Source organism: Nocardia cyriacigeorgica (assembly GCF_010868145.1).
Classification (GTDB): domain Bacteria; phylum Actinomycetota; class Actinomycetes; order Mycobacteriales; family Mycobacteriaceae; genus Nocardia; species Nocardia cyriacigeorgica_D.
The window spans coordinates 1-114,745 of the sequence record NZ_JAAGUY010000003.1 but is presented as its reverse complement, the minus strand read 5'-3'; the positions used below and the strand labels follow the sequence as shown (position 1 = coordinate 114,745).

The window sequence follows — 114,745 nt, the reverse complement described above, 5'->3', positions numbered from 1 at the left end:
CGGCCGCGTCGCGCATGGCCTCGTCGAGCTGGTCCTCGCTGATGCCCGGCTCGTCGAACGGATCGCGCCTGCGCCGATGCGGCAGGGCCAGTTCGGCGGCGACCCGCACATCGTCCTCGGTGACGGTGGCGCTGCCGCGCCAGGCCGCGTGCGCGGTGGCGGTGCGGGCGACGACCAGGTCCGCGCGCATCCCGTCGACGTCGAAGGCGGCGCACAGCGCGGCGATCCGGCGCAGCTCCACATCGTCGAGCGCGACTTCGGGCAGCCGGTCGCGCGCGGTGAGGATGCGCTCGGCAACCTCACGGTCGGCGGCGGTGTAGCGGGCGGCGAATCCGGCGGGATCGGCCTCGTAGTCGAGGCGGCGGCGCACTACGGCCATGCGGACGTCGACGTCGCGGGAGGCGGCCACGTCGACGGTCAGGCCGAAGCGGTCCAACAGCTGTGGCCGCAGCTCACCCTCTTCCGGGTTCATCGTGCCGACCAGCACGAAACGCGCGGGATGCGAATGTGAGACGCCGTCGCGTTCGATGTGCACCCGGCCCATCGCGGCGGCGTCGAGCAGCACGTCCACCAGATGGTCGTGCAGCAGGTTCACCTCGTCGACGTAGAGCACGCCGTGGTGGGCTGCCGCCAGCAGACCGGGCCGGAACGCCTGCTCACCGTCACGCAGAACGCGCTCCAGATCCAGGGAACCGACCACGCGGTCTTCGGTGGCGCCGACCGGCAGCTCGACCAGGCGGGCCGGTCGGGCTCCGGTCTCGTCCACCACCGGTGGCAGCAGTTGGGCCAGCGCGCGCACCACCGTCGATTTGGCGGTGCCCTTCTCCCCGCGCACCAGCACACCACCGATGCCGGGGTGCACCGCACAGAGGATCAGCGCCAGTTGCAGCCGTTCCTGCCCGACCACCGCGGAGAACGGGAAACCGGCCTCGTCACCGACACCGGTCCCGCTCGGTGGGCGGCCTGTACCAGGCGCGGAGGACGTCTCTGCGGTTTCGACATGCGACACGGACACAACCCGACTCTATGCCGCCGGGCGGATCCAACCGACTTCGACCTCCGGCATCGACGCCGTGGAGTCGATCGGCACACCACCGCCGACCGAGGCGAAGGGCGGCGTGATCACCCGGTACAGGGCACCGGACATTCGCCCGGCCTGGTACGGGAGGATCGCATCCAGTGATCGATCCGGCGGTCAGATCCGGTGAGCCGGTCGTGCACCGCACAGCGATGCACGACCGCGACCTACCCCTTACGCATCGGGACGTGCGCGACCCCGTCGTCGACGAACTCCTCGCCGTCGACCTCGAAGCCGTGCTTGCGGTACAGGTCGATCAGATAGGTCTGCGCGTTGATGCGCACGGTTGCCGAACCGACCTCGGCCAGCGCGGCCTGCAACAGCCGGGTGGTGTATCCGTGCCCGCGGACCGGAACCGCGGTACACAGGCGTCCGATGCGGAAGGACTTCACGCCCTCGTTGTGCTCTTCGAGTAGCCGCAGGGTCGCGATGACCTCACCCTCGTCGTCGAGCCACAGATGGCGCGTCTCCTGAAGTAGGTCGAGTCCGTCCAACTCCGGGTACGCGCATTTCTGTTCTACGACAAACACTTCGACGCGAAGTTTCAACAGCTGGTACAGGGTCGCGTTATCGAGATCCTGCGCCCATGACCGTTTGAGAGCAACCGTTGACATCATCGCGTCTTGCTATCACACCTACGCCGTCGGCGCGACCCCCACGGTGTTCGGCGTGGCGGCGGAATCGAGCTGCAGGGCCTTCGTCGTCCAGTCCCAGACCTCCTGGAACAGCGCCTGGTTCTCCGAGAGCTTCACTCCGAGCGAGGGCACCATTTCCTTCAGCTTCGGGGTCCAATCGGCGTACTCGCGCGGGAAGCAACGCTGCAGGACATCGAGCATGGCGGTCACACAGGTGGACGCACCCGGGGAGGCGCCGAGCAGACCGGCGATGGTGCCGTCCTGCGCCGCGATGACGGCGGTACCGAGCTCGAGCACACCACCGATGCCCTTACGACGGATGATCTGCACGCGCTGACCAGCGGTGATGATCTCCCAGTCGTTGCCGTCGGCTCGCGGGATGAATTCCTCCATCGTGAACACCTTGCCCGCCTGCGACTTGGCGAGCTCGGACACCAGGTACTTGACCAGGCCGAGTTCGGTGACACCGACGCCGAGCATGGGGGCGATATTGCCCGGCCGGATCGACTTGAACAGGTCGGTGTACTTACCGTCCTTGAGGAACATCGGGGTCCAGCCCGCGTACGGGCCGAACAACAGGCCGGGCTTGCCGTTGATGACACGGGTATCCAAGTGCGGCACCGACATCGGCGGGGCACCGACCGCGGCCTTGCCGTAGACCTTGGCCTCGTGGCTGGCGATCAGATCCGGGTTGGTGCAACGCAGGAACTGGCCGCTCACCGGGAAGCCCGCGAAGCCCTTGATCTCCTTGATGCCCGACTTCTGCAGCAGCGGCAGCGCGCCACCACCGGCACCGACGAAGACGAACTTGCTGATCACGGTGCGGGACTTGCCGGTGCGCAGGTTGCGCACCTTGACCCGCCAGGTGCCGTCGGACTGCTTGCTGAGATCGCGCACCTCATGACCGAAGGCGATATCGGCGCCGGTCGAGCCGATGTAGGCGAGCAGGTTCTTGGTCAGCGAGCCGAAGTCGATATCGGTGCCCGCGTCGGTCCAGTTCAGCGCGACGGGGTCGGAGAAGTCGCGGCCACGCGCCATCAGCGGCAGCCTGCGCGAGAACTCGTCGGGGCTGTCGATGAACTCCATACCCGCGAACAGCGGGTGCGGCGCCAGCGCTTCGTAGCGCTTGCGCAGGTACTCCACGTCGGCGGCGCCGTGGGTGAAGCTGACGTGCGGGATGGGGTTGATGAACCGGGACGGATCGGTGAGCACACCGTTTTCCACGGCGTAGGCCCAGAACTGCCGCGAGACCTGGAAGCGCTCGTTGATGTCGACGGCCTTGCTCACGTCGACCGAGCCGTCGGGCTTCTGCGGGCTGTAGTTGAGCTCACACAGCGCCGAATGTCCGGTGCCGGCGTTGTTCCACGGGTCGCTGCTCTCGGCCGCGGCGGCGTCGAGACGCTCGAACACCGAGATCGACCAATCCGGCTGCAGCTGACGAAGCAGCGCACCCAGGGTGGCGCTCATGATGCCGGCACCGATGAGTACTACATCGGTCTTTTCAGTCAGGTCAGCGTTCGGCACGGGTAGATCGACTTCCTTGTCCTTGTGCGCGGTCCCACCGGCTGCGGTGGCTCCGCCTGGGCACGGGCACTATGCGGTTGTAACGAAATCCCGCGTCGTGACCGACACGGGCGTCGGCGGGATGTAGGTTACCCGCCGTTCACCTATCGCCAATTGTGCACCTCGCCACCACGCAGACCAGCAACGAACCTGCCGAATGTGACAAAGATTCCTCCCGGCGCGTCGCTACACCCCCTCGATGGGCGGGTGCTTCGCCTGCCGGGTGGGCGTCGCTTAGATTGAGATGGTGACTCACGAGACCTCGGTCGGCTCCCCCTCCGCGACCAGGACCGCCGACTGGCAGCCGGACATCCTCGGCGCCGACTACGAGCAGCGCACCCTCGACTTCGGGCCGGATCCCGACGGTGAAGGCGAGGCGGTGGCCACCCTGGTGCGCCACGCCGCCACCGGCGGTGACGACACCTCGACCACCGCGAGTGCAGTGCTCTACGTGCACGGTTTCACCGACTACTTCTTCCAGGAGCATCTGGCCGAGCATTTCGCCGCCCGCGGCCACCGCTTCTACGCACTCGACCTGCGCAAATGCGGTCGCTCCCTGCGTGAGGGGCAGACGCCGCACTATGTCAGCGATCTGGCGCTCTACGACGAGGAACTGAACGAGGCGCTGCGCATCGTCCGCGCCGAAACCGGCAATAAGGTGCTGCTGGTCGCGCATTCCACCGGCGGTCTGGTGCTGCCGCTGTGGCTCGACCGGTTGAACCGGGCGGGTGGCACCGCCGCCGCGGGCATCACCGGGCTGGTGCTCAACAGCCCCTGGTTCGACCTGCAGGGCCCGTCCTACTACCGCACCGTCGGTACCCCGCTCATCCACGCGCTCGGCCGGTTCCGGTCAAGGGATGAGCTGCCGCTGGCCAAGACAGACGCCTATGGCGCGAGCCTGCATCACACCGCGTCCGGAGAGTGGAATTACAACCTCGACTGGAAGCCGCTGCACGGTTTCCCGGTGCGCTTCGGCTGGCTGCGCGCGATCCGGCGCGGGCACGCGCAACTGCATGCCGGTCTCGATATCGGGGTGCCGTCGCTGCTGCTGCGGTCGCGGTTGACCAAGTTCGCCCGCAAGTACGGCCCAGCCGTCGACGTGGCGGACGCGGTGCTCGATGTCAGGCAGATCCAGCGCTGGGCGGGCTGCCTGGGTGATCGCACCTCGATCGTGCCGATCGACGGCGCACGCCATGACGTGTTCCTGTCCTCGGCGCAGCCATTGGCCAAGGCATTCGAGGAACTCGATACCTGGCTGGATTGGCTGGTGAACTATCGCCGCAGCCAGGCCCGCTCACCAGAGGCTGGTGCGTAGCACGATCTCGGTGGCCAGCTCGTGGTCGGCCTCGAGCGCGACATTGTCGACGTCGACGCCGACCACCCGGAACTCGCCGTAGACATAGCGGCCGGAGGTGTCGGCCACCGAGCGCGGCAGCGTCTTGGTCACCAGCACCGTGGTGGGCAGCTCCACCGCACGGCAGTCCGGGTCGAGCACCGCACCCTCGGCATCCGGCACGGCGGGATGGCCGCGGTCGGCGACGACCAAGCTGATGAAGCGCCCGAACCCGGTGGCGCACACCTGCCAGGCGACGCTGGCCCCGGCACCGCGGCCCGCCACGTTCACCCACGGCACGCCGAGCTCGTCAAGGATGGCGTAGACGCCGGTGGTATCGAGTCGATCGATCGTCTCCACCGCAATGGTCCGAAGATCGGAATTGTGCAGCCGCGCGCACACCCGATCGAAGACGTCGGGCGGGTCCCCCGCGTCGGGTAGCAGCAAGACGCTGTGCTGAGTTTCCGGGCCGTCGACCCGCACCGTCCATTCCCGGTCGCCGACCGCAATCCGCCGAGACTTCATGCCGAAGGACGCTACACCGGACCCGCGAAACATAGGGAGTTGTCAGCCGAAACCGCTGGTCGGCGAAGAAATCGGGCTGGTCGTCGTGACTGTCGGCAAACCGGAAGGTGCCCCGGCGGCGATCAACTGCTCGAGTGCGTTCAGATCGAAGTGTTGCTCGACCAGATCCGCGAGCAGATCGAGTTGTGCGGTGCGCACGGCCGCGACCGAGGTGTCGGGCGAGACGCGAAATCCTGTGCGTCCGGCATGGTCGGCAACCTCGGTGAGCCAGGCCCGACGGAACTCGTCGGACTCCATCAGCCCGTGCACATGGGTGCCCCAGATCGCGCCGCGCACGCTGCCCTCCGGCGCACCCCCGCCTGCCGCCACCACAGCCCCTGCCAGCACATCGGTTGCGGGATCGGCGGTGACCTCGGGGCCAATGTGCAACCAGTGCGGGTCCCCTGTGCGATGGACCCGCCCATGGTGGATCTCATACCCGTGCAACGCCATCCCTGCCCCGCCGACGCCGATGACACGTCGCAACAGTTTGGGATCGGCGAATTCGATCTCCAGATCGAGCAGGCCAAGACCATCGATCGGACCCGCCGCCGATTCCACCTGGTCGACGATGCGTGCCCCGAGCATCTGATAGCCCCCGCAGATCCCGAGGATCGGCCCGCCCACCGCAGCGCGCGCCAGCAGCGCGTCCGCCAGCCCGGTCCGCCGCAACCAGCGCAGATCGTCCACCGTGGCTTTGCTGCCGGGCAGTACCACCAGATCAGCGCCGGCCAACCGCGACGGCTCGTTCACCCAGCGCACCGAGACGCCGGGTTCGCATGCCAGCGCCTCCACATCGGTGGAGTTGGAGATGCGGGGCAGCCGGATCGCGGCGACGTTCAGCCAGTCGCTGCCAAGGGGCGGGCGTGGCCGTCCGACGGGCGCATCGGCGATGGTGCCGAGTGAATCCTCGGCATCGATCCACAGCTCGTCGCTGAACGGGAGGACGCCGAGTGTCGGGCGTCCGGTGAGCGCGGTGAGCTGGTCGAGGCCGGGGCGCAGCAGCTCGACATCGCCCCGGAATTTGTTGATCACGAACCCGGAGATCAGTTGCTGGTCTTCCGGTTCCAGGATCGCCAGCGTGCCGAACAGATGCGCCAGCACACCGCCCCGATCGATATCGCCGACGACGAGCACGGGTAACCCGGCCGCGCGGGCGAGCCCCATATTCGCCAGATCGGTGGCACGCAGATTGATTTCAGCGGGCGAGCCGGCACCCTCGCAGATCACCACATCGAAATCCGCGCGCAGCGCAGCCAGTTCGTCCGCGACGACCCCGCGCAGCCACTGCCGATGCCGGAAGTAGTCACGCGCCCCGACGGTGTCGACGGCTCGTCCACGCACCACCAGCTGCGACCGTCGATCGCTCCCCGGCTTGAGCAGCACCGGATTGAACCGCACGCTGGGCTCGAGCCCGCATGCGCGCGCCTGCAGGGCCTGGGCGCGGCCGATCTCCCCGCCGTCGAGGGTGACGACCGAGTTGTTCGACATGTTCTGCGCCTTGAACGGCGCCACCCGCACCCCGCGCCGTGCCAGCATCCGGCAGATCCCGGCCACCAGCACGCTTTTGCCCGCGTCGGAGGTGGTGCCCGCGATCAGCAGCGCGCCGTTCACCGGACCCCCACGCCCGGCGTCACGTTCACGGCAGCGTCAGGATTTCCGCGCCGGTCTCGGTGACGACCAGGGTGTGCTCGAACTGGGCCGTCCACTTGTGGTCCTTGGTCACCACGGTCCAGCCGTCGTCCCAGATGTCGTAGTCGATACCGCCGAGGTTGATCATCGGCTCGATGGTGAAGGTCATGCCCGGCTCGATCACCGAATCCACCGCGGGCTGGTCATAGTGCAGGATCACCAGGCCGCTGTGGAAGGTCGGGCCGACACCGTGACCGGTGAAATCACGCACCACGCCGTAACCGAAACGGTTGGCATAGGACTCGATAACGCGCCCGATGACATTGAGCGCGCGCCCTGGCCGCACCGCCTTGATGGCGCGCATGGTGGCCTCTTCGGTGCGCTCGACCAGTAGCCGCACCTCGTCGTCGACATCACCGGCGAGGTAGGTCTTGTTGGTATCGCCGTGCACACCGTCGATGTAGGCGGTGACATCAATATTGACAATGTCACCGTCTTCGATGACGGTCGAATCCGGGATGCCGTGGCAGATGACCTCGTTCAGCGAGGTGCAGCACGACTTCGGGAAACCCTTGTAGCCGAGTGTCGACGGGTAGGCGCCGTGATCGCACAGGTATTCGTGGGCGATCCGGTCCAGTTCATCGGTGGTCACGCCGGGCGCGACCGCCTTGCCCGCCTCCTCGAGCGCCTGCGCCGCGATCCGGCCGGCGACGCGCATCTTCTCGATCGTCTCCGGCGTCTGAACCCAGGGCTCATGCCCTTCGTTCACGGTCTTCTTCCAGGCGTATTCCGGGCGCTCGATGGCGCGCGGAACCTCCCGGATCGGCGATTGCGTACCGGGAACAAGCGGCTGACGGGTGCGGACGGACATGGGGTCCACCCTAGCGGCCCGTGCCTGTGGCGGGCCGTCACCACCGGCCGTCGCGCTCGTCGTCACCCGCACGGTCTGTCCCGCGTCGCTACCGGTGCCGGTCGCAGAGCCCGCGAGGCAGCGCGCGGCGGCCGTCGTCCTGCTCGGGCGGCCAGCTGAGGATCGAGCGTTCCTCAGCGATAATGGCGAGCACCTCGGCACCGGCCAGCACCGGCTCCACGTCTCCGCCGGTGCCCGGCTGCCGCGCAGCCAGCGCGGCACACAGCCCTTCTGTGCCCATCCGTACCACGGCGGCGGGAAACATCTTCCGCACCGCAGCGACCATCCCGAATCCACCGCAACGTCCGGGGATTCCCGCCCACGCGGCCGTGCCCGCGGGCCCACCGAGCCGCCCGGCGCAGGCGATACCGACCGCGGTGATCTCGTCGTCACCGGCGACATCGAGCAATAGATCGCGGCACGACCACCACGCCTCGGCCGCCGGCAAGGGTTTGTACCGGATCGCATGGGTGCCGCTGGAGCGCACCCGGCCCGCCGCGAGAACCTTCGCACCGATCGCCAACGCCAGCACCGTCATGGACCGACCTCCAGTACAGGCTCGGCCGCCGAGCCACAGCGGCGGGTGGGCACCGCGGTCATCCGATCAGGTGAGCACTCAGGAAGGCACGCGCTGCACGTGCCGCCCGGTCGAACTGCTCGCCGTATACCGAGAAATGACCGCCGGGAATCAATTCCAGCTGTTTGGGCTCCAGTGCCTCGTGATAGGTGGCCAAGGCGATATCGGTGGGGGTGAGGGTGTCGTGATCGGCGACGACCATCAGCAGCGGTGTCGGCGATACCCGTCGCACGAATGCTTCCGGAGCGTAGGACTGGAACTTGTCGACGCTGGACAGGGTGACCTCGTTGCGCCAGGTGGCGACCTGTGGCCCGTTTTCCATCAGCCACTGGTAGACCTCGATGCCTGGCATGGCGACCATATCGGTGGGGTCGTCGGAGGCCGCTTTGATCGTCTGATGCGGTTTGCCCGCGGCGACGGCGAGCCGATCGGCGGCAATAGCCTCATGCATCGCAGACATCATCGTCGGCGGCACGAGGCGGCTGAAGGTGGCCCAGCCGTTGGTCAGCGGGACCTGGGAAACGACGGCGCGCACCCGCCTGTCGGTCGCGGCGACGACCAGCACGTGGGCGCCGGCGTAGCTGGTGCCCCAGATCCCGATCCGATCCGGATCGATGCCTTCCAGGGTCTGGGCGAAGGTGATGGCATCGCGGTACCCCGCGATCTGGGCCTGCGGATCCACCTCGTACCGAGGCGCGCCGTCGGAGGTCCCGAAACCGGGATGGTCATAGACCAGGCAGGCCAGCCCCGCGGCGCTGAGCACCTCGGCGAAGGGTGCCACCCATTCCTTGACCCCTGCGAACCCGTGCGTCATGACGACCAGCGGCGCACCGGTCGGCGGAGTGACCTCTGGCCGGTACAGCCAGCCGCGTAAGGTCACGCCGTCGCTGAGGAATGACGTATCGACCCGCATACCAGCCTCCAATTCAATTACGATACGTAACGTAATTGAGAATAGAGACTCGGAAATGTGGCGTCAACCACATTGGTCGATCAGGAGTGCTCACCCCGGTACCCGAGCGCGTCCAGCGCGGATCGGACAGTGAGCCGCACCAGTTCGTCATCGATCGGGCCGAGCGATGGCACCAGCGCGCGCATCAACATCGGTCCGGTGATCAGATCGCAGATCCACTCCGAATCCGTGCCAGGCGCGATCTCCCCGCGAGCGACCGCACGATCCAGGATCGACGCGGTGGAAACCCGTCGCGGCGTCAGGAACTGATCCTGAAACCGGCGGGCTACTTCCGGATTGCCGACCAGGTCGGCGAGCAAACCCGGCAGCGCCTTGCTCAGCACGGGCTCGTTGAACAGGTCCCGCTGGTGTTGCTGAATCGCCAGCATCTCGGCTTCCAGCCCGCCCAGATCCTGCCCACCCGGCTGCAATCCGAATCGGTCGATCAGCACAGCCACCATCAACTCGGCACGGTCGGCATACCGTCGATAGAGCGCAGGCCTGCTCGTTTCCGCCTCTTCGGCAACCGCTTGCAGCGTGAGCGCACCGTATCCACGCTCGACGACGATGCGTGCTGTGGCCTCGAGCAACGCCGAATCCAACTCGCGATCACGTGGGCGCCCCACTCGGGGCGAGGTCGTTCCGGGCATGTGCTCACCGTACCGAGCGTGTTTCGCCGAGCGAACAACCTCGCGCGGGTCGGCACGCCGAGCCCGGGCCCCAGGCCCGGCGCGAGCCCCCAACCCTCGGATCACATCGTCAACCGCGCCCCGAACGCGAGCAGCTCGCGCGGCCGTACCCGGCACAGCGATACCGGACCGATAGTCGTGAGGGTGTGATCGGACAACCGCGAAGCGACGCCGCCAGGATCGGCAGATCCGTCGCGTTATCTGTTGCTTACTTCCATTCGTAGAACTGACCGCTGGACTTTCCGCTGGCATCGATCTGGTATTCGAACAGCGCCGCGATGCCGTTGAGGCGACTCAACGCCTCCGATTCGGTCTCATAGAACAGCGAACCACGCCATACAGTGGAGCCGTCCGGGCCGAAGTGCCCTACCCCCACTCCACGGAAGGTCGCGGTCTCACCGCTCTCGGTGACCACGAACCCTGTTCCGGAGCCTGCGATGGTGCCATTGGGGCGAAGGGTACCGACGTAGGTCACGGTCGAGTCGGCGCGCACGCCGTAGGCCGTGCCGCTGGAGCGGTCGGTCACTTCGGTCCGTGGTCCGGTTCCGATGTCCTCGAGCACCCGGGTGCCGATGGTCTGTCCGTTGAACTCGCCGATCTTGTCACCCAGCATGACTGTCCCCTTTCTGGTCGGACGGGTACTGATCCAGTGTGTGCTCATGGGCTCGCCGAGTCCATATGCCTAGACGCCCGACTCAGCCGACCCGCCCGGACCCGCCGACCAGCGGCTGGAGCGTCACTCCCGGCCCAGCACGGCCTCGAACGCGATCCGGTCACCGCGATACAGCGATCGCACCCGTTCGATCGGTGCGCCCGCGTCGTCGGTGCTGCGCCGGTTGAGCCGGATCAACGGCAGCGCGGTGCTGCATTCGAGCAGCGCCGCCTCGCGAGGGGAGGCCAGGACGGTTTCTATGCGCTCGGTGGCTGCGGCGAATTCCACTCCGGTGGCGCGGATGGCCGCGTACAGCGAGGTGGTGGGGTCATAGCTGCCGCGTAGTCCGGCGAAGCGGTCCAGTGGGAGGAAAGTGCTCTCCAGGCCGATGCGTTCGCCGTCGGCCAGCAGCACTCTTTCCAGATGCATGACCTCGGTGCCGAGATCGATGCCGAGATCCCGCGCGGTGTCGGCGTCGGCGGGTATGTCGCTCCAGCCGACCACCAGCCGACCGGGCACCCGACCGAGGCTCAGCGCGGCCTCGGTGTAGGACTGCAAGGCCAGCGGCTGCACCATCTTCGGCCGTGACACCACAGTCCCGCGGCCCTGCCTGCGAATTCGCCCCTCCACCAGTAGGTCACGCAAAGCCTGCCGCACCGTCTCGCGGGCGACCTCGAATCGCGTCGCGAGTTCGCGTTCGGACGGGACCGGATCACCCTCGCCGAGGTCGTCGAGGATCTGCTCGATCTCGGTGCGCACCTGATACGCCTTGCCGGCGACTCTGGGCATCGTCTCCGGAAAAGCCTTGGGCCACCGGGTATCCGCCCCCACCGCATCCGTCGTGTCCATTCCCCCAGCGTACCCGCAATTGGTCTATACCAATTGTTAACCCAGCGTTCGCCCGGTCCACACTCATCGGTCTAGACCAATGTGCACCATAGGTTCATGCGATTGGTCATCATCGGCGGCGGCATCCTCGGCACCGCGCACGCCCTGGCCGCGATCGGACGCGGTCACGAGGTCGTGCAGCTGGAGCGTGAGCCCGAAGCCCGCGGCGCCACGGTACGCAACTTCGGCCTGGTCTGGGTATCCGGGCGCTCGGCGCCGGAGCTGGAGCTGACGCTGCGGTCGCGGCAGCTGTGGGAGGAGATCGGCGGACGGGTCCCCGGTGTCGGGTTCCGCCCTTCCGGTTCGCTGACGCTGGCCCGCACGTCCGCCGAGCTCGCCGTTGCGGAAGCCGCGGCCGCCGGGCCGACCGCCGAACAGCGCGGTTTCGAACTGCTCGAGCCAGAGCAGGTGCGTCTCCTCGAGCCCGCCCTGCGCGGCAAGTTCCTTGCGGGACTGCATTGTTCGACCGACGCCGCGGTGGAATCCCGTCAGGCGATGCCCGCACTGCGCGCCTACCTGACGGGCTCGGGCCGCTACACCTTCCACGCCGCCACCGAGGCCAGGGCAGTCGAGAACACCGGCACCGGTGCGGTTGTGCGCGACGACCACGGCCGGCGGTTCGAGGCCGACCTGGTGCTGGTGTGCGCGGGCACCGCGCACTCCGGCCTCACCCGCGACCTCGTCGGCGAACTACCGGTGCGCCGAGTGCGTCTGCAGATGATGCAGACCGCCCCGCTGGGCGAGCCGCTCACCACGGCCATCGCCGACGGCGACAGCTTCCGTTACTACCCCGGTTTCGCGGGCCCGCAGGTCGAGGCGCTCGGACGGGAACAGTCCCAGACCGCAACGGCGGCCGAACACAAGATGCAGCTGCTGTGTGTGCAACGCCTGCACGGTGGCCTCACCATCGGCGACACCCACGAGTACTCCGAACCGTTCCCGTTCGACGTGGACGAGGCACCCTATGAGCACCTCACCACCGTCACCGAGGAACTACTCGGTCGCAAGCTACCGCCGATCGTGCGCCGCTGGGCCGGGGTGTACAGCCAGAGCCTCGACCCGGACACGCTGGTCACCCGTGCCCGCGCCGACGACAACATCTGGGTGGTGACCGGCCCGGGTGGGCGCGGCATGACCCTCGGACCCGCGCTCGGCGAAGAAACCGCCGACCTGCTGAACCTGTGAGGACAACCATGCCCGACACCGTCATTCAGCTCACCGTCCTCGATATGGCCGGCACCACTGTCGCCGACGGCGGACTGGTCCTGCGCGCCTTCGAGGAGGCCGCGACCGCCGCGGGCATACCCGGCGACGGTCCCGAGCGTGACCATGCGCGCGCCTACGTTCTCGACACGATGGGTCAGTCGAAAATCACCGTCTTCCGCGCCCTGCTCGGAGACGAGGACAAGGCACAGCTGGCCAACCGCGCCTTCGAATCCACCTACGACGCCCTGATCAACGACTCCGATATCGCGCCCGTTCCCGGCGCCGCCGAGGCCATTCGGTCGCTGCGCTCGGCCGGGGTAAAGGTCGCGCTCACCACCGGGTTCAGCCGCGGCACCCAGGACCGGCTGCTCCAAGCGCTTGGCTGGACCGAGATCGCCGACCTGACCCTGGCACCAGCGGACGCCGGTCGCGGCCGCCCCTACCCCGACCTGGTGCTCACCGCGCTGCTACGCCTCGGCGCCGACGCCGTCGACCGGGTCGCGGTGCTCGGCGACACCACCAGCGATATCGCCACCGGCCTCGCCGCGGGCGCCCGGATCGTCGCAGGCACCCTGACCGGCGCCCATGACGCGGACGCACTGCGCGCCGCGGGTGCGACGCACGTCGTGCCGTCGGTAAGTGAGTTCGCCGACCTCGTCCTGAACTGATTCTCTCCCTGTCCCTTCGACTCCTCACTCGCTCCCAGAACGAAAGTTGCCGTCACTGTGCGTACTTCGAAGACACCGGGCCGCCGCCTGGCACGCACCCTGTCCTGGACCGCGCTGTTGGTCGCCACCACCACCGCCGTGGCGTTCACCGCGGCCTGTGGTGGCACCGGCGCCGACGCCACCGGCGGACGATCGGTCACCGTCTACTCCGCCGACGGTATGGCCGGTTGGTACGACAAGCGTTTCGCCGAGTTCACCGAGCAGACCGGTATCGCGGTGAACCTGGTCGAGGCCGGCTCCGGCGAGGTGGTCAATCGCGTCGATATGGAACAGAACAACCCGCAAGCCGACGTGCTGGTCACCCTGCCGCCGTTCATCCAGAAGGCGAAGAGCGCGGGCTTGCTCGCCGACAGCGGCATCGACACCAGCGCGGTGCCCGCGGGCGATCAGGACCCCGACGGCCAGTACGTCACCCTCGCCGAGAACTACCTGTGCTTCATCGCCAACCCCTCGGTGGATACCGCGGGCCTGACCTGGGATGACCTGCTGATGCCCGAATTCACGGGCAAGCTGCAGTATTCGACACCCGGCCAGGCCGGTGACGGTACCGCGGTACTGATCCTGCTGCAGCAGTTGCTCGGTAAGCAGGGCGCACTCGACTATCTGGCGGAGCTGCAGGCCAACAACGTGGGGCCGTCCTCGTCGACCGGAAAGCTGCAGGCCAAGGTCGACAAGGCCGAGTTGCTCATCGCCAATGGCGATATCCAGATGAACCTGGCGACCATCGCGGAAAAGGGTTCGAAGTTCTCCATCTTCTTCCCGGCATCGGCCGACGGTAAGCGCTCCACCGTCGCGGTTCCGTACGTCATGGGCCTGAGCAAGACTGCCCCGCATCAGGCCGAAGCCAAGCAGCTGATGGAGTTCCTGCTCTCGACACCGGCCCAGCGGACCCTCGCACCGGAGGCATTCGCGGTACCCGCGCGCACCGAATTACGTGAGGTACCAACGGGTACCGAGCCGTCACCGAGCACCCTGCTGTCCGGCGTCGAGGTGCTGCCGGTCGATTGGCACACGGTGCTGACCGAATTGGATGGCGATATCGCCGCCTACCAGCAGGCCACCGGCAGCTGACCCGCCCCGACAACAGGAGCCGATATGTCCGCCGGTGACGCACCAACCACCACGACCGCCGTCGCAACCACGCGACCTGCCGCGACCGAACCCGCGATCGTGTTCGACCGGGTAGGGGTCAGTTACGGCCGCGGCCGCACCGCGACCGTCGCCCTGGCCGACTTCTCGCTACGGGTGGCGGCGGGCGAGACCGTCGCGCTGCTCGGGCCGAGCGGCTCCGGCAAGTCCACCGCGCTGAAGGCCCTTGCCGGTTTCGTCCGGCCCACCTCGGGCACGGTGCGGCTGGCCGGGCGCGACGTCACCGGGCTCTCGCCGGCTAGACGGGGCATCGGCGTCGTCGTGCAGTCCTACGCGCTGTTCCCGCATATGACCGTGCGCGGCAATGTCGCTTTCGGCCTGAAAGCACATCGGGTGCCCCGTCGCGAGATCGACGCCCGGGTCGGCGAAGCGCTGCGGATGGTCGGCATGGGTGACTTCGCCCAGCGGCTGCCGCGTGAGCTGTCCGGCGGCCAGCAGCAGCGGGTGGCCATCGCCCGCGCGCTGGCCATTCGGCCGCCGGTGCTGCTACTGGACGAGCCACTCGCCGCGCTCGATGCGCAGCTGCGCCAATCCATGCTCGGTGAGCTGCAACAACTTCGCCAGGCTCTGCCGGACACGGCAATGGTGTATGTCACCCACGATCAGACCGAAGCGCTCGCGCTGGCCGATCGTATCGCGGTGATGCGTGATGCGCGCCTGGTCGATATCGACACCGCGCCCAACCTCTGGCAGCGCCCGCCGTCCGATTTCACGGCGGCTTTCCTCGGTGGTGCGAATCTGCTGCCCTGCACCGTCAACCGGGTGTCCGGCGACAGTGCGCTGGTCACCGTCGGCACCAGGACACTGCGTGCACACGCACCGGAGCCCGGCGTTGGCCGCCCGGCATGGGCACCGGATTCCGATGCGCTGCTGTGCATCCGGCCGCATACCGTGCGCGTCGGCGCGACCAGCGAACGAGGCGCTCTGCCTGCAACGGTGCTGAGCACCGCCTGGCGGGGCGCCTCCACCCGGATGCGGTTGGCCGTCGACGGGCTACCCGACGAGCTCACCGCCGACGTCGCGGGGCACACGGAGACAGCGGCCGGCGTGGCCGTCGGGGTGCACCTGCCGGACCCCGCAGGTGTCCTCATCCCGCCCTCCCTCCACGACGAGAGTGGGGCCCGATCGTGAGCGAGGAACCCGCGGATCCGGAGCAGGCCGGGCCCGCGCTGCCGGTCCGAGTGCCGAGGGCGACGCCGATGAGCACACCGCTGGTCGACCGCCGTCTCGCCGTCGAGTCTCCCCTGCTCGCCCCACAACGCAACTGGCGACCGATCCTGTGCGGTCTGCCGCCAGTACTGGTGGTGCTCGTCATCGCGGTGTACCCGATCATCCGAGTGCTGACCGAATCGACGGTCACCCCCGATGGCCGTGGCACCGAAACGTGGTCGCAGGTCCTCGGTTCGGCCGCTTTCCGGGACGCGTTGTGGCGCACGATATCGATCGCCACCTGCTCGACCGTCGGCTGCCTGGTGCTCGGCACCTTCCTCGCGATCGTGCTGGCATTCGTGCCGTTCCCCGGGGCAACAGTGGTGGGGCGCCTCATCGATACGATCCTGACCTTGCCGTCGTTCCTGATCACCCTCGCCTTCACCTTCCTGTATGGCACAGCGGGCGCGGTCAACGCGCTTATCAGCCGCATCACCGGACGGGACGGGCCCGCATTCGATTTCCTCACCACACCGGCGGGCGTCATCCTGGCCGAGATCACCTTCTTCACACCGTTCGTGGTGCGGCCGTTGCTGGCCGCGTTCGCCCACCTGCCGCGCGAGCAACTCGACGTCGCCGCGAGCCTGGGCGCAAGTCCGTGGCGGGTATTGCGTCAAGTGGTGTTGCCGGAAGCGTGGCCTGCGCTGGCCGCGGGTGGCAGCCTGGTTCTGCTGTTGACGCTCAACGAATTCGGCATCGTTCTGTTCACCGGTGCTAAAGGGGTGATCACGCTTCCTGCGCTGATCTACACCCGCGGCATCGTTACCTTCGATCTGCCGGGTGCCGCGGTGCTCGCCACCGTCCAGGTCGCACTGTCGTTGAGCCTGTATCTCGGCTACCGGCTGATCTTCGCCGAGGTCACCGGCTCGTCCAGGAAGGAGCGTTGACCATGCTGGTGTGGACCGGACGTGGACGCGCGGTGGTACTCGCGGTGTTCACGGTCGTGGTGCTGGTGGTCTTCGCGGCACCCATCGCGACCGTGGTGGCCGCGGCGTTGGCCGGTAGCTGGACCGGGCCGTTGCCCTCGAATCTGGGGACCGCCAATCTCGAACGAGCGCTGTCGGGTGAGCAATTGGCCAGTCTGTCGGTCAGTCTGCAGACCGCACTACTGGCTGGTGCGGTGTCGCTGGTGCTCGGCGCCTGGGCAGCGCTGGCGGGCCGGGAGGCGCCGCGATGGTGGCGCAGGCTGACCGACGCGGTGTTCCACCTGCCGGTCGCAGTGCCCTCGGTGGCGATCGGCCTCGGGGTGCTGATCGCGTTCAACGAACGGCCGCTACTGCTCGGCGGCACCACATGGATTGTCATCGTCGCGCATTCGGTGCTGGTGCTGGCGTATGCGTTCAGCACGGTGTCCGCCGCTCTCGACCGCCTCGACCCGGCCTACCGGCAGGCCGCCGAATCCTTGGGCGCGGGCCCGGTCCGGGTGCTGTGCCAGGTGACACTGCCCCTGTTGTTGCCCGCACTCGGCGCCGCCGCCGGCCTGGCCATCGCACTATCCATGGGCGAGCTCGGCGCCACCATCATGGTCTATCCGGCGACGTGGAAGACGCTGCCCGTCAGCATCTTCGCTCTCACCGACCGCGGCGAGGTCTTCGACGCCGCGGCGGGCACCACGGTCCTCGTCCTGGTCACCCTGCTCGTGCTCGTCCTGCTTGGGCGCCTCGGGGGCCGCGCCGCGCTCCGCTGACCAATGGTGTCGGGCGGTGCCCATCACCATCCATGGTGGGCACCGGCCGAACGACAAGCCGAATGTCGAGAGGGCTCGACAGCGCAGGCGCGCTACTGCTCTGGGAGACGACGCCGCCCGCCGGCCACGTCGGCGATCAAATCGGTGTATCCGTCAACGAGTTCGGCCAAGTGGTACCAGTGCTTGTGCGTGTTGTCGCTGCGCGCGCCGGTGATGTCGATGGCCTGATTGGCGTTGACCCAGCTGCGGGCCATTCGGTCGATCACCGCGCCGAGGCTCTCGGTGTGCAGCGAGGCGCCGTTGCGATGCTGCGGCACCTCCTGGGTGATCCACTCGTTGATGTCATCGACGAGTTCTACCCTGCGACAATCGATTTCGGCCACCAACGCCGTATCACGCAATTGGGCGCGACGTTCGTGCAGTTCGACCAGCGCGTGCGCCGAGCGCAGCATCTCGCGGTCTTGGAAACGCCGCCCCTGGAAGGCACACAGCAACTGCGGCGCGGTCGGCAGTACCCCCACTGTCGGCGCGCTCATCCCCACACCCCGAACTCACCCGACACCATCACACTTTGTACCAACATGATTGGCTCTCTGTTCGGTTATCCGGATCGGATCGCTTGTTCACAACAAGGCTATCTGGATTTTGCACTTACGGATGCAAGAACACAAGACCTCAGAACGCAATGTTGCGAACTACTTTATGCGTACCGGCGGTACGTGGATGGGATGTGGCACAGGCATGTTGCGGACATACGGATGCCGGCCGGCACCGGCACACAGCCGAGCCGACCGGCTCAGTGATCAACCGCCCGTTACGGACCTACTCGTTCAGAGACTCAGCGGCGGCGAGGGTGGGAAAACGACCGGCAGCGCCGTCAGCGCTCGGTGGAACGGTCCCGGCCGCCAGATGAGCTCGTGCTCGGCCACTCCAAGTGTCAATTCCGGCAGGGCATCCAGGAGTTGGTCGATGGCGTCCTGCGCGAGCAGGTATGAGAACGGCCGGGCGTGCGCGGGGCACGCGTGCGGGCCCGAGCTGAACGCCAGATTCCATCCGTTACCCGCGAATTCGCCATTGTTGATGTCGGGATCGTTGTTGCAGGCGGCCATGCTGATGATGACCGGCTGGTTTGCCGGCAACCACACCTTCTCGATCAGGATGGGCTGACGAGGATAGGTGATGCAGTAGTTCGCCATGGGCGGGTCGATCGCCAGCATCTCGTCGAGTGCGGACTTGGTCGACAGGGGCAGGCTGTGATCATTACTGGTGAAGCGGGGGTCGGTCAGCATCATCACGAGGGTGTTCGCGATGAGGTTCACCGGTGGTTCGACACCGGCGGCGAACAACAGGACGAGCTGATGCACCATCTCCTCGTCGGAGAGTCCGGCGTAATGCTGTACCAGCCTGGTGGTGACATCGTCGGCCGGGTGGGCGCGCTTCATGGCGGTGAGTTCGAGCAACGCATTGCCCATCTGCGCGTTCACCGTTTCCGTGTCCACACCGTCGAACATCGCCGCGCTGGCGGCCGCGACCTCCTCGCCGATGTCCTGTGGGCACCCGAGTACCTGGCAGAGGATCGAGAAGACCAGCGGCAGGACGTACTGGCTCAATACGTCGGCGGAGCCGTCCTCGCAGAACGTGTTGGTGATCGGGATGGCGGATCGCTCCACCATGGAACGCAGTGTATTCAGATCGATTCCGGACAGAGCGTCGTTCATCGCCCCGCGGTAGCGGCTGTGCTCCGCACCGCTGGTCCGCAGCGCGTTGGGTCGCCACTCGACCATCGGCATGATCGGGATATCGGACGGTACGGTCTTCTGCCAGGCACGCGGATCGGCCGGGAAGTGCTCGGGGTCGTTGAGAATGCGCACCGCGGTGCGATATTTGGTCACCAGGGTCGCAGGCACTCCTGGCCACATCTCGATCGGCACCAGCGGCCCGTAGTCACGACGCATCTGCCGGTATGCCCCATGGGGGTCGGCCGCAAATTTCTCCGTGTAGATCGGGATTCGGGGGCCTATGCCCTCGATCGGCGAAAATGAGTCGGCGCCAGCACCCTGTGTGGGCTGCGTATGCACGTAGTCTCCTTGACATCGATTCCGGGCAGCATAGTACTCGTGGCGTGACCGAGCGAAGGCCATCAGGTTGCTAAGTCGTTCCCCGCCAACAGTTTTCTGTCAGCGAGGTTCGTGTGTCGGCCACACTCGCCAGGCCTTGTGTACCGTACTCCGACCGTCTGCACCACGGCGGGGTGTTGCCACCATCGGCTGCCCGGCCGAGGCGGCGACTCGCCGGCCATAACGGCGTCCAGCGCGCCTCGTCTGGTCGACGCAGGCGCGCTGGACGCGGAGTTGCCCGCCGGACTCAGTGGCGGCGGACCTCCTCGCAGCGGGTATCCCACGCGGAGACCAGATCATCGGCCAGTACCGGTGCGCCGAGAATCTCGTCGTCGAAACCGAACGAGTCCAGCAGCGCGGGCAGGTTGGCAGCGAGGGTGTCGATCGCCTGGCCCAGCTCCTGCTGCACGGTCGTGACCCCGGCGATATCGAGCAGGCCATGGGTGAGGTACCACGCGGCGTGTTCGTCCAGGTAGTGCAGGGCGAACACGTCGCGCACCGCGGCGATCTCTGGATGTTCGGCGTGCTTGTCGAGCATCCGCAGGGCCTGTTCGGCGCAATGGGCGTCGGCAACGTTCAGCGCATCCGGAATGACCGCCAACCGATCCTCTAGCCCCGGGTTGTTCAGCCGCGGCTTGGCCTCCTGCGCGATGGTCAGCGTCCGAGCGTTGAGCAGGCGCGCGCGGTCCTGCGGGTCGGCGGGATCGTGCAGCCGCACTTCGGCAGGCGGCGACCCGGCCAGCTGCTTGGCCAGCACCCGACCGCCGACGGAACCGAGAACGTGGCAATCGCCCTCACCGGTAATGGCGGCATGGCAGACGCCGAGGTAGTCCGCGACCCGGTTGGCGCTGAACATGCCCTGTGCACCCATCTTGATCCGCGAGTGCGTTACCGTGGCCAAGGCGTGCGGCTGGATGAAGTACTTGGCCAGCATGACCGTCACCACGGTGTCGCGATCGGTGAGATCGCTGCCAGCCAGGAAGGTCTTGATCTCGTTGCCGAAGACCGTCCGTGCGACAGTGCCCGCCAGATCGGTGAGCAGGGTGTCGCGCACGTGCGGAAGATCGAGCATGAGGGGCCGGTCGACGGCAGTCATCGGAACGACCCGCTTGTTGGCATAGCTCAGGGCGATGTAGAGCGCGGAGCGGGCTGTCGCGTTCAGGCACGACGATAGCGCCATCCGGCCGACGGTCAGCTGGCTGATCGCCGACGGGAATGCCCGCTTCTGGCTCTTCTCGTCGCGCCAGGTCAGCACACCATTGTCATCGATGCTGGCCAGGTCATTGCTCAACCAGGCGCTGCGTTCGACCCGGAGATTGTCGAAGCTGATGATCGAGTTGTCCATGATGACCAGCGGCTGATGGTCGAGCTGGGTGATCGTCACGCCGGGAGCCGGGTCGCCGTTGGCGTCGCGCAGGCGTGCGGTGAACAGGTGCACGCCCTGATCCACGCCCGCCGCGTCGATGTAGCGCGCGCCGATGACGCAGACCCGCGATACCGGGATCCCGACACTTGGCATGAACTTTCGCGCACGCGGGTGCGGGGTGTTGAGCACGAACCCGTCGCCGTCCCAGGTCGCGGTGGTCTCCATGAATCCGATATTGGAGCCGCATCCATACTCGGTGAGCAGCATGACGCCGACGCTGGAAGCGTCGTCCAGGTCCTGCAAATACGGCGCAGCCGAGTCGGAATCGGTCAGCGTGGCCAGACTGCCCGAGGCCAGGTTGTAGTGTCCCGAGATCAGCGGGATCAGGTCGGTGGCCAGCACCGCGGACCAGTCGAACACCGCGAACAGGGAGGGCAGATCGGTCGCGATGGCCTTGGAGCTGCCGAGCTTGCCGACCAGGTAACGCAGCTGGTCATACGCGTTGAGACGTCGCTGCTCTTGGCTCTGCTGCTCCGTGACGGCGAAGTCCGGGTTGCTCAGAATCTCTTGCAACTGCTGATGAATCTCCGGGTTGCCATGCCGTATAAGCTCGGCCAGCGCTGTGCGTGCCATTGTCCATCCCTTTCGAAACACAATTGAGAAAGCGAAACGATCGCGCGGGTTCACATCGACAGATCAATGCACCACGAGCCTCAGTGAGGTCACCGAAAGCCGGCTACGCTACCCACCCCCAAGCCGTATCGGCGCATGAGGTCGCGGCGCGGTATCGCACGGATACCGCTGCACCACACCACTGCCGGGCATCACCGACCCCGACTCTGACACCGCGCGAATTCGCTCCGTCCGGAGGGTCCGGCTCGACGGCCTCGACCTCCGACTTCGTGATTTGTGTGTTCTGCTCGACCGCCACAACGATCACGGCAACCCGCGGCACCGCAGGTGCTGCAGAGTTGCCATGGCCGGGCTGAGACACGAAACGTATTGTGCCACAAACGCGTCCCCACAACGGGCGGTCTGCGCGAATCCATTGCCGTTCGTTTCAGCTACTCGGCAGTAGCCGAGCCGGATCATCTGGTACGCCCTGGAGGCGCCGAGATTTCCCGCAAACCAACGGCTTCGACGAATCTCACCCTCTGCCGCGGAGGGCTCACACACTCCGATCACAGGTCAGCGCGACCTCGACGGCGATGGGTTCGCCGGAGGCCTCGATGCGGACCTGATCGCGGCCGAAGGCGTGCAGGAGCAGTTCCGCGGGCTCGCCGCGCAGCACCACTTCGTCATCGCCCGCGCCCGCGGTAACCCTGCGGCCGTCGAGGGCTTCGAGGACGACCGTCACTGGGCAGTTGCGGTAGGACATGCGCGCGGTGCGGGTCAGCAGCTTCCAGAGCTGGTCCTGATCGGCGGCGGACAGCTCGCGGGGGTCCCATTCGTCGCCGGCGCGGCGCACGTCCTCGTGATGGATGAACATCTCGGACAGATTCACCACGGAATCGACCGGACGCAGCGGCGACCACCAGGGCGGGCCACTGCGCACCTCGTCGATCAGATCCGGAAACGGTCGTTGCGCAGCGGCGGCTTGCACCCGATCCAGGTGCCCGGCGAACTGTTTGATCAGGATGCCGGGAGCCGCGTCGGGGCGCCGCTCCCGAACCACCAGATGGGCGGCCAGATCTCGAACGGTCCATTCCCCACACAGGGTCGACGCGTCGGGCCCCGCTGCGATCATCGCGTCGGCCAGTGCCAGCCGTTCGCGTCGAGCCATGCTCATCTCCCGACCCTAACACCGCCGCTAAACCACCCTGACGATCCCCGATCCGCCCAGCTCACCCGGCACCGACCCCGACCCGGCCGAGTCCGTCACCCGGCGGGAATAGCTCGGTGCACGCCCTTGTTCCTTTGGTTGCCATGTCCACCATATGGGTGGACGAGAGGAGGAGGGCATCGTGCAGTTCGGAATCTTCACCGTCGGGGACGTCACCGTCGATCCAACGACCGGCCGCGCCCCGACTGAAGCGGAGCGGATCAAGGCCATGGTCGCGATCGCGCTGCGGGCCGAGGAGGTCGGGCTGGACGTCTTCGCCACCGGCGAGCATCACAATCCGCCGTTCGTGCCGTCGTCACCGACGACGATGCTCGGCTACGTCGCCGCGCGCACGCAGAACCTGCAGTTATCGACCGCGACGACCCTCATCACCACCAATGATCCGGTCAAGATCGCCGAGGACTTCGCGATGCTGCAGCACCTGGCCGACGGCCGGGTCGATCTCATGCTCGGCCGCGGCAACACCGGCCCGGTGTACCCGTGGTTCGGCAAGGACATCCGCGACGGTATCCCGTTGGCCGTGGAGAACTACCACCTGTTGCGCAAGCTGTGGCGTGAACCGAAGGTCGATTGGCAGGGCAAGTTCCGCACGCCGCTCCAGGGCTTCACCGCGACGCCGGCGCCGCTGGATCAGACGCCGCCGTTCGTCTGGCACGGTTCGATCCGTTCGCCGGAGATCGCCGAGCAGGCCGCCTACTACGGTGACGGCTTCTTCCACAACAACATCTTCTGGAACAAGGAACACACCGCCCAGATGGTGGGGCTGTACCGGCAGCGTTTCGAGCATTACGGTCACGGCGCCGCTGACCAGGCCATCGTCGGGCTCGGCGGGCAGGTGTTCATGGCCGAGACCGAGGCCGCGGCCAAGAAGTTCTTCCGCCCCTACTTCGACAACGCGCCCGTCTACGGGCACGGGCCGTCGATGGAGGAGTTCACCGAGTTGACCCCCTTGACCGTTGGCACGCCGGAACAGGTGATCGAGCGGACGCTCGGCTTCGCCGACAATGTCGGCGACTATCAGCGTCAGCTGTTCCTGCTCGACCACGCCGGGCTTCCGCTCGAGGTGGTACTGGAGCAGATCGAGATACTGGGCCGCGAGGTGGTTCCGACGCTGCGCAAGGAGTTCGAGGCGCGTCGTCCCGCTCATGTGCCCAGCGGCCCGCCCACCCACGCGAGCCTGGTGGCGGCCGGTCCGCAGGCACCGCATCGGCTGGTCGAGCCCGCCCGCGAGCGCGTGCTGGCCGCAGCGAGTGAGGAGTGAGGCGATGACCCGTCGAGTTGTGGTGCTGACGGCCGGCCTGTCGCAGCCGTCGTCGACCAGATTGCTGGCCGATCAGCTGGCCGATGCCATGTCCGCGGCGGTGACCGCCCGCGGCGAAGCCGTCGAATTCGAGGTGGTCGAACTTCGTGACCTGGCCACCGAATTGGCGACGACCGTCATCACCGGTGGACTGCCGACACCGGCGGTCGCCGCGGTTCGGGAGAAGGTGTCGGCCGCCGACGGAGTGATCGCCGTGACGCCGGTGTTCGCCGCGAGCTACAGCGGCCTGTTCAAAATGTTCATCGACATCCTCGATCCGGAATCGCTCAACGGGATGCCGGTGCTGGTCGCCGCCACCGCGGGGACGCCGCGTCATTCGCTCGTGCTCGAGCACGCCATGCGGCCGCTGTTCACCTATCTGCGGGCCGTCGTCGTGCCCACCGGAATCTTCGCCGCCACTGAGGATTTCGGATCGGCCGGGCTCGCCGAACGGGTGCGCCGCGCTGCCGCGGAGTTCGCGACGTTGATCGTCGCAGAGCGGACCGCGGTCGCCGGTTTCGTTCCGGACGAACCACGCAGGCAGCGCCACTCGGGCAATTCGCTCGCGACACCGACCCCGTTTGCCCAGCTACTCGCCGGCCACACCGGGAACGGCCATTCCCGCTGATTGCGCGCAGGCATCCACCGTCGGTTCCGAACCGCCGGTGGACGCTTCGCGTAGCGGCGGCTGAGCCCGCATCTCCCCGTACGCTCGTAGAACTGCGTCCGACGTCGTAGATTCGACACAACACGCGAAGCGAAGGGGTTGTCATGGCGGGCAAGCGCACCATCCTCACCGCGGGGTTGCGGCGGCTGTCGGTACTGCTGTCGGAGATGCGCGAGCAGGCAAATCTGACCAAGGAGGAGGTCAGCGCCAAGACCGGAATCAACGTCACCACGCTGTACCGGATCGAGCGGGCGCAGGCACGACCGCAGCGGCGCACGCTGCTGACGATGCTCGACCTGTACGGCGTCGACGATGCGCGCCGCAAGGACGCGCTGGAATTGCTCACCGACGCGCAGAAGCCGGGCATGTCACGGCCTTACGAGGCCAGTCTCACCGAAGTTTATGCGGCGTATATCAATTTCGAGTCCGTGGCGCTATCGGCGCGGCACTACCAGACCTCGTACGTCCCTGGCCTGCTGCAAACCGAGCAATACGCCTTGGCGGTGATCGATACCTCTATGCCCAAGGTCGACGCGGCGGTCATGGAACGCCGGGCGCGCGCCCGGATGGACCGTGCGGCGGTCCTCACCAAGGACGAACCGCTGGAGCTGTGGGTGGTGCTGGACGAGGCCGCGATCCGGCGCGTCGTCGGCGGACCGGAGATCATGCGCGGACAGCTGCACCGGCTGTTGGAAGAAGTGCTGAAGAAGAACGTGATCCTGCAGATCCTGCCGTTCGACGCGGGCGCCCATCCGGGTATGGCCGGCGCGTTCACCCTGCTGGACTTCCATGATCCCGCCGATCCGGAACTGGTGTACGTGGAGAGCATCTCCGGTGACGCCCTGATCGAAGGGCATAACGAGATCCGGCGATTCGGCGTCATCTTCGACCAGCTGCGCGCCATGGCGCTGAGCCCGCGCGATTCGGCGGCGCTCATCTCCGAGGCCGCGAGCAATGTGAGCTAACGCCTGCTGGCGCGGCGGTAGCCGATGGCCGCCGGGACGGCGAATACCACGATCGCGCCCACCGACCAGGCCAGTGTCGCCAGCAGCGGTTCGCGGACCGGCCCGCCAAGCGACAGCCCGCGCATGGCGTTGATGGCATGGCTCATCGGCTGATGTTCGACGATCGGGCGCGCCCATCCCGGATACGCGGCAAGCGGCACGAAACCCGTGCTGAAGAACATCATCATCGACGAACCCAGTGAAATCGCCTCGACCACGGCTGCTCTCGCGCCGAACACCGCGACGGTGGTGACCGCTGTCGCGAAGGCGAGTCCGAACAACAACGGCACCATCAGCAGCGCCACCGCCGCCGCGAACCCCTGCTCGAACCGGAAACCGAGCACCACACCGACGGCGAAAAGCACCACCGTGCAGGTCAGGATGCGCACACCCTCGGCGACGATCCGTGCCGCCAATCCGGAGGCACGATGCACCGGCAGCACCCAGAACCGCGCCAGCAGCCCCGCGTCGCGTTCCCTGCCGAGGGTGATCGCACCGGCCAGCGAACCCGACATCACTCCGACCAATGCCACCATCGGCACCGAACCGTAGAGCGCGCTGGCGCCGGAGAACGCGGTGATCTGCCGGCCGAGCACGGTCTGCAGCATCACCAGTAGCAGGGCCGGGAACAGCAGCGACTGCATGAGCGTCAGTGGGTCCCGCCACCAGCGCAGCAACAGTCGTTTGGTCTGGATGAGGGTTTGCGGCACCACCCGGCGCAGGGATTCGGTCGTGCCGGTGACCGCGGGCAGCTCATGCACTCGCGTGGCCCTCGGTGTCGCCGTGGTCATCGTCTGCGCACCGATTCCGCCACGGCCAGGCCGCCGAACACCAGCATCAGCCCGAATACCCAGGCCAAGGCCGGTCCCATGATCGGCCAGTCCACCGCACCCGCATTGCCCGTCGAGTCGCCCGCGAGTGCCCGCAGGGCGTCGATGAACCGGGAAATCGGCTGGTAGGTCGCGAAACCCTGGATCCAGGACGGGAATTGGTCGGCCGGCGCGAATCCGGTGGACACCATGCCGAGGATCAGTTGCGGCAGTACCAGGAACTGGGTGGTCGCCTCGGGGTTGCGCGTCAACCGGCCGAGCCAGTCCGCCCCCAGCGCGAAAGCGGCCGCGATCAGTAACGACAACGTGAGGAAACCCGCGGTATGCCACCAACTGCCGTAGAACCGGAATCCGATCACCGTGCCGCACACGACGGCGGCGGCCAGCGACACCGCGGTCCGGAACAGCGCCGCGGACATGCGTGCGGCCAGCGGTGCGGTCGCGGCGATCGGCATCGAACCGAATCGCGCGTCCAACCCGTCTCGGGCGTCGGTGGCGGCCCGCAGAGCGGCCGAGCCCGCGCAGAACGCCACCGACTGCATCACGATCATCGGCATCAGGAACTGCGCGTAACTGCTGAGCCCGTGACCATAGAAGCTCATCACCAGATTCAGCGGGACATAGAACCCCAGCGTGAACACCGTCGGCGCCAGCACCGCGGTCAGCAATTCGCCATTACGCCAGGACGGCCGGATCAATCGCCGGGTGAGCACCCACCACTGCCGCGCGGTACCCGCACGCACCGCGCGCCGGTCGCCGACCGGCGCGCTCACCACCTCGGTCCTGAGCTCGACACTCGCTCATCGTCCTCCGTTCGGACGCGCGAGACCATCACATCGCGGTCACGGCATGTGCGTGCCCCACCTGGTGCGGCGTGTGAAAGCCCACACCAAGTGGTCGACCGTTGTGGGTGGGCCCGTCGGCGACGGAGCGCCAGAGCACCCGGTCGGCGACGCGAAATCGGCCTCTGCCCAGCGGTTTCGACGACGACGCTCGGTGCGGCCGATATGTCGCGGGCCCGGTCACGAAAGTGACGAGACAAGTCCGGGTCGGTAACGTGTCCGTCGATGAACAGCATGGAAGCCCGGTTGGGTGAGGCGGCGCGGACGGTACCGCTACCGCACCCGTGGGACCTGAACGCCTACCTCGCTCAGGTGGCCGCCTACCGGAGCAGGCCGCTGTCGCTGCAACCCGTCCATCGGTCGGTGCTGGCCGAGATCGGCTGCGGCGGCAATGGGTTGTGGATCGCGCGCAAATACGACGACATCATCGTCTACGACGCGGCGGCGTCCGGCCGCAACACCGAGCACATCGTGTTGCACGCCGTCGGCCATATGCTGCTCGGACACGGCAATCTCGACACACCCGCGGCGGAATTGTCCCCCACATTGGCCTCGGTGCTGTCGTCGATGTCGCCCGGATCGGTCGCCCATGTGCTCGGCCGCGACGATTTCGGCGACGAACGTGAACGCGACGCCGGTGTCTTCGCGGAGATGACCATGGTCTACGCAACGCTGCCGCGCCGCAAAGTGCGCTCGTTCCGTCTGTTCGGCCGCGGGCGCTGAAACCGGCTGCGCCCGCTCACCACTCCCCTGCGGCGTCGGGGAGCCTGCGGTTGCCGACCCGCAATTCCACGATGAGGTCCTGATAGGTGTCGGCGACTTCGTGTAACCGCACCCACGCGTCGTAATAGACGGTGTCCGGCGCATGCGCGGAGGCCACGAAGGCGTGCACAGTCAGCTGCGCCATCCGGTCGACGATGCTGCCGACCGTTTCGGTGTGCATCCGCGCCGATCCGTGCGGTATCGGCGTCGCCAGCGTCACCCACCGATCGATCGCGCGGACCAGCTGTCCGCGCCGCCGATCCACCTTGGCCAGGGCGCTGACCGGGGTGCGCTCCCGCAGCTCGTGCAGCTGGGTCAGCTCACCGGCGGCATCCAGCATCGGATGATCGGCGTGCGGCAGACCACGGCACGCGGCGAGCACCAGCTCCTTGCTCGGAATCACCGGTACCACCTCGCCGCCGCACGTCCCCGGCGCACTAGGGACCGAGGCTCCGGCTGTCGCCGCCGCCTCGGACTCGGTGCACCGTTCACCCCGATAGCGTCCACCACTTCCCGGCAGCCGTCACCGTTTTCCGCAACTCTCGGTGTCACCGACCGGCGAGGCGCCCGAAACGCCTGCTTTCGGCAGCGGATTCAGGCCGAAACACTCGAGGATGCACCGGCGAGATAGTCCGGTCCCCCGACGTAGGTGGTCGTGCCGGACTCCGCATCACTCGACGCGGCCGCGGCCACCGCGGCGGCGAACTCGCCGATCGTCGGCAGCTCGGCTTGGTCACGGCGCGCCGTGCCCGCCTCCGGGTCACGCCGTTCCAGCAGCCGCACGATGATGGTGCCGTCGATCATGTCACCGGACACGATGAGCACCCGGATACCGCGCTCGGCCAGTTCCGGGATCATCGCACGCAAGGCGTCTTCGCCGGCGCGTTTGCTCGCCGCGATGGGCTCGTAGTCGGCGGGTACCGGTTTGCGCCCGTGAAAGTGCGCCTGGTGGCTGGTGACGAAGACGATGCGAGCCCCGGCAGGCATATGTGGCAGGGCCAGTCGCACCAATCGCACCTGCGCATCCCGGTTGATCGTCATCGCGTAATCCGGTGCGGCGCCTCGTTCCAGCCCGCCCGACGCGTTGAGCACCAGCACGTCCAGCTGTCCGTGACGCTCGGTCACCTCGTCGATCAGGGCCTGGGTGGAAGCCGCGTCGCAGATATCGGCGCCGGCGATGGATGCGGTGCCGCCGGCCGCGATGATCTCGGTCGCGAGCGTCTCGGCGCGTTTGCGCTTCTCGCGGTAGTTGATGACGACGTGGTCATCACCTGCCGCAAGCACCCGGGCCGTCTCGGCACCGATGCCGCGGGATGCGCCCGTGATCACGACCGTGCGCCGCGCTCCCTTCGCCTCCGATGCTGCCTTCGCCTCGGATTCGCCCATCCGGCACGCCTTCCCGTCCATGCCGCACCCGGCACCATGCTTCTGATTTAGAATCACTATGGTGGTTCTAAATGAGAAGCGCAAGTGAGCCGACGCCGTCGCGTGGACAGCACGACCCCACCCACGCGCCGATACTGGCGGCGATGGATCTACTCGGACAGCGCTGGGTGCTGCGCGCGATCTGGGAACTGGAACCGGGCAGGATCGGCTTCCTCGAGCTGCGCCGGCGCATGGGCAACTGCTCGTCGAGCATGTTGTCCACACGCTTACAGCACCTGCAGACCGCGGGCCTGGTCACCAAGAACACCGACAAGAGCTACGAGCTCACCACAGCGGGCACCGAACTCTGCGAAGCACTCGAACCGCTGTGGACATGGTCCGAACGCTGGACACCGACGGCACCCGACTCGCCGGACGGCCCGTGAGCGCGTTCCGGCGAGTTCACCGGATCACTTGAGGCGAACGCTGGAGAAGTGCGCCGTTTCGGGCGTCGGCGCCGCCGTCAGATACAGCGCGTCGGAGTCGCCGAGGGAAGCACCGTTGCCGAATTCCAGCCCACGCAGGCCCGGCACCGAGAGCGGGGCGCCCGCGGTGTCGCGCACATAGTCGACGAACTTCCCGGTGGTGTCGTCGTAGGCCAGGATGCGGCCCGCTCCCCCGGTATTGCCGATCAGCAACTTGCCACTGAGCGGGCCGAAGGTGGACGGCGTGACCGTCACCGCCCATGGCGCATTGAGCCTGCCGCCGTCATCGAGGATGCGGACCAGGGTGCCGTCGGCGGCGAACTCGGCGACTTTGCCCTTGGCCGGCTCGTCAGCGGCAGAGCCGTCGGCGTCGACAACCTCGCGCTCGCCCACCGCGAACTTCTCGGTGTCATCGGCATGGGGCCGGGTCACCGCATAGGAGACGAAGACGCGGTCACCGACGACGGTGATGTTGAACGGCGCGAGATCACCCGGCACCGGTGTGCGACCGAGTTCCGGCTTATCGGCGTCGACGGCCTCGCCGGTGGCGAACGGGTTGGCGAATCCGGCGGTCGCCACCAGTTGCCAGTTCTTGTCGAACGTGCGCACCTGCGGTTCGGCGCCGAAATCGGCGGCCAGCAGCGTGTCACCCGACGGCGCCAGCGCGATGCCGTAGAACGCCATCTGCTGTGCGGAACCGTCGAACACCAGATTCGCCGGACCGTCATGCCGGATAACGGCCCCATCGGGCGCCACATCCGTCCACGCGGAGATCTTGCCGGAATCGGTGGCGATGATATTGCGCGCCGACCCGGTCAGCAGCAACGGCGGCAGACCCTCGAACGGCACGGGCTGATCACGCACCACGAACACATCCGAGTTCGGCGGCGCCGGATTCGCCACGACACCGGTCACTGTGCCCGCACTCTTGTCCGAGGTATCGGAATCGGCACCGGGCACCGTCATCGCCACAAACCCATCCTGTGACAGTGTGTGCAGCTCGGGCTTGTCGGCCGACCGGACGTCGCCGAGGAAGCCGAAGGCCTTACCACCCGCGCCGACGAGGAAGTGCCCGCCTGCCCGGTCGGCGAAGCCCCATGCGTTCACCAGTTCGGAGACGGTAACGGCGGCGTGCGCGTCGTCGTCGCCCGCGGCCAGGGCGGTCAGTACGTAACGGTTGCCGTCCAGCGCGACGTCATCGGGCCGTGAGCCGGCGTCCGAACAGGCGGCGGCGACCACGAGCACAGCACCGAGTGCCGAGACGCGCAGCAGAGCGGTGCGCGAGCGCCAGTTACCGGAATCGGCCCGGTGTCCGTACAGCATTCTTGTCCCTTCCGACAACACAGCCCCTCACCCATCAGGCGTGGCTCACCTTAGCGTGTAAGAAACAAGGGAGCCGGGAAACATCGCTTCCGCCATGGGTTTAAGCTGGCCGCCGTGGTCGAACCCCAGCCGCCTGTCGCGCCCCATCCTGATATCGCACCGCTGGCCCCGTTGCTCGGCACCTGGCGCGGTACCGGGCACGGTGAATACCCGACGATCGAATCGTTCGACTACCTGGAGGAAATCCATTTCGGCCATATCGGCCGGCCATTCCTCACCTACCGGCAACGCACCCGCGCCACCGACGACAACCGCCCGCTACACGCCGAGACCGGGTACCTGCGGTGCCCGCGCCCGGATCGAGTCGAGCTGATCCTGGCGCACCCGACGGGTATCACCGAAATATGCGAAGGCGCGCTTACCGTCGTCGACGGCGAAATCCGCTTCGAATTCGAGTCGACGAATATCGGGCTCAGCGGCACCGCGAAATCGGTGACCGCACTCGGACGCTCCATTCGACAATCCGGCGACGTCATCGACTACACGCTGCGGATGGCGGCGGTGGGCGAACCGCTGCAACACCATCTGGCAGCCACGTTGTATCGCGCCTGAACTACTCCGAGACTCCGCGCACGGATAACGGGATGGTCACGAATCGGCGGTGGCTAGGGTCACGATTTCCGGTCGGATATACGGTCGGCCACATTTTTCTTGTCTCGGCCCGCGGTTAACGCATAGGTTGGCCTTAACAGCAAACATCCAGTCATTCTCTGGCGAATTCACTTGCCGCAACGAGGCTGCAGCACGAGCTCTTCCCGCACACCCTGATTCGAGGGAGCCGGCCATGAAGCGTTCTACCCTTGTCCTCATCACCGCCGGAATGATTTTGAGCGGCGCCGGGGTCGTCGAGATCATCGGCACCGACACCTCGGCTTCCGGCGGCGCGGTTCACCCGGCCGTCATCCGCGAGATAGAACCGGCGCGTGAATCCCCCGACAGTTATCCGAACGCGACAGTCTTCGCAGGCCCCACGGCCCAGCTCTTCTCCGCCACCTATCTCACCGCAGCGGTACAACTGCGTTCCGCTCTGTCGGCCGAAGATCGACCACTCAGTAGCCCGGCGGCAGCGCCGCGAACATATCCCGGGTGACGGCCACCGCGTTGTCGGAGCTTCCGCCCTTCACCAGCAGCGTCGCGAAGGCGAGGCCGCCGCGGTAGCCGACGAACCACGAGTGTGAACCGCCGTCGACCTCGGCCTCACCGGTCTTGCCGTACACCTCGCCTTGGTCGGCGATTCGGCCCGCGGTGCCGCCGGTGACCACCTTGCGCATCATCGTCCGCAGACCGTCGATCACGGCCGGCTCGATGTCGGGCCGGTCCCCGTCCACGGTGGTTGCGCGCCCCGCGATCAGATAAGGCACCGGCACTGCCCCGTGTGCCACCGTCGCGGCCACGAGCGCCATCGCGAACGGGCTGACCACCACCCGACCCTGCCCGATACCGTCCTCGGCACGCTGGACCTCGTCGTCGGCGGGTGGCACCGAACCCGACGCCGTTGGCAGCCCCGCCACCGAGTAGACCGGTCCGATCCCGAAGGCGGCCGCCATATCGTGCAGTGCGTCCGCCGACAGCTTGCTGGCCAGAGTGGCGAACGTGGTGTTGCACGAGCGTTCATAGGCGGTCGCCATCGGCACACTGCCCACGGTGAAGTGGTTGTAGTTCGGGATGGTGCGCTCACCGATAATGGTCTGGCTCGGACACGGCAGGACGGTGTCGGGAGAAGCGAGGTCCTCGGTCATCGCCGCCGCCGCGGTGACGGTCTTGAAGACCGAACCCGGCGGATACTGGCCGATGGTCGCGACCGGTCCGTCGCGGTCGGCGGCCTCGTTCTGCGCCACCGCGACGATCGCACCGGTCGACGGCTCGATCACCACCATCATGGTCTGCTCTGTGCGCAGCGACACCGCATGCTGCGCGGCGTTCTGCACATTGCGGTCGACGCTGAGCGAGAACGACGGCGCAGGCTGCGCGGCCACCTCGGTCAACACCCCGGTCTCGGCGCCATTGGCGTTCTCCAGGACCACACTCCAGCCCGCCTTGCCGTCGACCTCGTCGATCACCGTCTGCCTGACCTGCGTCATCAGATCGGGAGCGAAGCCACGTTCGGTGGGCACCAGATCCCATTCCTGGGTAAGTGTCACGCCGGGCAGACCGATGAGATCAATACTGACCTGGTCGAATTCGAACTCGCTGAGCTTGGCGACGGTGTAGGCGCCCTGTGCCCTGCGGGCCGAGTCGAGGATCGCCGACGCGGTCAGTTCCTTGTCGAAGCGGATCAGCGCGGCCGAGAGCGCACCTGCCACCGAGCCGGGGTCGGACGCGTCGGCGGCACGGAAGGTCACCCGCGACACCTTGCCGGGGACCAGGACATCGCTGCCGGACTGTTCGTTGACCCTGGCGCGCGGCGCCGGCTCCGACCGCAGCACCATCTCCTGGGTGTCGCCGAGTTCGGGATGAATATTCGACGAGGTCCAGCGCACCGTCCACCGACCGTCGGTGCGGCCCATCTGCAGCTTTCCGGAGTAGGTCCACACCCGGTTCTTCGGAAGCACCCATTCGTAGGTGTAGTCGACGGTTGCGGTGTCACCGGCGACGCGGGCAGCGCCGGTATGCGCCTTCAGCTGCTCGGCCTGCAACCCGGTCCATGCCGAAGTCAGTGCCTGCCTTGCCCGTTCGGGCTGGCTTGTCCGCTCGGACGCGGACTCGACGTCATGTCCGGCGAAGGCGCTGACGAACGCGTCGGCGGCGGTGATCGGCCCCTGTGGGCCCGCCGCACAGCCCGTTGCGGCAACCGCGAGCGCGGCGACGAACAGCACGAGGAACAGGCGAGTCGACATCGGACCGATGGTAACCGGCCACCGGCGGGCAAACACCTGTGGCGCACCGGAGTTCGGCGGCCGTCAGTCCAGCAGCACCGTGGTGAAGGTGGCGATCTGCCGGAACCCGACGCGGCGGTAGGCCTTGCGCGCGATCTCGTTGTAGTCGTTGACATACAGGCTGGCGGTGCGCCCGGAGGCCACCACCGCATTGGCCACCGCGGCGGTGCCCGCGGTGCCGACTCCGTTGCCGCGCCGGTCGGGATGTACCCAGACGCCCTGGATCTGGCCGGTGCGCCGCGACAGCGACCCCACTTCGGCCTTGTACACCACCCGGCCGTCCTCGAATCTGGCCCACGCACGCCCGGATTCGATCAGGCCCGCGACCCGCCTCCGGTATCCGCGACCACCGTCACCTGCCCGTGGGTCGACCCCGACCTCTTCGATGAACATGGCGATAGCGGCCTGCAGATAGCGGTCGATCTCGTCGACCCGCACCCGGCGCACCTGCGGATCGGGCGCGGCTGCGGCGGGCTCGTCCAGAGCGAGCAACGGCTGGTCGGCACGCAGTTCGCGAGCCGGGCCCCACTGCTCGACCAGCATCTCCCACAACGGCAGCGCCAGCTCCTGACGGCCGACGACCGAGGAGCAGATGCGCGGCCAGCGGATGGCGCGGTCGGCGAAGGCGCGTAGCGCGTCCTGATCACCGAGCAGCGGCACCAGATTCACCCCGGAGAAGCACAGCGACTCGGCAGGCCCACCGCGACTCCACAGCTCACCCTGCCCGCCGCCGGCATCGATGCCGAATTCTTGTAGCCGGGCCGCGACCATACAGCACGCCACCGGATCGGCATCCAGCACTCGCAGGACCTGCGCCAGGTCCCGCTTGGCGAGCTGACGCGCGGGGAGGTTTTTCGCACGTCGCGTCGGCTCCAGCAGACTCCGCACGTCTCACAGCCTGCCATGAACCGGGGCGTCGCGCCCCGGGTATCCCGAAACCCCTGGTCCGGTACGGCGTTCAGCCGACGGTGACGACCGGATCCCCGGCGCCGACATCCTCGCCCATCTCCTCGGCGATGCGCATGGCCTCTTCGATCAGGGTCTCCACGATCTGCGCCTCCGGCACGGTCTTGATGACCTCACCCTTGACGAAGATCTGCCCCTTGCCGTTGCCGGAGGCGACCCCGAGGTCGGCCTCGCGCGCCTCACCGGGACCGTTGACCACACAGCCCATCACGGCGACCCGCAGCGGCACCTCCATTCCCTCCAGCCCGGCGCTCACCTCGTTGGCGAGGGTGTAGACGTCGACCTGGGCACGACCACACGAGGGGCACGAGACGATCTCCAGCTTGCGCGGACGCAGGTTCAGCGACTGCAGGATCTGCCCGCCGACCTTGATCTCCTCCGCGGGCGGTGCCGACAGCGACACCCGGATCGTGTCGCCGATGCCCTCACTCAGCAGCGCACCGAAGGCCACCGCCGACTTGATGGTGCCCTGGAACGCGGGCCCCGCCTCGGTCACACCGAGATGCAGTGGGTAGTCGCACTGGGCGGCCAGCTGCCGGTAGGCCTCAACCATGATCACCGGGTCGTTGTGCTTGACCGAGATCTTGATATCGCCGAAGCCGTGTTCCTCGAACAGGCTCGCCTCCCACAGCGCCGATTCGACCAGCGCCTCCGGGGTGGCCTTGCCGTACTTCTCCAGCATCCGCTTGTCGAGCGAGCCCGCGTTCACACCGATACGGATCGGGATACCGGCATCGCCCGCAGCCTTGGCGACCTCCTTGACCCGGCCGTCGAACTCCTTGATGTTGCCGGGGTTGACGCGCACCGCGGCGCAACCGGCGTCGATCGCGGCGAAGATGTAGCGGGGCTGGAAATGGATGTCGGCGATCACCGGGATCTGCGATTTCTTCGCGATCACCGGCAGCGCGTCGGCGTCCTCCTGGCGGGGACAGGCCACGCGCACGATATCGCAGCCTGACGCGGTCAGCTCCGCGATCTGCTGCAACGTCGCGTTGATGTCATGAGTCTTGGTGGTCGTCATCGACTGCACCGAAATCGGGTGATCGCTGCCCACACCGACGTTGCCCACCATCAGCTGACGAGTCTTGCGGCGGGGAGTCAGCACGGCCGCGGGCGCGGACGGCATTCCCAATCCGATTGTGCTGGTCACCTTCGACTGCCTGCTTTCGTCTGGTTCGGGCCGTTCGCCTGCGAGTCTAGTCGCGCGGAAACGTCGTTCTGCTGTGACCACCATGACAGGGCGACGGCCGTCACCCGAACATCCGGTGCGCCGGTCAGGGGAACAGTTCGATGGGGTTGACGATGTCGGCGACAAGCGTCAACACCATGTAGGCGCCGCCGATCACCACCGCCACGTAGGTCACCGGCAGCAACTTCAGGTAGTCGACCGGCGCACCGGGCGCCAGCCCCTTCCAGCCGCGGACGATGTTGCGGAGCTTTTCGTAGAGCACCACCGCGATATGCCCGCCGTCCAGCGGGAGCAGCGGCAACAGGTTGAACGCGCCGAGGAAGAAGTTCAGGCTGGCCAGCACCAGGATGAACAGCCCCCACAGGCCGCGCTCGGCCGTCTCGCCACCGATCTTGGAGGCGCCGTACACGCTCACCGGGGTTTCCGGATCGCGCTCCCCGCCGGTCACCGCGGTCCACAGATCTGCCACCTTGGCGGGCATCTGGGCCAGCGATTCGAAGGTGCGCACGAACATGTCACCGGTGAACGCGCCCGCGGCCGGGATGGCGGTCAGCATGTTGTACTTGACGGGGCCGTAGTAGTCGGAGCCGACGCCGACGGCGCCCACTTCACGGCCCGGCCCGCCATCGGACGGGTAGCGGGTCACACGTTCCGGGGTGACCGGGATCGTCAGCGTCTGGCCGTCACGCTCGACGGTGTAGGTGAACGGGCCGGTCTGGTTCTGGGTCTCGGACTGGAACTCCTGCCAGGTATCGACCTCGACGCCATTGACGGCTGTCACGACGTCGCCACGCTGCAGTCCGGCCCGCTGCGCGGGTCCGCTACCGGTGCATTCGGCCAGGGTGCCGTCCGGATTCTGCTGGGCGACACAGCTCATCTCGCCCAGAGCGGTCGGCGGTGGCTGATCGAAACTCGGCAGACCCCAGCCGACGGCCAGCACGACCACCAGCAGGAAACCGAGCAAGAAATTCATCGCGATACCGCCGAACATGACGACAAGGCGCTTCCAGGTGGCCTGCCGGTACATGGCCCGGTCGAGCTCCTCTGGCTCGAGCTCGTCGAGCGCGGTCATGCCCGCGATATCGCAGAACCCGCCCAACGGCAGCGCCTTCACGCCGTACTCGGTCTCACCCCGGCGAAAGGAGAAGATGCGCGGCCCGAAGCCGATGAAATACCGCCGCACTTTCATCCCGGTCGCCTGTGCGGCCCACATATGCCCGCACTCGTGTAGCGCGATCGAGATTGTGATGCCGAGGGCGAACAGCGCGAAACCGAACGCGAACACCATTTGCTCTACAGCCCTCCTGCGTTGCGCAGCTCGTCAGTACCCGGCACGCACGCGTCCTTGGTCGGCCGCGAGCACCCGTTCACAGTACCGGCACTCTCGCGCGGTGACCGGTTGTGTCCGCTGTGGTTATGCCAGCACCAGCCTCCCGGCGTATTCGCGCGCCCACGTGTCGGCGGCGAGAACCTCGCCCAGACTCGTCGGCTCGGCCCGCCAATCGTCGGCCGCGGCGACCGCGAGCCCGACGGTGCGCACGATCTCTGGGAACCGGATGACGCCGTCGAGGAACGCCTGCACCGCCACCTCGTTGGCCGCGTTGTACACCGCGGTCACGCAACCGCCCACCGTCCCGGCCTGCCTTGCCAGCTCCACGGCGGGGAACACCTCGTTGTTCACCGGCTCGAACTCCCAGGTCGAGGCAGTGGAGAAGTCGCAGGCCGCCGCGGCGCCCGGCACCCGGTCGGGCCAGCCGAGCGCCAGCGCGATCGGCAGTTTCATATCCGGCGGGCTGGCCTGAGCCAAGGTCGAACCGTCGGTGAAGGTGACCATGGAGTGCACGATCGACTGCGGATGCACGGTCACGTCGATCCGGTCGTACGGAATGCCGAACAGCAGATGGGTTTCGATCAGTTCGAGGCCCTTGTTCACCAGCGACGCCGAGTTGAGCGTGTTCATCGGGCCCATGGACCAAGTCGGATGAGTTTTCGCCTCGGCGGGGTTCACCGCTTCCAGCATCTCGGTGGTCCAGCCGCGGAATGGCCCGCCGGAGGCGGTGAGGATCAGCCGGTCCACTTCCTCGGCACGTCCGCCGCGCAGGCATTGCGCCAGCGCCGAATGCTCGGAGTCCACCGGGACGATCTGCCCTGGTGCGGCAGCCTTCGTCACCAACGACCCACCCGCGACCAGGGATTCCTTGTTCGCCAGTGCCAGACGCGCGCCGGATTCCAGGGTGGCGAGTGTCGGTTCGAGACCGAGCGAGCCGACGAGCGCGTTGAGCACCACATCCGCCTCGGTGCGGCGCACCAGTTCGGTCACCGCGCCCGGCCCGCCGAGCTCGACCCCGAGGCGCTGGGCTGCGGCCGGATCGGCGACCGCGACATTGCCGGTGCCGGTCGCCGCGATCTGCGCGGCGAGCAGATCGGTATTGCCGCCACGCGCGGCCAGACCGACCACTTCGAACTTGCCTGGGTTGGCGGCGATCACCTCCAGCGCCTGGGTTCCGATGGAACCGGTGCTGCCGAGCAGGAGAACTCTTACGACATCGGACACCCGCACATTCTTACGGACACCGCACCCTGCTGGCTACGACGACCGGTCGTATGCCACGATAGCGGGCAGTATCCGATTCTCGAGCTGAGGAGCGATCGTGGCCGCCACGGAACTCGAAACCACCACCAGTGAGCGCGCTGTCACCACTGTGGATCCCGCCGAGGTCCCGTCGGCCGCATGGGGTTGGAGCGGCGAATCGAGGCGCGCCTTCGTCGTCGCGGGCTGGTTCGTCGTGCTCGCACTGCTGGCGATGCTGTTCGAGGGACCGCAGGGCAGCTCGTCGGGCACCGGCAATGTCGGCTACATGTTCCTCGTCGGGTGCGCCGCGCTGCTGGCGGGCATCCTGATCCGGCAGAGCATCCTGGCCCGCAAGCCCCGCTAGGACCACAGAATCGGCCGGCCCGCACTCCTGTGTGGGCCGGCCGTTTTCGTCAGCTCAGTTCTCCGCGGCCAACTGCCCGCACGCCGCGGCGATCTCCTGGCCCCGAGTATCGCGGACCGTGCACGGCACGCCCTTGGCATTGACTCGACGCACGAATTCCTGTTCCACCGGCTTCGGACTGGCATCCCATTTGCTGCCGGGAGTCGGATTCAGCGGGATCACATTCACATGCACACGCGAACCGAGCGCCTTGTGCAGCTTCTCCCCCAGCATGTCCGCTCGCCACGGCTGATCGTTGATATCGCGGATCAGTGCGTACTCCACCGAGACTCGACGCCCCGTCTTGTCGGCGTAGTAGCGGGCGGCATCGAGCACCTCGGCAACCGGCCAGCGATTGTTCACCGGAACCAGGGTGTCGCGCAGCTCGTCATCAGGGGTGTGCAGCGATACCGCCAGCGTCACCGACAGGCCCTCATCGGCCAGTTTGCGGATCGCGGGAGCCAAACCGACCGTGGAGACGACGACGTTGCGCTGGGAGATTCCCAAACCGTCCGGGGCAGGCGAGGTGATGCGGCGGACCGCGTTCAGTACTCGCTTGTAGTTGGCGAGCGGCTCACCCATACCCATGAACACGATGTTCGACAGCCGCCCTGGTCCGCCGGAGACCTCACCGTCACGCAGGGCGGCGGCCGCGGCGCGCACCTGATCGACGATCTCGGCAGTTGACAGGTTCCGGTTCAATCCGCCCTGCCCGGTCGCGCAGAACGGACAGGCCATACCGCAGCCCGCCTGACTGGAAATGCACAGGGTCGCCCGGTCGGGGTAGCGCATGAGCACGCTCTCCAGCAGGGTGCCGTCGCCTGCACGCCACAGTGTTTTGCGAGTTTCGCCGCCGTCGCAGGCCACATGCTTCACCGGCGACAGCAACGGAGGGAACAGCGCCTCGGCGACCTTCGCACGCATCGGCGCGGGCAGGTCGGTCATCTGCTCCGGATCGGCCTGTAGGCGCCCGTAGTACTGGCGCGCGATCTGATCGGCGCGAAAGGCGGGCAGCCCGAGTTCGGCCATCGCGGCGCGGCGGCCGTCGGCGTCCAGATCGGCCAGGTGGCGCGGCGGCATGCCACGGCGCGGGGCATCGAAAACCAGGGGCAGGGAGACGGTCATAGTTTCTCCAGTGTCCCATCCCGCGGGCCATCGCCCGCATCACATCCCCTCGACACCGGTAGATACCGCCGTCCAGCAGGAAATCCATGCATGAGCGATAGCAATCGGCAATGATCGATCTATGTCCACCCACGCCGCTGACCAGGTGCCCGAGCCGGAGCCGATTCCGCGCACCGAGCCTCACACCGAACCGGTCACCACGCCCCGCGCCCGCCGCACACTGGAGAAGTCGAAGACGGGTTACACCTGGGTCGGCCTGGTTGTGGCCGCACTGCTCGGTGTCGTGCTGCTGATCTTCATCCTGCAGAACCTGGAGCACGTCGAGGTCGATCTGCTGTTCTGGAGCTTCGGGCTGCCGCTCGGGGTGTCGGTCCTGATGTCGGTGATCGCCGGAGCGCTGGTCATGGCGCTGGTCGGCGGTGTGCGCATCATGCAGTTGCGTCGCGCCGCCAAACGACCATGACGCCGATCGTGGCGGCCCACCTCAGAGCAGGGTGCTGAGCACCAGCCACGAGACGAACGCCGAGGGCAGCATCGAATCGAGCCGGTCCATGATGCCGCCGTGCCCCGGCAGCAGCGTGCCCATGTCCTTGATGCCGAGCTCGCGCTTGATCTGGGATTCGATGAGGTCGCCGATGGTCGCCACCAGCACCAGCCCGACGCCGAGCACCACACCGATCATGGAATTGGCATCCAGCAGCAGTGTCACGGTGAGCAGACCGCCGATCACGCTGAACACCAGCGAACCGCAGAACCCCTCCCACGACTTCTTCGGGCTGATCGACGGCACCATCGGATGCCTACCGAACAGCACACCCGCCACATAGCCACCGACATCGGAGCAGACCACCAGAATCATGAAGGTCAGCACCCGCAGGTTGCCGTCGGGTTCCAGCAGCAGCAACACCGCGAACGAGGCGAGCAGCGGAATCCAGGCCAGGGTGAAGATGGCGATCGAGGTGTCACGCAGGAAGTTTCGCGGTGCGGTCTGCAGGCCGTGATCGAACAATCGCCACACCATGCAGACCAGCGCCGTCGCCGCGAACGCGCCCGCAACGCCTTCGGGCCCGAACGGCCAGCCCAACCAGAACACCGCCTGACCACCGACGATCAGCGGGATTCGCGGAACGAGCACGTCGGCTTCGCGCAGCCGTTTGGCGACCTCCCAGGTCGCCACCGCCATCGCGGCGCCTGCCACGCCGATGAACACCTTCGGCACGAACAGCAGGATCGCGATGAGCGAGAGCCCGAGACTCAACCCGACGATCAGGGCCGCGGGTAGGTTGCGGCCGGCCCGCGACTTGGGCGCGGCGGGGGGCTGTTCGGCCGGTTCGCTCCCACCCGCCTGCGCGTCCGGTGTACCGGCGGTAGCGGCATCGATGGTGCCGTCGTCGTCCGGTGCCTGTTGTCCCGCCGCACCGGCCGCAGCGGTGTTCTCGGCCACGATTGTCCCGTCGCTCAACTCGTCGTTTCCGTTTCGTCCCCCGCCCGGGCGGGCCCGCAAGATCTGAGTCAGACCTCGAGCAGTTCGGCTTCCTTGTGCTTGACCAGCTCATCGACCTGGCCGACATACTTGGCGGTGGTCTTGTCGAGTTCCTTCTCGGCCCGACCGACCTCGTCCTCGCCCGCCTCGCCGTCCTTCTGGATGCGCGAGAGTTCATCCATGGCCTTGCGGCGCACGTTGCGAATCGCGACCTTGGCGTCCTCACCCTTGGACTTGGCCTGCTTGACCATCTCGCGACGGCGCTCCTCGGTGAGCTGCGGAACCGAGATACGCAGGATGTCACCGTTGTTGGTCGGGTTCACGCCGAGATCGGAGTTGCGGATCGCGGTCTCGATCGCACCCAGCTGCGCCTGCTCATAGGGTTTGATCACCACCATTCGCGGCTCCGGCACGGTGATACTCGACATCTGGGTGATCGGGGTAGGTGATCCGTAGTAGTCGACGACGACCCGGGAGAACATGCCCGGATTCGCGCGACCGGTGCGGATGGTGCCGAGATCGTCCTTCGCCACCGAGACGGCCTTCTCCATCTTCTCCTCGGCGTCGAAGAGTGCTTCTTCAATCACGACCGTTTCCTCCACAGCGTCGTCATCGTCATGATCCGCGGGCTCGCGGGGTCAGGAACGAACCAATGTGCCGATCTTCTCACCGGCGACAGCCCGGGCGATATTGCCCTTGGTCAACAAATTGAACACCAGGATCGGCATCTGGTTGTCCATGCACAGGCTGAAGGCCGTGGCGTCGGCTACCTTCAGATCGCGCTCGATCGCCTCTTTATGGGTGATCTCGGTGTACATCGTGGCGTCGGGGTCGACCCGGGGGTCGGCGGTGAAGACCCCATCGACAGCCTTGGCCATCAGCACCACATCGGCGCCGATCTCCAGGGCTCGCTGCGCCGCGGTGGTGTCGGTGGAGAAGTACGGCATACCCATTCCGGCGCCGAAGATCACCACGCGCCCCTTCTCCAGATGACGTTTGGCCCGCAGCGGCAGATACGGCTCGGCGACCTGCCCCATGGTGATCGCGGTCTGCACTCTGGTGTCGATGCCCTGCTTCTGCAGGAAGTCCTGCAGCGCAAGGCTGTTCATCACGGTGCCGAGCATGCCCATATAGTCCGAACGCGCCCGCTCCATGCCACGCTCCTCGAGTTCGGCACCGCGGAAGAAGTTGCCGCCACCGATCACCACGGCCACCTGCACGCCGGTTTCGACGATCTCGGCGATCTGCTCGGCCACCGTCTGGACCACGTCGGGATCGAGCCCTACCTTGCCGCCGCCGAACATCTCACCGCCGAGTTTCAGCAGTACCCGGCGATATCCTGGGCGGTCGGTCCCCGGGTCGGTCATCGGTCTGGGTCTCCTTCGGCGATGGGCGTGTTCTCGACTGACACCGGCTCGATCGTCGAGCGCGGCGACATCAGGCATTCAGCAACTCAGAGCGTCCCTATCCTGCCTTATTCGGTTGGAGCGGCAGCAGAAGGCCCCCCGTCGACCGGAGTGATCGGTGCGACGAGGGGCCTGCTCGCTAGCTGCGCGAGGGCTTAACTCGCGCCGACCTCGAACCGGGCGAAGCGGGTCACGGTGACACCGGCCTCGTCCAGCAGGGCCTTGACGGTCTTCTTCGAATCGGTGACCGACGACTGCTCCAGCAGGACCACGTCCTTGAAGAAGCCGTTGACGCGGCCCTCGGTGATCTTCGGCAGCGCGGCCTCGGGCTTGCCTTCCTCGCGAGCGGTCTGCTCGGCGATCCGGCGCTCGTTGTCCACGATGTCGGCGGGGACCTCATCGCGGGACACGTACTTGGCCTTGAGGGCGGCGACCTGCATGGCGGCGGCACGCGCAGCCTCGGCGGCGGCGTCACCGGAACCGGTGTACTCGACCAGCACACCGACGGCGGGCGGCAGGTCCGAGGCACGCTTGTGCAGGTAGGTGGCGACCGGGCCGTCGAGGGAGACGACGCGACGCAGTTCCAGCTTCTCGCCGATCTTGGCGGCCAGTTCCTGCACGGCGGCGTCGACGGTCTTGCCACCGAGATCCAGCGCCTTCAGCGCTTCGAGGTCGGCAGGCTTGGCGGCCGCGGCAGCGGTCACGACCTGGTCGGCCAGCGTCTGGAATTCGGCGTTCTTGGCGACGAAGTCGGTCTCGGAGTTGATCTCGACCATGACGCCGTCCTTGGCGACGACGAGACCTTCGGCGGTCGTGCGCTCGGCACGCTTGCCGACGTCCTTGGCGCCCTTGATGCGCAGCAGCTCGACGGCCTTGTCGAAATCACCGTCGGTCTCGGCCAGCGCGTTCTTGCAGTCCATCATCCCGGAGCCGGTCAGCTCCCGGAGCCGCTTCACGTCAGCGGCGGTGTAGTTCGCCATCGGGGGCGAGCCTCCTTCGAAAAGGGTAGGTACCGGGCAGTGGTGGCCACGATGGCAGTGCCAGGTGGCCACCACTGGAACAGCGGATTACGCCGAGAATCAGGCCTCGGCCGGGGTCTCGGTCGGAGCGGCCTCGGCAGGAGCCTCGGCGGCGGGGGCGGCCTGCGCCAGCAGCTCCTGCTCCCACTCGGCCAGCGGCTCGCCTGCGCCCGCCTCGGGCTTGTCGTCACCGGCGGCGCGGCCGGCACGAGCCTGCACGCCCTCGGCGACGGCGGAGGCGACGACCTTGGTCAGCAGCGCGGCCGAACGGATCGCGTCGTCGTTGCCCGGGATCGGGTAGTCGACCAGGTCGGGATCGCAGTTGGTGTCCAGGATCGCGATGACCGGGATGTTCAGCTTGCGGGCCTCGCCGACGGCGATGTGCTCCTTGTTGGTGTCGACGACCCAGATGGCCGAGGGCACCTTCTGCATGTCACGGATACCGCCGAGGGTGCGGTCCAGCTTGTTCATCTCACGCGTGAGCATGAGGATTTCCTTCTTGGTGCGACCCTCGAAGCCACCGGTCTGCTCCATGGCCTCGAGCTCCTTGAGGCGCTGCAGGCGCTTGTGCACGGTGGAGAAGTTGGTCAGCATGCCACCCAGCCAGCGCTGGTTGACGTAGGGCATCCCGACGCGAGTCGCCTCGGCCGCGATCGACTCCTGAGCCTGCTTCTTGGTGCCGACGAAGAGCACGGTGCCACCGTGGGCGACGGTCTCCTTGACGAACTCGTAGGCCTTGTCGATGTAGGTCAGCGTCTGCTGCAGGTCGATGATGTAGATGCCGTTGCGGTCGGTGAAGATGAACCGCTTCATCTTCGGGTTCCAGCGACGGGTCTGGTGCCCGAAGTGCGCGCCGCTATCGAGCAGCTGCTTCATTGTTACGACAGCCATAGCTCCCGTATCTCTCTTTCGTTGCCGGTTGACGCAGCAAGCCGGCGGCCCGCTGCCCTGGCGCCCCGAACCGTCGGACCCGATCCGATGATCGGGACCAGCCGACGATTCCCCGTCCATTGCTGCGCTGACGCGGCCGGACACACACCTGGTGAAGTGCGACCGGATCGATCAGCGCCATACGAACGAGCACGGTGGCGCGCGAAGTCGGTCCATGGAAGACACAGACCGCCCGAACAGTCTACGGCGTGGACTCCAACCATTGAAATCGCGCTGGTGAAAGGGTGTTTATCCACACCCGTTCGGGTTGTCCACAGCCCGCGAATCCGGGGTGTTTCGCGCGTGCTGCCCCGGTCATCGTTGAGCCATGACACCTACCTGCCATTCTTCGATCGAGACTGCTTCCCGCACTGTTCGACCGCGCATCCGCTCGCGCGAAGTCACCGGCTCGCGGGTCGGCGTCGAGCGCTCCGACCCGCACGGCGAACACAGGGTTCTCGAATGCACCGAGGCTGATGAGCGCGGCCGACGCCCTGGATCCCCAGGCCGCTTCCCGCGCAGCGGTGCACAAGCGTGCCGACGCCTGGTGTCGGGTCTGCTGCCGCTAGGGCTGATGGTGGGTGTGTTCGTGGCGAGCGTCCCCGATAGCGACGTGGCAGCTGCGGCGGACGTGTATCGGCAGTCGGACGCTTGCGCAATGGGCGGTAGTGGGTCGGCCTGCGCGCTCGCGCCGTTTCTGCGCGGGCTGCTGCGGGTGGCGCCCCTTGTGCGGACGGCGCCGCTCCTGCGGACGACACCGCCGTCGCAGACAGCGCCACTGCTGCGGGCGGCACCTCAACTACGGACGGCACCGTTGCCCGGGTCGCAGCCCTGGCTGCGATGACCGCAGATGGGCTGCGGTGGTTTTCGCGGGCCTGCGGCGTCGCTGGTGCTGGCCTGTACGCTGCTCGCGGGTGGGCAAGTGGCCGCCGCGGCACCGGGCACGCGGTTCGACTGGCCGTTGCGGCCGCGGCCTGCGGTCGAGAGGCGGTTCGAGAAGCCGCCGCAGAACTGGCTGCCCGGGCATCGCGGGGTGGATCTGGCCGGTTCGCCCGGGCAATCGGTGCTCGCGGCGGGCGAAGGGATCGTGGTTTTCGCGGGTTCGGTAGCGGGCAAGCCGGTGATGTCGATCGACCATCCGGGCGGGCTGCGCACCACGTACGAGCCGGTGGCAGCCGAGGTGCCGGTGGGACGACGAGTGACGCGCGGCAGCCGGATCGGTGTACTGGAGGCGGGGCACGAGGGCTGCTCGGCCGCGGCCTGTCTGCATTGGGGTCTGCGGCGCGAGTCGGGCGGCAGGCAGCGCCGCGAATATCTGGATCCGCTCGGACTGCTGCAACTCGGTCCGCTGCGATTGAAGCCCGTGCAACCACCGGATGCTTCCCGACAGCCTGTTCGCCGACCATGATCGAACCATGCAGAACGCGCCGCAGGATCCACCGTTCACCTACGCCGAAGTCGGCGCCTCCAGCGGGACCCTTCCCACGGGCTATCACCACTTCACCCTGCGTCGCCGCATCGGCCACGGCCGGGCGCTGTTCGACCTGGCCGCCGATGCCATCAACGCGTACCGGATGCAGCGCGGCACCGGCATCTTCGGCTCGGCGAGCACTCCCACCGCCGAGCCGGGCACCCTGCTCACGGTGCGTCTCGGCGTCGGCCAACTGGCCATCACCGCGCCGTGCCGCGTCGTCTACGTCCTCGACGAGCCGAACCGCCGCGGCTTCGCCTACGGCACGCTCCCCGGCCACCCGGAGTCCGGTGAGGAGCTGTTCGCCGTCGAATACGACGAGTCCGACGACAGCGTCTTCGGCGTCGTCACCGCGTTCTCACGCGGCGCCGCCTGGTACACGCGGCTCAGCGGACCGGTGTCCCGCATGGTCCAGCGATACATCGCCGGCAAGTACATCGACTCTCTTCCGCACTCCGGCTAGGACGGGCGTACGCGCTGCCGCCATGGTGCCGTCCAGGCAAACCATCCCGGTCGCACAGTGGTCAGGCGGAAGAAGCCTCGTTTCGGTGGGCATGGGCCAGTGATGTCGCCGTCTCGCGCAGCACTACCCCACCGGATGGGTCAGTCCGATCAGCACCGTCACCAGGGCTGCCATCACGATCGAGACCAGCGCGAACCGGACCGCTCGTGCTCCGTGCCGATACCGGCCGTGCCGCAACCCATGACTGCGCATCGTGCCCACCACCGCGAGGATCGCCGTGGCGAGGGCCGCGGCCAACGGGGCCAGTGCGGTGAGGCGCCAGCCGTCGGAAACGGCGGCGTTCAGGAACAGCATCGTGACCACCGTGGCGGCCAGGGCGGTGCGACGCCAGGCCAGCGCGGTGCGTTCGGCGGCCAGACCGGCAGCTGTCATCGCAGCAGCACCGCCAGGCACGCGAGCAGCGCGATCGCGGTGATGCCCGCCGACAGAACCGGGACCAGGACGGTCCCCGGCAGGGCGCGACCCTGCCGCATGGCGTCACCGACGCGGCGCCAATGGGCGTAGGCACCGACCGCCAGAATCAGCGCGAGGGTCAGGCAGCACAGCACGATGGCGCGCCGGAAACCAGCCAGGCGGAACGGTTCGACCAGGGTATGCACCGCGACCCCACCGGCAAGCAGTCCCAGCGAGGTGCGCATCCAGGCCAGGAAGGTGCGTTCATTGGCGAGGGTGAAGCGGTAGTCAACGTCCTCTTCGCCATCCTCGGATTCGGCGTCCGGATTCGGCAGGGTCATAGCGCTCGTGGGTGCGCCTGGTCGTGCACCTTCTTGAGTCGTTCGACGGAGACGTGGGTGTAGAGCTGCGTTGTGGCCATGCTCGCGTGGCCCAGTAGTTCCTGGACGATGCGCAGATCGGCACCGCCTTCGAGCAAGTGGGTGGCGGCCGTGTGCCGCAGGCCGTGCGGACCTACGTTGGGTGCGCCCGGAATGGCCGAGATCACCTCGTGCACTGCGGTTCTGGCTTGGCGCGGGTCGAGGCGGCGACCGCGACGACCGAGCAGTAGCGCACGGCCGGATTCGGCGGTGGCGAAATCGGGACGGCCGAAACGCAACCAGTTCCCGATCGCGTCGTCTGCCGGAATGCCGAAGGGAGCCGAGCGCTCCTTGTTGCCTTTGCCGAGCACCCGCACCACACGGCGTTCTCGGTCCACATCGTCGATATCGAGGCCACACAGTTCGCTCACTCGAATGCCCGTCGAGTAGAGCAGCTCGACGATCAACCGATCGCGCAAGGCCATCGGATCACGCTGCACCGCACCGGATTCCGCGGCATCCATCGCCGCGGCCGCCTGCTTTGTGCCCAGCACCGCAGGCAGCACCCGGTGCGCTTTGGGCGCTCCGAGTCGCAGCCCGGGATCAGCACTCAACCGCCCGGTCCTGGTGAGCCAGGCGGTGAAGGTCCGAGCCGACGATGACCGGCGGGCCATCGTGGTTCGTGCGGCACCCGCCGCGGACTGTCCGGCGAGCCAGGATCGCAGCAACGCCAGATCCAGTTCCCGCACCGAGGAATCCGCCGATCGCTCGACCAGATGCGTCAGCAACGACCGCGCGTCGCCGATGTAGGCGCGCACGGTATGCGGTGAGCGGTTGCTGCCCAGCCGCAGAGTCCGCCCGTATTCGGCCAGTAGAGCGTCGAGATCCTCGGGCAGCACATCCACCACTCCACCGTCACCTGCGACACCACGGTTGGCAAGTCGGCGCGCCGTTCCCCCGCTCATGAACTGTTTTGCCTGATCACGACAGTGGCCTACCGCCACCGAGGCGTCCCTTCTGCGAAGATTGCCGGGTTCGATCAGTCGATTCACCGATGCTCACAGAAAGGGACTGCCCGTGCGTCATATCGCAACTGTGTGTGCTGTCGCAGGAACACTGATCCTCACCGCGGCAGGCACCGCCACCGGTGCCGAGGGAGTACTCATCATCAACGACACCTCCCATGAGAATCCCAGCGGCTGCGTTCCAGTCGCTGATGAACCGTCACCACTGCAAATCATCAATGACACCGGCGCGGTCGCCACGGTGTACTTGGAAGCCGGCTGCGCCGGTGCGATCACCGAGAGGGTGGTACCCGGTTCGGACATAGAGGCATTCGGGTCCTCCATCCGGATCGAGTGAGAGGGCGCTCGCCGGGTATCTCCGACGAGCGTGCGGCGGCGGTGTTCGCGGACCACAGCGTCCCGTCAGCACCGCCGCCGCCTTCGGTTTACGGTTCGTGCCGGACCATTATCTGGCCGTGGGTGTCGTCGTGGCGTCCCGCAGCGGTCGTTCCCGGCTCAGGCGGGCACGGCCCGAGGCGCGAACCTTGGGGACGGCGGTGCGTCGACGAAACACGCGACGTCAGGGCCGGATTGCCGCCTCGTCGGCACAGCGGATCGCGTACCGTGAGCACGCTACATCGGCGGCGGATCGAATCCGACCCGAAACCACCCCTCTCCCCCGAGTCCGACCAGCCCTGCGAGTTCGAGTTCAGCGAGCACAGCTCGGACCGTGGGAATCGGTAGCGATGTCCTGGCCGCGAGCTCGTGTGGAACCCGCGAGCCCGCCGCAGGCAGGGCCGCGTAGACGAGCTGCTGATCGCCGGCAAGCCCCTCGCCCGGATCGGTGATCACGGAGGTGGGCAGCGACAATCGCAGCGGCCCTGCTTCATCGATGACCTCGTCGGCACGGGTCACCAGCAACGCCTCTCCTTCCCGGATCATGCGATGACAGCCGACGGAGGATGCGGAAGTGACGGGCCCGGGCATGGCAAGTGCCGGACGGCCAAGGCGCCGAGCCCATTTCACCGTATTGCGGGCCCCACTGCGCAGTCCGGCTTCGACCACGAGCACACCGTCGGCCAGCGACGCCACCAGACGGTTGCGCGCCAGGAAATGATGCTTGCGCGCAGCTGTGCCGGGCGGATATTCGCTGACCACCAGCCCGGTTTCGGCGATCTGCGCAAGTAGGCGTTCGTGCTGAGCCGGGTACGCCCGGTCGATGCCGCAGGCCAGCACAGCAATCGTGGACCCGCCCACCGCCAACGCCGCCCGGTGCGCCATGGCGTCGATCCCGAATGCCGCGCCGGACACGATGGTCCAGCCCTTGACGGCGAGATCACCCGCGATCTCTCCGGTCGCGCGATCACCGTAGCCACTACTGCACCGTGCTCCGACCACGGCGAGCGCCCGTTCGCTGGCACCGAGTAGTGAGAGCGGGCCACGCACCCACAGCACCAGCGGTACCGCGCCGTCGGCGTCCCTCCCAGGTTCGAGCTGACTCAGGCCAAGCAGCCGCCATGCCGGCCATTCCGGGTCGTCGGGTGTGACGACGCGTCCACCGAGCAACCGGACCTTCTCGACGTCCGCAGCGGCCTGGTCGAGGCCACGTCGCGTCGCCGTGGCGGCCCGCAATACCTGCGGCAACCGGCATTCCCGCACCGCCCGTGCCGCTTCAAGCACTCCGACCGAATCGATCAACGCCGTGAGCGCCGCGCACGGCCCCAACACGACTCGCGACAGATACACCCATGCCAGCAGCCGTGCCTCGGCTTCGTCCATAACGCTGCCGCCCTCCCTGCGGGCCGATATGTGCGCTGTCATTGGGCACCTCGCTGCCGGAAATTCAACGCCTGCATGACGTCCTTCGCACTGGGCACATCCCCGCCGCGCAGATCGCATATCGTCCACGCCACCCGGATCGCCCGGTCGGCTCCGCGGGCCGAGAGCCTGCCCATCCGCAGACCGGCCTCCACCGGGGCCGTCACCTCGGCGGGCAGCCGAAACCGCTGCCGCAGCACATATCCGGGAACCTCTGCATTGGTGAGCCAGCCGAATTCCCGCCAGCGATGCGCGGCCGCGCGGCGCGCGACCGTCACGCGCTCACGGACGGTGGCGCTGCTCTCGGATTCCTCGGCGCCGAAGGTGCCGCCCGCCATCCCGTACATCTGCACCCAGATATCGATCCGGTCCATCAGCGGACCGGATAGTTTGCCCAGGTACCTGCGCCGGGCCAGTGGTGCGCAGATGCAGTCGACGTCGCGGGCGGGCGCGCACGGGCAGGGGTTGGCCGCCAGCATCAGCTGAAACCGCGCCGGATACCGTGCGACACCGTCGCGCCGAGCGATGCGCACTTCGCCCTCCTCGAGCGGAGTCCGCATGGCTTCCAGCACTTTGGTGCCGATCTCCGCGCATTCATCGAGGAACAGCACTCCGCGATGCGCTCGGCTGACGGCGCCGGGCCTGGCCGAACCGGAGCCGCCGCCGACCATCGCGGTGGCCGAGGTCGAATGATGCGGAGCGACGAACGGCGGCATCGTGATCAGCGGATGATCGCCGGACAATGTGCCCGCGACCGAATGGATCGCGGTGACCTCGAGTGCCTCCGCATCCGACAGCGGTGGCAGAAGTCCGGGAAGCCGCTGGGCCAGCATGGTTTTGCCGATGCCGGGCGGACCGGTCAGCAGGATGTGATGCCCGCCGGCCGCCGCGACCTCCAGCGCCCATCGCGCCTCGTGCTGGCCGACGACCTCACTCAGATCGCCCGTGACGCGCGGTTGTTCGGGCAGTTCGCGATCCGGTTCGCGCAGCGCGGCCTCCCCACGCAACCACGCAAGCGCACGGCGCAGACTCGAAGCGCCGAGAACCTCGACACCGTCGACCAGTCCGGCTTCTGGCAGCGCGGCCTCGGGCACGACCACCGTCGCCCATCCGGCTTTTCGGGCCGCGAGTACCGCGGGCAGGATGCCGCGTACGCGCCGGATCCGACCATCGAGCGCCAGTTCGCCGAGCAACACCGTGCTCGCCAATTTGGTGGAAGGAATAGCGTCGGCCGCATCCATGACTGCCGCGGCCAAGGCCAGGTCGTAGACGCTGCCCACTTTCGGCAGCGTCGCAGGCGATAACGCGAGGATGACCCGTCCGTCCGGCCACTTCTCTCCCGAGTTGGCCACTGCCGCGCGTACCCGGTCCCTGGATTCCGAGAGCGAGGTGTCGGGCAGTCCGACCAGATGGACCGACGGCAACCCCTGACCGATATCTGCCTCGATCTCCACCAGCTGGCCGTCCACGCCGCTCACCGCGACCGAACAGGCGCGCCCGAGTGCCATCAGAACACCGCTTTCAGGTGTTCGATCACCGGTTCGCGTTCCCGCGTGACCAGCACCGAGACGACGTCGAACCGGATGCGCTGCCATGGACCGTCCTGATCGGACAGCCACAGCAGCGCGAGTCTGCGTATCCGTTGCCGTTTGGTGAAGGTCACCGCTTCGGCCGGCGTACCGAAACCGAGGCCGGCCCTGGTCTTCACCTCGACGAACGCGGTGATGTCGCCGTCGCGTGCGATCAGGTCCAGTTCGCCGTACCGGCAGCGCCAATTACGGCAAACGATGTCCATGCCCGCGGCTTCCAGGAATCGTGCCGCCAGGTCTTCCCCGTGTGCGCCGAGCGCCAAGTTGTGTGCCACCCGGTCAGCATGCGGGTGATGCAGGCTCGGCTTAGTTGGCTCACCTGGGAAAACAGAATTCCTGTGGATAACTCGGCCTGTGGATAACTACGGCCAGTCGGGCCGCAACCAGGTCCGACTCAGCACTACCCCTGGCGACCGTGATCGCAGCGAGCTGAGAGTATCCGCGCGGGCCGGGCCACAGATCGGAGCGAATCGAGGACGCCGCTACTCCGGCAGCCGCAGATCCGGCTTCTCCAGCTCCTCGATGTTGACGTCCTTGAAGGTGATCACCCGGACATGCTTGACGAAGCGCGCGGGCCGGTACATGTCCCAGACCCAGGCATCGCTCATCCGGACCTCGAAATACACCTCGCCGTCCGCGTTCTGCGGGCGCAGCTCCACGGAGTTCGCCAGGTAGAAGCGGCGCTCGGTCTCCACCACGTACGAGAACTGACCGACGATGTCCTTGTACTCCCGGTACAGGGACAGTTCCATCTCGGTTTCGTACTTCTCGAGGTCCTCGGCGCTCATCGGGTGGGACGTCCTCCTTCTCGCGGCATTGCGTGTGCTGACATCATCGCGTATGCAACGCGTCGGTAGCCAGTCGGTTCGACGTGACCTGATCCACGATTACCGTGCCGGAGGTCGCGACGACCTCATGCCGCATCGGCCTTCCGGCCGCCCCCCGCGGCTCGTGCTCACGCACATTGCGCCATGAACGCCGGTGTTCGACACACGGTCCGAACTGCGCCAACGCAGCATTGTGCTCGGGCGTGTTGTACCCCTTGTGGGTGGCGAACCCGTACCCGGGCAGCCGTTGATCGAGCTCGACCATCATCCGGTCGCGAGTGACCTTGGCGAGCACGCTGGCCGCAGCGATACAAGCGGCGGTGGCGTCACCACCCACCACGGGCAGCGACGGACAGGGTATGCCCGGCACCCGGAAACCGTCGGTGAGCACGTAGCCGGGCGTACGGCCGAGCCCGGCGACGGCGCGGCGCATGCCCTCGAGGTTGGCAACATGGATGCCGATCGCGTCGATCTCCCAGGCCGGAATCACCACCACATGCCAGGCCAGCGCGAGCCGGGTGATCACCGGGTACAGCGCCTCCCTGGTCGCTTCGGTGAGTCTCTTCGAATCATCGAGACCGGCCAGGGCGTCGTGCGCCTTGGGCGCCAGCATGCAGGCCGCGACCACCAGCGGTCCGGCGCTCGGTCCGCGACCGGCCTCGTCGACACCGGCCACGGGCCCGAGGCCACTGCGGATCAATGCCGCTTCGAGGGTGCGCAGCCCGGCCGCTTTCCGCATGACCACGCGCGGCGGCCAGCTCACCCGCTCCACGTTCGGCAGGCGACGCTGTGATCGAGGCATCGGCGTCACCGCCGGCCAGGCGTGGTTCTCGAATCGGTCAACACACCCCACAGACCGATTATCGCGCGCACACCCATCAGTTGGTCTGTGGATCCTGCGCGTGCACCGGGCCGATGCGGCCGGGCGGCCAGATCTTGAACACCGCTTTGCCCCTGACGTTGTCCACCGGGACCGTGCCCTGCAGCTCATCGCCGACGTGGGCGCGTGAATCGGCCGACTCGTTGCGGTTGTCGCCCATCACCCACAGGTTGCCCTCGGGGACGGTCACCGGGCCGAACACGCGGCCGACAGGGTAGGAGGCGTTCTTCTGACCGGGGACCCATGGGAAGTCGTCTTCGACGTAGGGCTCGTCCAGCGGTTTGCCGTCGACCATGACCCTGCCCTGCTCATCGCAGCATTCGACCGTTTGCCCGCCGACCGCGATCACCCGCTTGACCAGGTCGTTCTCATCGGGCGGCACGAGCCCGAAGAAGGAGAAGAAGTTCTGCACCCCGCGCACCAGCGCGTTGTCCGAGCGGATGGAGCGGTAGTGGGTGTTCCAGGAGTCCGGTCCGACGAACACGACCACGTCGCCGGGTTTCGGATCTCCGAAGTAATAGCTGAGTTTCTGCACGTAGATGCGGTCACCGGTGCAACCGGCGCAGCCATGCAGGGTGGGTTCCATCGACTGGGACGGGATGACGTACGGACGTCCGACGAAGGTCACCATCAGTGCGGCGATGACGGCCGCTATGACCAGCAGAATCGGCAGTTCCTGCCAGAAGGGCCGCTGTTTCTTGTCCTTGCGTCCGCGTCGGCCACGCCGTGCGCGACGTCCCTGCGGTTGCCCGTCGTCTGCACCTGGCACGGTCACCGACCCACTTTCGTCTGCCACGCCGAACAGATTAGCCCGGCACCGCGAGAAAGCGTGCGGTGCCGGGCTATCCGGGAATTTCTTGCTCTACCGCCGCTCCGGTGCGGACCGGGGCAGCGGCACGGAGCAGCAGCTCAGCGCTTTTCCTTGATCTTGGCGGCCTTGCCGCGCAGATCGCGCAGGTAGTACAGCTTGGCGCGGCGGACATCGCCACGGGTCACCACATCGATATGGTCGATGTTGGGGCTGTGCACCGGGAAGGTGCGCTCCACGCCGACACCGAACGACACTTTGCGGACGGTGAAGGTCTCGCGGATACCGCCACCCTGGCGCCGGATGACGACGCCCTTGAAGACCTGGATGCGCTCCTTCGAGCCTTCGATGACCTTCACGTGCACATTGAGGGTGTCACCGGGCCGAAACTCGGGGACATCGCTGCGCAGCGACTTCTCGTCGACGAAGTCAAGGGTGTTCATGTTCATCCTTCTGGAGTTCGCGCGAACAGAGGAACCTGGCGGCACGTGCTCTACCGGTTCATGCTCCGAATAAGGGGTGCGCCGGGGCCGATATCACCCAGGGCAACCTGTGCATTGTGCCAGATGGGAGCGTCCAGCCGGAAATCGGCCTTCGCCTCTGGCCGCTATCGACGGTACCGCCCCCGCTCAGCTCGACGCACCGTGGTCGTGCGACCAGAGTGGATGGTGGCGGTGTGGAGCCGGGGGTGCGGGGACGACTGTGCGTTGCAGTTCGGCTTCGGCGGCCGATCGCACGTGGTCGACATCGGGTTTGCCTGCCACCAGGTCCTGGACGAAGATCTTGGCGCGGATCACCGGACGCCGGTAGCGCCGCTCGCGGACGATCGCGCGGTACATCAGCCTGCGGTTGTCTCCGTAGCGCCAGCGGGCCCACGGCGCGCCCGGCCTGCTCAGCCGCAGCGCACCGACGACGAGCAGCGGCAGGAAGAACATACCGAACAGCCCGGTCCAGATTTTGCCTTTGGCGATCACAATGGCAGCGAGGATCAGGTTCACCACCGCGAACACGACGACCAGCACCCGCGCCGGGAGGCTCGGATCGTGGCGGAAATCGTTGATGTCGAGCATCCACAGCGGGTGCAGGCCGAGCAGAAGTAACCCGGTGACAGCCAGCGCGACGAAGACCGCGTCGACCGAGGTGCGCCCCTGCTCTTCCCAGTACACATCGCGTAGGTAATAGATCAGCGCGAACTCGTCGAGTACCAGCGCCGCCCCGATGCCGAATCCCGCGGCGAGCAGCGCTCCGGTGGCGTCACTGCCGTCGTCGAAGGTGCTGATCATCCCGATACCGCACAGCAGTACCAGGATCACCCCGAACACCATGTGGTGGATGTGGGTGTCACCGGCGCGCACATTGCCCGGCCACCAGCGCACCTTGGCCCGGATCAGCCGGACGCTGACCCGGATCACCAGGAAGCCGAGGATGAAGCCGAGCAGGAAGCACAGCAGCGGGAGCCTGCCCTGCGCGATCACATCGTCGTCGATCCACCGCCGCATGCCTGCCCCCGCTCCCGAACTCGGTGACTACTTTCCGAAACCCGCCCGGCGCAGCGCGTCGGCCATGGCCCCGTTCGCCGGTGCGGAGTCGCGGCGCTGATTCCGGCCCTGCCCCTGACCACGGTTCTGCGCCTGACCCTGACCACGGTTCTGCCCCTGACGGTTCGGCCCCTGGCTGCGGTTCTGACCCTGACCACGCCCCTGTTCGGCCCGCCCGTCGGCGCCGCCACGGCCGCGCTCACCCGGCCCACGGCCGCGTTCCGGCTTACTCGCCCCTGGTTCGTCGTCCAGACGCAGCGACAGCCCGATGCGCTGGCGGGCGACGTCGACCTCGAGCACCTTGACCTTGACCACGTCCCCCGATTTCACGACCTCGCGAGGATCCTTGACGAAGTTGTGCGACATGGCCGAGACATGGACCAGGCCGTCCTGATGCACACCCACGTCGACGAACGCGCCGAAGGCCGCCACATTGGTGACCACGCCCTCGAGCACCATGCCGGGTTCGAGGTCGGCGACCTTCTCCACGCCCGCCGCGAATTCGGCGGTCTTGAACTCGGGGCGTGGGTCGCGGCCGGGCTTATCCAGCTCGCTGATGATGTCGGTGACGGTCGGGACACCGAATCGCTCATCGGTGAACTCGGCGGGACTCAACGCGCGCAGGGCACTGGTGTTGCCGATGATCTCGGCGATGCCACGACCGGTCGACTCCAGGATGCGCCGCACCACGGGGTACGCCTCGGGATGCACTGCCGAGGTATCGAGCGGGTCGTCGCCGCCGCGGATGCGCAGAAAGCCCGCGCACTGCTCGAATGCCTTTGGCCCCAGCCGCGCCACATCAAGCAGCGCGGTGCGACTGCGGAACGGTCCGTGCTGATCGCGGTGGGCGACAATGCTTTCGGCCAGCGATCCGGCGATACCGGACACGCGCGACAGCAGCGGCACCGACGCGGTGTTCACGTCGACGCCGACCGCGTTCACCGCGTCCTCGACAACCGCGCCGAGCGAGCGGGCCAGCATCGTCTCGGAGACGTCGTGCTGGTACTGGCCGACGCCGATGGACTTCGGGTCGATCTTCACCAGTTCGGCCAGCGGATCCTGCAGGCGGCGCGCGATGGAGACCGCGCCACGCAGCGAGACGTCCATATCGGGCAGTTCCTGGGAGGCGTAGGCCGAGGCCGAATACACTGAAGCACCAGCCTCGGAGACCACGATCTTGGTCGGTTTGTTCTCCGGGATGCGTGAGATGAGTTCGACGGCAAGGGCATCGGTTTCACGGGAGGCGGTGCCGTTGCCGATGGCGATCAGTTCCACGCCGAACCGCGCGACCAGCGCACCGAGCACAGCGAGAGACTTGTCGGTCTGCCCCTGCGGCTTGTGCGGATAGATGACCTCGGTGGCCACCACCTTGCCGGTGCCGTCCACAACGGCCACCTTGACACCGGTGCGGTAGCCCGGATCCAGTCCCATGGTGGTGCGGGCGCCGCCGGGTGCGGCCAGCAGCAGGTCACGCAGGTTCGCGGCGAAGACGTCGACGGCGTCCTTCTCAGCCGCCTGCCGCAACCGCATCCTGGTGTCGATACCGAGGCTCACCTGCAGCTTTGTGCGCCAGGCCCAACGCACGGTGTCCAGCAGCCAGCTGTCGGCCGCACGGCCCTGGTCGGCGATGCCGAAGCGCACCGCGATGCGGCCTTCGTAGATCGTGCGCTCCCCCGGCTCCGGCTCTTCGGTCTCGGGCTGCAGATGAAGGGTGAGCACCTCTTCCTTCTCACCACGCAGCAGCGCGAGAATGCGGTGCGAGGGCAGTTTGCTGAACGGTTCGCTGAACTCGAAGTAGTCGGCGAACTTCGCACCGGCCTCTTCCTTGCCCGCCCGCACCGTGGAGCTGACCTGGCCCCGCTCCCATATGAGTTCACGCAGCTCACCGATCAGATCGGCGTCTTCGGCGAACCGCTCGACCAGGATGGCGCGGGCGCCGTCGAGCTGTTCGCCGGTGTACTGGGCAGGATCGGTGGCCGGGTCGCCGATCAGCGCGTCGGCGACGGGCTCATGGCCTGCTTCGCGGGCGATCTGGGCCTTGGTGCGCCGCTTGGGCTTGTACGGCAGGTAGATGTCTTCGAGGCGGGCCTTGGTCTCGGCCAGCATGATCTGACGGTGCAGTTCGTCATCGAGTTTGCCCTGGCTGCGAATGGATTCCACGATCGAGGCTCGGCGCTCGTCGAGTTCGCGCAGGTAGTACAGCCGTTCCTCGAGGGTGCGCAGCTGGGCGTCGTCCAGGCCGCCGGTGACCTCTTTGCGGTAGCGCGCGATGAACGGGACGGTCGAGCCGGCGTCGAGCAGTTCGACGGCGGCACGGACCTGATTCTCCCGCACCGCCAGCTCGTCGGCGATGCGACGGCTGACGGTGCCGGACACCACCGGGGCTGTGCCGGTGGCCGTGGTCTGGTCGGTGCGGGTCGTCTCGGGACTCGAGGTCTCAGGCGCTGTCGTCACGACCCGCACACTACCGTCGACGGGTGACAGGTGACCGGCACCCGGTGCAGCCGGCGATGACCGCTTCACCGAGACCGCGGCGCCGCGACCAGGTCATCGATGTCGGGAACCGCCGCCGCCACCTTCGCAGCACTGCGGACCCCAGTACATCCGTTCAGCCGGCAACCGCCATCGCTGTGCCACCGTCGTTGCCCTGCCCCTTCTGGGTGTCTTCCTCGTCAGCATCAGTCTGATCGCGGACCTCGACCTGCGGAGCCGTCGCGGCCGTCGGTGCGTATGCCCGGTCTCGGTGAGTGCGGGAATCATGCACATCCGGGTCGCCACGCTCCGGCTCGCTGTCCCGACCACCGAAAGGTAGAGCAAGCTCGGCACTGCCCGGGTTGCGAAATCCGATGAACGGGCCGAATTCGTCTTGCTCGTAACGCATCTGCGCAGCGAACGGTCTCAGCTCACCGTCCACGACCACTTCGAGTGTGCGCGTGCTGCCGGAACCGAAGACGACTACGACGGCCGTACGCCGAGTCCATAGTGCGATATCGCCGGTCACGACCGCATCTGTCGCGCGCTGGATTTCGGCGGGAGCCCCTACCGATGCCGTGGCGCGGCGCCTGGCGGACACGGGTCGGGTACCGCTGCTCGGCCCTATACCGAACGCAGAATCGAGTAGGTGGGCGACCGTGGCGGGCACTTCCACCGTTCGGCCGTCGGGAATCGTGTACCCGACAGTCCCTTCCGCCTTCGAGTTGTGCGAACTGCCGGGCGCGCCGACGACAGAATGGTCTCCAATGGGCCCGATATCATCGGTTCGAGGCGAGGGTCCGCCCACCGGGTTCCATGGCGTGAAGTGACCGCCGGTCTCGGCTGTCCTCGACGATGTCCGTGATTCGTCACGGGGGGATGCCGCACCTTCCCTTGGACCGCTGTGACTATCCGATATCCAGGGATGACCGCTGGATCGGGCCGCGGTATGCACGGCCGGCCCCGTCCGCGAGTTCTGCGGCTGCGAACCCGAAGCGTGCGAGTCGACCTGCGGTCGAACCGTTTCCATCGTCGGCACCACAGCGTGCTCGCCGGTCGGTGGCGTGGCCGGCGTGCTTTCGGGCAGGTCATTCCGGCGATCATCGAACGGGGCTCGCTCATCGTGCGGAATCAGATCCTGGTTCACGCCGCTCGCCGGTGCGTTCCTCTCGGCGAGCCTCGGTGCGCCCATATCCCTCGACCGGCTGGTGGGCCCCGACGGTAAGTGATCGTTCGCGGCAGCGTCCGACGGAGCCGCGGGCGGTTTCGGCGGCAGCATCAGTTCCGCCGCTTCCCGCGCCAGGTCGACGAACATATCGGCCGAATTGTGCTGGGATTTCGTCGTACTCTGAATGATCTCGTCCAAACGACCCAGCCCGGCATCGAGGTAGCCGAGAACCTGGTCCCCCTTGGTCTGACCAATGGGAATTTTCCTCGCGTCAGCGTTTATCCGATGAATGATGGATTCGAGATCCTGTCGATCATTCTGTAAGGCAACTCTGACCTCGCCGACCTGGACGGCGAGCTGCCGATCCAACTCCTCGAGGTCTATATATCTGCGGCCGAGCTGAGCCGCCAGCCTCTCGTAGCTCGGCAGACGTGCTCGTGCCGGTTCTTCCACGTCGGAGACCGTTGGCGGCCGCGGAACGTCGGCCGCGGTCCCCGACCCATAGGAATCCCAGTTGCTGCGGAATGTGTGCGGGATGCGGCGATAGTAGGCCTCCACGGCCGAGGAGAATCTGAACTCGGCCGGGTAGCCGGGCGAGTTCTGGTCCGGCATCATGACCTCGGGCATATCGGCCATCCGTCACCATCATCCCCGGCCGATGCTCACTACGGGTAGACCGATGAGGTTGTCTCGATACGCTACCCGCCCCACCGTCCAACCCCCCTGTGTGATCGTGTAACCGACACCAGTCATGGTTGATTGCCTCAACACTTCGTCAAATTTCGTGGGGCCGAGTCCACTCTTGATCAGGTCCTTGGCAATTTTGTCTGGATCACCACCGAACTTACGGGCGACATCGTTAGCTCTCCCGTACAGTTTCCATTTGGCATCGCGCACAAGCCCGCGCCCCAGCCAACCACCCAGACCTCCGCCGATCGCGCCCAGGGCCGCGTGAGTGAGAAGCGCACCCGTATCGGACTTTCCATCTATCTTGTTCATGACCCACCCGTGCGTTGCCCCGCCGATCAATCCGCCGATCGCGCCTCCGATGGGGCCGAACATCCCGCCGACAAGGGGCGCTGCGATCGACACCCCTGCGGCAAGCCAAGGGATCTCCGGTTCGGGTTCGGTAGGGTAGCTCATTCAGATGCTCCATCTCGAAAACCTATGAGCGAGCCGACATCCTGGTTGACCTCGCCACTCCTGACGCCCCTCGTCACACGCACGGACACCCTGCCACATCGGGAACCAACCGACACCACAGCCTTGCCCAACCCAGGGAATACCTCCGGCCCCCCGATGACGAGTGCGGTTCAAGGCGGTAGACGACGAGTGCTGTTGTGACGCTATCTATTCCGGAGGTGTCACCGTGGTGATGCAGAACGGGTGGCCTGATGGGTCGAGCAGGACGCGCCACCGATCACCCGGCTGCATCGGCGCCACGGTGGCGCCCAATTCGACGGCGCGGTCGACACATTCGTCGAGGTCACGGTCGTCGTCAGCCGCCAGATCGAGGTGCACGATCGAGGACCCGGGCCAGGTCGGCCGTTGGTGGTCGGCGACGCGGTGGGCGACCAGCGCCAACCCCGACGAGATGCGCACCCCCACACTGCTTTCCTTGCGCCACAGCGTCTTTCCGCCGAGCAGATCCAGGTAGAACTGGGCAAGAGATTCGGGGTCGGCACTGTCGAGGGACAGCCCGACTACTCGCAACTGCGGCACGGCGGTGAGTATAGAGGCGTGACCGAGCACGGTTCGACATCGGGCCGCACGGGGCGGGAACAGCGAAATCGACGCGGGCTCAGGGGATCAGACCGAGTCGGCGGGCGGTGACGACGGCCTCGTGCCTGGAATGGGCGTCGAGCTTGTTCATCGCGCTGCGCAGATAGCTCTTGACGGTCTCAGCGCCGACGCTGAGGCGTTGGGCGACCTCGTGATTGGAACAGCCGAGCGCCACCTGGACCAGCACGTCGAGCTCGCGACGCGACAGTCGCGGGGCATCGGCCGCTGGCGCGCCGGACAGCGCCCTTGTCAGCCGCGCACCCACGGTATGCAACCGATCTCTGAGCTTCTCGTCGGCCGTCGAATGTGCGATATCGCGCAGCTCGGCATGAATGTCACGCAGTTCCTCGACCACAACGCCCGCGGTCGCGGGCGGCGGCGAGACGGCCTCCAACAGGCGAAGGCGCCGATCCACCTCGTCGCGAATGGCGATCTCGGTGGCGAGCCGGTGTCCGGCTTGCAGCAGCGCGTCCGCGGTGCGGTCGCCGACCGCGCCGGTGCCGCGCGTGGCCGCGTACAGCACTGCGCGCGGAGCGTCGTCGACCACGACCGGTACCGCGACGACCGAACGGATGCCCTCACCGACGACGGGACCGTCGTAGTGATGGGTGATCGTCGGCGCGTTGCGGTAGTCGGAGACCAGGCCCGGACGGCCGGAATCCATCACCTGGCCACCCAGCCCCGACGTGCGCAGGACCGACAGCCCACGCAACCCGTTGGTCCGGACCCCGAAGAACTCGGTCAGCAGCAACGTATCGGTGTGCACCTCGCCGCCGAACAGCACCGGAACCCCGGTCGTGCCCGCGACGCGGCGGATCTCGGCGCGCACGGCGTCGCCGTCGCGCGGGCGGAGCAGCGGTGACGGGTTGGTCATGGAGTGTCACCCCTTTTCGGGGGTAGTGCCGAACCAGGTGTGACCTACATCCTATGGCAACAGCTGGTGAGCTGGATCACGACCGAGGAGAGGCGAGATGGGGATGGACCCGAACGCGCGGGTGCGCGAGCTACTGGAGTCTTACGACCGTGCCGATGCGAGCGCGGCCGAGCTGCTGTGTGACCGGCATCCGGCCGACGCGGTCGCGTTCACCGTCATCGACAGCGATCTGTCGTCCACCGACCTGACCTACGGCGAACTGCGTGCGAAGTCCGAGCGCTTCGCGGCGGCACTGGCGGGACTCGGCGTCGAGCCCGGTGACCGGGTCGCCACACTGATGGCCAAGTCCGAGGACCTGGTGGTGGCGCTGCTCGGTATCTGGCGGCGCGGCGCGGTCCATGTGCCGCTGTTCACCGCGTTCGCACCGCCCGCGATCGCGTTCCGGCTGGCGGCCAGCGATGCCTCGATCGTGGTCGTCGATCCGGATCAGGCGGGCAAACTTGCTCCCGGCGACGATATCCCCGCTGATCCGCCGTGGCGCACCATCGTCACCGGCGACGGTCCGGCGACCGATGCGCTGCGGATGAACGACCTCCTGATGACCGACGCGCCGGGCCGGCCCGCGGTCGCGGTCGGCGGCGACGGCCTGCTGGTCCAGCTGTTCACCAGCGGAACGACCGGCACCCCCAAGGGTGTGCCCATCCCGGTGCGCGCGCTCGCCTCGTTCCAGGCCTACCAGGAGTTCGCGCTGGACGTCCGCCCGGACGATGTGTTCTGGAATGCCGCCGACCCCGGCTGGGCGTACGGCCTCTACTACGCGATCCTCGGGCCGATGGCCGGCGGTATCCGGAGCCTGCTGCTGCATGCCGGTTTCTCCGCCGGGCTGACCTGGCAGGTGATGCAGAAGTTCGGCGTCACCAATTTCGCTGCCGCGCCCACCGTGTATCGAGCCCTGCGGGCCGACACCTCGACGGTGCCCGAGGTGCGGTTGCGCCGGGCGTCGTCGGCGGGTGAGCCGCTGACGCCCGAGGTCGTGGCCTGGTCCGCGGATACCCTCGGCGTGGCCGTGCGCGACCACTACGGTCAGACCGAACACGGCATGGTGATCTGCAATGCCTGGCACGACGAGCTGAACATCGCGGCGCCCGCGGGCTCGATGGGCCGGTCGCTGCCCGGTTGGGCCTGCGCCGTGCTCGCCGATGACGCCGATACCGAAGCGCCGACCGGCGAGTTGGGCCGCATTGCCATCGACACCGAGCGCAGCCCGCTGCTGTGGTTCCTCGGCTACCTCGACGCACCCGAACGGACCACGCAGCGCTACACCCCCGACGGACGCTGGTACCTGACCGGCGACGCGGGTTCGCGGGACGCCGATGGGTTCTTCCACTTCTCCGCCCGTGACGACGATGTCATCATCATGGCCGGCTACCGGATCGGCCCGTTCGAGGTGGAGAGCGTGCTGGTGCTGCACGAGGACGTCACCGAAGCGGCCGTCGTCGGGATGCCCGACGAATTGCGCGGCGAGGTCCTCGAAGCGTTCGTCGTGGTGCGCGAGGGCGTCACCGGCAGCGAGGAACTGGAAGCCGAGCTACAGACACTGGTGAAGAAGAAGTTCGCCGCGCACGCCTATCCGCGTCGAGTGCGTTTCGTGCCGAGCCTGCCCAAGACGCCAAGCGGTAAGGTGCAGCGGTTCCTGCTGCGGCAGCAGGAGGTCCGGTGATGAATGCACTGCCGAGCTATACCTCTGGAATCTCGGACACTCCCCTACTCGGCGACACCATCGGCGCCAATCTGGACCGGACCGCCGCCGCGTTCGGCGACCGGGAAGCCCTGGTGGACTACCCCTCCGGACGTCGCTGGACCTACCGTGAACTCCGTGGCGCCGTCGACTCCCTCGCCACCGGCCTCGCCGCGCGTGGCATCGTCGCGGGCGATCGGGTCGGGATATGGGCGCCGAACTGCCCCGAATGGTTCCTCGTCCAGTACGCGACCGCGAAGATCGGCGCGATCCTGGTCAATATCAATCCCGCCTACCGCACCAGCGAATTGGAGTACGTGCTCGGGCAGGCGGGCGTGCGGATGCTGGTCTCGGCGCCGGAATTCAAATCCTCGAACTATGTGGCGATCATCGAGCAGGTGCGACCGAATTGCTCAGGCCTGGAACAGGTGCTGGTTCTCGGTACCGCGGAATGGGATGAGCTCGCTCGCACCGCCGCCGACCAGGAATTGCTGGCGGCATGTGCAGCGGAGTTGTCCATGGACGATCCGATCAATATCCAGTACACCTCCGGGACAACGGGTTTCCCGAAGGGCGCCACGCTCAGCCACCACAACATCCTCAACAACGGCTATTTCGTCGGGGAATTGTGTGGTTACACCGAGCAGGACCGGATCTGCGTTCCTGTGCCGTTCTATCACTGCTTCGGCATGGTCATGGGTAACTTGGCGGCCACGAGTCACGGTGCGGCAATCGTGATTCCGGCACCGTCGTTCCAACCCGCGGCCACTCTAGCTGCCGTCGCCGCGGAAAGGTGCACCTCGCTCTACGGCGTCCCCACCATGTTCATCGACATGCTCGCTCAGCTGGAAGAATCGGATGCGAACCTTTCCACGCTGCGCACCGGCATCATGGCAGGCTCACCGTGCCCGGTCGAGGTGATGAAACGCGTCATCGATCGGATGGGCATGAGCGAAGTGTCCATCTGCTACGGGATGACCGAAACCTCCCCCGTCTCCACCCAAACCCGCCGCGACGACAGCATCGACCGCCGCACCGCCACTGTCGGCCGAGTCGGCCCGCATCTCGAAATCAAGATCGTCGATCCGGTGACCGGTCGTACCGTCCCACGCGGTGAGCCCGGCGAACTGTGCACCCGCGGTTATTCGGTGATGCTCGGCTACTGGAATGACCCCGAACGCAGCGTCGAAGCCATCGACTCCGCCCGCTGGATGCACACCGGCGACATCGGTGTCATGGACGACACCGGTTACCTCGCCATCACCGGCCGCATCAAGGACATGGTCATTCGCGGTGGCGAGAACATCTACCCCCGCGAGATCGAAGAATTCCTCTACACCCACCCCGATGTCCTCGACGCCCAGGTCATCGGCGTCCCCGACCCGAAGTACGGCGAGGAGCTCATGGCATGGGTCCGGATGCGCGAAGGCACGGCACCTCTCGACGCCGACGCCGTGCGCGTGTTCTGCGCCGGGAAGCTGGCGCATTTCAAAGTGCCGCGGTACGTGCACGTCGTGGAGGAGTTCCCGATGACGGTGACCGGAAAGGTGCGCAAAGCAGAGATGCGGGAGATGGCGAGGACACTGCTCGGGCTCGACGATTGAGCGATTCTCGCTGTCATAGCGCATGGGTCCTGCCTCAAGGGCTGTCGCGGGCAGCGGCCTCGACCAGGCCGGATCTGCCGTCCCGATGGGTCGCGAGCAGGCTCATGGAGCTCCGGTGTCGGCGAGCTCGACCGGTAGCAGCTCCGGGCGTTTGGCAGTGCGACCGTCACCCGACGACCGTCCCGTCAGTCGGCGGCGTAGCCACGGCCCGAGAAACGTCGCCACCCACTGCAGTTCGTCTGCCGCAGTGACGAGCGGGCTCCGGGCGGGCATTGGTGGCTGCAGCGGATCGGTCCAGTGGTCGTCGCTGCCGGGGAGTCGCAGGGCGTGGGCGAGGGCGTCGGCGATACGTTGATGGCCCAGTGGGCTGGCGTGGAGCCGGTCCGCACTCCACAGACGGGGATCGGTGACGACAGGGTGGCGGGCGGTTTCGGCGACGACGACACCGTGGCGCTCGGCATCCGCGCGGATGCGGTCGTTGAGCGCCGCGATGCGGCCGCTGATCGGGCGCGCGAGCGGGGTGATGCGTGCGACGTCCGGAAAGGTCACTGTCGCCACGACCGCGCCCTGCGCGGTGAGCGCCGCGAACATGGCGTCCAGGTGGTCGGCGATCTCGTCGACGTCGAAGCCGGGTCGCAGCACGTCGTTGACACCGGCGACGACGGTCGCCAGGTCCGGCCACAGCGCCAGTGCCGCCGCCAACTGTTCGGCGTGCACCTGACCGGCGAGTTTGCCCCGGACCGCGAGGTTCGCGTAGCGCAGGTCCGGGTTGATCGTCGCAAGCCGTTCGGCCAGCCGGTCTGCCAGTCCGCGCACACCGACCCGGTCGTCATCGTCGCCGACACCCTCGGTCTGACTGTCGCCGAGCGCGACGTAGCGCAGGTAGCTCATCGGTCGAACTCCGCATCAGCGATCGCGGCGACCGCCAGTCCGACGTCGCTCACGCTCCGCTCGCTTCTCGCTCGAGCTGGGCGGCAGCTTCGGCCTTGATGCGCTCGAACTGCTCACCCATCCGCACGGCCAGGGCCTGGGTTGCCGACAGCGGGCGGACCATGACCATGAGCTCGTCGATCTGGCCATCCTCGTCGACATGCAGGAAGTCACAGCCGGTCAGCTGTTTGCCGTCGACGGTGGCCTCGAATACGAGGGCGTGATCGTGACCGTTCGCGTCGGCGATCTCGCGCACGTAGCGGAAGTCTTCGAACACGCGGATAACCGCCCGCAGAATCGCCGCGGTGATGGCCTTGCCCGGATAGGGCTTGAACGCCACCGGACTGGTGAACACCACGTTGTCGGCCAGCAATGCCTCGATCGCGGCCTCGTCGCGGGCCTCGACGGCCGCTCTGAAGGGATGCATTCTCCACCTTTCATAGTCAATTAGTTGCCTATTCTGATGGGAACGCTAGTCCCGGCAATGCCAGGTGTCCAGGGTGATTCGGACAAATATTTGTATATTCCCTCTGACTGGTAGCCTTGATCGAATGGCGCTACGTAACGCGGTATTGGCCGCCCTGCTGGAGGGCGAGTCATCCGGTTATGACCTGGCCAAGGGCTTCGATGCCTCGGTGGCCAACTTCTGGATGGCCACACCCCAGCAGCTGTACAAGGAGCTCGAGCGGATGGCAGACGAGGGGCTCGTCGAGACCAGGGTCGTGCAGCAGGAGCGCCGCCCCAACAAACGGCTGCACGCCATCACCCCCGCCGGACGGGCGGCGCTGCACGAATTCATCGCAGCGCCGGCCAAACCCACCGCCATCCGTGACGAGATGATGGTGAAAGTGCAGGGCATGGACGCCGCGGACGCACCCGTCGTGCGCTCCGCGGTGGCCGACAAGCTGGAATGGTCGAAGGCGAAGCTGGCGCGCTATGAACGCCTGCGTTCCCGGCTGCTGAACGGCCGTAGCGAGCAGGCATACCTGGCCGAGGCCGAGCGGATCGGCCCCTATCTCACGCTGCTCCGCGGAATCTCCCTCGAACAGGAGAACATTCGGTGGGCCGAGTTCGCAGTGTCGGTGATCGATCGGCGAATCACCGCGCAGGTGTGAGGATGCTCAGTCGGAATCCGACAGCAGATCCGGACGACGCGCACGGGTCCGCATCAGCGACTGCTCCCGCCGCCACGCTGCCACCTTGGCGTGGTCACCGGAGAGCAGAATCGGCGGCACATCGAGGCCACGCCAGCTCACCGGGCGGGTATAGCTTGGGCCTTCGAGCAGTCCGTCGGAGAACGAATCCTCTTGGTGGGACTGCTGATTGCCGAGCACGCCGGGAAGCAAACGCACAACGGCCTCGGTCATGACCAGCACCGCCGCTTCGCCACCGATCAGCACGTAATCGCCGATGCTGACCTCTTCGACGCGGACGCGTCGGGCTGCGTCGTCGAAGACGCGCTGATCGATGCCTTCATAGCGACCGCAGGCGAACACCAGATGTTCTTCGGTGGCCCAGCGCTCGGCAGTGACCTGGGTGAATGGAACCCCGGCGGGGGTCGGGACGACGAGGACGGCATCATCCGGGCAGACTTCGTCGAGGGCGTCGCCCCAGACAGTCGGTTTCATCACCATGCCCGGCCCGCCGCCGTACGGGGAATCGTCGACGGATTTGTGCACGTCGTGAGTCCAGCGCCGGAGATCGTGGACGTCGAGCGAGATCAGGCCCTTATCAATGGCCTTCCCGAGCAGGGCCGTGCGCAGCGGCTCCAGATACTCCGGGAAAATGGTGACCACGTCGATCTTCATGACGCCGCCCGCCTCATTCGGGATCCAGCAGGCCCTCGGGCGGATCGATTACGACCAGCCCGTCGGCCACCGACACCGTGGGCACGATGGCCATGACGAACGGAATCAGGATCTCGCGGCCGTCGTCGGAGGCACGCACCGACAGCAATTCGCCTGCGGCCGAATGCAATACCTCGGTAACGGTACCGATCGCCGTGCCGTCGGTGAGTTCGACGCGCAAACCCTCGAGCTCGTGGTCGTAGAACTCGTCGGGATCCTGCGACGGGCCCAGATCCTCGCTGTTCACCAGGAAAAGCGTGCCGCGCAGCTCATCGGCGGCGGTGCGGTCGGTGACGCCGGTCAAGTGCACGAGGAGCCGACCCGAGTGTTCCCGGGCCGACTCCACGGTGAAGTCACGGACTTCCTTCGACCGAGCCAACCGCCCACGCAGGATCGAACCGGGCGCGAAACGCGCCTCCGGCTCGTCGGTGCGTACGTCGACGACCAGTTCACCGCGCACGCCGTGCGACTTGGCGACACGACCTACGACGAGTTCCATTACGCGTCGGTGTCCACCACGTCGACCCGGATGCCCCGGCCGCCGATACCGGCGACCAGGGTGCGCAGCGCGGTCGCGGTACGTCCACCGCGGCCGATCACCTTGCCCAGATCCTCGGGATGAACGTGCACCTCGACCGTCCGCCCGCGGCGGCCGGTGATCAGCTCGACGCGGACGTCATCGGGGTTGGCGACGATGCCGCGAACCAGATGTTCGACAGCATCGGCGACGACTGCACTCATTACTCAGCGGCCTCGGCCGACTCGGCGCCCTCGGCGGCCTCGTCCTTCTTGGCGGCCTTCTTCTTCTTGGTGACGGCCTCGGCGACCGGCTCGTTGTCAGCGGCGGCGAGCGCGGCGTTGAACAGGTCGAGCTTGGAGGTCTTGGCTTCCTTGACCTTCAGGGTGCCCTCGGCGCCCGGCAGACCCTTGAACTTCTGCCAGTCACCGGTGATCTCCAGCAGACGCTGCACCGGCTCGGTCGGCTGCGCGCCGACACCGAGCCAGTACTGCACGCGCTCGGAATCGATCTCGATCAGCGAGGGCTCTTCCTTCGGGTGGTACTTGCCGATGGACTCGATGGCCCGGCCGTCGCGGCGGGTGCGGGCGTCGGCGACGACGACGCGGTACTGGGGGTTACGGATCTTGCCCAAGCGGGTGAGCTTGATGCGAACAGCCATTGCTGATCTACCTTTCAGGGTTGGTCACGGCGCAATTCGGCGACCCACATGGTCTGCGAGCCCGGTTTTGCGGTTGAAGTGTGTGACCGCCGCGCGGTACGTAACCGGAGACGGGCTGACACTGTCCATACGGACGATCGACCATTGTGCCAGACGCCTGGGCCGCGCCCGAAATCGGTCCAGCGGCCCAGTCACCCCACCTCGGCCGCTCCGGATGTCGATGACGCGCCCCCACAGCCCACTACGCCGCCGAGGCAACAGCGAGGCTTGCCAAGAATTACTCACCCGAGTAACAATTTACTTGTGCAAGTAACGGACGGAGCGGCGGCCATCTCCCCCGCCGCCGCGGAGCGACGCAGGCAGATCGTGGCCGCGACGATGCAGGTACTGGGCGAGGTCGGCTATGCCAAGACCTCGTTCGCGAAGATCGCCGAGCACGCCGGGCTCAGCAGCACGCGGCTGATCTCGTACCACTTCAGCGGCAAAGACGAGCTGATGCGCGACGTGCTGGTGGCGGCCAAGGACGCCGCGGTGGAATTCATCGGACCGCGGATCATGGCAACCACCGGTCACCGGGCCTGGCTGGCCGCCTACATCACCGCGAACATGGAGTTCATGCGCGACCGCACGGCAGTGCTGCGGGCGTTGATCGAGCTCAACAGCAATGCCAGGGCGGCGCTCGGGGATCAGTTCGTCGACGACGCGGCCGTCGGCTCTCCGCTCGACGCGCTCGAACAAGCCCTGCGCGAGGGGCAGGGCGCAGGCGCCTTCCGCGACTTCGATGCCCACGTCATGGCGGTGGCGCTGCGCGCGGCCATCGACACCATCGCGATCGGATACGCCGAGGACCGGGCCGCTGATGTCGAGCTCTTCGCCGCCGAGCTCGTCACGCTGTTCGACCGCGCCACCGCCGCGTGATTCACCAGAACGTCCCACCGAAAGGAACGCAATGAAACTGGAATCCGGACAGGTCGCCGTGGTGACCGGCGCCGCCAATGGCATCGGACGGGCGATTGCCGAGGCCCTGCACGCCCGCGGGATCCGCGTGGTGCTGGCCGATATCGACGGTGACGCCCTGGCGAAAGCCGCCGAGGAGATCGGCCACGACACTCCGGCGGTACCGACCGATGTCGCCGATCCCGAACAGGTCCAGCGGCTGGCCGAGATCGCCCTGCGGCTCTTCGGCCGGGTCGACCTGGTGTTCAACAACGCCGGGATGGGCGCCGGCGGGCCGGTCTGGGCGGTGGAACCCGATGACTGGCAACGAGTCTGGGCGGTCAACGTCCAGGGCGTCATCAACGGGATGCGCGCGTTCGTCCCGCATATGATCGAGGCGGGTCGCGGGCACGTCATCAACACGTCGTCCCTGGCCGGTGTGACCACGGGCCTGTTCAACGGGCCGTACACCGCCAGCAAGCACGCGGTCGTCTCGTTGACCGAGTCACTGCACGGCGAACTGGCCGTCCTCGCACCCGGCGTCGGCGCCACCGTGGTGTGCCCTGGCCCGGTCGACACTCAGATGCTGCGCGGTGTCACCGATGGCGTCGGATCATTGCTCGGCGACGGCGTCCCCACACAGCCCACCGAAGGGTGGTTCGGCACACTCACCCCTGAGCAGTGGGAACGCCTCACTCCTGGTCTCGGCCTCATCTCTGTGATGGCGAACGAGATGATGCCTGCCGCGCAAGCCGCCGAGATCGTTCTCGCGGCCGTCGAGGCCGATCGGCTCTACGTCACCACTCACCCAAACTTGGCGACGCAGGCGAGTGATCGAGTCGCCGCGATCGTCGCCGATATGCAGGCATCCACATAGGCGTCAGCTGCTCGAACACCACCGGCTCGGCCCACAGATGTGGGGCCGAGCCGGTGTGTTGCGCGGGCTTTACTTGTTCGGGAACTTCAGCTTCGACAGATCGAAGCCCTCGAGTCCCGGCGGGAGCTGATCGAGACCGGCTGGCATTCCGGACAGGTCGGGCATGCCCGCGGGCATACCGGGCATGCCGCCCGGGAAACCGCCACGCACCTTCGGCGGGGTGGGGCCACGGCCGCCCTTCTTGCCCTTCTTGCCCTTCTTGTTGCTGCGCCGGTTCGCTCCTGGCATGCCCATCTGGCGACCCATCGCGGCCATCATCTTCTTGGCCTCGAAGAAGCGGTCGACGAGCTGGTTGACCTCGGAGACCTGCACACCCGAGCCGTTGGCGATGCGCAGGCGGCGGGAGGCATTGATGATCTTGGGATTATCGCGTTCGGCCGGGGTCATGCCGCGGATGATGGCCTGCACCCGGTCGAGCTGCTTGTCGTCGACCTGGGCGAGGACGTCCTTCATCTGACCGGCGCCGGGCAGCATGCCGAGCAGGTTGCCGATGGGACCCATCTTGCGGATCGCGAGCATCTGATCGAGGAAGTCCTCGAGGGTCAGCTCGCCGCTGCCGATCTTGCGCGCGGCCTCCTCGGCCTGCTGCTGGTCGTAGACCTGCTCGGCCTGCTCGATGAGGGTGAGCACATCGCCCATGCCGAGGATGCGGCTGGCCATCCGGTCCGGATGGAAGACATCGAAGTCCTCGAGCTTCTCACCGGTCGAGGCGAACATGATCGGTGCGCCGGTGACGTTGCGGACGCTGAGCGCGGCACCACCGCGGGCATCGCCGTCGAGCTTGGTGAGCACCACACCGGTGAAGCCGACACCGTCGCGGAACGCCTCGGCGGTGGTGACGGCGTCCTGGCCGATCATGGCGTCGAGCACGAACAGCGTCTCGTCCGGCTGCACGGCGTCGCGGATACCGGCGGCCTGGGCCATCAGTTCGGCGTCGATACCGAGACGACCGGCGGTGTCGACGATCACCACGTCGTACTGCTTCTGCTTCGCTTCGACCACACCGGCCTCGGCGACCGCGACCGGATCCGCGGCCGACACGCCCAACGCGTTCTCACCGCCGCCGACCGAGGTGCCGGGATGCGGCGCGAACACCGGCACTCCGGCGCGCTCACCGACAACCTGCAGCTGGGTGACGGCGCCGGGACGCTGCAGGTCACAGGCCACCAGCAACGGCTGATGTCCCTGGCCCTTGAGCCATTTGGCGAGCTTGCCCGCCAGCGTGGTCTTACCGGCACCCTGCAGACCGGCGAGCATGACAACCGTCGGCGGGGTCTTGGCCAGAGTGATGCGGCGGGTCTCACCGCCGAGGATGCCGACGAGTTCCTCGTTGACGATCTTGACGACCTGCTGGGCCGGGTTCAGCGCCGCGGAGACCTCGGCGCCCTTGGCGCGCTCCTTGATCTTGGCGATGAATCCGCGCACCACCGGCAGCGCGACGTCTGCTTCCAGCAGTGCGAGGCGGATCTCGCGGCAGGTGGCGTCGATGTCAGCCGGCGACAGACGTCCCTTACCGCGTAGGTCCTTGAGGGCACCGGTAAGCCGGTCGGAAAGGGATTCGAACACCGATCGCGCTCCTGATCTCGAGTGACGTCACTGCATCCCAGCGTAATGGGATCACCGGACTGCGCACGCAGCCGGTGTGTGCTGGGTGCGCGAGGTTACTCCGTGGCGCGATGGCGCGGGGTGCGCATGCGCCGATAGTCGTGCTTTTCCTTGGCCACCATGAACGCGGCCTCCCGGCCGGTCAGGCCGAGTTCGAGGGCCAGACCGTCCAGCGCGGTCCAATCACCTTCCACCGGCAGGCCGGAGGTGGCGACCGAGGCCGCAATGGTCATCGCGGTGACCGCCTGCTTGCTGGTCAGGGTGCGGCCGGGTAACCAGGACACCACCCAGAGATCCCCGCCGACGCAGCGGGCGACATGCGGGGTCACATCACTGGTCATGATCGACGAGGCGACGACTTCGATTGCCACCGACCTGCTCCCCTCGTATGCGACAGCCCGACTCACCGATCCTAGGTGCCCATGACCCTGTCGTAGGGATTTCCAGCAAATCATGTGCAAAGGACCGATTTTCGGATGACAACGAGGTCACAGCACGGTTCGGCGTCCGAATCGCGAAACTTACGGTGGCTCAGGAACCTTCGCGCGCACCGTTGTCGCCCGCGGGTTTCTTCGGCGCGGGCCTCGGTACGACCGCCATGATCGTCTCCTCGATCGCGGCGCGGCGGGCAGGTCCGGAATCCGCGCCCAGATCGAGACAGAACGCGTCGACGACCGCGCTACCCATGGTCACCACCTTGGCCCAGCGCACATCCGCACCGCTGGTGGCAAGGGCCGCGGCCAGCCTGGTCAGCAGTCCGATCCGGTCCTCGGCACGCAATTGCAGGATCACCTGACCGGGAGTCGCCGTCTCGGCCCAGATCAGACGCGGTTGCGCCTTGGCGTACGGGCTCAGCTGCGCGCCGACGGCCTCGCGTTCGCGTGTGGCCAGCTGGGCGCCCAGGTCCAGATCGCCTGCGATGGCGCGGATCAGTTCCTGGCGCAGCAGTCCCGGATCGGGCGGGTTACCGAATTTCGGCGAGACCACGAAGGTGTTGATCGCGGACTCCCCCGCGCCGCCGAGCGCCGCCGACAGCACCCGCAACGAATGCAACGCCAGCACACCGGCGGCTTCGGAGAGCAACCCGGGCGTGTCGGGTGCGATGACGGTGACGGTGTAGGTGTGTTTGCCCTCGCCGGGTGCCAGCGTCACATGCACCCCACCCGCCGCGGCCTTGTCCAGCAGCTCGGGCGCGATCGGCTCGGGTTCTGGCAGAGCGTCACCGGCCATGACCATCCGGCAACGGCGGACCAGCTCGCCGATCAGCGAGGCCTTCCATTCGCCCCACACGCCGGGCCCGGTGGCCAGGGAGTCCGCTTCGGCGAGGGTGTGCAGCAGTTCCAGCAGCTGTGGATCCCCCTCGAGGGCGTCGACCACGAACTGCACCGTCTCCGGATCGGCCAGGTCACGGCGGGTCGCGGTATCGGGGAGCAGCAGATGATGGCGGACGATCGCGCTGAGGGTCCGGACATCCGACGGCCACAGTCCGAGCCTGCGCCCGATATGGGTGGCCAGCTCAGCGCCCACGACGCTGTGGTCGCCGGCCCGGCCCTTGCCGATGTCGTGCAGCAGCGCACCGAGCGCGAGCAGATCCGGCCGCGCCACCCGGGTGCTCAGCGCGCTCGCATAGGCCACCGTTTCCATCAGGTGCCGGTCGACGGTCCAGGTGTGCAGCACATCGCGCGGCGGCAGATCCCGGACCGCACCCCACTCCGGCAGCAGCCTGCCCCACAGTCCGGTGCGGTCGAGCGCCTCGATCGCGTCGATGGTGCCGCGGCCCGAGCCGAGCAGCACCAGCAGATCGTTGAGCGCGTCCTTGGGCCAGGGTTCGCGCAGTTCGGGTGCGTCTTCCGACAGCCGGTTGAGCGTATTCGCCGACATCGGCAGCCCGGTCTGCGCCGAGGCCGCGGCCACCCGCAGGATCAGGCCGGGATCGCGTTGCGGCCGGGCGTCCCGCGCCAGCACCACCTCACCGGCGTGTTCGACCACCCCCTCATCGAGTGGTCGGCGCACCGGCATGCGGCGCAGCCGGGCCAGGCCGCGCCGCGGCAGAGCGTTGGCGGCTGTCCGCAGCCCGACATCGACCGAATAGCTCACCGTACGAGCCGAATCGCTGAGCGTGCGGGCCAGATCGAAGCGATCACCGATGCGCAGCGCGGCACCGATCTCATCGGCGTCCTGAGCCATCAGCGTGTCCCGCGAGCGACCGGCGACGCGATGCAGTTCGGTGCGGACGTCGAGCAGGCGGCGGTGGGCGTGCCGGACGCCACCGCCGGGCACATCCGGGCCGAGGCCGGGCATGGCGTCGGTCAGCTGGGCGATGGCGAGCGCGTCGAGGAGCTGGATATCGCGCAGGCCACCGCGGCCGTTCTTCAGATCGGGTTCGGCGCGGTGGGCGATTTCGCCACTGCGCTCCCAGCGGGCCTTGGCCTGGGCGATCAGATCGTCGAACCGCGACCGGATCCCGGTCCGCCACTCGCGGCGCACCCCGCCGATGAGCAGGCTGCTCAGATCGGCGTCGCCGACGATATGCCTGGCCTCGAGCATGCCGAGCGCGGCGATCATGTCGTCATTGGCCACCCGCAGCGCCTGTGGGACGGTGCGCACACTGTGGTCGAGCTTGATATGGGCATCCCAGAGCGGATACCACAGCTGATCGGCGACTTCGGCGACGCGGGCAGGGTCGACGTCGTCGTGCAACAGCACCAGATCCAGGTCGGAATAGGGCAGCATCTCCTTGCGGCCGAGACCACCGACCGCGACGACCGCGAGCCCGCTGTCGGCGGTGATACCGAGTTCGGCGCCCTTGCTGGTGAGCCACAGTTCGTACAGATCGACCAGCGCCGACCGCAGCGATTCCGCATCCAGGCGCGGATTGCGCGGCTGCCCGCCCTCGAGCAAACGGCGCCTGGCCTTGACCAGATCGGCCGCGCCGTTGGACACCACCGCGTCCTCGCCCCCGCCCGCCTTCGCGCCACCGTTGTGTTCTCGCCGACTGCTACCCACTAGCCCACCACCCATTCACACGTGCGGCCCCGCCCCGGCCGGAGGTCCGGCGGGAGCGGGGCCGCCGCTCGACTCGAAATACCGCTACAGCGCGTCGGTGCCGCGCTCGCCGGTGCGGACCCGGATGATCGTCTCGACCGGCGTCACCCAGACCTTGCCGTCGCCGATCTTTCCGGTGCGCGAGGCCTCGACGATCACCTCGACGACCTTGTCCACCGAGGCATCGTCGACGACGACCTCGACCCGGACCTTCGGCACGAAATCCACCGAGTACTCGGCACCTCGGTAGACCTCGGTGTGACCCTTCTGCCGGCCGTAACCCTGCACCTCGCTCACGGTCATGCCCAGCACGCCCGCCTGCTCGAGACCGGTCTTCACGTCCTCCAGCGTGAACGGTTTCACGATTGCGGTGATCAACTTCATGTCGTCATGCCTCCTTGACGGCCGAACGTGCCGTGCCACCCACAGCAGCGAAATCGTATGCGGTTTCCGCGTGCTCGGACTCGTCCATGCCGACGAATTCGCCTTCTTCGTCAGCGCGCAGGCCGATCGTGAACTTGATCAGGTAGGCGATGACGGCCGTGGCGACCAGCGAATATGCCAGCACCGTGAATGCACCGACTGCCTGCAGCTTCAACTGCTCGATGCCACCACCGTAGAACAAGCCCTTCACCGCCGCGGGCGCTTCCGGCGCGGCGACGAGACCGACCATCAGGGTGCCGAGCAGACCACCGACCAGGTGCACGCCGACCACGTCGAGCGAGTCGTCGAACCCGAAGCGGAACTTCAGGCCGACGGCCAGAGCGCACAGCGCACCAGCGGTGATACCGATGGCGAGGGCGCCGACGACGTTGACCGAATGACACGCCGGGGTGATGGCGACCAGACCGGCAACGATGCCCGAGGCCGCACCGAGGGAGGTGGGCTTGCCGTCACGGATCTTCTCCACGATCAGCCAGGCCAGCAGCGCGGCACCCGTGGCGACGACGGTGGTGAGGAAGGCGGCCCCGGCGATGCCGTTGGAGCCCACCGCGGAACCGGCGTTGAAGCCGAACCAGCCGAACCACAGCAGACCGGCACCGAGCATGACGAAGGGCAGGTTGTGCGGACGGAACGGGGTCTTGGGCCAGCCCTTGCGCTTACCGAGCACGATCGCGAGCACCAAACCGGCGGCGCCGGCATTGATGTGGACGGCGGTACCACCGGCGAAGTCGATCGCCTTGAGGTTGTTGGCGATCCAGCCACCCGCCTCGGCGGTGACGCCGTCGAAGGCGAAGACCCAATGCGCCACCGGGAAGTAGACGACCGTCGCCCAGACGCCCGCGAAGAGCAGCCAGGCGCTGAACTTCATGCGGTCGGCAACCGCACCCGAGATGAGAGCGACCGTGATGATCGCGAACATGGCTTGGAAGGCGACGAACACCGTCAACGGGATGGTGCCCGCCAGCGGGATCGCGGCCTCGGCGCCGGTCTCGGCGTCGGCAAGGTACGCGCCACCGAAGATCTGCTTCAGACCGAAGTATTGACCCGGATCACCGATGAGGTTGGCCTTGTCGTCACCGAAGGTGAGCGAGAAGCCGTAGAGCGCCCACAGCACGGCGACCAGGCCCATGGCGCTGATGCTCATCATGATCATGTTCAGCACGTTCTTGCTGCGGACCATGCCGCCGTAGAAGAACGCGAGTCCGGGTGTCATCAGCAGCACGAGCGCTGAACTGGCCAGCATCCATGCGGTGTCACCGGCGTCCGGCGCGCCGATTACGGGAAATGCCACCTTAATGTCCTCCTCATCTCGGGCCCCGCCGATTCCGGCGAAATGGACCTGCACAGAAGGTTGCTCATTCGGTGTTTCATCCGTGACGCCCCCGTGTTTCACCTACGTGAACGGATGGCGCCACCGTGTTGCTACCACGTTTCCAACTGTGCACAGGAGGTTTCCTTGCGCGGTTGAGCGGCGTGTCGCGGCGGCGAATACCCAGCTAATGGCCGTTTTCGATCGTTATCGGCGACGTATGCGCGGACTCGAGCCCGGTGGCGGACTGTCGGTACAGCGAAGCCGGTTCGGATCGAGCAGACAGGCTCGACCCCGGACCTGGCATTCAGCCCAGCAGTGCGTCGACGAACGCGCCCGGTTCGAACGGGGCGAGATCGTCGGCGCCCTCACCGAGCCCGACGAGCTTCACCGGGACGCCCAATTCATGCTGGACCTGGAAGACGATGCCACCCTTGGCCGTGCCGTCGAGTTTGGTGAGCACGACACCGGTGATATCGACGACCTCGGAGAACACCCTGGCCTGCATGAGGCCGTTCTGTCCGACGGTCGAGTCGAGCACCAGCAGGACCTCGTCGACCTCGGCCTTTTTCTCCACGACCCGCTTGACCTTGCCGAGCTCGTCCATCAAACCGGTCTTGGTGTGCAGTCGGCCCGCGGTATCGATGAGCACGGCGTCCACGCCGCGTTCGATACCTGCGGCGACGGCGTCGAAAGCGACGGCGGCGGGGTCGGCGCCTTCTTTACCGCGGACGGTATCGGCGCCGACACGTTCGCCCCAGGTCTGCAGCTGATCGGCGGCGGCGGCACGGAAGGTGTCGGCGGCGCCGAGCAGCACCCGGCGACCGTCGGCGACCAGCACGCGGGCCAGTTTGCCGGTGGTGGTGGTCTTGCCGGTGCCGTTCACGCCGACGACCAGCAGGATCGACGGGTGATCGGCGTGCGGCAGGGCGCGCACAGAGCGATCCAGCTCCGGGCGAAGGGCCTCGACCAGGACGTCACGCAGGACTGCCCGCGCCTCGTCGGTAGTGCGGACACTGCGCGCGGCCATCTCCTCGCGCAGCCGTTCGACGACGGCCGCAGTGCTCGCGGTGCCCAGGTCGGCGAGAACAAGGGTGTCTTCGACCTCTTCCCACGAATCCTCGTCCAGGTCGCCGCCGCCGAGCAGGCCGAGCAGGCTCTTGCCGACCGCATTCTGCGAGCGCGACAGACGCCCACGCAGCCGGACCAGGCGCCCCTCGGTGGGCTCGATCTCCTCGAGCGTGGGTGCGGGTTCGGCCTCGGCGACGGTGTCGGGGACGACCGGCGCCTCGGGGGTGGTTTCGACCGGCGGAGCTGTATCCACCGGTGCTTCTGTGACGTCGGCGTCGGCGGTGCCGGGGACGGTCGTTTCGGGCGCGACGGTGTCCGGCGTCACCGTGGTCTCGTCGGCCGTGGCCGAGGTCGCCGCCTCGGCGTCGACCCCAGTCGTTTCGGTGGGCGCCGTGTCCGGCCCGGCCTCCGGTGCCGCGGCCTCGGCGGTGGCCGCCTCACCCGCGGGCGCCTCGGCCAGGTCGGTGGGCTCGGGCAGCGGGACATTGGTGATACCGCGCCGCGGTGCGTCCCGCGGGATGGCAGCATCGTCGCCGATATGTGGCTGCCCCTCGGTGTCGGTGCGTTCGGCAGGCAATGGTTCGGGCCGGGTGGCGGTTGCCGTGCCGCCCTGACTGAAGTTGAATCCGCCGGAGGCCTTATAGCCGCCGGACTTGTCGGTCAGCTCCTTGTCTTCGGTCGGCGCCGTCAGCGATACCCGGCCGCTGCGATACCGGACGAATCCGACAACGAGCGCGACGAGCAGGACGGCGGCGATCGCCGCGATCAGAATCCAGGCTTCGGAACTCACGCCGACCATCCTTGCAGAACCGATTCGCGCCGGTCATCGACCCGCCCGGACCAGGATAAGCGTCCAAACACAGCCCGTGAGATTTCTTGTCCTGCGGAACTTCTCGCGGCGTGCCAATAGGATCGGCGACGTGACAGATCGAAACGTGCTTGGGGGTCCGCTCGAAGAGTGCGGTACCGATCCGCTGACCGGCTTCTATCGGGACGGCTGCTGCAGCACCGGCCCGGAGGATCTGGGTAGTCACACCGTGTGCACGGTCGTCACGACCGAGTTTCTGGAACACCAGGCTTCGATCGGCAACGACCTGAGCACCCCGCGCCCGGAGAACAATTTCCCCGGATTGCAGCCAGGGGACCGGTGGTGTGTGGTGGCGGTGCGCTGGTTGCACGCGCATGAGGACGGTGTCGCCGCGCCGGTGATCCTGGCGGCCACCCATGAAAACGCACTGGAAGTGATCGCGATGGACATCTTGCGCAAATACGCCGTCGATGTCCCCGACGACGTCAGTGATCTCTTGTGATGAGGTGAGCGGCCGGGCCGGCCACCCGCCCGATGCGGGTCGCCGGTGGGCCGATGGATCTCGTCGAAGTGCTCAGCAATCCTCGAACTCGCGCCGCAGATCCTCGACGACCTTGTCCGGATTCTCTCCGGGCAGAGGGTTGGCGGCCAGCGCCTTGCGGATGTCTTCCAACGCTTCGACGCGGTAGTGTCTGCGCGCCGAGGCGATCAACTGCTCGCGAACATGTTCTTCCAGTGACAGCCCGGCGGCCGCCGCACGCTGGCGTAGAACCTCGGCGTCGTCGTCGGGAATGTCGCGCACTTCGATGGTGACCATGCCGACGACGATAGTGGCGTATGCACGGGTGTGCGCCTCAGCTGGACGCCGCGCCCACCGGCGCCAGGTTCTCCCCGCGCATCCGCTGCGAGATCACCTGGGTGATGCCGTCACCGCGCATGCTGACGCCGTAGAGGGCGTCGGCGATCTCCATGGTCGGCTTCTGGTGGGTGATGACGATCAGCTGGCTTTTCTCCCGCAGCTGTTCGAACAGCCCGATCAGGCGGCGCAGGTTGGTGTCGTCGAGGGCGGCTTCCACCTCGTCCATGACGTAGAACGGTGAGGGGCGGGCACGGAAGATCGACACCAGCAACGCCACCGCCGTCAGCGACTTCTCGCCACCGGACAGCAGCGACAGCCGCTTGACCTTCTTGCCGGGCGGACGGGCCTCCACCTCGATGCCGGTGGTGAGCATGTCGGAGGGGTCGGTGAGCAGCAACCGTCCCTCGCCGCCTGGGAACAGCTTCGCGAACACCCCGACGAACTCACGCTCCACATCCGCGTACGCCTCGGTGAAGACCTGCAGAATGCGAGCGTCGACCTCGGCGACCACATCGAGAAGGTCCTTGCGCGCGTTCTTGACGTCTTCGAGCTGGGTGGCGAGGAAGCTGTAGCGTTCCTCGAGCGCGGCGAACTCTTCCAGCGCAAGCGGATTCACCTTGCCGAGGGTGGCCAGATCCTTCTCCGCCCGTTTGGCCCGTCGCTCCTGGGTGGCGCGATCGAAGGGCATGGGCGCAGGCGCCGTGACGTCCTCGCCGCGTTCCTTGGCCTGTTCGTACTCCTGCCACTCCAGCGCCGACGGCGGCAGCGGGGTATCCGGGCCGTATTCGGCAATGAGGTCACCGAGCGCGATGCCGAACTGTTCGGCGATCGTGGCCTCCAGCTGTTCGATCCGCAACGCCGCCTGCGCCTTTGCCACCTCGTCACGGTGCACGGCGTCGGTGAGCTGGGACAGCTGGGCGGTCAGCGCGCGGGTCCGCTCCTTGATCTGGTCCACCTGCGCCGCGCATTCGGTGCGGCGGCGCACCAACTGGTCGCGGCGGGCGGCGGCTTCGGCGACAACGCCTTCGAGCTCGCCCGCCACCTTCGCGCCGGACTCGGCGACCGCGGCGGCCACCGCGGCGGCCTGTGTGCGCGCGGCCTGGGCCCGTTCTGCTCGGGCGCGCGTCTCGCGTTCGGCGCGGGCGGCACGTCGCAGCGAATCCGCCTTGCCGCGTACCGATTCGGCACGCTCCTCGGCCGTTCGCACGGCCAGGCGGGCTTCGACCTCCATCGAGCGGGCTTCGGCGAGCGCGCCGGCGGCCTCCTCGCGGGCCCGGCCCGCGGCTTCGGTGCCCGCGGCGCCGATACCGTCGTCATCGATATCGGATTGTTCGAGTTCGGCGTGGCGGAGCCGGTCCTCGAGTTCGGCCAGCGCGGCGAGTGCTTCCTCGCGTCCCGCTTCGGCTTCGCTGCGCTGGGTGGTGAGTCGGTCGATATCGGCATGCGCGTTGCGGGCGGTGTGGCCGAGCCTGCCGAGCCGCTCGTAGATCGCGACCAGCGCCTGATCGGATTCGTGCAGCGCCATCAGCGCGTGGTCGACCGCGTCCTTGCGGTCGGTCTGCTCGGCGAGGGCACCGGCCAAGGCGGCCTCGAGTTCCTCGGCGCGACGACGGGCGGCCACCAGTTCCGCCTCGGCGGCGTCGATATCGGCCTGGATCTCGAGCTGGCTCGGCGCACGGTCGGACCCGCCGAGTAGCCAGCCGGTGCCCGCCAGATCGCCGTCCCTGGTCACGGTGCGCAGCTGCGGCCGGGATGTGAGCAACTCCGCGGCGGTGGCGAGATCGTCGACCACGACCACGTCGGCGGTGAGGGTGGCGACAGCGGCGTGCACGGTATCCGCGCAATCGACCACGGCTCCAAGCCAGCGCGCATCACCGGGGAGTGTGTCCGCCTGAGTGGCAGCGCTGCGGGTGGGCGAGCGATCGGCCGACCGCACGCCATCCGCACCGAAGACCAGCGCCGCCCGGCCCCCGTCGGCGGCCCTCAACGCCTGTACAGCAGCGAAGGCAGTGGCCCCCGATTCGGCGGCGACGGCGTCGGCGAGTGGTCCGAGTACGGCCGCAACGGCAGCCTCGAATCCCGGATGCACCCGGATCAGCGTCGACAGGGGCCCGACCAGGTCCTGACCGTGATGTTCGGTGAGCCAGCCCGCACCGTCGCGGCGGGCGAGGTTCATGCCGAGCGCTTCGATCCTTGCCGTGAGCGAGGCGACCCGCTTACCGGCGTCGCGATCCTGTTCGCGCAGTTCGTCGACGCGTTGATCGGCCAGTTTCAATGCCTGGACGGCATGCTCGTGCTGGGCGTCGAGACCGGACTCGCCCGCGTCGAGATCATCGAGTTCGGTCTGCACGGTGTCGAATTCGTCCTGCGCCGCCTCGCCGCGCTGCCTGGCCTCGGCGATCGATACCGACAGCCGCGAAATCTCGGCGTCGACCGACTGTGCCCGGGTCCGCAATGTATCGACCTGGCCTGACAGCCGTGCCAGGCCTTCCCGCCGATCGGCGATGGCGCGTACCGCGGCGAGGTGGGCCTGTTCGGCCGCCTTCGCGGCGTGTTCGCGTTCGGCCAGCGCGTCGCGCGCGGCTTCCAGGGTTTCGGCGGCCATCTCCACCGCTTCCCGAAGTTCGGCTTCTTCGGCCTCTACCCGATCGGCTTCGGCTTCGAGCTGATCCGGGTCGCGTCCGGTGCCCGCGGGCGCGCTGGTGTCCAGATGACGGGCGCGGTCGCCGGCGATCCGGATGGTCGCGTTGACGCGTTCGGCCAGCGCCGAGAGCTGGAACCACAGCTGGCCCGCGGCCTCGGCGCTCGGGGTGAGCTTGCCGAGCTGAAACTCATGCTGGGCGAGTGCGGCGTTGGCGGCGTCCAATTCGGACTGCACGGTGATCTGCTGTTCGCGCGCATAGGCCTCTTTGCTCTGCTGGCTCTCCAGCTCCCGCCGCCGCGACACCAGGTCGTCGGCGGCCAGCCGCAGGCGGGCATCGCGCAGGTCGGACTGCACGGTCTGCGCCCGCCTGGCGACTTCGGCCTGCCTGCCGAGCGGTTTGAGCTGGCGGCGCAGTTCGGTGGTGAGATCGGTGAGCCGGGCCAGATTGGCCTGCATGGCCTCCAGCTTCCGGACCGCCTTCTCCTTGCGTTTGCGGTGTTTGAGTACGCCCGCGGCCTCTTCGATGAAGGCGCGGCGGTCCTCCGGCCTGGATTCCAGGATGGCCGAGAGCTGGCCCTGACCCACGATGACGTGCATTTCCCGGCCGATACCAGAGTCGCTGAGCAGTTCCTGCACATCCATCAGCCGGCAGGAGCTGCCGTTGATCTCGTACTCGCCCGCGCCGTCACGGAACATGCGGCGGGTGATGGAGACTTCGGCGTAGTCGATGGGCAGGGCGCCGTCAGAATTATCGATGGTGAGTGTGACCTCGGCGCGACCGAGCGCAGCCCGTCCCGCGGTGCCCGCGAAGATGACGTCCTGCATCTTGCCGCCACGCAGCGCCTTGGCGCCCTGTTCACCCATTACCCAGGTGAGCGCGTCGACGACGTTGGATTTACCGGATCCGTTCGGCCCGACCACGCAGGTGATCCCCGGCTCGAACCGCAGCGTCGTCGCGGACGCGAAGGATTTGAAACCCTTCAACGTCAAGCTCTTCAGATGCAAATCCGGCGACCTTTCCGTGTACTGCCGTGGGAGCACTGGCCTGGCATCGCCCGGTCGTCCTCCGGCGCGCAGTCATCGTAGCCGCCGGTGACCGGGCACGGTCCACCCCAAGGCTAATCACCCGCCGCCGAATTTCCGGCATTTCACCGGCGTCGCCGGGCGACGGAAAGGCCCGCACAGCACACCGCGAGCATCCGCGGCGGATCTAGGCCGACCTGCACAACCGCCCGGATTCGAAGCCGGTGATGGCCCGGAACGCCAGCACCGCACCCCAGGGACCGATCACCCAGACCGGCCACGGGTAGGTGAATTCGCCGGCCGCGAGCGAGATGGTGCCCCAGATGATCAGGACGAGCACGCTCACCGACACCCAGGACGCGGCCTCGATGCGCTGCCAGATGGGGATGCGCGCCGCCCGCGACCGTACCGTCTTCTCGGGCCGCACCTCGGCCGGTTTCGGCAGGTCCGACAGCACGAGGCCGAGGTCGTCGCGGGTGGTGGTGGCGTAGACCTGCGCCACCCTCTGGTCGTATTCGGCGAGGTCGAGCCTGCCGTCGGCGAGGTGCCTGCTCAGCAGCTCCACGATCTGGGCGCGTTCGGCATCGGAAGCACGGGTACCCGGCGAGATCTCCATAGCGGTTCCTAACGACAGGGCCCGTGTGACCGAACGAGCCACATTCCATAGTGGAATACGCATCCAGAATGCGACTTCCACTGTGGAATGTCAAGGGTTCACCGCAGCGAAAGAGGGCAGCGTCTGTCAGAGAATGGCGAAGGCGACGACCAAGCCGAGCGCGAAGTGCGCCGCCGCGACGACGAGCACCTCGATGGCGAACTGATCAGCGTGCAGCACCGCGCCGATATCGATCCCGATCGCCTTCTCCACCACGCGCACCGAGATGATCTGCGCGACGATGCCGACCAAACCGAAGACCAGTGCCGCGATCAACCCCTCCACCAGCTTGCCCGCCGCGGAGAAGATCGCGAGGACCACGATGAACGCCATACTGATCATGCCAGCGGCGGTCACCACGATGGCGTTCGGCCTACCCTTCACCACCAGCGTGCGCAGCTTGCCCGGCGTGGTCAGATCGATGCCGTAGAAGCCGATCACCATCAGCACCAAACCGACGATGGCGTAGAGGAGGATGGCCCCCACGCCGTCGCCCAGCGAACTCCAGTAGCTCGAATCGAGGGCGAGAGCGGTCATCGTGATCCTTCCGAGGGATGGGAAACGCGGCGGGGTGCTCGCCCACGCAATCTATTCGGTCATGATCCGATGTGGCACGAAGGCGGCGCCATCGTCGGTGATCAGGCCCGCGGTCTCCCGGATGCCGAGCCCGGCCGCCTGGTCGCCGACGAGCCAGGTACCCAGTACCGGACGCATATCGTCGAAGATCGGCAGCGGGTCGAGCAGCTGGTAGACGTAGCCTTCCTCGCCGTATACACCGCCGGTGGCGGTTTCGAGGCCCGCGCCGACGATGGTCATATTGGCACCCTCGCGCCCGAGCTTGGGTTTACGAATATATTCGGTCAGCTCATTGGGCTGATCGAGGTAGGCGGGCAGCAGGTTCGGATGTCCCGGATACATCTCCCACAGCACCGCCAGGATCGCCTTATTGCTGAGCAGGGTCTTCCACAGCGGTTCGATCCACGCGGTCTCGGGCAGGCTGTCGACGACCCGCTTACCGAATTCGTCGTCGAGCACCCATTCCCACGGGTACAGCTTGAAGATCGCCTCGATCGGCGCCTCGGCCAGATCGACGAACCGGTCCAGTTCGGTGTCGTAACCGACTTCCTCGATGGGCAGGGCGATGGTGTCGAATCCGGCCTCGGCGGCGGTTTCCTGCATGTAGGCGGTGGTGACGTTGTCCTCGCCGGTCGCGTCGGCACCGGACCAGGTGAAGTGCAGATGGCCGCCTGGCAGCGCAGTGCGCAATTCCGACCAGCGTTCGACCAGCTTTTCGTGCAGCGAATTCCATTGGTCCCCACCGGGATAACGGTCGGTGAGCCAATGCCACTGCACGATCGCCGCTTCCAGCAGCGAGGTCGGAGTGTCGGCGTTGTATTCGAGTAGCTTCGCCGGGCGGCGCGCGTCATAGCGCAGATCGAATCGGCCGTATACGTACGGGTCACCGCGACGCCAGGATTCGGCGATCGGCCCCCAACTCCATTCGGGCAGGCCGAAATCACCGAAACGCTCGGTGAGCACGACGTGTTCCACCGCGTTCAGGCACATCGAATGCAGGAGTTCGACATCGGCTTCGAGGGCGAGGATCTCGTCCATCTCGAATTCGTAGTGCACCGATTCATCCCAGTACGGCCGCGGATTACCGCTGGCGTCGCGGCCGGGGGCACCGTAGACGAGCCCCTGATCCTCGGTGATCTGCTGCCAGCCGGGGCGCGGTATGTCGCGGACTCGCCGCATCAGGAACCTCCACCGGATTTGCTGCCGAGCCCGCCGCGCTGGATGACGGTGCCGCTCTTGGTCGTGATCTCGGCGCCTTTGGGTTTGACCGTCGTCCCGCCGACGGGCGGTTTGCCGACGGTGTTGTTACCGCCGTAGTAGTAGCGGTACTGCATGCCGTTGTAGATGAAGATGCCGCCGACCCCGGCGTGACCGGCGGAGCTGGCGGTGCTGCACCGATCGTCCTCGACGACGGTTTCGTTGCCGTTCTCGTCGACGATGGTGCAGTAGGCGGTGACCTGATCCGGCGCGGCCACCGCCCGGTAGGCGAGGTAGCCGCCACCGACCAGCGCCGCCACACCGACGACGGCGGCGCCGCCGATCATCACGCGCTTACGCGTACGCCGGGAGGCCTCCTCGCGGGCGGCAGCGGCCTGCGCCTCGGCTTCGGCCTTCCTGCGTGCCTTGTCCCTGGCCCGCGATTCGGCCACCGTCGGTGGACGCGGCTCGGTGCTGCCGGGTTCCTGGCGTTGGATGCTGCCGGGGCGCGGTGTGGGCGCTGGTGTTTCCGCCGGCTGCGGGGCCGGCGCTTTCGACAGCGACGGCGGCTGGTCGGGCGATTCGGTGGGTTCGGGCACTGAGCGTTCCGGTTCGGGCCGGCCGGTGTCCGGTTGACCGGGCTCCCGGGGCGGACCGTTCTCGGCGCCGGATTCCGGCCTCTCCTCGGGTCGGTTCTCGCCGTTCGGAGTGTCGCTCATGTCTGCCCTCCCCGCCTCGCCCGTTCGGTCAACCTATCGCTCCTCGAATCCGCTCAGATCGCCGCGCGCGGGCTCCCAATTGTCCACCACCAGCGTGACACGACCGGGCGTTTCGCCGGAGCGAAGCAGCGCAAGCAGCCGGTCACAATTCGCGTGTGCGCCTTCCGCGACGACGTGCACCCGCCCGTCGCGCGCGTTGGTCGCGTGCCCGGTGAGGCCGAGTTCCAGTGCGCGCGAACGGGTCCACCAGCGGAACCCGACACCCTGCACCATCCCGTGCACCCAGGCGCTGAGCCGGACCGGCTCCTGCGGACCCGCAGGCATCAGTCGGCGGTGTCGATATCGAAGGACAGGGTGACGTTGGTACCCGCCTTCAGTGTGCGACCGACCGTGCACACCTTGTCGATAGCGCGCTGCACCGTGACCAGTAGTCGCTGCCTGGCCTCGGGATCCAATTCGCTGAGGTCGAGTTCGAAGACTTCGTCGAGCTGCGGATACACCTCGTTCTCACGGTCGGCGGCGCCAGAGACCCGGATGGTGGCGTCGTAGTTGTCGCCGAGGCGACGTGACAGCGGGAAGTCCGAGCTGAGCCCGGAGCACGCTGCGAGCGCGATCTTCAGCAACTCGCCGGGAGTGAACACGCCGGGCACGCTCTCCGACCCGATCAGTACCTCGGCACCGCGGGAGCTGCGTCCGGTGTAGCGCCTGGTGCCGGTGCGCTCGACCCACAGGGTCGTGGATCCGGGTGCCGCGGTGTTCGCGGAGGCAGTGCTGCCCGCCGGTGCGGCGGCGTCGGTCACGGGTGCGGCGGTCTGTTCAGCCATGGGCTCGATCCTGCCATCTGTCTCGGAGGCGATTCACGCCTGCCAACACCGACGGCCCGTGCGCTCATTCCTGGAACCGGTAACCCATGCCCGCCTCGGTGAGCAGATGCTTGGGCTGGGACGGGTCGTGTTCGAGCTTGCGGCGCAGCTGAGCGAGGTAGACGCGCAGATAGTGGGTCTCGGTCGCGTAGGACGGACCCCACACTTCGCGCAGCAGCTCACGCCGTCCGACGAGCTTGCCGCGGTGGCGCACCAGCATCTCGAGCATGCCCCATTCGGTAGGGGTCAGGTGGATGTTCACGCCGTTCTTGGTGACCTTCTTGGCGGCGAGGTCGACGGTGAAGGACGAAGTCACCACGACCGGATCGCCGGATTCGCCGTCGGTGGCCCCGCGTCGGACGGCCGCGCGCAGGCGGGCGAGCAGCTCGTCCATGCCGAACGGTTTGGTGACGTAGTCGTCGGCGCCTGCGTCGAGCGCCTCCACTTTGTCGGCCGAATCGGTGCGGGCCGACAGCACGATCACCGGCGCCGAGGTCCACCCACGCAGCCCCGCCAGTACGTCGATGCCGTCCATATCGGGGAGCCCGAGGTCGAGGATCACCACATCCGGATGCCGGTCCGCCGCCACCCGGAGCGCCGCGGCGCCGTTTCCGGCGGTGAACACCTCATACCCGCGCACCGACAGGTTGATGCGCAAGGCGCGCACGATCTGCGGTTCGTCGTCGACCACCAGCACCTTGGTGGCGATCGCGTCGGGCTTGTTCTCGGTCATCACGCCTTCCCGGTTCTGTGGTCCCTGCCATCTCCCGCGGGCAGCTCGACCAGCATGGTCAATCCTCCACCCGGCGTGGGTTCGGCGTGCACGGTCCCGCCCATCGCCTCGACGAAACCACGCACGACCGACAGCCCGAGACCGACCCCGGTGGTGTTGTCGCGGTCACCGAGCCGCTGGAACGGCTCGAACAGCTGCTCCTCGGCGCCGGCCGGAATACCCGGCCCGATGTCGACCACCGCGATGGCGACCTTGTCCGCGTCGCGTTCGGCGGTGATCCTGATCGGGGTGGCGGGGGTGGAATGGCGCAACGCGTTGTCGATGAGGTTGGCCATCACCCGTTCGAGCAGACCACCGTCGGCACGGACCGACAGGGAATCCACCGCGACCTCCACGCGGTCCATCGCCGCACGGCGCAGGCCACGCGCCCCCATCCCGACACCGACCAACGCGCGGTGCACCACCTCGTCCAGATAGACCTGCCGCAGTTGTGGTGACACCACACCGACGGCCAGTCGCGACGAATCCAGCAGATTGCCCACCAGCGCGGTGAGCTGGTCCACCGATTCCTCGACCGTCTCCAGGAGTTCGGCGGTGTCCTCGGGTGAGAATTCGACGTCATCGCTGCGCAGGCTCGATACCGCCGCCTTCGCCCCGGCCAACGGGGTGCGCAGATCATGGCTGACCGCCGACAGCAATGCCCGCCGCAGCCGGTCGGCCTCCAGCAGCGCGGCCGCGGCGCCCGCTTCCTCGGCCAACCGCGCCTGCCGTACCAGGCCGACGGCCTGGTTCGCGACGGCCGTCAGCACCGGACGATCACCCGCGGCCAGCGGCCGCCCCGATAGCAGCAGCCGGTGCACGGTATCGCCGGCTTCGACCGTGGTGTCGGCCTCCGCCGGACGACTCGGCGGCTCGGCACCGACGGCCGCGAGGACGGTCTCCCCCGCCACCAGCGCCACCGCGCGCATACCGTAGGTCTCCCTGACCTGTTCGAGTAGCCTCGGCAGGTCCGCACCGTGCAGCACTGCCCCGGCGAACACGGTCAGCAGCTCCGCCTGCCGCGACGCCTTGCGCGCCTGTCTACTTCGCGCGGTCGCCCGGTCCACCAGGGCGGCCATCGCGACCGCGACGATGAGCAGCACGACGATGGTGATGATGCTGTCGGGCTCGGCGACGGTGAGGCTGTAGCGGGGTTCGGCGAAAAACCAGTTCAGCAGCACACCTGACAGCAGCGCCGATATCGCGGCCGGCAGCACGCCGCCGAGCAGCGATACCAGCACCACCGCGACGAAGAACATCGCGCTGAGGCCGCCCAATTCGAGTGGGCCATCGAGGAACCAGGCCCCGATCGCACACACCAGCGCCGGCACCGCCACCGCGGCCACCCACGCCCACACCGGTCGGCGCAGTGCGAGCCAATGCCGTCGCAGTCCCCGATTGGCTTCCTCATGGGTGACCATGTGCACGTCGATCTTGCCGGACTGCTGCACCACCGAGGATCCGATACCCTCGTCGAACATCCGCGCCCAGCGCGAGCGCCGCGAGGTGCCGAGTACCAGCTGGGTGGCATTGACCTCGCGGGCGAATTCCAGCAGCGCCGCGGGCACGTCCTCGCCGGTCACGGTGTGCAGTGAGGCATCGAGGCTGGCCGCGAGCTCGCGCAGCCGCGCCAGCCGGGCGGTGGAGACACCGGCAAGGCCGTCGCCGCGCACCACATGCACCACAACGAGATCCGCGCTGGATTTCGTCGCGATACGGCTCGCGCGGCGCACGATCGTCTCCGATTCCGGCCCACCGGTCACCGCGACCACGACCCGTTCACGCGCCTCCCACAGCTCGGTGATCCGGTGGTCGGCACGGTATTTGGCGAGCGCGGCGTCGACCTGGTCGGCCAACCACAGCAAGGCAAGTTCACGCAGCGCCGTGAGGTTACCTGGGCGGAAGTAATTGCGCAGTGCGGCGTCGACCTTTTCGGCGGAATAGACGTTGCCGTGGGACATCCTGCGCCGCAGCGCTTCCGGGGTGATGTCGACGAGTTCGATTTGTTCGGCGCCACGGACCACGGCATCAGGGACGGTTTCGCGTTGCTGGATGCCGGTGATCTGCTCGACCACATCGTTGAGGCTTTCCAGATGCTGCACGTTAACAGTGGAGATCACGTCGATACCGGCGTCGAGCAGTTCGGTGATGTCCTGCCAGCGTTTCTCGTTCTTGCTGCCGGGGGTGTTGGTGTGGGCGAGTTCGTCGACCAGCACGACGGCGGGGCTACGCCGCAGCACCGCGTCCACGTCGAGTTCGGGCATCGCGGTGCCCCGGTATTCGATGATCTTCGGCGGAATCTTCTCCAGGCCGTCCAGCAGTGCGGCGGTCTTGGCGCGTCCATGGGTCTCCACCACCGCGGCCACCACATCCCGGCCGCGTTCCAGCCGCCGGTGAGCCTCGCCGAGCATGGCATAGGTCTTGCCGACTCCCGGCGCGGCGCCGAGGTAGATCCGCAGGTGCCCGCGCTTCACTCGTCCATCATCGCGCGCGTCGTGGCCGATGCCCGGTAGGGGTGCACGCGCACCACGCGCGAGCGCTGCCGCTCCTGCCGCATGCCGATCATGCGGATGGCAAGCGCGCAACAGACAAAGCTGAGAATGACCGCAACGGTCACAGCCGACACAACGAGCTCCTTCCACCACCTGTGCACCGGTCACGTGGGGATTCCGATCGGCCGGTGTCCCACTTTTTACCGCTGGTTTCGGGCGTGGGCCTCGTCTTTACGGACTCCTTACGGCCTTTCCGTTCTCTTTGACAGCTTCCTTCCGGGTGACCAGATGAGGTGTCAACGAAACGCTAATGCCGTGCCCGGCGCCGCCAAGAAGTCGTAAGGAGGCGACTCGAGGGCTCGATTCGGCGCTTGACTCGATCTCCGGCGCGCTTCATGTCCGAAGCGCGAAGGAGGTCTGGAAAGTCATGTCTGTCGTGCTGTACACCGTGCTGACGATCGCGTTGTTCGCGGTGCTCGGCCTGATCCAGCGGGGGGTGGAGCGGCTGTGATCGCCAATTTCGTCGGCCTGGTGCTCGCTGTCGCGGTGGCCGGGTTCATGGTGGCCGCGTTGCTGTTCCCGGAGAGGTTCTAGTGAGTACCACTACCGCGGGGATCATCTTCGTCGTCTCCCTGATCGTGGCCCTGGCCGTGGTACACGTCCCGCTGGGCGACTATATGTACCGGGTCTACAACGGCACCCGCCATTCCCGGGTCGAGCGCGTGCTCTACCGCCTTGTCGGTGTGCAGCCCGAGGTGGAGCAGACCTGGCCGGTGTACGCGCGCAGCGTGCTCGCGTTCTCCGCGGTCGGCATCCTGTTCCTGTTCGGCTTCCAGCTGATCCAGAGCGTGCTGCCCTGGCATCTGACCGACCCAGGCACCGAGATGACCGCTCCGCTGGCCTGGAACACGGCGGTCAGCTTCGTCACCAACACCAACTGGCAGAACTACTCCGGTGAATCCACCCAGGGTCATCTGGTGCAGATGGCCGGGCTCGCGGTGCAGAACTTCGTCTCCGCTGCCGTGGGCATGGCGGTGGCGGTCGCCCTGGTGCGCGGATTCGCCCGCAGACGCACCGGGGATCTGGGCAACTTCTGGGTCGATCTGGTGCGCGGGACCCTCCGCATCCTGCTGCCCATCGCGTTCGTCGCGGCGATCGTGCTGATCGCGGGTGGTGCGATCCAGAATTTCCACCTGCACGACCAGGTCGCGCAGACCCTCAACGGCACCGAGCAGACAATCCCCGGCGGCCCGGTGGCGAGCCAGGAAGTCATCAAGGAACTCGGCACCAACGGCGGCGGTTTCTACAATGTCAACTCCGCGCACCCCTTCGAAAACCCGGCGACCTGGACCAACTGGCTGGAGATCTTCCTGATCCTGCTGATCAGCTTCTCGCTACCGCGGACCTTCGGCCGCATGGTCGGCAGCCGCAAGCAGGGCTACGCGATCGCGGCGGTCATGGGCACGATCGCATTGGCGAGCGTGACGCTCACCAACCTGTTCCAGCTCCAGCACCACGGCACCGTCCCGACCTCGATCGGCGCATCGATGGAGGGCGTGGAACAGCGCTTCGGCGTGGCGAATTCGGCCACCTTCGCGGCCTCGACCACGCTGACCTCGACCGGTGCGGTGAACTCGTTCCACGATTCCTACACCAGTCTCGGTGGACTGATGACGATGTTCAACATGCAGCTGGGCGAGGTCGCGCCCGGTGGTGTGGGCGCGGGCCTGTACGGCATGCTCATCCTCGCGGTGATCACCGTCTTCGTCGCCGGGCTGATGGTCGGGCGAACACCCGAGTATCTCGGCAAGAAGATCACACCACGCGAAATCAAGCTCGCGGCGGCATATTTCCTGGTCAGCCCGCTGATCGTCTTGGTGGGCACCGCGATCGCGATGGCGATGCCCGGCCAACGGGCGAGCATGCTGAACTCCGGCCCGCACGGCTTCTCGGAAGTGCTGTACGCGTTCACCTCCGCCGCCAACAACAACGGCTCCGCCTTCGCCGGCCTCACCGGCAATACCGACTGGTACAACACCGCGCTCGGTCTGGCCATGCTGTTCGGCCGCTTCCTGCCGATCATCCTGGTGCTCGCGCTCGCCGGTTCGCTGGCCCGCCAAGGCACCACCCCCGCGTCGATCGGCACGCTGCCGACACACCGGCCGCAGTTCGTCGGCATGGTCGTCGGGGTGACGGTGATCCTGGTCGCGCTCACCTTCCTGCCCGCGCTCGCGCTCGGGCCGCTCGCCGAAGGAATCCACTGATGACGACGTCTGTCACCGAAACGCCCCGTTCCTCGGACTCATCGACCGCACCGCGCTCGGTGCCGCGCGGAGTCCTCGATCCGGCGATGCTGGTGTCCTCGATTCCCGACGCTCTGCGCAAACTCGATCCGCGCACCCTGTGGCGCAATCCGGTCATGCTGATCGTCGAGATCGGCGCGGTCTGGTCGACCGTGCTCGCGCTCGCGGACCCCAGCTTCTTCGGCTGGGCGATCGTGGTGTGGTTGTGGTTGACCGTCCTGTTCGCCAATCTCGCCGAGGCCGTGGCCGAGGGGCGCGGCAAGGCGCAGGCCGACACATTGCGTAAGGCCAAGACCGATACCGTGGCCCGCCGGCTGCCCGGTTGGGCGCCCGGTGCGCGGGTCACCGAAGAGCGGGTCGGCGCACCGGAGCTGCGCCGCGGTGATCACGTCGTGGTCGAGGCAGGCGAGGTGATCCCCGGTGACGGCGACGTCGTCGAAGGCATCGCCTCGGTCGACGAATCGGCCATCACCGGCGAATCGGCACCCGTCATCCGGGAATCCGGCGGCGACCGTTCGGCGGTCACCGGCGGCACCACCGTGCTGTCAGATCGGATCGTCGTCGAGATCACCCAGGAACCTGGTGCGAGCTTCATCGACAAGATGATCGCGCTGGTCGAGGGCGCGAGCAGGCAGAAGACGCCGAACGAGATCGCACTCAACATCCTGCTCGCCGCCCTGACGATCATCTTCGTCTTCGCGGTGGTCACATTGCAGCCGATGGCGATCTTCGCCAAGTCGAACAACCCTGGCGTGCCAGACAGTTCGGCACTGGATGCGCACGGCGTCACCGGGATCGTGCTGGTGTCACTGCTGGTATGCCTGATTCCGACGACCATCGGCGCGCTGTTGTCGGCCATCGGTATCGCGGGAATGGACCGGCTGGTGCAGCGCAATGTGCTGGCCATGTCCGGGCGGGCGGTCGAGGCGGCGGGTGATGTGAACACGCTGCTGCTCGATAAGACCGGCACCATCACCCTCGGTAACCGGCAGGCCTCGGAGTTCGTTCCGGTACCCGGCATCTCCGCCGAAGCACTGGCCGATGCGGCGCAGCTGTCCAGCCTGGCCGACGAAACGCCCGAGGGGCGTTCCATCGTCGTCTACGCGAAACAGGCCTACGGCAAGCGGGAGCGGACGCCTGGTGAGCTGACCGATGCCACCTGGGTGGAGTTCACCGCGCAGACGCGCATGTCGGGTGTGGACCTGGCCGACGGGCGCGGCCTGCGCAAGGGCGCCGCGTCGGCGGTCACCGAATGGGTGCGGGCGCAGGGCGGTTCGGTGCCGCCGGAGCTCGGTGCGATCGTGGACGGTATCTCCGCCTCCGGTGGAACGCCGCTGGTGGTGGGCGAGATCGTCGATGGACGGACCAGGCTGCTCGGCGTGGTCCATCTGAAGGACGTCGTCAAGCACGGCATGCGGGAACGCTTCGACGAGATGCGCCGGATGGGTATCCGCACCGTGATGATCACCGGCGACAACCCGTTGACGGCCAAGGCCATCGCGGACGAAGCGGGCGTGGACGATTTCCTCGCCGAAGCCACCCCCGAGGACAAGCTGGCCCTGATCAAGAAGGAGCAGGACGGCGGCAGGCTCGTCGCGATGACCGGCGACGGCACCAATGACGCACCGGCGCTGGCGCAGGCCGACGTGGGTGTCGCCATGAACACCGGTACCTCGGCGGCCAAGGAAGCCGGCAATATGGTCGATCTGGATTCGGATCCGACCAAGCTGATCGAGATCGTCGAGATCGGCAAACAGCTGCTCATCACCCGCGGTGCGTTGACGACGTTCTCGATCTCCAATGACATCGCCAAGTACTTCGCGATCATCCCCGCGCTGTTCGTCTCGCTGTTCCCCGGCCTGGACGCGCTGAACATCATGCGCCTGGCCAGCCCGCAGTCGGCGATCCTGTCAGCTGTGATCTTCAACGCCCTGGTGATCGTCGCGTTGATTCCGCTGGCGTTGCGCGGGGTGAAGTACCGCCCCAGCGATGCCTCGTCACTGCTGAGCCGCAACCTGCTGGTGTACGGCCTCGGCGGGATCATCACGCCGTTCCTCGGCATCAAGCTCATCGACCTCGTGGTCCAACTCTTCCCCGGGATGTCCTGATATGTCTGTGTTCTCGATGCGGAAAACGACGTGGATCCGCCAGCACCTGGCGGCGCTGCGAGCCTTGCTCGTGCTGACCGCCATCACCGGGATCGCCTACCCCCTCGCCGTCTTCGTGGCCGGCCAGTTCCCTGGATTGAACGATAGGGCCGACGGCTCGCTGCTTTCCGTCGACGGAAAGGTCGTCGGCAGCAGCCTCATCGGCCAATCGTTCACCGACGCCGACGGCAACGCGCTACCGCAGTACTTCCAGAGCCGTCCATCGGCTGCCGGCGACGGCTACGACCCCATGTCCACCTCTGCGAGCAACCTCGGTCCCGAGGACATCGTGGACACCGAGGCCCGCACCAGCTTGCTCACCACCGTCTGCGCCCGCAGCAAGGAGATCGGCGACCGTGAGAGGGTCGACGGTTCTCGCCCATTCTGCACGGAAGGCGGTGTCGGCGCGGTGCTCTCGGTGATCGGCCCACGCAATGCCGACGGGGAGGTGAGTGCGCCCGTCCGTGTGGTCAGCGTCAACGAACTGTGCCCTGCCGATCCGTTCATCGCCACCTACCTCGGTGTCAGCGTGGAATGTGCCGAACCCGGCGCCGACTACTCCATCGGCCGCATCGTCCCCCTCCGTGGCGACGCCCCCGATGATCCTGCGGTCCCGGCCGACGCCGTCACCGCCAGCGGTAGCGGCCTCGACCCGCACATCTCGCCCGCCTACGCGGACATCCAGATCGCCCGGATAGCCGCCACCCGCCACCTCACCGAGCCCCAGGTCCGCGACCTGATCGACGCGCACACCGAAGGCCGAACCCTTGGCTTCCTCGGCGAACCCCGCGTCAACATCGTCGAACTCAACCTTGCCCTTGACCGCGACCACCCGTTCCAGGCGTGAGCCCGGGTGGCTCGGTCGCATATCCCCGACCGAGCCACCCACACTCACGCACAGGTCAGCTCGGACTCGTCGATTACGACCTCGCCTCTCTGGCCGGGAAGGATGAACGGAAGCAGGGTGCCGGCTTCGGCGAGGACTGCCTGCTCCGTCTCCGGCGTGAACGGATACCACGGCAGGATGCGGATCGTGGTCGCGTCGAGAGCCCAGCGCCCGTGTGCGAAGCCGTCTACCAGGTATGTGGGGATGCCCGCCGACGCTTCTTTGGCGGTGCGCAGACGATCGGTTTCGGCGATGATGCGGCGGCGGTCCTTGTGACCGAGGAGGGCATTGTCGAAGGCGGGGAGGAAGCGGACCGGCGCCGGGAGATCCGCCGGAGCGAGTGGGGCGTCGGGGAGGTCGTAGAGTTCGCGACCGTCCTCGTCGCGGAAAACACGTAGTTCCGGGCGGAGACGGGTCAGCACGGCGGCCAGACGGGTGGTGCCCGACCAGGCTTGGATGTCGGCGACGGTGGCGGGGCCGAACGCTGCCAAATAGCGCAGGACGAGTGTGTCGGGGTCGGGGTCGGAGAGCGGGCCTCCGATCCATTCGTCGGCCAGACCGACGGTGACGTAGCGGTTGCGCCAGCGGCCCCACGCACCGGTATCGGCGCCGTGCGCCAGCGGAACCAAGACCTCAACGGTGTCGGCGAGTCGGCGGGTGTGCCGGTCCGGGAAGTGCTCGGCGAGTAGTTTGCCCAGTTCACCGCGTGCCATCGTGCGGCCGGTGAGCAGGCTCCTGCCATACGCGGCGAGTTCGGTGAGGTCGACACCTTCGATCTCGTCGCGGTAGTACGCCGCCTTCAGCAACGATTCCACCCACGGTTGCACGGTGGGACGCAGCCAGCGGTAGTCCTCGGCGGCGGCCAGGTGCATGGTGCGGCGGATCATGGTGGAACGCACCAGCTTCCGCTCCCGCAGCAGCACGGCGAGATCGTCGTGCCGGAACCCGGACAGTCGCGCCCACAGCCCGACATACGGCCAATTCGGTTCCTGCCCCTGCACCGCCACCAGATGCCGGATCAACTCCAGTGGGGTGTCGTCGACGCGTTCGGCCAGTCGCTGCCGCATCAGCAGCGTCCGATTCAACTCACGTAACGACAACTCTCGCATGAGCGTCGATTATGGCCGACACCACCGACAGATCTCGGCCGCCGAGCTCACGGGAACGGGCGGCACATGGACGGATACGCCAGGTCCCGGCACGGCATGTTCCCCGCCGCCCGGATGACATCCTCACCGCCGGCCTCGGTCAGGAAACGCAGGAAGCTGGCGCCGAGCGATTCGGGAGCGAAATCGCCGTAGCTGTAGGCGTACTCGATTCCCCAGAACGGGTAGATGCGGTTGGCGGCCGCTTCTCGGGTGGCCTGCCGACCGTTGATGGTCACCGTCGCCACCTGGGTGGACTCCGCGGCGTCGGCATGCTCGGTATAGCCGACGGCACCGGGCGTCTCGGCCACCGCGGCCAGCATGTCCTTGGTCACCGCCACGTCGCAGCGTCCCGGACCCGGTTCGCGGCGGATCTCCCGGCAAGTGGCGGCGCGGGCGGCGGGCTGCTCGCCATCGAGCAGCCTGGACTCGAAGGTGTGCCGCGTCCCCGACCCCGGATGACGGTTGATCAGGCGCACCGGCAGATCGGCGCCACCGAGCTGGCTCCAGCTCTCCACCCGCCCGGCGTACAGGTCCCGGATCTGTTCGACGGTCAGGTGCCGTACTTGGGTACCGGGGTGCACGATCATGCTGAACAGTGACAGCGCCAGCGGCCGCTCCACCAGGGTCGGATAGTCCAGACCCATCGGCCCGTCGGCTATGGCCAACAGCCCGGAATTCTCGATGCCTTCCGATTCCAGCCGGTTCATCCCCGGCTCGCTGCCCTCGAAGGCGAATTCGAAGGTGGCACCGCGGCAGCTGCGCTTGTAGACGTCGGCGGCCTCGCGGATGACCTGCTCGAAGGCCGTCGACCCGACGACGGTCAGTTTCCCGTCGGCACATCCCAGCGGAGCTTTACCGCGCTCCACCGCCGCGACGATGAACTGAGCGACGATCACCACCACCAGGAACGCGATGAGCGCGATCATGAACAGCGGGATACCGGTCTGGCTGCGGGTTTCGGTGACCCGCCCGCCCTTGATCATGCCCTGCAGTCGCGGCGGCGGATACTCCCCCGTCCCCGTCGAGCGCTGCAGAATGGCGAGGATCTTGTAGTGGTCGGCGCGGTTGAGCGGCACCCGGGGCAGGTCGATGATGCCGACGTTGTCGGTGGATTCCCGCACCGCGATCCCGGAGTCCGGCTCGAGCAGGTCACCGAGGGCGGGATCACTGAGTTCGGTGACGGCCATACCGATGACGCGGCGCTGCGGGAATCGCAGGTGCAGCCCGGCGCGGCCGTTGTCTGGGGTGCCGTAGTCGATGGTATCGAGTGAGGTGGCGCCGCTGTTCTCGATCCGCATCAGGACCACCGACAGGTCCTTCAGATCCGGGCTCGCACCGTCGGCCTGCGGCCGCAGCTGCGGCAGCACACCGGGAAACACCGATTCGATTTCGCCGGTGACAGGCGTATCCATCTGCACCCGGTAGCCGAGTTGTTTACGCCCGACGAAGACGAACTCCCACAGGAAGGCCCCGATCGGCACGGCAATACCGATGAGCGCGAGCACAATCTCCAGCGGAAAGCCGCCCACTGACCTATCCCTCCCCACCACAAATGCGTGGCAACCATTTTCGGCCACACCCGGCCGAATTCCCCAGCATCGACGGAACTGTTCGCGAACAGTTAACCAAACGGCCGCGCGATCAGGCGCCGGATTCCCGCGTCCACGCCAGCAATTCGTCCAACGGTTTGGTGTTGATGACGCGTTCCGGCGGCACTTCGTTGGCGACCGCGCGGGCGCATCCGTAACCCTGCCAATCCAGCTGGCCGGGCGCGTGGGCGTCGGTGTCGACGGCGAATTCGCAGCCGACCTCGATGGCCAGCCGCATCAGCCTGCTCGGCGGGTCCTGCCGTTCTGGCCTGCTGTTGATTTCGACCGCGGTACCGAAACGCCTGCACGCCTCGAACACCAGCTCGGCGTCGAACTCCGATTCCGGCCTGGTACCGCGCCCGCCCATCACGAGCCGCCCGGTGCAGTGCCCCAACACATCCACGAGCGGGTTGGCGACGGCGTAGACCATGCGCTTGGTCATCGTCTCGCGGTCATCGCGCAGCCGCGAATGCACGCTGGCCACAACAATATCCAGTTCGTCGAGCAGGTCCGGATCCTGATCGAGGCTACCGTCGTCGAGAATGTCGACCTCGATACCGGTGAGGATCCGGAACGGGGCGAGTTCGGTATTGAGTTCCGCTACCGCGTCGAGCTGGCGGCGCAACCGTTCGGCGGAGAGTCCGTTGGCCACGGTCAGCCGCGGCGAATGGTCGGTCAGCGCGCAGTATTCGTGCCCGAGCGCAGCGGCAATGCGCATCATCTCCGCGATCGGGCTGCCGCCGTCGGACCAGTTGGAGTGGGTGTGCAGATCGCCGCGCAGCAGCTCACGCAGCGGCCTGCCTTCGATGCCGATCGACTCGGCGGCGGCACGCAGTTCGACCAGATACGGCGGTACGACGCCGGAATACGCCTGCTCGATGACGGCCGCGGTCTTCGGCCCGATGCCCGACAATTCCCGCCAGCTGTTGGCGGCCCTGCGCGCGGCACGCTCCTCATCGGATAGGCCAGCCACGATATCGGCGGCCCGGCGGTAGGCCTGCACCCGATGAGTTTTCGCGCGTTCGCGCTCGAGCCAGAAGCCGATCTCCCGCAGTGCCCGCACCGGTCCCGGCGCAGTGGCCGGGTCCGGTGTCGCGGTCGAATCGTCGTCGGCCACCTTGGCTATCGAATCCTGCCGTATTTCACGAACGCCACCCCGTCCTCGAAGATCTGACTGGTGATGACCCTGAACCGGGTCGGTTCGGGCAGCTTCGGACCATCACCGAACAGGGACCGGCCGCGGCCGAGCACGATCGGATACAGCTTCAGGAAGATCTGGTCGATCTCCGGGAGCAGCACCTGGGCCAGCTCGCCGCCACCGCACAGCCAGATGCCGAGCCCTTTGTCGCGTTTGAGCTCACGCACCTTGGCCAGCGGGTCGGCGGCGATCAGTTCGACGGCCGGATCCGGGCTCTCCGGCAGCGTCGAGGAGACCACGAACTGGCGTAGGTGCGCGTACGGGCTGGAGGTGCCGGTGCGCACCCCGAAATCGTGGGTTTTGCGCCCCATCAGCACGGTGTCGAAGTTGGCGTTGCGCTTATCGATGCCGAGCGCTTCGCGGACCTTGGTCGGCAGCGTTTCCGGGTACTGCGCCGTGATCGCCGGGCCGTGGTCACCACCGACCGGGAAGAAGTCGACCGACCCTTCCTCGGTGGCGATGAACCCGTCGATGGTGGATGCGACGTAGTAGGTGAGCTTGCGCATGTGTCCTTCCTGCACGGCCGGTGTCACAGTCGGGCCGTCTGCAGAAACGGTAGCTCGCTATCGGGTGCCGGGGCGAGCCTTCTTCTGGCATCGCGGGCACGAGTACGAGGAGCGGTTCATGAACTTCTCCCGCACGATCGGTGCCCCGCAGCGTGGACACGGCCGGTCGGCACGGCCATAGACGGCCAGTGAACGCTCGAAATAGCCCGAATCGCCGTTGACGTCGACATACAGCGCATCGAAGGAGGTGCCGCCGGCCGCGAGCGCATCACCCATCACGGCCTCGACCTCGGTGAGCAGTGTCCGCACCGCGGGCCTGGAGAGTCCGGCGGCGGTCCGGCAGCCGTGGATCTTCGCCCGCCACAGCGCCTCGTCGGCGTAGATGTTGCCGACACCGGAAATGACGGTCTGGTCGAGCAGGACGCGTTTGATCTCGGTCCGTTTGGCGCGTATCGCGGCCACCACGGCCTCGGCGTCGAATTTCGAGTCCAGCGGGTCGCGGGCGATGTGGGCGACCGGCTCGGGCACGTGGGTGCCATCCACCTCGACCAGGTCGGCCAACGCCCAGCCACCGAAGGTGCGCTGGTCGACGAACCGCAGCTCGGTGCCGTCGTCGAGGGTCGCGCGGATATGGGCATGCTTCTCCACCGCAGCCTCGGCCGACCGCACCAGCATCTGGCCGCTCATGCCGAGGTGAACGACCAGTGCGAGGTCGGGATCGTCGAAGGTCAGCCACAGGTATTTGCCGCGGCGTTCGGCGTCGGCCACGCGCCGGCCCGACAGCCGGGCGGCCAGGTCGGCGGCACCTTCGAGATGGCGGCGCACCGACCGCGGATGGGTGACGGCCACCGATTCGATGACGTGACCGACCACATGACAGGCAAGACCGCGCCGGACGACCTCGACTTCGGGGAGTTCGGGCACGTCAGGATTCGGCGGTCAACGCCTGATAGGCGGCGCCCGCGGCCTTCTGCTCGGCTTCCTTCTTGGAGCGGCCGACACCCTGACCGTAGGCCCGGCCGGCAATCACCGTGGTGGCGGTGAATTCTTTGTCGTGATCGGGCCCGGTCGAGGTGATCTCGTAGCTGGGCACGCCGAGACCGCGTTCGGCGGTGAGCTCCTGCAGGCTGGTCTTCCAGTCGAGCCCGGCACCCATTCTCGGACCACGCTCGAGCAGCTCGGCGAACAGCCGAAGCACCACCCCGCGTGCGACCTCGATGCCGTGCTCGAGATGCACCGCACCCAGCAGCGACTCCATGCCATCGGCGAGGATGCTCGGCTTGTCCCGGCCGCCGGTGAGTTCTTCACCCTTGCCGAGCAGCAGGTGCGCGCCGAGCCCGCCCTCGCCGAGACCGCGGGCGACCTCGGCGAGCGCGTGCATGTTGACCACGCTGGCGCGCAGCTTCGCGAGCTCACCCTCGGACTTGTCCGGGTGCTCATGGTAGAGCCGTTCGGTGATGCTCAGCCCGAGTACCGAGTCGCCGAGGAATTCCAGGCGCTCGTTGGTCGGGAGCCCACCGTTCTCGTACGCGTACGAGCGGTGGGTGAGTGCGAGCGTCAGCAGCTCCGGCGCCAGCTCGACACCGAGGGCGGCGAGCAGGCTCGCATGGTTACCGGAGGGGCCGAGTTCGTCCTTACCGGCGGTCACGGCTGATCTGATACTCAGACCGCAGAGGTGACCTGGCGGCCCTTGTAGGTGCCGCAGGACGGGCAGGCGATGTGCGGGAGGGTCTTCTCACCGCAGGCCCGGTTCGGGCAGGTGATCAGGGTAGGCGCGGTGGCCTTCCACTGGCTGCGCCGCGACCTGGTGTTGGAACGGGACATCCGGCGCTTGGGAACGGCCACGACTACTTCTCCTCTGTCTGTGTGTCTGCCCGGTCGGCAGTGTCTGCCTGGTCGGCGGAACGGTCTGGGGCGGCGGCACCCTCGTCGGGGCTGCCATCGCCGGGCGAATCGGCGGCGAAATTCGCCAGCCCGGCCCAGCGGGGGTCAAGTATCTCATGGCCATGATCAGAACCCGCAATCGCCATCCGCACTCCGCATTCCGGGCACAGTCCGGCGCAGTCGGGCGTGCACAGCGGCTGCAGCGGAAGCTCCAGGCCGAGCGCGTCCACGATGACGGCTTCGAGGTCGATGAGATCGTCGACCATTCGGTACACCTCGTCCTCGGAGGTGGTCTGCTCGGTGGCGCTGTCCGGGTAGGCGAACAGTTCGGTCAGCGACAGCTCGATCTCGTCGTCGAACGATTCGAGGCAGCGTGAACATTCGCCGGTAAGGGGCGCGGACACCGTTCCGGTGATCAGCACACCTTCGGAGACCGCCTGCAGGCGCAGGTCGAGCTCCATCTCGGCACCTACCGGGATGGCGATCAGGTCGAGTCCGAGACGGTCGGTCGTGGTCACCGTGCGATGCAGTTCGCGCATCGACCCGGCGCCGCGGCCGAGGTTGCGGACGTCCAGGACGAAGCCCGTGTCGGGCACCGGGTGCGAGCCGGTACGCGAGCGCGAGGCAGAACCGGAACCGGCGGGCATCACGAACTCACCTTCACGATCAGGGGGAATGGGCAACCACTCCACAGTACGCGACACGGCAGGCCGGACCCAAGTCGGCCGAGCGGAACTCCCCGCCCCGCGGCGATCGGGTCAGCGCCTACGACCGGGGAAGGACAGCGCTAGCGCCGGTATTCGGAGGCGTAGTCCGGCATGCCCATGCCGGACCGCAACTGCTGACGACCGCGTCCGACGATGCGCAACGTGCCGTTGAGCGTCTCCTCGAAATCAGCGAGCTTGGAGTCGACGTAGTGATCGCACTCCTCGCGCATCCGGTCCGAATCGGCCTGTGCGGTGTCGATCAGCCGGGCCGATTCGGCGTGCGCGGCGCGTACCACCTCGGTCTGCGCCACCAGCCGGTCCTGCTCGGCCTTACCGTCGGCGACCGAGCGATCGTAGGAGGCCTTACCCGCCTCGATCATTCGCTCGGACTCGGCGCGCGCCCGCCCGGTGACGGCCTCGTATTCGGCATTGCCGTCGGCAACCACGCGCGCGGCCTCGGCCTCGGCGGTATCGACCAGACGGTCGGCGTGCGCGGTGGCCTCGGCGACCATGCGGTCGGCGTGCGCCTTGGCGTCGGCAAGGATGCGGTCGGCCTCGGCTCGCGCGGAGTCGATGGTGTCGGCAGCTTGCTCATTGGCTCCGGTCACCGCCGTTTCGGCGGCATTGCGGGCATCGGTGACGATCTTGTCGCGGTGATCGAGGACGTCCTGGGCATCGTCGAGTTCACCCGGTAGGGCATCTCTGACGTCGTCGAGCAGTTCAAGCACATCACCGCGCGGCACGATGCAATTGCGCGTCGGGGGGATCCCGCGCGCCTCTTCGACGATGGCGACCAACTCGTCGAGTGCCTCGAATACGCGATACATGCTCACTTACCCCGCTCTCCTGCAGATCGACGGCGAACTTCCGTCGTCGCCCAGTGTGCCCTTCACCACCGCCCGTGCCGAGTCCTGTTCCGGTGTGTCGTGTGAGTGTCTCGCAGACCACAGAAATCAAGTGGAGTAGGGGCCTCCACTTCGTGCTAGATTCATCCGGAAGCCACAAGATCTTCATAAGCCGACCGCAGGCACCTTCTGCGACCGTGTACTGAGGAAAGGCCGACGAGCAGGACACCTCGACATCGACGTTGACAAGTTTCGCTAGTTCAGTACAGACTGAACATGTTGTACTCGAAACTTTGGAGTCGCGCCGGCAGACGGGAATGCGAGCACCCTCGCAGTTGTCTTACCTGTTGGCTCACGTTCGATCGGAATGACCATGACCGTCCTCGAACTACCGCGACCGGCATTGCCCACCGCGCGCGTTCTCACCCCGCTGGCCGGGCCATACTCGGATATGCGGGAAGTCTCGACTGCGCGATTGGGTCGCGCGCTCGGCTATCTGCGCGGTGATCGGGCGTTCCCCCAGCTGATTCGTTTCGCGCTGGTCGGCGGATTGAGCAATGTGGCCTACGTCCTGCTTTTCCTCGGCATGCTCGGCATCGGACCGCTGGTGGCCAATGTGGTCGGTTCCATCGTCAGCACCGTGATCGCCAACGAACTGCATCGCCAGCTCACCTTCCACGCCGCAGGCCGTGTCGGCTGGTTCACCGCGCAGTGGGAAGGCGGTGGACTGGCGCTGGCAGGGCTCGGTATCTCCACCGCGGGACTGGCCGCGCTCGACCTCTGGGCTCCCGGTCTCGGCGGAACCTTCCAGGCCGCCGCCGTCCTCGCCATCACCGCCGCCGTCGGCGGACTGCGCTTCCTGGCGCTGCGCGGCTTCGTCTTCTGAGCGCCGAGCCCACTGCACATACGCGCCACCATCTACACCCCGAGACGGGCGACGTCGAGGAGGCCCGTTCGCGGCCCGGCCAGGGCCATGAACACGCGGTGCCGCAGGCGCCGCGATCAGACCGAACTCGCCCGTTCGGCGATGCGCTCCAGCAGCCGCTTGTGCACGGCTGGCGGCAGCATGTCGGTGACGTCGCCGCCGAAAGTGGCCACCTCCTTGACCAGCGAGCTGGACAGGTAGCTGAAGGCGGGGTTGGTGGCGACGAAGAAGGTGTCCACACCGGACAGCTTCTTGTTCATCTGCGCCATCTGTAGTTCGTAGCCGAAGTCGCCTGCGTCGCGCAGACCCTTCACGATCGCGGTGATGCCCTGTTCGCGCGCGAAATCCACCAGCAGGCCGTGCCAGGATTCCACCCGGATATTCGGCAGGTGCGCGGTCGCCTCACGCAGCATGTCGATGCGCTCGTCGACGCTGAACATGCCCTGCTTCTTCTTGTTGATCATGACCGTGACGACGACCTCGTCGAACTGGGCCGCCACTCGGTTGAACACGTCGATATGCCCATTGGTCACCGGGTCGAACGAACCCGGGCACAGCGCTCCTGCCATGAGTCAGACGCTAGCAGGCCGATCGCCCGGTTCGGCCGGTGCGCCGTCGAACTCCGCCAGCTCGATCCTGGTCTCGCCGTAGCGACGCGGCTTCTCCCTCAGATATCCGGTGGGCCAGTCGATCTCGGGTGACCGGCTGGACCGCTCCACCACCACCAACGCGCCGGGCGCGAGCCAGCCCTGCCCGGCCAGCGCGGTCAGATCTGCGATGACGGCGGCGGTGTCGAGATCGTAGGGCGGATCGGAGAACACCAGGTCGAACTCGGCAGGCGCCGGCTGGGCCAGCACCGTCGACACGGCGCCGACGCGCAGGTCGGCGCCGGGTAGGCCCAGGTCGGCGATATTGCCCCGCACCACCGCCGCGGCCTTGCGATCGGATTCGACCAGCAGCGCGCGTGCCGCACCGCGCGAGAGTGCCTCCAACCCGAGCGCACCGGACCCGGCGTACAGGTCGACTACCCGGGCGCCGTCCAGATCCAGCCGTGCGTCGATCGCGCTGAACAGGGCCTCACGCACCCGGTCCGAGGTGGGCCGGGTGCCCGCGGGCGGGACGCGCAGGCGTCGCCCGCCCGCCGTCCCTGCGACGATGCGCGTCATTCGGATTCGCGCACGGCCAGCTCGATCAGCAGGTCACCACCCTCTACCTGCTGCACCTTGCCGATCGCGACCCGGCCGACCAGGCCCGCCCGCGGCGCGGTGATGGCGGCCTCCATCTTCATGGCCTCGATGGTGCCGATGGTGTCACCGGCGGCGACAGTGTCTCCCTCGGAGACCGCGAGGGTCACCACACCGGCGAACGGCGCGGCGATATGGCCCGAATTGTTCTTATCGGCCTTTTCGGCGGCCGGGATCTCGCTGGCCACCGAGCGGTCGCGCACCGACACCGGCCGCAGCTGGCCGTTGAGGATGCACATGACCGTTCGCATGCCGCGTTCGTCGGGCTCGGAGATCGCTTCCAGACCGATGAGCAGCGTGACGCCCTTCTCCAGCTGCACCCGGTGTTCCTCGCCGCGACGCAGACCGTAGAAGAACTGGTTGGCCGACAGGCCCGTGGTGTCGCCGTACTTCTCCCGGTGCGCCAAGAATTCGGCGGTGGGTGCGGGGAACAGCAGCCGGTTCAACGTCGCCCGGCGCGCATCCGAGCTTCCGGCCAGCCCGGCCTCGTCTTCGGCGGTGAGCGGAGTTTCCGGCTTGGCGGGTCCGCGCCCGGCCAGCGCCCTGGTGCGGAACGGTTCGGGCCAGCCACCGGCAGGGGTGCCGAGTTCGCCGCGCAGGAATCCGATCACCGAATCCGGGATGTCGAAGCGACCAGGGTCGGAAGCGAAGTCGGCGATGTCTACGCCGGTGCCGACGAGAGCCAGCGCCAAATCGCCGACCACCTTCGACGACGGGGTCACCTTCACCAATCGGCCGAGCAGGCGGTCGGCCGCCGCGTACTTCGCCTCGACCTCCTCGAAGCGATCGCCGAGCCCGAGCGCGATGGCCTGCTGACGCAGGTTCGACAGCTGACCACCGGGGATCTCATGGGTGTAGACGCGTCCGGTCGGCGCGGGCAGCCCGGACTCGAAGGGCGCGTACACCTTGCGTAGCGCCTCCCAATACGGCTCCAGATCGCAGACGTTGCGCAGGTTGAGTCCGGTGTCGTGCGGGCTGTTCGCGGCGGCGGCCACGATTGCCGACAGCGCGGGCTGGCTGGTGGTGCCCGCCATTGCGGCGCTGGCGCCGTCGACGGCGTCCGCGCCTGCCTGCCAGGCCGCCAGGTAGGTCGCGAGCTGACCCCCCGGGGTGTCGTGGGTGTGTACATGCACCGGCAGATCGAAGTTACTGCGCAACGCCGACACCAGGGTGGCCGCGGCCGGTGCGCGCAGCAGGCCGGCCATATCCTTGATCGCCAGCACGTGAGCGCCCGCGTCCACGATCTGCTCGGCCAGCTTGAGGTAGTAGTCGAGGGTGTAGATGTTCTCGTCCGGGTTGGACAGGTCGCCGGTGTAACTCATCGCGACCTCGGCGACCGCCGTACCGGTCTCGCGCACCGCATCGATGGCAGGCCGCATCTGATCGACGTTGTTGAGCGCGTCGAAGATGCGGAAGATATCGATGCCGGTCGTGGTGGCCTCGGCGACGAAGGCCCGGGTCACCTTCTCCGGATACGGCGTGTAGCCGACGGTGTTGCGGCCGCGCAACAGCATCTGCAGACAGATATTGGGCACCGCCTCGCGCAGCGCCGCCAGCCGCTCCCACGGATCCTCGTGCAGGAACCTCAACGCCACATCGTAGGTTGCGCCACCCCATGCCTCGATCGAGAGCAACTCCGGCGTCAGCCGGGCCACATGCCCGGCGACCGCGAGCAGCCCGCCGGTACGCACCCGCGTGGCCAGCAGGGACTGATGTGCGTCACGGAAGGTGGTGTCGGTGACCCCGACCGCGTCCTGTTCGCGCAATGCACGCGCGAAGCCCTCGGGGCCGAGGGTCAGCAGCCGCTGGCGCGAGCCGTCCGGCGGCGGCACCGAGAGGTCGATGGCGGGCAGCTTGTCGTGCGGGTAGACCGCGGTCGGGCGCTCACCGTGCGGCTTGTTGACGGTGACGTCGGCCAGGTATTCGAGGATTTTGGTGCCGCGGTCGGCGGATCGGCGCAGATCCAGCAGCTGCGGGCGTTCGTCGATGAACGACGTGGTGACCTTGCCCGCCCGGAAGTCGGGATCGTCGAGCACCGCGAGCAGGAACGGGATGTTGGTCGTGACGCCGCGGATGCGGAACTCGGCCAGTGCGCGGCGAGCCCGCGCGACCGCCGACGAGAAATCGCGTCCACGGCAGGTGAGCTTCACCAGCATGGAGTCGAAGTAGGCGCCGATCTCGGCACCCAGGTTCGCACCACCGTCGAGGCGGATACCTGCGCCGCCCGGGGTGCGGTAGGCGGTGATCCGGCCGGTGTCGGGACGGAATCCGTTGGCCGGGTCCTCGGTGGTGATCCGGCACTGCATGGCCGCGCCGCGAATGGCGACGGTGTCCTGGCTCAGGCCCAGATCGGTGAGGGATTCACCGGCGGCGATGCGCAGCTGAGATTGCACCAGGTCGACATCGGTGATCTCCTCGGTCACCGTGTGCTCGACCTGGATACGCGGGTTCATCTCGATGAAGACGTGCTTGCCGCGCTCGTCGAGCAGGAACTCCACGGTGCCGGCGCAGCTGTAGCCGATCTGACGGGCGAAGGCCACCGCGTCGGCACAGATCCGTTCGCGGAGTTCAGGATCGAGGTTCGGCGCGGGCGCGAGTTCGATCACCTTCTGGTGCCGCCGCTGCACCGAGCAGTCGCGCTCGAACAGGTGCATGACATTGCCCTGGGTGTCGGCCAGAATCTGCACCTCGATGTGGCGCGGGTTCACCACCGCCTGTTCGAGGAACACCGTCGGGTCGCCGAAGGCCGACTCGGCTTCGCGGGAGGCGGCTTCGATGGATTCACGCAGCTGCGCGGGGGCGGCGACCCGGCGCATACCGCGGCCGCCACCGCCGGCGACGGCTTTGACGAAGACCGGGAAGTCCATCGATTCGGCCGCTGCCAGCAACTCCTCGACGTTTGCCGACGGTTCGCTGGATTTCAGCACCGGAAGTCCGGCCGCCCTGGCCGCGGCGATGGCGCGCGCCTTGTTACCGGCCAGCTCCAGCACCTCGGACGATGGGCCGATGAAGGTGATGCCCTCACGAGCGCAGGCGGCCGCGAGATCAGGGTTCTCCGACAGGAAGCCGTATCCGGGGTAGATGGCGTCCGCGCCGGCCGTTTTGGCCGCCTCGATAATGGCCTCGATGGACAAATACGCCCGGACAGGGTGGCCTTCCTCGCCGATCTGATAGGCCTCGTCCGCCTTCAGTCGGTGGACCGAGTTGCGATCCTCATGTGGGAAGACGGCCACGGTCCCGATGCCGAGTTCGTAGGCCGCGCGGAAGGCGCGGATGGCGATTTCGCCGCGGTTGGCAACCAAGACTTTCGAGAACATGGGCCTAACGTACCTGCACTTGCGGCGAGGGCGAACGCCGAAGTCCCATTCGCAGGGATCTTCACAACCGGCTATGGCATCGTTGCGAAGTTGTGTTCACGGCAGCGTCACATTTCACCGTCCACCACCGCCTGCCGTGCGTCGAATCCGGGGACCGGAGGCGGGCCTACCACCAGTGCAGGGTGCGATAGCGAAGACCCCCGCGTAGCTGACCCACCGCGATTCCGATCAGTAGCCCGCGCTCCTCGCCGGTCAGGCCACCCGACAGGCCGAGCCGCACAATTCGCACCAGCACCTCGAGGAGGTGGTGCTCGGGCAGCCCGTTGCCGGGGAACTCGGCATTGAGCCGGGCCAACCCGATGCCACGCGCTCGGCCCTGCCGGTAGCCGGGCCGGAACCCTCGCCGATACCGATAGGCGACCAGGGCCGCGGGCAGAAAACCCAAGCGGAATCCCTCGCGGTGAGCGCGCCAGCCGAAAGCCAGGTCCTCATTCGCCGTGTAGGTGACATCCATCCCGCCGAGCTTGCGGTATACCGTCGTTCGGCAGGCCATGCTGGTTCCGACGATGACCGGCGCGAACACTCCCACCGGTTGGAACCGCTCCGGCGGCGGCACATCGGCGACGCCGCGCGGATTGTCGGCATTGAGCGAACTGCCCTCGACGGCCGAACAGATCAGGTCGTAGCCCTCGTCGAGAAACGCCAGCATCCGGCGCATCCAGTCGGGGTGCACCCGGTCGTCGTGATCGCAGAACAGCAGCACGTCACCGCTGGCGTGGTCGGCGCCGACATTGCGGGCATGCGCCGCGCCCGCCAGATCCGGAGCCGCCACATACCGCAGGTTCAGCCGCGCCCGCAGCGGATGCGTGGCGAGATGGGCGTCGAGGCCCGGCGCGCTGCGATTGTCGGCGACGACCACGTCGAACTCGCCATCATGATCCTGTTCCGCAAGGGCGGCGAGCTGCTCGTCGAGATGTCCGCGATCGGCGTCGGTGACGATGTGTGCGGGAATGACGACCGAGGTCGTCGGTGGTTTCGGTGCCTGCACGGCCCCTCCTGATCACCATTTGAAATACTGACGTTTAGGTTATGGCAGGGGCGGGTGGCTCACCACTCGAACGGCGCCCCGACTATCGTGGGCTCTGCAGCTGGTTCGCCGGCCGGACGACAAGGAGCCCCGAACGTCCGTCCCGGCGTCGAAGCCCGTCCCTGGCGGGTGAGAGGGAACCCGGTGGAAATCCGGGACTGTCCCGCAGCGGTGAGCAGGAACGACCGCCGTCATCAGCACTGGGCACACCGCCTGGGAAGCGACGGCCAGTAGGTCGGCCGAATCGGCCGGTGCCCGCGAGTCCGAAGACCTGCCCGTTGTGCCGGATACGCCGTATCCGGCGGCCATCGCCTCGTGGATCGGGCGCCGCCACCAGTGTTGACATTCGACCCGGCCGGGTGGCCGGGTTCTTCGGGGTCTCATCGGTGTCCGCGCACCCGAAACGGCGACGGCTGTCGAACTTCAGCAATGGAGAACACCGTGACTGCACTTTCGCCAAGCCCGTTCACCGCAACGGTTCTCGGACTTCCCCGGGTGGGGCCGCGCCGGGAACTCAAACGCGCCACCGAGTCCTACTGGGCCGGACGCATCGGCGCGGACCAACTGCACGACACCGCCCGCGAGCTGCGCCGCTCCCAGTACGCCGAATTGCTCGCCGCCGGACTGGATTCGGTTCCGGTCGGTACTTTCTCCTACTACGACCAGGTGCTCGACACCGCCGTCCTGCTCGGCGCGTTGCCACCGCGGGTGGCCGGGATCGACAACCCCCTTGATCGCTATTTCGCCGCGGCGCGGGGCAACGACTCGGTCGAGCCGCTGGAAATGACCAAGTGGTTCGACACCAACTACCACTACCTGGTCCCCGAAATCGGTGCCGAGACGACGTTCTCGTTGCACCCCGAGGCGTTGCTCGACCAGCTGCGCGAGGCGATCGAGCTCGGAGTGCCCGCGCGTCCGGTCGTCATCGGGCCGATCACCTTCCTGAAGCTGGCCAAGACCAGCGGCGCGGCCGCGCTCGACCGCATCGGCGAACTGATTCCGCTGTACCGGGAACTGCTGGGGCTGCTGGCCGACGCGGGCGCGAGCTGGGTACAGATCGATGAGCCCGCCCTCGTCACCGATCTGACCGAGGACGAGCTGGCCGTGGTGCGCCAGGTGTACACCGAACTGCCGGCGGCCGAGCGCCGCCCGGCGGTGCTGGTCGCCACGTACTTCGGCACACCCGCCGCCGCACTGGCGGCGCTGGCAGGCACGGACGTCGAGGGCGTCGCGGTCGATCTGACCTCGGGCACCGATGTCGCCGAGGTGGCGGCCGTGCCCGCGCTGGCGAACAAGCTGCTCGTTGCCGGTGTGGTCGACGGGCGCAATGTGTGGCGTACCGATCTGGACGCCGCCCTGACCACTCTCGGCACCCTGCTCGGGTCCGCGGGCTCGCTCGCGGTGTCCACCTCGTGCTCGCTGCTGCATGTCCCGTACTCGTTGGCCGTCGAGACCCGGCTGGACGACGCGCTGCGCTCGTGGCTGGCCTTCGGTGCCGAGAAGGTCGGCGAGGTGCGGCTGCTCGCAACGGGTTTGAGTGCGGGCACGGAGGCGATCACCGCCGAGTTGGCCGCCGCGCGTGCGGCTTCGGCGAGTCGCAAGACCGACCCGCGAATCAGCAACGCCCAGGTCCGCGCCCGGCTCGAGGCACTCGGTCCCGATGCCATCCGGCGCGCCCCGGCCGAGCAGCGGCGCACCCTACAGCAGGAACGGCTGCAGTTGCCGCCGCTGCCGACAACCACCATCGGCTCCTACCCGCAGACCTCGGCGATTCGGCTGGCACGCGCGGCATTGCGCTCGGGCGAGATCGACCAGAGCGAGTACGAGCGCCGGATGCGCGATGAGATCGCCGATGTGGTGGCGCTGCAGGAGAAGCTGGAGCTGGACGTGCTTGTGCACGGCGAGCCCGAACGCAACGACATGGTGCAGTACTTCGCCGAGCAGCTCGACGGATTCGCGGCAACCGATCTCGGTTGGGTGCAGTCCTACGGCACCCGGTGCGTGCGCCCGCCGATCCTGTTCGGTGATGTCAGCCGCCCGGCGCCGATGACCGTCGACTGGATCACCTTCGCCCAGTCGCTGACCGATAAGCCGGTCAAGGGCATGCTGACCGGTCCGGTCACCATTCTGGCCTGGTCGTTCGTCCGTGACGACCAGCCGCTGGCGGAGTCGGCCCGGCAGGTGGCGCTGGCCATCCGGGACGAGACGGTGGATCTGCAGCACGCCGGTATCCGGATCGTGCAGGTGGACGAGCCCGCGCTGCGCGAACTGCTGCCGCTGCGGGCCGCCGATCAGCAGGGATATCTGGACTGGTCGGTGCAGGCCTTCCGGCTGGCGACCTCCGGTGTCGCGGACTCCACCCAGATCCACACCCATCTGTGCTATTCGGAGTTCGGTGAGGTGATCGACGCGATCGCGGGCTTGGATGCCGACGTGACCTCGATCGAGGCGGCGCGCTCGCATATGGAGGTCCTCGATGACCTGAATGCCGCCGGTTTCGATCTGGGTGTCGGACCGGGTGTCTACGACATCCACTCACCTCGGGTGCCCGGTGTCGAGGAGATCACCACGGCCCTGCGTGCGGCATTGAAAGCCGTTCCCGCCGAGCGACTGTGGGTCAATCCGGACTGCGGTCTGAAGACCCGCGGCCAGGCCGAGGTGGAGGCTTCGTTGCGCAATATGGTCGCCGCGGCTCGCGCCGTCCGCTGATCGACCCGACCGGATGAACGGAGCTGGGCCGCGCCCTCACATGCGCGGCCCAGCTCCGCATTTCCCACCCATCAACTGCACACCCCTCAACCCTCAGTCTCCCCCGC

Annotated in this window: 114 protein-coding genes and 1 riboswitch (1 of these 115 cut by a window edge); of the genes, 31 read left to right on the top strand and 83 right to left on the bottom strand. The window is 67.3% G+C overall.

Annotated features, from left to right (window positions below; genetic code table 11):
- The 3 genes from GV792_RS06930 to mqo form a co-directional block, all read right to left on the bottom strand.
- On the bottom strand, nt 1-907 hold the 5' portion of the coding sequence (locus tag GV792_RS06930) for a magnesium chelatase subunit D family protein (RefSeq protein ID WP_163823188.1). Its footprint begins 1,022 nt before the window's first position; only the first 907 of its 1,929 coding nucleotides appear in the window; its start codon is at nt 905-907; its stop codon lies off the left edge, out of view.
- 338 nt (nt 908-1,245) lie between these two features.
- Nucleotides 1,246-1,695 (bottom strand): GNAT family N-acetyltransferase, encoded by a 450-nt coding sequence (locus GV792_RS06925; RefSeq protein ID WP_163822897.1) that lies wholly within the window; start codon nt 1,693-1,695, stop codon nt 1,246-1,248.
- A gap of 18 nt (nt 1,696-1,713) precedes the next feature.
- Nucleotides 1,714-3,237 carry a malate dehydrogenase (quinone) gene (gene mqo, locus GV792_RS06920; protein ID WP_163822895.1) on the bottom strand — a complete coding sequence of 508 codons (1,524 nt, stop codon included), beginning with the start codon at nt 3,235-3,237 and terminating at the stop codon, nt 1,714-1,716.
- 283 nt (nt 3,238-3,520) lie between these two features.
- Between mqo and GV792_RS06915 the strand changes: the two genes are divergently transcribed.
- Nucleotides 3,521-4,591 (top strand): alpha/beta hydrolase, encoded by a 1,071-nt coding sequence (locus tag GV792_RS06915; protein ID WP_163822893.1) that lies wholly within the window; start codon nt 3,521-3,523, stop codon nt 4,589-4,591.
- On the opposite strand, the gene GV792_RS06910 is transcribed toward GV792_RS06915, so the two are convergent.
- The 8 genes from GV792_RS06910 to GV792_RS06875 form a co-directional block, all read right to left on the bottom strand.
- Nucleotides 4,571-5,134, bottom strand: a complete 564-nt coding sequence (locus GV792_RS06910; RefSeq protein ID WP_163822892.1) for an alpha/beta hydrolase — start codon at nt 5,132-5,134, stop codon at nt 4,571-4,573. The genes GV792_RS06915 and GV792_RS06910 overlap by 21 nt on opposite strands.
- A 42-nt stretch (nt 5,135-5,176) precedes the next feature.
- Complete coding sequence (locus tag GV792_RS06905; RefSeq protein ID WP_163822890.1) at nt 5,177-6,787, bottom strand: cobyric acid synthase; 1,611 nt, start codon at nt 6,785-6,787, stop codon at nt 5,177-5,179.
- 25 nt (nt 6,788-6,812) lie between these two features.
- A complete protein-coding gene (gene map / locus GV792_RS06900; protein WP_163822888.1) occupies nt 6,813-7,676 on the bottom strand; it encodes a type I methionyl aminopeptidase in 864 nt (287 codons plus the stop codon).
- Nucleotides 7,677-7,764: 88 nt separating this feature from the next.
- Nucleotides 7,765-8,253 carry a hypothetical protein gene (locus GV792_RS06895; protein ID WP_163822886.1) on the bottom strand — a complete coding sequence of 163 codons (489 nt, stop codon included), beginning with the start codon at nt 8,251-8,253 and terminating at the stop codon, nt 7,765-7,767.
- A 58-nt stretch (nt 8,254-8,311) separates the two neighbouring features.
- A complete protein-coding gene (locus GV792_RS06890) occupies nt 8,312-9,205 on the bottom strand; it encodes an alpha/beta hydrolase (protein WP_163822885.1) in 894 nt (297 codons plus the stop codon).
- A gap of 80 nt (nt 9,206-9,285) precedes the next feature.
- Nucleotides 9,286-9,894, bottom strand: a complete 609-nt coding sequence (locus GV792_RS06885; protein ID WP_163822883.1) for a TetR/AcrR family transcriptional regulator — start codon at nt 9,892-9,894, stop codon at nt 9,286-9,288.
- Nucleotides 9,895-10,141: 247 nt separating this feature from the next.
- Nucleotides 10,142-10,546, bottom strand: a complete 405-nt coding sequence (locus tag GV792_RS06880; RefSeq protein ID WP_163822881.1) for a hypothetical protein — start codon at nt 10,544-10,546, stop codon at nt 10,142-10,144.
- Between the two features lie 123 nt (nt 10,547-10,669).
- Nucleotides 10,670-11,374 (bottom strand): GntR family transcriptional regulator, encoded by a 705-nt coding sequence (locus GV792_RS06875; protein WP_163823186.1) that lies wholly within the window; start codon nt 11,372-11,374, stop codon nt 10,670-10,672.
- A 156-nt stretch (nt 11,375-11,530) separates the two neighbouring features.
- On the opposite strand from GV792_RS06875, the gene GV792_RS06870 reads away from it, so the two are divergent.
- The 6 genes from GV792_RS06870 (at nt 11,531) to GV792_RS06845 (ending at nt 17,452) form a co-directional block, all read left to right on the top strand.
- Nucleotides 11,531-12,658, top strand: coding sequence for a TIGR03364 family FAD-dependent oxidoreductase (locus GV792_RS06870; RefSeq protein ID WP_163822880.1), 1,128 nt, complete (start codon nt 11,531-11,533; stop codon nt 12,656-12,658).
- An 8-nt stretch (nt 12,659-12,666) separates the two neighbouring features.
- Nucleotides 12,667-13,347, top strand: a complete 681-nt coding sequence (locus GV792_RS06865; RefSeq protein WP_163822878.1) for a phosphonatase-like hydrolase — start codon at nt 12,667-12,669, stop codon at nt 13,345-13,347.
- 57 nt (nt 13,348-13,404) lie between these two features.
- Complete coding sequence (locus GV792_RS06860; RefSeq protein ID WP_175583321.1) at nt 13,405-14,478, top strand: 2-aminoethylphosphonate ABC transporter substrate-binding protein; 1,074 nt, start codon at nt 13,405-13,407, stop codon at nt 14,476-14,478.
- A gap of 24 nt (nt 14,479-14,502) precedes the next feature.
- Nucleotides 14,503-15,687 carry an ABC transporter ATP-binding protein gene (locus GV792_RS06855; protein WP_163822876.1) on the top strand — a complete coding sequence of 395 codons (1,185 nt, stop codon included), beginning with the start codon at nt 14,503-14,505 and terminating at the stop codon, nt 15,685-15,687.
- 68 nt (nt 15,688-15,755) lie between these two features.
- Nucleotides 15,756-16,652, top strand: a complete 897-nt coding sequence (locus GV792_RS06850) for a 2-aminoethylphosphonate ABC transporter permease subunit (RefSeq protein ID WP_163823182.1) — start codon at nt 15,756-15,758, stop codon at nt 16,650-16,652.
- A gap of 2 nt (nt 16,653-16,654) precedes the next feature.
- On the top strand, nt 16,655-17,452 hold the full coding sequence (locus GV792_RS06845) for an ABC transporter permease (protein ID WP_163822874.1): 798 nt from the start codon (nt 16,655-16,657) through the stop codon (nt 17,450-17,452).
- Nucleotides 17,453-17,544: 92 nt separating this feature from the next.
- On the opposite strand, the gene GV792_RS06840 is transcribed toward GV792_RS06845, so the two are convergent.
- The 4 genes from GV792_RS06840 to GV792_RS06825 form a co-directional block, all read right to left on the bottom strand.
- On the bottom strand, nt 17,545-17,904 hold the full coding sequence (locus tag GV792_RS06840) for a DUF4254 domain-containing protein (protein WP_163823180.1): 360 nt from the start codon (nt 17,902-17,904) through the stop codon (nt 17,545-17,547).
- Between the two features lie 378 nt (nt 17,905-18,282).
- Nucleotides 18,283-19,407 (bottom strand): cytochrome P450, encoded by a 1,125-nt coding sequence (locus GV792_RS06835; RefSeq protein ID WP_256667936.1) that lies wholly within the window; start codon nt 19,405-19,407, stop codon nt 18,283-18,285.
- 409 nt (nt 19,408-19,816) lie between these two features.
- Nucleotides 19,817-21,568 carry an acyl-CoA dehydrogenase gene (locus tag GV792_RS06830; protein ID WP_163822871.1) on the bottom strand — a complete coding sequence of 584 codons (1,752 nt, stop codon included), beginning with the start codon at nt 21,566-21,568 and terminating at the stop codon, nt 19,817-19,819.
- Between the two features lie 535 nt (nt 21,569-22,103).
- Entirely contained in the window at nt 22,104-22,724 is a 621-nt protein-coding gene (locus GV792_RS06825; RefSeq protein ID WP_163822869.1) for a TIGR03085 family metal-binding protein, read from the bottom strand.
- Nucleotides 22,725-22,899: 175 nt separating this feature from the next.
- Here GV792_RS06825 and GV792_RS06820 point away from each other — a divergent pair, with 175 nt between their 5' ends.
- From GV792_RS06820 to GV792_RS06810, 3 genes are all read left to right on the top strand, one after another.
- Nucleotides 22,900-24,039 (top strand): LLM class flavin-dependent oxidoreductase, encoded by a 1,140-nt coding sequence (locus GV792_RS06820; RefSeq protein ID WP_163822867.1) that lies wholly within the window; start codon nt 22,900-22,902, stop codon nt 24,037-24,039.
- 4 nt (nt 24,040-24,043) lie between these two features.
- On the top strand, nt 24,044-24,706 hold the full coding sequence (locus GV792_RS06815; RefSeq protein WP_163822865.1) for an FMN reductase: 663 nt from the start codon (nt 24,044-24,046) through the stop codon (nt 24,704-24,706).
- A gap of 143 nt (nt 24,707-24,849) precedes the next feature.
- Entirely contained in the window at nt 24,850-25,710 is an 861-nt protein-coding gene (locus tag GV792_RS06810) for a helix-turn-helix domain-containing protein (protein WP_163822863.1), read from the top strand.
- On the opposite strand, the gene GV792_RS06805 is transcribed toward GV792_RS06810, so the two are convergent.
- Nucleotides 25,707-26,540, bottom strand: coding sequence for an ABC transporter permease (locus tag GV792_RS06805; RefSeq protein WP_163822861.1), 834 nt, complete (start codon nt 26,538-26,540; stop codon nt 25,707-25,709). The genes GV792_RS06810 and GV792_RS06805 overlap by 4 nt on opposite strands.
- Nucleotides 26,537-27,352, bottom strand: a complete 816-nt coding sequence (locus tag GV792_RS06800) for an ABC transporter permease (RefSeq protein WP_163822859.1) — start codon at nt 27,350-27,352, stop codon at nt 26,537-26,539. The genes GV792_RS06805 and GV792_RS06800 overlap by 4 nt, the downstream gene beginning before the upstream one ends.
- Before the next feature lie 294 nt (nt 27,353-27,646).
- Here GV792_RS06800 and GV792_RS06795 point away from each other — a divergent pair, with 294 nt between their 5' ends.
- Entirely contained in the window at nt 27,647-28,144 is a 498-nt protein-coding gene (locus GV792_RS06795) for a hypothetical protein (RefSeq protein WP_256667935.1), read from the top strand.
- Between the two features lie 16 nt (nt 28,145-28,160).
- Here GV792_RS06795 and GV792_RS06790 read toward each other — a convergent pair whose 3' ends face one another.
- Both GV792_RS06790 and GV792_RS06785 read right to left on the bottom strand, forming a co-directional pair.
- Complete coding sequence (locus GV792_RS06790) at nt 28,161-28,586, bottom strand: DUF4254 domain-containing protein (RefSeq protein WP_163822857.1); 426 nt, start codon at nt 28,584-28,586, stop codon at nt 28,161-28,163.
- Between the two features lie 191 nt (nt 28,587-28,777).
- Nucleotides 28,778-29,569, bottom strand: coding sequence for an SDR family oxidoreductase (locus GV792_RS06785; protein ID WP_163822856.1), 792 nt, complete (start codon nt 29,567-29,569; stop codon nt 28,778-28,780).
- Nucleotides 29,570-29,640: 71 nt separating this feature from the next.
- On the opposite strand from GV792_RS06785, the gene GV792_RS06780 reads away from it, so the two are divergent.
- The gene (locus GV792_RS06780; protein WP_175582941.1) at nt 29,641-29,994 is read left to right on the top strand and encodes a winged helix-turn-helix transcriptional regulator; all 354 of its coding nucleotides are present in this window, start codon (nt 29,641-29,643) and stop codon (nt 29,992-29,994) included.
- 24 nt (nt 29,995-30,018) lie between these two features.
- Here the strand turns inward: GV792_RS06780 and GV792_RS06775 are convergent, their stop codons facing one another.
- A complete protein-coding gene (locus GV792_RS06775) occupies nt 30,019-31,356 on the bottom strand; it encodes a TIGR03118 family protein (protein WP_163822854.1) in 1,338 nt (445 codons plus the stop codon).
- Between the two features lie 114 nt (nt 31,357-31,470).
- On the opposite strand from GV792_RS06775, the gene GV792_RS06770 reads away from it, so the two are divergent.
- Nucleotides 31,471-31,968, top strand: a complete 498-nt coding sequence (locus GV792_RS06770) for a peroxynitrite isomerase (protein WP_163822852.1) — start codon at nt 31,471-31,473, stop codon at nt 31,966-31,968.
- Nucleotides 31,969-32,200: 232 nt separating this feature from the next.
- Complete coding sequence (locus GV792_RS06765; RefSeq protein WP_163822850.1) at nt 32,201-32,506, top strand: hypothetical protein; 306 nt, start codon at nt 32,201-32,203, stop codon at nt 32,504-32,506.
- On the opposite strand, the gene GV792_RS06760 is transcribed toward GV792_RS06765, so the two are convergent.
- The 5 genes from GV792_RS06760 to dxr form a co-directional block, all read right to left on the bottom strand.
- Complete coding sequence (locus tag GV792_RS06760) at nt 32,466-34,253, bottom strand: penicillin-binding transpeptidase domain-containing protein (protein ID WP_163822849.1); 1,788 nt, start codon at nt 34,251-34,253, stop codon at nt 32,466-32,468. The genes GV792_RS06765 and GV792_RS06760 overlap by 41 nt on opposite strands.
- Before the next feature lie 63 nt (nt 34,254-34,316).
- A complete protein-coding gene (locus tag GV792_RS06755) occupies nt 34,317-35,180 on the bottom strand; it encodes a GNAT family N-acetyltransferase (RefSeq protein WP_163822848.1) in 864 nt (287 codons plus the stop codon).
- A 70-nt stretch (nt 35,181-35,250) separates the two neighbouring features.
- Nucleotides 35,251-36,408 carry a flavodoxin-dependent (E)-4-hydroxy-3-methylbut-2-enyl-diphosphate synthase gene (ispG, locus tag GV792_RS06750; RefSeq protein ID WP_163822846.1) on the bottom strand — a complete coding sequence of 386 codons (1,158 nt, stop codon included), beginning with the start codon at nt 36,406-36,408 and terminating at the stop codon, nt 35,251-35,253.
- Nucleotides 36,409-36,532: 124 nt separating this feature from the next.
- Entirely contained in the window at nt 36,533-37,735 is a 1,203-nt protein-coding gene (locus GV792_RS06745; protein WP_163822845.1) for a M50 family metallopeptidase, read from the bottom strand.
- Nucleotides 37,736-37,861: 126 nt separating this feature from the next.
- Nucleotides 37,862-39,001 carry a 1-deoxy-D-xylulose-5-phosphate reductoisomerase gene (gene dxr, locus GV792_RS06740; RefSeq protein WP_163822843.1) on the bottom strand — a complete coding sequence of 380 codons (1,140 nt, stop codon included), beginning with the start codon at nt 38,999-39,001 and terminating at the stop codon, nt 37,862-37,864.
- A gap of 97 nt (nt 39,002-39,098) precedes the next feature.
- Here dxr and GV792_RS29150 point away from each other — a divergent pair, with 97 nt between their 5' ends.
- Nucleotides 39,099-39,383, top strand: coding sequence for a DUF2631 domain-containing protein (locus GV792_RS29150; protein WP_163822841.1), 285 nt, complete (start codon nt 39,099-39,101; stop codon nt 39,381-39,383).
- Between the two features lie 54 nt (nt 39,384-39,437).
- Here the strand turns inward: GV792_RS29150 and rlmN are convergent, their stop codons facing one another.
- Nucleotides 39,438-40,547 (bottom strand): 23S rRNA (adenine(2503)-C(2))-methyltransferase RlmN, encoded by a 1,110-nt coding sequence (gene rlmN / locus GV792_RS06730; protein WP_163822839.1) that lies wholly within the window; start codon nt 40,545-40,547, stop codon nt 39,438-39,440.
- Between the two features lie 121 nt (nt 40,548-40,668).
- Between rlmN and GV792_RS06725 the strand changes: the two genes are divergently transcribed.
- On the top strand, nt 40,669-41,010 hold the full coding sequence (locus tag GV792_RS06725) for a LapA family protein (protein ID WP_163822837.1): 342 nt from the start codon (nt 40,669-40,671) through the stop codon (nt 41,008-41,010).
- A 21-nt stretch (nt 41,011-41,031) separates the two neighbouring features.
- Here the strand turns inward: GV792_RS06725 and GV792_RS06720 are convergent, their stop codons facing one another.
- From GV792_RS06720 to rpsB, 5 genes are all read right to left on the bottom strand, one after another.
- Nucleotides 41,032-42,009: a phosphatidate cytidylyltransferase gene (locus tag GV792_RS06720; RefSeq protein WP_175584043.1), complete on the bottom strand. Its 978-nt coding sequence runs from the start codon at nt 42,007-42,009 to the stop codon at nt 41,032-41,034.
- Nucleotides 42,010-42,059: 50 nt separating this feature from the next.
- Nucleotides 42,060-42,617 (bottom strand): ribosome recycling factor, encoded by a 558-nt coding sequence (gene frr, locus GV792_RS06715; RefSeq protein ID WP_163822835.1) that lies wholly within the window; start codon nt 42,615-42,617, stop codon nt 42,060-42,062.
- 51 nt (nt 42,618-42,668) lie between these two features.
- Nucleotides 42,669-43,397 (bottom strand): UMP kinase, encoded by a 729-nt coding sequence (pyrH, locus tag GV792_RS06710; protein WP_163822834.1) that lies wholly within the window; start codon nt 43,395-43,397, stop codon nt 42,669-42,671.
- A 194-nt stretch (nt 43,398-43,591) separates the two neighbouring features.
- Nucleotides 43,592-44,416, bottom strand: coding sequence for a translation elongation factor Ts (tsf, locus tag GV792_RS06705; protein ID WP_163822832.1), 825 nt, complete (start codon nt 44,414-44,416; stop codon nt 43,592-43,594).
- 99 nt (nt 44,417-44,515) lie between these two features.
- The gene (rpsB, locus tag GV792_RS06700) at nt 44,516-45,346 is read right to left on the bottom strand and encodes a 30S ribosomal protein S2 (protein ID WP_163822830.1); all 831 of its coding nucleotides are present in this window, start codon (nt 45,344-45,346) and stop codon (nt 44,516-44,518) included.
- A gap of 889 nt (nt 45,347-46,235) precedes the next feature.
- Here rpsB and GV792_RS06695 point away from each other — a divergent pair.
- Complete coding sequence (locus tag GV792_RS06695) at nt 46,236-46,793, top strand: M23 family metallopeptidase (RefSeq protein ID WP_375154453.1); 558 nt, start codon at nt 46,236-46,238, stop codon at nt 46,791-46,793.
- 7 nt (nt 46,794-46,800) lie between these two features.
- Entirely contained in the window at nt 46,801-47,319 is a 519-nt protein-coding gene (locus GV792_RS06690; protein ID WP_163822828.1) for a DUF1990 family protein, read from the top strand.
- 123 nt (nt 47,320-47,442) lie between these two features.
- On the opposite strand, the gene GV792_RS06685 is transcribed toward GV792_RS06690, so the two are convergent.
- The 3 genes from GV792_RS06685 to GV792_RS06675 are packed head-to-tail and all read right to left on the bottom strand — an operon-like array spanning nt 47,443 to nt 49,096.
- Nucleotides 47,443-47,751, bottom strand: coding sequence for a DUF202 domain-containing protein (locus tag GV792_RS06685; RefSeq protein WP_163822826.1), 309 nt, complete (start codon nt 47,749-47,751; stop codon nt 47,443-47,445).
- Nucleotides 47,748-48,113: a YidH family protein gene (locus tag GV792_RS06680; RefSeq protein WP_163822824.1), complete on the bottom strand. Its 366-nt coding sequence runs from the start codon at nt 48,111-48,113 to the stop codon at nt 47,748-47,750. Before GV792_RS06680 ends, GV792_RS06685 begins: the two co-directional genes overlap by 4 nt.
- Nucleotides 48,110-49,096 carry a tyrosine-type recombinase/integrase gene (locus GV792_RS06675; protein ID WP_175584042.1) on the bottom strand — a complete coding sequence of 329 codons (987 nt, stop codon included), beginning with the start codon at nt 49,094-49,096 and terminating at the stop codon, nt 48,110-48,112. The genes GV792_RS06680 and GV792_RS06675 overlap by 4 nt, the downstream gene beginning before the upstream one ends.
- 130 nt (nt 49,097-49,226) lie before the next feature.
- Between GV792_RS06675 and GV792_RS06670 the strand changes: the two genes are divergently transcribed.
- Nucleotides 49,227-49,493: a hypothetical protein gene (locus GV792_RS06670; RefSeq protein ID WP_163822823.1), complete on the top strand. Its 267-nt coding sequence runs from the start codon at nt 49,227-49,229 to the stop codon at nt 49,491-49,493.
- 275 nt (nt 49,494-49,768) lie between these two features.
- On the opposite strand, the gene dprA is transcribed toward GV792_RS06670, so the two are convergent.
- The 13 genes from dprA to GV792_RS06605 all read right to left on the bottom strand — a co-directional run bounded on the left by dprA (nt 49,769) and on the right by GV792_RS06605 (nt 62,891).
- The gene (gene dprA / locus GV792_RS06665) at nt 49,769-50,914 is read right to left on the bottom strand and encodes a DNA-processing protein DprA (RefSeq protein ID WP_163823167.1); all 1,146 of its coding nucleotides are present in this window, start codon (nt 50,912-50,914) and stop codon (nt 49,769-49,771) included.
- Nucleotides 50,915-50,952: 38 nt separating this feature from the next.
- Nucleotides 50,953-52,461 carry a YifB family Mg chelatase-like AAA ATPase gene (locus tag GV792_RS06660; RefSeq protein WP_163822820.1) on the bottom strand — a complete coding sequence of 503 codons (1,509 nt, stop codon included), beginning with the start codon at nt 52,459-52,461 and terminating at the stop codon, nt 50,953-50,955.
- Nucleotides 52,461-52,817: a YraN family protein gene (locus GV792_RS06655; RefSeq protein WP_163822819.1), complete on the bottom strand. Its 357-nt coding sequence runs from the start codon at nt 52,815-52,817 to the stop codon at nt 52,461-52,463. The genes GV792_RS06660 and GV792_RS06655 overlap by 1 nt, the downstream gene beginning before the upstream one ends.
- Before the next feature lie 207 nt (nt 52,818-53,024).
- Nucleotides 53,025-53,330 carry a DUF2469 domain-containing protein gene (locus GV792_RS06650; protein WP_011210678.1) on the bottom strand — a complete coding sequence of 102 codons (306 nt, stop codon included), beginning with the start codon at nt 53,328-53,330 and terminating at the stop codon, nt 53,025-53,027.
- Between the two features lie 43 nt (nt 53,331-53,373).
- Nucleotides 53,374-54,171 (bottom strand): ribonuclease HII, encoded by a 798-nt coding sequence (locus GV792_RS06645; RefSeq protein ID WP_163822817.1) that lies wholly within the window; start codon nt 54,169-54,171, stop codon nt 53,374-53,376.
- A gap of 76 nt (nt 54,172-54,247) precedes the next feature.
- Entirely contained in the window at nt 54,248-55,045 is a 798-nt protein-coding gene (lepB, locus tag GV792_RS06640) for a signal peptidase I (protein ID WP_309138543.1), read from the bottom strand.
- A 113-nt stretch (nt 55,046-55,158) separates the two neighbouring features.
- Entirely contained in the window at nt 55,159-55,500 is a 342-nt protein-coding gene (rplS, locus tag GV792_RS06635) for a 50S ribosomal protein L19 (protein ID WP_014352079.1), read from the bottom strand.
- A 186-nt stretch (nt 55,501-55,686) separates the two neighbouring features.
- The gene (locus GV792_RS06630) at nt 55,687-56,556 is read right to left on the bottom strand and encodes a hypothetical protein (RefSeq protein ID WP_163822815.1); all 870 of its coding nucleotides are present in this window, start codon (nt 56,554-56,556) and stop codon (nt 55,687-55,689) included.
- Nucleotides 56,557-56,583: 27 nt separating this feature from the next.
- The gene (locus GV792_RS06625; RefSeq protein ID WP_163823162.1) at nt 56,584-58,974 is read right to left on the bottom strand and encodes a Tex family protein; all 2,391 of its coding nucleotides are present in this window, start codon (nt 58,972-58,974) and stop codon (nt 56,584-56,586) included.
- A gap of 229 nt (nt 58,975-59,203) precedes the next feature.
- Nucleotides 59,204-59,668 carry a hypothetical protein gene (locus GV792_RS06620; protein ID WP_163822813.1) on the bottom strand — a complete coding sequence of 155 codons (465 nt, stop codon included), beginning with the start codon at nt 59,666-59,668 and terminating at the stop codon, nt 59,204-59,206.
- A gap of 1,212 nt (nt 59,669-60,880) precedes the next feature.
- Entirely contained in the window at nt 60,881-61,378 is a 498-nt protein-coding gene (locus tag GV792_RS06615) for a hypothetical protein (protein ID WP_163822811.1), read from the bottom strand.
- A 207-nt stretch (nt 61,379-61,585) separates the two neighbouring features.
- Nucleotides 61,586-61,957 carry a VOC family protein gene (locus GV792_RS06610; protein WP_309138544.1) on the bottom strand — a complete coding sequence of 124 codons (372 nt, stop codon included), beginning with the start codon at nt 61,955-61,957 and terminating at the stop codon, nt 61,586-61,588.
- Nucleotides 61,958-62,036: 79 nt separating this feature from the next.
- Complete coding sequence (locus GV792_RS06605) at nt 62,037-62,891, bottom strand: helix-turn-helix transcriptional regulator (protein ID WP_163822807.1); 855 nt, start codon at nt 62,889-62,891, stop codon at nt 62,037-62,039.
- A gap of 97 nt (nt 62,892-62,988) precedes the next feature.
- On the opposite strand from GV792_RS06605, the gene GV792_RS06600 reads away from it, so the two are divergent.
- A complete protein-coding gene (locus GV792_RS06600) occupies nt 62,989-64,611 on the top strand; it encodes an AMP-binding protein (RefSeq protein ID WP_163822805.1) in 1,623 nt (540 codons plus the stop codon).
- Nucleotides 64,611-66,233: an AMP-binding protein gene (locus GV792_RS06595; RefSeq protein WP_163822803.1), complete on the top strand. Its 1,623-nt coding sequence runs from the start codon at nt 64,611-64,613 to the stop codon at nt 66,231-66,233. Before GV792_RS06600 ends, GV792_RS06595 begins: the two co-directional genes overlap by 1 nt.
- Nucleotides 66,234-66,335: 102 nt before the next feature.
- Here the strand turns inward: GV792_RS06595 and GV792_RS06590 are convergent, their stop codons facing one another.
- The gene (locus tag GV792_RS06590) at nt 66,336-67,124 is read right to left on the bottom strand and encodes an SGNH/GDSL hydrolase family protein (RefSeq protein ID WP_163822802.1); all 789 of its coding nucleotides are present in this window, start codon (nt 67,122-67,124) and stop codon (nt 66,336-66,338) included.
- A gap of 49 nt (nt 67,125-67,173) precedes the next feature.
- Complete coding sequence (locus GV792_RS06585; protein ID WP_163822800.1) at nt 67,174-67,590, bottom strand: nuclear transport factor 2 family protein; 417 nt, start codon at nt 67,588-67,590, stop codon at nt 67,174-67,176.
- Between the two features lie 124 nt (nt 67,591-67,714).
- On the opposite strand from GV792_RS06585, the gene GV792_RS06580 reads away from it, so the two are divergent.
- Nucleotides 67,715-68,278, top strand: a complete 564-nt coding sequence (locus GV792_RS06580; RefSeq protein WP_163822798.1) for a PadR family transcriptional regulator — start codon at nt 67,715-67,717, stop codon at nt 68,276-68,278.
- 6 nt (nt 68,279-68,284) lie between these two features.
- On the opposite strand, the gene trmD is transcribed toward GV792_RS06580, so the two are convergent.
- Genes trmD through rpsP form a run of 4 tightly spaced genes read right to left on the bottom strand, consistent with a single transcriptional unit; the run spans nt 68,285 to nt 70,188 of the window.
- Complete coding sequence (trmD, locus tag GV792_RS06575) at nt 68,285-68,971, bottom strand: tRNA (guanosine(37)-N1)-methyltransferase TrmD (RefSeq protein ID WP_163822797.1); 687 nt, start codon at nt 68,969-68,971, stop codon at nt 68,285-68,287.
- Between the two features lie 13 nt (nt 68,972-68,984).
- A complete protein-coding gene (gene rimM / locus GV792_RS06570) occupies nt 68,985-69,509 on the bottom strand; it encodes a ribosome maturation factor RimM (RefSeq protein WP_163822795.1) in 525 nt (174 codons plus the stop codon).
- Nucleotides 69,509-69,751, bottom strand: coding sequence for an RNA-binding protein (locus GV792_RS06565; RefSeq protein WP_163822793.1), 243 nt, complete (start codon nt 69,749-69,751; stop codon nt 69,509-69,511). The genes rimM and GV792_RS06565 overlap by 1 nt, the downstream gene beginning before the upstream one ends.
- Entirely contained in the window at nt 69,751-70,188 is a 438-nt protein-coding gene (gene rpsP, locus GV792_RS06560; protein WP_163822791.1) for a 30S ribosomal protein S16, read from the bottom strand. Before rpsP ends, GV792_RS06565 begins: the two co-directional genes overlap by 1 nt.
- 303 nt (nt 70,189-70,491) lie before the next feature.
- Between rpsP and GV792_RS06555 the strand changes: the two genes are divergently transcribed.
- Both GV792_RS06555 and GV792_RS06550 read left to right on the top strand, forming a co-directional pair.
- Nucleotides 70,492-71,106 (top strand): TetR/AcrR family transcriptional regulator, encoded by a 615-nt coding sequence (locus tag GV792_RS06555; protein WP_163822789.1) that lies wholly within the window; start codon nt 70,492-70,494, stop codon nt 71,104-71,106.
- A gap of 31 nt (nt 71,107-71,137) precedes the next feature.
- The gene (locus GV792_RS06550; RefSeq protein ID WP_163822788.1) at nt 71,138-72,001 is read left to right on the top strand and encodes an SDR family oxidoreductase; all 864 of its coding nucleotides are present in this window, start codon (nt 71,138-71,140) and stop codon (nt 71,999-72,001) included.
- A gap of 69 nt (nt 72,002-72,070) precedes the next feature.
- On the opposite strand, the gene ffh is transcribed toward GV792_RS06550, so the two are convergent.
- The 6 genes from ffh to ftsY all read right to left on the bottom strand — a co-directional run bounded on the left by ffh (nt 72,071) and on the right by ftsY (nt 80,325).
- Complete coding sequence (ffh, locus tag GV792_RS06545) at nt 72,071-73,627, bottom strand: signal recognition particle protein (protein ID WP_163822786.1); 1,557 nt, start codon at nt 73,625-73,627, stop codon at nt 72,071-72,073.
- A gap of 95 nt (nt 73,628-73,722) precedes the next feature.
- A complete protein-coding gene (locus GV792_RS06540) occupies nt 73,723-74,037 on the bottom strand; it encodes a hypothetical protein (RefSeq protein WP_163822784.1) in 315 nt (104 codons plus the stop codon).
- A 160-nt stretch (nt 74,038-74,197) separates the two neighbouring features.
- On the bottom strand, nt 74,198-76,687 hold the full coding sequence (locus tag GV792_RS06535) for a [protein-PII] uridylyltransferase (protein WP_175584041.1): 2,490 nt from the start codon (nt 76,685-76,687) through the stop codon (nt 74,198-74,200).
- Nucleotides 76,688-76,756: 69 nt separating this feature from the next.
- Nucleotides 76,757-77,095, bottom strand: a complete 339-nt coding sequence (locus GV792_RS06530; protein WP_014352094.1) for a P-II family nitrogen regulator — start codon at nt 77,093-77,095, stop codon at nt 76,757-76,759.
- Between the two features lie 4 nt (nt 77,096-77,099).
- Nucleotides 77,100-78,398: an ammonium transporter gene (locus GV792_RS06525; RefSeq protein ID WP_175584067.1), complete on the bottom strand. Its 1,299-nt coding sequence runs from the start codon at nt 78,396-78,398 to the stop codon at nt 77,100-77,102.
- A gap of 373 nt (nt 78,399-78,771) precedes the next feature.
- Nucleotides 78,772-80,325, bottom strand: a complete 1,554-nt coding sequence (ftsY, locus tag GV792_RS06520) for a signal recognition particle-docking protein FtsY (RefSeq protein WP_163822780.1) — start codon at nt 80,323-80,325, stop codon at nt 78,772-78,774.
- Nucleotides 80,326-80,455: 130 nt separating this feature from the next.
- Here ftsY and GV792_RS06515 point away from each other — a divergent pair, with 130 nt between their 5' ends.
- Nucleotides 80,456-80,845, top strand: a complete 390-nt coding sequence (locus GV792_RS06515) for a DUF2237 family protein (RefSeq protein ID WP_163822779.1) — start codon at nt 80,456-80,458, stop codon at nt 80,843-80,845.
- Nucleotides 80,846-80,917: 72 nt separating this feature from the next.
- Here the strand turns inward: GV792_RS06515 and GV792_RS06510 are convergent, their stop codons facing one another.
- From GV792_RS06510 to GV792_RS06460, 11 genes are all read right to left on the bottom strand, one after another.
- Nucleotides 80,918-81,160, bottom strand: coding sequence for a FitA-like ribbon-helix-helix domain-containing protein (locus tag GV792_RS06510; protein ID WP_163822777.1), 243 nt, complete (start codon nt 81,158-81,160; stop codon nt 80,918-80,920).
- Nucleotides 81,161-81,197: 37 nt separating this feature from the next.
- Nucleotides 81,198-84,851, bottom strand: a complete 3,654-nt coding sequence (gene smc / locus GV792_RS06505) for a chromosome segregation protein SMC (RefSeq protein ID WP_163822774.1) — start codon at nt 84,849-84,851, stop codon at nt 81,198-81,200.
- Between the two features lie 205 nt (nt 84,852-85,056).
- Complete coding sequence (locus tag GV792_RS06500; RefSeq protein WP_163822767.1) at nt 85,057-85,485, bottom strand: DUF1707 SHOCT-like domain-containing protein; 429 nt, start codon at nt 85,483-85,485, stop codon at nt 85,057-85,059.
- A gap of 126 nt (nt 85,486-85,611) precedes the next feature.
- Entirely contained in the window at nt 85,612-86,061 is a 450-nt protein-coding gene (locus GV792_RS06495) for a DUF350 domain-containing protein (RefSeq protein WP_163822765.1), read from the bottom strand.
- 51 nt (nt 86,062-86,112) lie between these two features.
- A complete protein-coding gene (locus tag GV792_RS06490) occupies nt 86,113-87,279 on the bottom strand; it encodes a glutathionylspermidine synthase family protein (RefSeq protein ID WP_163822764.1) in 1,167 nt (388 codons plus the stop codon).
- Nucleotides 87,279-88,016: a hypothetical protein gene (locus GV792_RS06485; RefSeq protein WP_256667931.1), complete on the bottom strand. Its 738-nt coding sequence runs from the start codon at nt 88,014-88,016 to the stop codon at nt 87,279-87,281. The genes GV792_RS06490 and GV792_RS06485 overlap by 1 nt, the downstream gene beginning before the upstream one ends.
- Before the next feature lie 33 nt (nt 88,017-88,049).
- Nucleotides 88,050-88,340: an acylphosphatase gene (locus GV792_RS06480; RefSeq protein WP_163822762.1), complete on the bottom strand. Its 291-nt coding sequence runs from the start codon at nt 88,338-88,340 to the stop codon at nt 88,050-88,052.
- Nucleotides 88,340-88,840, bottom strand: coding sequence for an OsmC family protein (locus GV792_RS06475; RefSeq protein ID WP_256667930.1), 501 nt, complete (start codon nt 88,838-88,840; stop codon nt 88,340-88,342). Before GV792_RS06475 ends, GV792_RS06480 begins: the two co-directional genes overlap by 1 nt.
- A gap of 64 nt (nt 88,841-88,904) precedes the next feature.
- Nucleotides 88,905-89,612, bottom strand: a complete 708-nt coding sequence (locus GV792_RS06470; RefSeq protein WP_163822760.1) for a response regulator — start codon at nt 89,610-89,612, stop codon at nt 88,905-88,907.
- Entirely contained in the window at nt 89,612-92,125 is a 2,514-nt protein-coding gene (locus tag GV792_RS06465) for a sensor histidine kinase (protein ID WP_163822758.1), read from the bottom strand. The genes GV792_RS06470 and GV792_RS06465 overlap by 1 nt, the downstream gene beginning before the upstream one ends.
- On the bottom strand, nt 92,122-92,277 hold the full coding sequence (locus GV792_RS06460; protein ID WP_163822756.1) for a hypothetical protein: 156 nt from the start codon (nt 92,275-92,277) through the stop codon (nt 92,122-92,124). The genes GV792_RS06465 and GV792_RS06460 overlap by 4 nt, the downstream gene beginning before the upstream one ends.
- A gap of 373 nt (nt 92,278-92,650) precedes the next feature.
- On the opposite strand from GV792_RS06460, the gene GV792_RS30310 reads away from it, so the two are divergent.
- From GV792_RS30310 to GV792_RS06440, 4 genes are read left to right on the top strand one after another with little or no spacing between them, the layout of a single operon-like run.
- Nucleotides 92,651-92,737 carry a potassium-transporting ATPase subunit F gene (locus GV792_RS30310; protein WP_163823154.1) on the top strand — a complete coding sequence of 29 codons (87 nt, stop codon included), beginning with the start codon at nt 92,651-92,653 and terminating at the stop codon, nt 92,735-92,737.
- Nucleotides 92,737-94,407, top strand: coding sequence for a potassium-transporting ATPase subunit KdpA (kdpA, locus tag GV792_RS06450; protein ID WP_163822754.1), 1,671 nt, complete (start codon nt 92,737-92,739; stop codon nt 94,405-94,407). Before GV792_RS30310 ends, kdpA begins: the two co-directional genes overlap by 1 nt.
- Entirely contained in the window at nt 94,407-96,554 is a 2,148-nt protein-coding gene (kdpB, locus tag GV792_RS06445; RefSeq protein ID WP_163822752.1) for a potassium-transporting ATPase subunit KdpB, read from the top strand. The genes kdpA and kdpB overlap by 1 nt, the downstream gene beginning before the upstream one ends.
- Nucleotides 96,555-96,570: 16 nt before the next feature.
- On the top strand, nt 96,571-97,440 hold the full coding sequence (locus GV792_RS06440; protein ID WP_163823152.1) for a potassium-transporting ATPase subunit C: 870 nt from the start codon (nt 96,571-96,573) through the stop codon (nt 97,438-97,440).
- A gap of 44 nt (nt 97,441-97,484) precedes the next feature.
- Here GV792_RS06440 and GV792_RS06435 read toward each other — a convergent pair whose 3' ends face one another.
- From GV792_RS06435 to GV792_RS06395, 9 genes are all read right to left on the bottom strand, one after another.
- Nucleotides 97,485-98,588, bottom strand: coding sequence for a winged helix DNA-binding domain-containing protein (locus tag GV792_RS06435; protein WP_163822751.1), 1,104 nt, complete (start codon nt 98,586-98,588; stop codon nt 97,485-97,487).
- A gap of 47 nt (nt 98,589-98,635) precedes the next feature.
- Nucleotides 98,636-100,156 (bottom strand): substrate-binding domain-containing protein, encoded by a 1,521-nt coding sequence (locus GV792_RS06430; protein ID WP_163822750.1) that lies wholly within the window; start codon nt 100,154-100,156, stop codon nt 98,636-98,638.
- A gap of 112 nt (nt 100,157-100,268) precedes the next feature.
- Nucleotides 100,269-101,333: a PHP domain-containing protein gene (locus GV792_RS06425; protein WP_163822749.1), complete on the bottom strand. Its 1,065-nt coding sequence runs from the start codon at nt 101,331-101,333 to the stop codon at nt 100,269-100,271.
- Nucleotides 101,334-101,338: 5 nt separating this feature from the next.
- A complete protein-coding gene (locus tag GV792_RS06420) occupies nt 101,339-101,920 on the bottom strand; it encodes a dihydrofolate reductase family protein (protein WP_163822748.1) in 582 nt (193 codons plus the stop codon).
- 57 nt (nt 101,921-101,977) lie between these two features.
- Nucleotides 101,978-102,844 (bottom strand): bifunctional DNA-formamidopyrimidine glycosylase/DNA-(apurinic or apyrimidinic site) lyase, encoded by an 867-nt coding sequence (gene mutM, locus GV792_RS06415; RefSeq protein ID WP_163822747.1) that lies wholly within the window; start codon nt 102,842-102,844, stop codon nt 101,978-101,980.
- Between the two features lies 1 nt (nt 102,845).
- Entirely contained in the window at nt 102,846-103,568 is a 723-nt protein-coding gene (rnc, locus tag GV792_RS06410) for a ribonuclease III (protein ID WP_163822746.1), read from the bottom strand.
- A 14-nt stretch (nt 103,569-103,582) separates the two neighbouring features.
- Nucleotides 103,583-103,765, bottom strand: coding sequence for a 50S ribosomal protein L32 (rpmF, locus tag GV792_RS06405; protein WP_109529679.1), 183 nt, complete (start codon nt 103,763-103,765; stop codon nt 103,583-103,585).
- Nucleotides 103,766-103,767: 2 nt separating this feature from the next.
- Entirely contained in the window at nt 103,768-104,451 is a 684-nt protein-coding gene (locus GV792_RS06400) for a YceD family protein (RefSeq protein ID WP_163823150.1), read from the bottom strand.
- 140 nt (nt 104,452-104,591) lie between these two features.
- Nucleotides 104,592-105,338: a DivIVA domain-containing protein gene (locus GV792_RS06395; RefSeq protein WP_163823148.1), complete on the bottom strand. Its 747-nt coding sequence runs from the start codon at nt 105,336-105,338 to the stop codon at nt 104,592-104,594.
- A 391-nt stretch (nt 105,339-105,729) separates the two neighbouring features.
- On the opposite strand from GV792_RS06395, the gene GV792_RS06390 reads away from it, so the two are divergent.
- Nucleotides 105,730-106,242, top strand: coding sequence for a GtrA family protein (locus GV792_RS06390; protein WP_175583042.1), 513 nt, complete (start codon nt 105,730-105,732; stop codon nt 106,240-106,242).
- 116 nt (nt 106,243-106,358) lie between these two features.
- Here the strand turns inward: GV792_RS06390 and coaD are convergent, their stop codons facing one another.
- From coaD to GV792_RS06370, 4 genes are all read right to left on the bottom strand, one after another.
- Entirely contained in the window at nt 106,359-106,850 is a 492-nt protein-coding gene (gene coaD / locus GV792_RS06385; RefSeq protein ID WP_163822742.1) for a pantetheine-phosphate adenylyltransferase, read from the bottom strand.
- A gap of 3 nt (nt 106,851-106,853) precedes the next feature.
- The gene (gene rsmD / locus GV792_RS06380; RefSeq protein ID WP_163822740.1) at nt 106,854-107,447 is read right to left on the bottom strand and encodes a 16S rRNA (guanine(966)-N(2))-methyltransferase RsmD; all 594 of its coding nucleotides are present in this window, start codon (nt 107,445-107,447) and stop codon (nt 106,854-106,856) included.
- Nucleotides 107,444-110,842: a pyruvate carboxylase gene (locus GV792_RS06375; protein WP_163822738.1), complete on the bottom strand. Its 3,399-nt coding sequence runs from the start codon at nt 110,840-110,842 to the stop codon at nt 107,444-107,446. Before GV792_RS06375 ends, rsmD begins: the two co-directional genes overlap by 4 nt.
- A 166-nt stretch (nt 110,843-111,008) precedes the next feature.
- Nucleotides 111,009-111,890, bottom strand: a complete 882-nt coding sequence (locus GV792_RS06370; RefSeq protein WP_163822736.1) for a glycosyltransferase — start codon at nt 111,888-111,890, stop codon at nt 111,009-111,011.
- 148 nt (nt 111,891-112,038) lie between these two features.
- Nucleotides 112,039-112,222: riboswitch (cobalamin riboswitch) on the top strand.
- 136 nt (nt 112,223-112,358) lie between these two features.
- On the opposite strand from GV792_RS06370, the gene metE reads away from it, so the two are divergent.
- A complete protein-coding gene (gene metE / locus GV792_RS06365; protein ID WP_163822733.1) occupies nt 112,359-114,638 on the top strand; it encodes a 5-methyltetrahydropteroyltriglutamate--homocysteine S-methyltransferase in 2,280 nt (759 codons plus the stop codon).
- Nucleotides 114,639-114,745 lie beyond the last annotated feature (107 nt).

Coding starts and splice junctions, on each gene's coding strand:
- GV792_RS06745 (WP_163822845.1), bottom strand. CDS start 37,735: ATGGTGTTCGCGTTCGGTTTCGCGCTGTTCGCCCTCGGCATCACAATC.
- GV792_RS06595 (WP_163822803.1), top strand. CDS start 64,611: ATGAATGCACTGCCGAGCTATACCTCTGGAATCTCGGACACTCCCCTA.
- GV792_RS06780 (WP_175582941.1), top strand. CDS start 29,641: ATGAGAAGCGCAAGTGAGCCGACGCCGTCGCGTGGACAGCACGACCCC.
- GV792_RS06390 (WP_175583042.1), top strand. CDS start 105,730: ATGACCGTCCTCGAACTACCGCGACCGGCATTGCCCACCGCGCGCGTT.
- GV792_RS06760 (WP_163822849.1), bottom strand. CDS start 34,253: ATGTCGACTCGCCTGTTCCTCGTGCTGTTCGTCGCCGCGCTCGCGGTT.
- GV792_RS06485 (WP_256667931.1), bottom strand. CDS start 88,016: ATGAGCGACACTCCGAACGGCGAGAACCGACCCGAGGAGAGGCCGGAA.
- GV792_RS06810 (WP_163822863.1), top strand. CDS start 24,850: ATGGCGGGCAAGCGCACCATCCTCACCGCGGGGTTGCGGCGGCTGTCG.
- rlmN (WP_163822839.1), bottom strand. CDS start 40,547: ATGACCGTCTCCCTGCCCCTGGTTTTCGATGCCCCGCGCCGTGGCATG.
- coaD (WP_163822742.1), bottom strand. CDS start 106,850: ATGGCAGGAGCGCTGTGCCCGGGTTCGTTCGACCCGGTGACCAATGGG.
- GV792_RS06525 (WP_175584067.1), bottom strand. CDS start 78,398: ATGCTGGCCAGTTCAGCGCTCGTGCTGCTGATGACACCCGGACTCGCG.
- GV792_RS06510 (WP_163822777.1), bottom strand. CDS start 81,160: ATGGTCACCATCGAAGTGCGCGACATTCCCGACGACGACGCCGAGGTT.
- GV792_RS06835 (WP_256667936.1), bottom strand. CDS start 19,407: ATGCGTCGTGACTACGGGCCGCTGGTGCCGATCGAGATGTGGCCAGGA.
- GV792_RS06605 (WP_163822807.1), bottom strand. CDS start 62,891: ATGACCAACCCGTCACCGCTGCTCCGCCCGCGCGACGGCGACGCCGTG.
- GV792_RS06785 (WP_163822856.1), bottom strand. CDS start 29,569: ATGGGCGAATCCGAGGCGAAGGCAGCATCGGAGGCGAAGGGAGCGCGG.
- GV792_RS06565 (WP_163822793.1), bottom strand. CDS start 69,751: ATGAGTGCAGTCGTCGCCGATGCTGTCGAACATCTGGTTCGCGGCATC.
- GV792_RS06535 (WP_175584041.1), bottom strand. CDS start 76,687: ATGGGTGGTGGGCTAGTGGGTAGCAGTCGGCGAGAACACAACGGTGGC.
- GV792_RS06645 (WP_163822817.1), bottom strand. CDS start 54,171: ATGCCTCGATCACAGCGTCGCCTGCCGAACGTGGAGCGGGTGAGCTGG.
- GV792_RS06420 (WP_163822748.1), bottom strand. CDS start 101,920: ATGCGCAAGCTCACCTACTACGTCGCATCCACCATCGACGGGTTCATC.
- pyrH (WP_163822834.1), bottom strand. CDS start 43,397: ATGACCGACCCGGGGACCGACCGCCCAGGATATCGCCGGGTACTGCTG.
- GV792_RS06495 (WP_163822765.1), bottom strand. CDS start 86,061: ATGACCGCTCTCGCCCTCGATTCGAGCTACTGGAGTTCGCTGGGCGAC.
- GV792_RS06850 (WP_163823182.1), top strand. CDS start 15,756: ATGAGCACACCGCTGGTCGACCGCCGTCTCGCCGTCGAGTCTCCCCTG.
- GV792_RS06500 (WP_163822767.1), bottom strand. CDS start 85,485: ATGGAGATCTCGCCGGGTACCCGTGCTTCCGATGCCGAACGCGCCCAG.
- GV792_RS06680 (WP_163822824.1), bottom strand. CDS start 48,113: ATGACCCTGCCGAATCCGGACGCCGAATCCGAGGATGGCGAAGAGGAC.
- dprA (WP_163823167.1), bottom strand. CDS start 50,914: ATGGACGAAGCCGAGGCACGGCTGCTGGCATGGGTGTATCTGTCGCGA.
- GV792_RS06685 (WP_163822826.1), bottom strand. CDS start 47,751: ATGACAGCTGCCGGTCTGGCCGCCGAACGCACCGCGCTGGCCTGGCGT.
- GV792_RS06695 (WP_375154453.1), top strand. CDS start 46,236: ATGGGCTGCGGTGGTTTTCGCGGGCCTGCGGCGTCGCTGGTGCTGGCC.
- GV792_RS06805 (WP_163822861.1), bottom strand. CDS start 26,540: ATGACCACGGCGACACCGAGGGCCACGCGAGTGCATGAGCTGCCCGCG.
- rpsP (WP_163822791.1), bottom strand. CDS start 70,188: ATGGCTGTTCGCATCAAGCTCACCCGCTTGGGCAAGATCCGTAACCCC.
- GV792_RS06840 (WP_163823180.1), bottom strand. CDS start 17,904: ATGCTGCGCTCGGCGCACGCGCTGGTCGAACTGCACGAACGTCGCGCC.
- map (WP_163822888.1), bottom strand. CDS start 7,676: ATGTCCGTCCGCACCCGTCAGCCGCTTGTTCCCGGTACGCAATCGCCG.
- GV792_RS06585 (WP_163822800.1), bottom strand. CDS start 67,590: ATGCATCCCTTCAGAGCGGCCGTCGAGGCCCGCGACGAGGCCGCGATC.
- GV792_RS06530 (WP_014352094.1), bottom strand. CDS start 77,095: ATGAAGTTGATCACCGCAATCGTGAAACCGTTCACGCTGGAGGACGTG.
- GV792_RS06440 (WP_163823152.1), top strand. CDS start 96,571: ATGCGGAAAACGACGTGGATCCGCCAGCACCTGGCGGCGCTGCGAGCC.
- GV792_RS06910 (WP_163822892.1), bottom strand. CDS start 5,134: ATGAAGTCTCGGCGGATTGCGGTCGGCGACCGGGAATGGACGGTGCGG.
- GV792_RS06815 (WP_163822865.1), top strand. CDS start 24,044: ATGACCCGTCGAGTTGTGGTGCTGACGGCCGGCCTGTCGCAGCCGTCG.
- rplS (WP_014352079.1), bottom strand. CDS start 55,500: ATGAACACCCTTGACTTCGTCGACGAGAAGTCGCTGCGCAGCGATGTC.
- GV792_RS06795 (WP_256667935.1), top strand. CDS start 27,647: ATGAACAGCATGGAAGCCCGGTTGGGTGAGGCGGCGCGGACGGTACCG.
- GV792_RS06765 (WP_163822850.1), top strand. CDS start 32,201: ATGAAGCGTTCTACCCTTGTCCTCATCACCGCCGGAATGATTTTGAGC.
- GV792_RS06580 (WP_163822798.1), top strand. CDS start 67,715: ATGGCGCTACGTAACGCGGTATTGGCCGCCCTGCTGGAGGGCGAGTCA.
- GV792_RS06550 (WP_163822788.1), top strand. CDS start 71,138: ATGAAACTGGAATCCGGACAGGTCGCCGTGGTGACCGGCGCCGCCAAT.
- tsf (WP_163822832.1), bottom strand. CDS start 44,416: ATGGCGAACTACACCGCCGCTGACGTGAAGCGGCTCCGGGAGCTGACC.
- GV792_RS06725 (WP_163822837.1), top strand. CDS start 40,669: ATGTCCACCCACGCCGCTGACCAGGTGCCCGAGCCGGAGCCGATTCCG.
- rsmD (WP_163822740.1), bottom strand. CDS start 107,447: ATGACGCGCATCGTCGCAGGGACGGCGGGCGGGCGACGCCTGCGCGTC.
- GV792_RS06470 (WP_163822760.1), bottom strand. CDS start 89,612: ATGACCGAGAACAAGCCCGACGCGATCGCCACCAAGGTGCTGGTGGTC.
- GV792_RS06825 (WP_163822869.1), bottom strand. CDS start 22,724: ATGAGCATGGCTCGACGCGAACGGCTGGCACTGGCCGACGCGATGATC.
- GV792_RS06870 (WP_163822880.1), top strand. CDS start 11,531: ATGCGATTGGTCATCATCGGCGGCGGCATCCTCGGCACCGCGCACGCC.
- GV792_RS06650 (WP_011210678.1), bottom strand. CDS start 53,330: ATGAGCGCCGAGGACCTCGAGAAGTACGAAACCGAGATGGAACTGTCC.
- GV792_RS06845 (WP_163822874.1), top strand. CDS start 16,655: ATGCTGGTGTGGACCGGACGTGGACGCGCGGTGGTACTCGCGGTGTTC.
- GV792_RS06830 (WP_163822871.1), bottom strand. CDS start 21,568: ATGGCACGCACAGCGCTGGCCGAGCTTATACGGCATGGCAACCCGGAG.
- GV792_RS06925 (WP_163822897.1), bottom strand. CDS start 1,695: ATGATGTCAACGGTTGCTCTCAAACGGTCATGGGCGCAGGATCTCGAT.
- GV792_RS06885 (WP_163822883.1), bottom strand. CDS start 9,894: ATGCCCGGAACGACCTCGCCCCGAGTGGGGCGCCCACGTGATCGCGAG.
- GV792_RS06690 (WP_163822828.1), top strand. CDS start 46,801: ATGCAGAACGCGCCGCAGGATCCACCGTTCACCTACGCCGAAGTCGGC.
- GV792_RS06490 (WP_163822764.1), bottom strand. CDS start 87,279: ATGCGGCGAGTCCGCGACATACCGCGCCCCGGCTGGCAGCAGATCACC.
- GV792_RS06660 (WP_163822820.1), bottom strand. CDS start 52,461: ATGGCACTCGGGCGCGCCTGTTCGGTCGCGGTGAGCGGCGTGGACGGC.
- kdpB (WP_163822752.1), top strand. CDS start 94,407: ATGACGACGTCTGTCACCGAAACGCCCCGTTCCTCGGACTCATCGACC.
- GV792_RS06475 (WP_256667930.1), bottom strand. CDS start 88,840: ATGGCTGAACAGACCGCCGCACCCGTGACCGACGCCGCCGCACCGGCG.
- GV792_RS06395 (WP_163823148.1), bottom strand. CDS start 105,338: ATGTATCGCGTATTCGAGGCACTCGACGAGTTGGTCGCCATCGTCGAA.
- GV792_RS06375 (WP_163822738.1), bottom strand. CDS start 110,842: ATGTTCTCGAAAGTCTTGGTTGCCAACCGCGGCGAAATCGCCATCCGC.
- GV792_RS06590 (WP_163822802.1), bottom strand. CDS start 67,124: ATGAGCTACCTGCGCTACGTCGCGCTCGGCGACAGTCAGACCGAGGGT.
- GV792_RS06915 (WP_163822893.1), top strand. CDS start 3,521: ATGGTGACTCACGAGACCTCGGTCGGCTCCCCCTCCGCGACCAGGACC.
- GV792_RS06880 (WP_163822881.1), bottom strand. CDS start 10,546: ATGCTGGGTGACAAGATCGGCGAGTTCAACGGACAGACCATCGGCACC.
- GV792_RS06480 (WP_163822762.1), bottom strand. CDS start 88,340: ATGCCTGCGGGTCCGCAGGAGCCGGTCCGGCTCAGCGCCTGGGTGCAC.
- trmD (WP_163822797.1), bottom strand. CDS start 68,971: ATGAAGATCGACGTGGTCACCATTTTCCCGGAGTATCTGGAGCCGCTG.
- GV792_RS06865 (WP_163822878.1), top strand. CDS start 12,667: ATGCCCGACACCGTCATTCAGCTCACCGTCCTCGATATGGCCGGCACC.
- GV792_RS06615 (WP_163822811.1), bottom strand. CDS start 61,378: ATGAGCTACCCTACCGAACCCGAACCGGAGATCCCTTGGCTTGCCGCA.
- GV792_RS06890 (WP_163822885.1), bottom strand. CDS start 9,205: ATGCGGGTCGATACGTCATTCCTCAGCGACGGCGTGACCTTACGCGGC.
- GV792_RS06675 (WP_175584042.1), bottom strand. CDS start 49,096: ATGAGCGGGGGAACGGCGCGCCGACTTGCCAACCGTGGTGTCGCAGGT.
- GV792_RS06600 (WP_163822805.1), top strand. CDS start 62,989: ATGGGGATGGACCCGAACGCGCGGGTGCGCGAGCTACTGGAGTCTTAC.
- metE (WP_163822733.1), top strand. CDS start 112,359: ATGGAGAACACCGTGACTGCACTTTCGCCAAGCCCGTTCACCGCAACG.
- GV792_RS06895 (WP_163822886.1), bottom strand. CDS start 8,253: ATGACGGTGCTGGCGTTGGCGATCGGTGCGAAGGTTCTCGCGGCGGGC.
- rimM (WP_163822795.1), bottom strand. CDS start 69,509: ATGGAACTCGTCGTAGGTCGTGTCGCCAAGTCGCACGGCGTGCGCGGT.
- rpsB (WP_163822830.1), bottom strand. CDS start 45,346: ATGGCTGTCGTAACAATGAAGCAGCTGCTCGATAGCGGCGCGCACTTC.
- GV792_RS06400 (WP_163823150.1), bottom strand. CDS start 104,451: ATGCCCGCCGGTTCCGGTTCTGCCTCGCGCTCGCGTACCGGCTCGCAC.
- GV792_RS06630 (WP_163822815.1), bottom strand. CDS start 56,556: ATGCGGCGGTGGATCGACGACGATGTGATCGCGCAGGGCAGGCTCCCG.
- GV792_RS06435 (WP_163822751.1), bottom strand. CDS start 98,588: ATGCGAGAGTTGTCGTTACGTGAGTTGAATCGGACGCTGCTGATGCGG.
- GV792_RS06875 (WP_163823186.1), bottom strand. CDS start 11,374: ATGCCCAGAGTCGCCGGCAAGGCGTATCAGGTGCGCACCGAGATCGAG.
- GV792_RS06855 (WP_163822876.1), top strand. CDS start 14,503: ATGTCCGCCGGTGACGCACCAACCACCACGACCGCCGTCGCAACCACG.
- GV792_RS06775 (WP_163822854.1), bottom strand. CDS start 31,356: ATGCTGTACGGACACCGGGCCGATTCCGGTAACTGGCGCTCGCGCACC.